This is a genomic window from Arthrobacter alkaliphilus (genome assembly GCF_021483235.1).
GTDB lineage: Bacteria > Actinomycetota > Actinomycetes > Actinomycetales > Micrococcaceae > Arthrobacter > Arthrobacter alkaliphilus.
Map to the genome: position 1 here is coordinate 1 of NZ_JAKEEC010000015.1, position 97,774 is coordinate 97,774.

Below are 97,774 nucleotides of genomic sequence, written 5' to 3' on the forward strand. Positions count from 1 at the left end.
GTGATCCCGCGCGCGGCGTCGTCGTTGGACGGAACGTTCGAATCGAGCAGCAACAGCGGCACGCGCCCGACATCGGCCCGCCAGATGTGTGCGCGCAGCTTGCGATTGCCCGGCAGGGGAAGAGTAACAAGAGCCGGGGAACCGTCTTCCTCGCGGAGCAGTGTGAGGGGCAGCCCGTCGGGGTCAAGGACCGGGTAGGTTTCCTGCTGCCAGGCGTCCCGGGACAGGGACTGCTTGAAATAGCCCGCTTGGTAGAGCAGCCCGACCCCGATCAACGGCACACCCAAATCCGAGGCGGCCTTCAAGTGGTCCCCGGCCAGGATCCCCAAACCGCCCGAGTACTGCGGAAGGACCTCGGTGATACCGAACTCGGGCGAGAAGTACGCGATGCACGCCGGAGCCTCCGGACCCAGCCCCTGATACCAGCGCGGCTCGCTCAAGTACCGGTCCAGATCTGCAGCCGCCTGTTGGACACGCTCCACGACGGCGTCGTCCGCTGCGAGCTGATGGAGTTCCTCTCGATTCACGAGGCCCAGGAAGGTCATGGGGTCATGCTCGCTTTGTTCCCAGGCCTCGGGGTTCAGGGCGGAGAACAGTTCGCGTGTCGGCAAGTGCCAGGACCAGCGCAAGTTCTTCGCCAGCAGTGCCAGCGGGGCGATTGCTTCCGGCAGAACGGTACGGACGGTGAACCGTCGGATCGCTTTCACTTCCGGCCGCCTTCGAACGCGGACAGGGCCGACTTGGTCAACGTTTCCATGCGGTGTACCTCCAGGAGGTTGTTGTGATGATGAGGGAGATGTTGGCTAGGGGTGGCGCTGCTGGGGTGGGTTCTGCGGCGCCGGGTGCGGAGGCCTCTGCCGGCACCACGGGCGCAGGGCGGCGGATGGGCAAGCGCTTACATGCTGTGGGCGGACATCATGGACCCGCTTGCGCCGCACGGTCGTGAAAACTCAGACCCAGGTGGCGGCGTCGGGGTTCCGTCCTCGCACTATTCCGCGGCCCTCACGAGCCGCGAAGCAGGGGACTCGCTTGCTCGTGGACCTGCTGCGAACTGCGGGATTCCTGTTCCGGTTTGGGCGACATCGACGACATCGTCAATTCGGAGGATTGGTACCGAATGATTCCAAGCACGACTTACTTCCTTAGTCTCCGGGAACATCGATCGCTGACCATCCCCCAAGGTGTGGCAGGAGGAATCTCATCGCCGTTCGTCGACGCGCCTTGTCGACGCGGGTCGATGGCTCGACAGTAGTTGGCTGCGCGAGGGTGTGTCAAATATCACAATCGGGCGTGTTGGGGGCGCGTAATGAATGCTCCAAAGTGCTAGGTGGCGCGTGCAACGGCGGTACTTCCGCGCAACGTGAGCACCGGTTCAGCGAGCCATTGCACGGCGTCGGCGCCCTCACTCCTGAGGCGTCGGGTGAGGAATTGTGCTGCCTCACGACCCATGACGCTTGGTTCAGCGGACGCCGTCGTCAGGGCGGGCATGAAGCGCTCCGCGGAACCTTCGCTGGTGTTGATCGCGACAATGGAGAGGGATTCCGGGATTCGCCATCCATGGGCTGCCGCAGCCCCCAGAAGGCCGGCGGTAGCTGCTTCGTTGATCATCACGAGTCCGGTTGTTGCCGGAGCTTCTTCCAGGATCTGGCCGAAGACCTCGCGGCCACCGGCAAGGGAGGTCTTCGCTGGGTACAGACGCGCTTTGATTCCGTGCCGGGACGCCGAAGCCGCAACGGCATCCCAGGACCGGACCATTGGGCCGTATCCGGTGTCCAGGGATTCACGCGAATGCGTCACGAGGCCGATTTCCGTGTGCCCCAAGCTGGCGAGGTGAGACACTGCCAACTCCCCCATGGCGTCGAAATCCGCGTCCACGAATGTCAGCCCATCGGCATCCGCGGGTCGTCCGATCATGACGAAAGGAACACCCGTTTCCATGAGGACCGGGATCCGGTCGTCGTTTGACCTGACCTCCATCAGAAGGATTCCATCCACCAGGCCTTGCGCCACGATCCGCTGCATCTCGCCCAAGTCGTCAGGATCCATCGGCCACAGAAGAAGATGGTAGCCGTCAGCGCGCGCTTGCTCGGCAGCACCCTGGACGTATTCGAATTCCGTGGTGTTCATGCCTTGCTCCCCGACCGGGAAAATCAGCGAGACGATGCCGGTTCGCTTGCCGGCCAAGCCCTGGGCGAGCAGGTTGGGCGTGTAACCAAGGTCGGACATGGCCTGCAGGATGCGTTCGCGGGTCTCGGGAGCAATCGGCCGGACGCCGCTGAGGGCATAGGACACAGTGCTCCTGGAGACGCCTGCTGCCCGCGCAACATCAGCCATGGTTGCCAAGGACTATCCCCTCCATTGTGTCGGTGACTGCCCGGCGATGGGCCCACGAATGACCACTGCCCGCCGGACGGTAATGCCCCATAGTAAACCGTAATCGGTTGGCAAGTGGCGGAGGACTGCTGGCTTGCCGAGGCCAACAGGGTCAAGCTGGCGCCCAGGACGTGTCGCAGCGGCCTAATAGCTCACAAAACGGTCGAGCGGCCCCGTGAATGTCGTGATGACCTCGATGTGGGGGTGCATGTCGAGTATCTGCAGGTTCTCCGTCTTCTCGGGGCCACCGGCAGCCAGGATCGGAACATAGCCGAAGCACTGACCAGGGCCTGGAACACCGTAGCGTTCGCGGGCTTCTGGGTAAGGTGCCCTGAAGAGTTCTTCTTCCATGAAACCCGGCTCGTCGAGGTTCCTGAGAAAGTAATTCTCCGAGAATAGAGTTCGTACCAGCCCGTGCCGGTAATCCAGGAGGAGAAGCAATTCCCCGTCCCATCCGATGATGTCGCCCATCGCTGTGGTCATGATCGGAATCAGTGGATTGAAGCCACGATGCGTATCCCGAACCAGCTGCATCCAGTCATCCGGGTTGATGACACGGAGATAGCCGTCCCGGAAGGTGCCAACCCCGTAGTCGGTCCACAGCAAGGAAAGCTCGCGCGGCACCAAGGCTCCATATTTCTCAACCGTCGCTTGCGACATCGCCCCGGTAGCAACGAAATCAGTGATACCAGTCATGAAGTCTCCCCGCGTGCTGTGAATATACCTCCGAGGTAGCGTACCTTTCGGGGTGGAAGCCAAGAAAGCACTCGCGGGAACGCCGGCTAGTGCTTTAGCTCGTCATGCCAATACCGACTAAGGGCCTACAAAGACTCTACTGAGCAGGGCGTGCGGCGAACCTGAACTAACTGAGCGGTCTCCATCGGGCATCGAATCGTCCCAGAGACTCCCAATCTCCGAAGACCGGGATCGGCTCCCAGTGAGCGGAGACATCGACATCCTTATAGTGCACGACGGAAATATCTGGTTGTGATTTGTCGTTTGTTTCAACTTCCACGACGCCGTCAGTCTTGTAATACATGGACACGACTTTGACGCACTCATTCTGACCATAATGCTTTGTCATGTCTGGGTACGTATAGCTGGTGATGTCTTCGAGAAATAGTCGCTCTCCGGTCTTGCGGAAGCCGAAGATGTAGTGGATTGACCCGAACGGATCGATAAAGTGAACGGCGGCATACGCTCCGTGCGGCGTGATCTCGGCGTAAAACTCCGGCACCTGCTCCGGGGTCGCATCGTCGGTGAATGCAGCGACGGTGAACCAGTCCGGTTTGGAACGTTTCCCATTGAACCTTGCTAGCGCTTTTGCCTCATCGAAGGCCTCGGTCGGCTGGTTGCGGGTGGGATGCCAACTCTGACCATACACGTACTTCATGCTGTTAGCTCCTGACATTCGTGGTTGCCGGCCGGTTATTACTATCGCTACCGAACCATGTGGTCCTCAATGTTCGCGTCACCTAGTTTGAACTGCCGCAGCAGTCCTAGCGCACGCTCACTTACGATCATGTCTGGTATGACCCGATCAAGGAAGAAGTCAGCTTGACCGTATTCGCCTACCAAATCCAGCCATACCAAGTCGGGTATTTGAGCACCCTTGCGAATCATTGCTTCGGTACCGTCGGTTGAAATGCTCAGATACATGTCTCTAAGTTCGAAGCCGGTTAGGCCACTCTCGGAAAGGCTATTAGCCAACCGCCGGGTGACAGCGAAACCGGGGGCCATCGTCACGATATCCTCGCCGAACCAGTCCTCGAGTACAAGGTGAAAGCGGAGGAGGCGACGTTTATTCGACAACGGATCGAATTCACTGAATTCTCCATGGGAACCGTCAACCGTCGGCTCAATTTTATAATATTTCATGACTCTGAAGGCCGCCTAATGGTTGAGCTCCTCGCGCCAATTTGGGTAGTCCTCTGGCTTCGGGTACCAATCAGGGATCTCATCCGCCGGACGAGGGTAACGCTCCAGATCCAGCAAATAGCTCTCCGGATGTGGTTCAATGTCCCAAGATGGCTTCTCATCGAAGTTGTATTGGATGTTGAACTGCCCAGTCTCACGAACGATGGTCACGGTGACTGACAACCACGCGCCGTGATCTTCTGTAGCAGAAGCTACTTTCAACAGCTCGAGCGCTCGACGAGCTTCCTTTGGAAGTGACGCGTAGCGAACGTCTCCGTTCATGTCAACGCATTCGCTGGTGCCCTCAGCTATCTGCCCGACTTTGCCATAAAATAGGCGTATGGTCGACCAGTCAAAACTCGAGTATGCGGCCACCAGCGAATTACCTAGAATATTTTGCAATTCGCTAACTCGTTCATTCATCGTAAATACCCCCAAAGCTATCCCAAATCAGCTATCGGAAACAAACCGGTCGAGCGGTCCCATTAGTGCTGTTATTAGTTCAACGGGCGCGATCGGAATCAGTGGATTGAAGCTTCGATGCGTGTCCCGAACGAGCCGCATCCAGTCATCCGGGTTGACCACCCGGAGATACCCGTCCCTGAATGTCCCCAAGCCGTAGTCGGTCCACAATACGGCAAGCTCCGCTGGTACCAACGCCGCGTACTTGTCAGTCGCCGCATTCGGCATGGTCTCGATAACATCGAAATCAGTGATGCCAGTCATGAAGTCCCCCAGGTGAAAGATGCCTCCGATACAGCGTACCTGTCGGCACCAAGGCACCAACTCAGGAAAACACTCGTAGGAACGCAGCCTAATGATTTAGCTCATCATGCCAATTAGGGTAATCCTCAGGCTTCGGGTACCAGGCAGGAATCTCATCCGCGGGGCGGGGGTATCGTTCCAGATCGAGCAAATAGTTCTCTGGCTGCGGCTCGATCGTCCACTCCGGCTTCTCGTCGAAGTTGTATTGGATGTTCAACTGTTCGGTCTCACGGACAATGGTCACGTCGACTGACAGCCAAGTGCCGTGTTCGGATGTGGCGGATACTTCCTTCAATACTTCTAGTGCGTCGAGTGCAGCATCGGGGATGGACGCGTACTGTGTCCTTCCATCGACATCTACGCACTCACAGTTGGCCTGCGAAATTTGCCCGACGTCGCCATAAAATAGGCGTATGGTCGTCCAGTCGAAATCGGCGTATGCGGCAACAAGGGCCCTGCCCAAAATATTTTGAAGTTCTATTACTCGTTCATTCATCAAGACTCACAATTGTGCAAAACCGCTTTTTAGTATGCAGTGCTTTCGATGTTGTGACCACCAGATCTCAGAATGCCGGGATCGGTTTCCGCTTCATGGAGTAACCGTGACGATGTCCGCCCCACTCAAATCAAAACCATGAAGGAACTCCAAGGCGCGTTCACTCACAATCAACTCCGGCACATCATGATTGAGGAAGAAATCAGCCACCCCGTACTCACCGATGATATCAAGCCAGACTAGATCGGGAATCTGAGAATCAATTCGACGCAATGCGTCTGTTCCTTCGACCGAAACGCTGAGATACATGTCCTTCAGCTGGAAGCCAGTCAACCCACTCGTAGAAAGGCTATCTGCAAGACGACGGGTAGCTGCGAATCCCGGCGAAGTGTTGATCAAATCGTTGCCCTGCCAGTCTTCGAGCTCCATGTGAAAGGTCAGAAGTTTCCGATTGGGAAAACCTGGTTCGAACGCCGCCAGGGAGCCCAAGCTGCCATCGACGGCGGGTTGAATCCTGTAGAAGCCCATGCCGCCACCTTACCTAAGGAGCAAAATTACCGCCACGTCCAATATCGAGAGAATCTTTGTGCCAAAGTGACCTGTTGGCAGGTAGTGCGAGAACTCAGAATTCACCGACTCGAGCTCGTTTGAGGTCGAATTCTTGAAGCACCCGAAGAGCTTTCTCACTCACGATCAGATCGGGGACGTCGCGATCCATGAAGAAATCTCCTTCCCCAAACCTCCCGACAGGATCAAGCCAGACAAGGTCAGGAACCTCTGCGTCGCCAAACCTCATCAACTCAGTGCCTTGAGGGGAGATACTTAGATGCATATCCTTCAAGTCGAACCCGGTCAGACCACTCTTCTGCAGACGGTCCGCGAGGGCACGAGTAACGGCGAAGCCCGGTGTGGTGGTGACCAAGTCATCGCCCAACCAGTCGTGCAGGACCATATGAAAGGTCACAAGCATGCGATTCTCAGAACCGCGGACAAACTCAGCCATCTCACCCAGGCTACCGTCAACGGCAGGTTCAACCCTGTAATATTTCATGTCTCATTCCACTCCGCTTTCGACCTCAATTAACAATCATCATCGGCCGGGGAAAATTCCGGTTGTGAACCCAGGGCTGCAAATCAATAAGCGGCCAAGGTGCGTGTCGAAAATGAACTAACTCAGAGGCTTCCACCGGGCATCGAATCGTCCCAATGACTCCCAGTCTCCGAATACCGGGATCGGCTCCCAATGGGCAGAAACATCGACATCCTTGACATCCATGTAGGAAATATCCGGAGCAGTATCATCATCGATACGCACACGCGCCGTACCATCGGTTTTGTAAAAATACGACACGACCCTTGTGCACTCACTCTGACCAAAGTGCTTAGCCATGTCGGGGTAAGTATAAGCAGTGATGTCTTCGAGAAATAGTTGCTCTCCGGTCTTTCGGAAGCCGAAAATGTAGTGAATGGAACCGAACCGATCGATAAAGTAAACGGCAGCATAAGCCCCGTGCGGGGTGATCTCGGCATAAAACTCTGGCACCTGTTCCGAGGTCGCATCTTCGGCGGACGCCGCGACCGTGAACCAGTCCGGCTTGGAACGCTCTCCGTTGAATCTTGCCAACGCTTCTGCTTCGTCAAGGGCTTCAATAGGATGGTTCCGGCTGGGATGCCAACGCTGTCCATACACATACTTCATATCTTCACTTCCTAGCTCTCGTCAGACCCGACAGGTACTTACTACGGGTAATGCTTGATCTGCCGGGCTCGCACTGGACTTAACCCGGTAGGCCCCCACCCTCAGTCCGCAGACCGTTATGGTCGAGGCTAGTAGCTCACAAACTGGTCGAGAGGTCCCATGAAGGCTGTGATGACCTCGATATGGGTACGCATGTCGAGAATCTGTAGGTTCTCGACCGTTTCGGGGCCTCCGGCAGCAAGGAATGGCACGTAGCCAAAGCACTGACCGGGATCTGGAACACCGTAAAGCTCGCGGGCCTCAGGATAAGGGGACCAGAACAGTTTTGATTCCATATATTTGGAGCTCTGTGTGTCCGTCACAAAATAAGCCTCTCCGAAAAGAGTTCTTACCAATCCGTGGCGATAGTCCAACAGACGAAGAAGCTCACCGTCCCATCCGACAATGTCCCCCATTGCGGTGGTCATGATCGGAATCAAGGGCCGAAAGCCCTTATGAGTATCCTGAACAAGCTGCATCCAGTCATCCGGGTTGACCACCCGCAGATAACCGTCCCGGAAGTTGCCCAAGCCATAATCGGTCCACAACGAGGCGAGTTCCGCCGGCACCACGGCCGCATACTTATCAATTGCCGACTGAGGCATTGTCCCGGTGACAGCGAAATCAGTTATACCAGTCATGAAATCCCCCTGGGTACTGTGAAATCTGCATCTGATGTAGCCTACCCGCCCGCATACAAGTCAAGAAAGCAACCGTGGGAACGCCGCCTAACGCTTTAGCTCCTCATGCCAATTCGGGAAGTCCTCAGGCTTCGGGTACCACGAAGGAATCTCATCCCCCGGACGAGGGTAACGCTCCAGGTCCAGCAAATAGTTCTCTGGCTGCGGCTCAAAATCCCAAGACGGTTGCTCATCGTAGTTGTATTTGATATTGAACTGCCCGGTGTCACGAACGATAGTCACGTTGACTGACAGCCACGTCCCGTGTTCCGGTGTGGCTAAAACTTCCTTCAATAGTTTTAGTGCATCGAGTGCAGCCTTGGGGACGGACGCGTACTGCGACTTTCCATCAACATCTACGCACTCACTCGTGTACTGAGCTATCTGCCCGACTTCACCATAAAATAGGTGTATGGCGGTCCAGTCAAAACTCGAGTATGCGGCAACCAGCGAGTCACCTAGAATATTTTGCAATTCGCTAACTCGTTCATTCATCGTATATACCCCCAAAAAAACTTCCTGAATCAGCTTTTGAAAACGAACCGCTCGAGTGGTCCCATGAGTTCTGTTATTAGTTCAATGTGAGTGCGCATGTCGACAATCCGAAGATTATCCGCTACCTCAGGCCCACCAGCTCCTAGGATCGGTACATAGCCGAAACACTGACTAGGGTCCGGCGTACCGTAGCGCTCACGAGCCTGGGGGTAAGGATTCCAGCAGAGCTCCTCTTCCATATACTTTGGTTCATCTAGAAGCCTCAGGAAGTGCTTTGCGGTCAACACATGCCGCACTAGTCCGTGCCGGTAATCTAGAAGGAGAAGCATCTCGCCATCCCAGCCGATGATATCTCCCATTGCTGTGGTCATGATAGGAATCAGTGGATTGAAACCTTGATGCGTGTTCTCAACGATCTGCATCCAGTAATCCGGGTTGACTACCCGGAGATACCCGCCGCGGAAAGTCCCCAAACCGTAGTTGGTCCACAATACGGCAAGCTCCCCTGGTAACAGCGGGGCGTACTTAGCGACCGCCTCTTGCGGCATAGTCCCGGTTGTGACGAAATCGGTAATACCAGTCATGATGTCCTCGTGAACTTACTGTTCAAGCGCTACTTGCGCGTTCAATCGACTCTGGGCTTGGATTTGCCCGAGCAAAGCGCGCTTCGAAAATGAACTAACCGACCGGATTCCATCGTGCATCAAACCGTCCCAAAGACTCCCAATCTCCGAATACCGGGATCGGCTCCCAGTGAGCGGAGACATCAACTCCCTTGACGTGAACAACCGAAATGTCAGGCATCGCATCATCGTTGGTTTCAAGTTCGACCACACCGTCAGGCTTGTAGTAATTAGAAACGACCTTGATGCTCTCATCCTGGCCATAATATTTCGACATGTCCGGATAGGTGTAGGCCTTGATGTACTCAAGAAACAGTCGTTCCCCCGTCTTGCGGAAGCCAAAAATATAGTGAATAGACCCGAACGGATCAATAAAGAACACTTTGGCATAAGCCCCATGCGGGGTGATCTCGGCATAAAACTCCGGCACCTGCTCCGAAGTCGCATCGTCAGCGAATGCCGCTACGGTGAACCAGTCCGGCTTGGACCGCTCCCCATTGAACCTTGCCAGCGCCTCTGCCTCATCGAAGGCCTCGGTGGGCTGGTTGCGGGTGGGATGCCAACTCTGGCCGTACACATACTTCATATGTCAACTCCTGGCTCTCGTCAGACCCGACAGGTTCTTACTATCGAGCATCTGCAGGTCCCCTACCCTCTCAGGGCCGCCGCCAGCCAAGATCGCTACAGACCCGAAGACTGACCAAGGCTTGGAACGCCGAGGAGATCTCGAGCCTCGGGGGTAGCGTACCTTTCGGCGTGCAAGTCAAGAAAACGCCCGTGGGAACGCCGCCTAATGTTTGAGCTCCTCGTGCCAATTAGGGTAGTCCTCTGGCTTCGGGTACCAAGAAGGAATCTCATCCGCAGGGCGGGGGTATCGTTCCAAGTCCAGCAAATAGTTTTCTGGCTGCGGCTCGATCTTCCACCCCGGCTTCTCGTCGAAGTTGTATTGGATGCTCAGCTGTCCGGTCTCGCGGACAAGGGTCACGTCGACTGAAAGCCACGTGCCGTGATCCGGTGTAGCAGAAGCCTCTTTCAAGGAATCGAGCGCTCGACGAGCATCCCCTGAGATCGAGCCATAGTGAACATCTCCGTTCATGTCGATGCACTCGCTCCTACCTTGAGCTATCTGCCCTACTTTGCCGTAGAAGAGCGTGATCACTTTCCAGTCAAAACTCGAGTAAGCGCCGACCAGCGAATTACCCAGAAGACTTTGCAGTTCATTTAGTCGTTCATTCATTGTAAATACCGCCTTTTATGACAAAGTCCCAGTTATGACGAAATCGGTAATACCAGTCATGATGTCCTCTTGAACTTGCTGTTCAAGCGCTGCTTGTCCCTACAACCAGCTCTGGGCATGGGCTTGCCCGAGCAAAGCGTGCTTCGAAAATGAATTAACTTAGCGGCTGCCACCGGGCATCGAATCGCCCCAAAGACTCCCAATCTCCGAACACCGGGATCGGCTCCCAGTGAGCGGAGATATCGACATCCTTGACGTGAACAACCGAGATGTCAGGCATCGCATCATCGTTGGTTTCAACTTCAACCACACCGTCAGGCTTGTAATAATAGGAAACGACCTTGATGCTCTCATTCTGGCCATAGTATTTCGTCATGTCTGGATAGGTGTAGGCCCTGATGTACTCAAGAAACAGTCGCTCCCCCGTCTTGCGGAAGCCAAAGATATAATGAATTGACCCAAACGGATCGATAAAGAACACTTTGGCATAAGCCCCGTGCGGCGTGATCTCGGCATAAAACTCCGGCACCCGATCCGGGGTCGCATCGTCGGCAAATGCCGCGACCGTGAACCAGTCCGGCTTGGACCGCTCGCCGTTAAATCTTGCGAACGCTTCTGCCTCATCGAAGGCCTCGGTCGGCTGATTGCGGCGGCCGTGCCAACGCTGGCCGTACACATACTTCATATTTTCACTTCCCGGCTCTCGTCAGACCCGACAGATTCTTACTATCGAGCATCTGCAGGTCCCCTACCCTCTCAGGGCCACCGCCAGCCAGGATAGCTACAGACCCGAAGACTTACCAAGGCCTGGGACGCCGAGGAGATCTCGAGCCTCAGGAGTNACCGCCAGCCAGGATAGCTACAGACCCGAAGACTTACCAAGGCCTGGGACGCCGAGGAGATCTCGAGCCTCAGGAGTACCGTAGCTTTCGGCGTTCAAGGCAAGAAAACACTCGTGGGAACGCCGCCTAACGCTTTAGCTCCTCATGCCAATTAGGGTAGTCCTCTGGCTTCGGGTACCACGCAGGAATCTCATCCGCCGGGCGAGGGTAACGCTCTAGATCGAGCAAATAGCTCTCTGGCTCAGGCTCAATGTCCCAAGATGGCATCTCGTCGAAGTTGTATGCGATATTGAACTGCCCGGTTTCACGAACGATTGTCACATTAACTGACAGCCACGTGCCATGCTCGGCTGTAGCAGAAACTTCTTTCAATAACTCAAGCGCATCGAGCGCCTCCTCCGGGATTGACGCATATTGGGGGTTTCCATTGACATCAATGCACTCGCTGGTGGCCTCGGCAATCTGCCCCGCTTTTGCGTAAAACAGGGTAATGACTTTCCAGTCAAAATTTGAGTATGCCGAGACTAGTGAATTCCCCAAAATATTTTGCAGCTCGTATATTTGTTCATTCATTAAAACTCCTAATTTTCAAAAATTCTGCGCTGAAGTGGGCCGCCGTCGATTCGATATTCAACGCGGTAACTCATCGGACGAAGGCCTCCTAAGTCATTATAATTTATTACCACTCGAACATCGACCTTTTTCCCTACACTGATGGCGTCGGCCCAACTCATCTCAAGCTTGTAGTACTGGCGTTCTCCAATCCTATTGAGGTCGCTGCGCATGGCCGTCAGGTTGATTGCTTCGCCGGGTGCGAGGAATTGACTTCCGAAGATGTGCCCGCCATCGTCGGTAGGCTTTCTATCCGGACCTCCGGCCACCGCCTGCTGGTACTTGTTACGCACACCCGGCCCAAGCGTATCCAGAGTCGCTGAGGCCTCAACCACGCGACCCCTGCTATCAGTTCGGTAGGCAAATTTGCTGTCGACGACATATGTCGTGTTGGGCTTGGGTTTGTTGAGGTACCTATTCCATGCTCCGGGGCCGCCAGCGGATACGACCACCGGCGTGCCGACTTTGACAGAAAGACCAGCTGCAACCCTCTCCGCGTCGATCGCAGCTTTCGTTCCGGTCTTGAAGACGTTCACTGCAGCCCCTACGCCGAAGGGGGCAGCGACTCCGAGCAGGATGTCATGAGTTGCATTGGCTGGCGTGCCACCGTTGGCAGCGGCATCCATGCCCACGCTGACCGCGGCGTTGAAACTGATCCCGGTCATGGCCCGGACCGGGGCCGGGGCCTTCGTCCCGAGGTAGGTGAGGACTTTGACGACCTTGAGTTCGCGGAGCAGGCCCAGCGTGCGCGTGATCGCTGCGGTGATCCCGGCCAACCTCGTGCCAACCGTGGCCGCGACTTCCACCAACCGGGCGATCATCGCAGTGACCCTCGCGCCTGTTAGCCCGATCCGCGCCATCAGCGCTGCATTGCCCACCACCTCGGACGCGCCCACCGTGAACACCGCCAACAAAGCCGCGCCGGCTTCCACGGCAACGGTGGTGACGAGGAGTTCCTGGAGTTCCTGAATGATCGCCGTGTGGGCCTCGTCGATTCCGTCCGCGTACGAGGTGCAGCCCTGACCGAGCGCATAAGCGCTGGTCGACAGGTCATTCAGGTAGCCCCGGTACTGGTCAAGTTTGGCCTGCACCAGGCCGAGTTCGGGGGTCACTAGCCCGTCAAGCGCGCTGCTGGCCGCGTCGACCTTCCAGGAAGCGCTGCGCAGGTCATCCCCGGCACGCTCCCACACCTTCTGGGCAGACCTGAGCTTGCCGGTGTCCCCATTCGGCCACACGGCTCCCACCACTGACTGCACCCATTCCCACCCTTCGGGAACGAAATCACTCCGTCCACCAAGCGCGGTGGGCGACACCACCGTGGTGGTCCCGGACAAGTCCGCCGTATCAGCCGTGCTCGAGGCAAGACCGAGCGGCGCTACCCCGCCCGAAGCATAGTGCTCGGCATCCGCCCACACATTCGCCGTATCCGCCAACAGCCTCGACAGCACGCCCGCACCAGTGAGCGAGTCCGCGATACCGCCGATGAGGTTCCGGGCGGCGTCGTCGTAATCGTGGGCGAACTTGACCCCCGCGTCATCGTTGCCGGCCATCTGGGCCGCGCCGGCCAGGCCGCTCCCCAGCCCGTCGAGCGCCTGACGGACGAAGACCTGCGCCGAGTACAACTCGGCCGATGCCTGCACATAGGCCGACGTATTTACAACAAGGCGCATGGTCTCAGACCCAACCTTGTTTCAACGCCTCGGCCGCCCGGGCATACTGCTCCCTGGCATGGGAGACCTGCCCAATGAAGTTGTCCACCTCGGAGACCATGGCACTGGATTCGTTCTGCCATCGGGCCATTTGGCTTTCAAAGGCCCGGGCGGCTGCACCGTCCCACCCGGCGGTGATTGTGGCAGAACCGGAACTTACCTGATCCAAAAGGTCCCGGGCGTAGGCAGTGACTGCCGCGAGTTCCTCTAGAAGAAGCGCGATCTCGGATTCGTCCGCTTCGAATGTCGAGCTCATTGCGGACCGGGCCGTCCTTGAGACGGGACGGGGGTCGCAGGCGCCGGGGTGACCTTCACACCGGCCGCGCCCGTGGCGGCGGCGGCGATTCTGGCCAGGCTTTCGTCGGTAATTGTGAACGACGAGGCACTTGCGCCGGCATAGGTCGACAGGGCGGAGAGTGCCTCCCAGACACCCCGGGAACCATCAACCCAACGGCCAAAGGTCTTACTCAGCTCGTCCGCGGTGATACCTTGCCAAGAACTCCCCAACACCTGGCCCGCGCGGGCCTGCAACGCCACTACCCGGCGCTCCAGTTCCCCAGCGTGGGCAGACAACGTCCCCGAAAAACCCTCCAAGGCCCCGCCGTCTACTCTCACATCGGCCATGCTGGTCACACCCCCCTGATGTTCGGAATGGAATCGACTCGTAATTAGGCTAAAGGATGGAAATATTCCGGACAACCACCTGGCGTCGAGTCGAGTCCGGAGACGCACCCTAGGGCCGCTTGCGGCCGGCCGCAGCGATGCCGTAGCCACCGGCCAGGCCGATTGCGACCGCAATCAGGGCGACGAGCACGATAATCCACCAAGGGAAGTCCGAGGTTGCGCTCACCTGGGTCGGGGCCGCCGCAGCGGGGGCCTCCTGGGTTGCCGGGCTACTCGGGGATCCCGACGCTTGCCCGACGGCGGTCGGCGTCGGGTCTTTGCCGAGCAGTCCGCCGTTCGCGGCATTCGTCGAGGACGCATTCAGGTCAGGAACCTGCGTATTCGCGAGTCGCGCGAAGGGGTCCGTGGTGGGCGCAGCAATAATCTGGTGGACCAGCGGAACCGGTGCGGGCGCAGGGGCTTTCACCGCAGGGTCAGTCGGCAAAGGGGCTACAGGGACGATCGCTACTACCGGGGCGGCCGGTGTGACGGGAGCGACCACGGTGGGCTTAGGGAACACGGCGATCCACGTTGCGGCCAGGCGGGCCTCCCCCGAGGTAGCGGCTACCTGGTAGAGACCTGGCGGCGTGCTGGCCGGGATGGTCACGGAAGTGCTCGCCAGCGCGCCATTTTGCACGGCGACACTTTGCGCGAGCTGGGACACGATCGAAGTCCCATCGGAGTTGTAGAGCGTCAGGTCGAGCGCGTAGGAGCCGGCAGAGAATCCGGCACCGCTGATCGCCGTGCTGTAGCCGCCCGCGATACCCGTGCTGACTGTGGACGAAAGCGTTGCGTTGGCGCGCAGCACGTAGACCGAGAGCTGGGCACTGACACCGGTGAGGTCATCAACGACGTTCACGAAGTACTGGCCCTGCGGGGTGAACGGGCTCGGGGTGAGAGCGAAATCGAAATTTCCGCCCGCGCCAACTGTCGCTGTTCCGCCCGGCAACAACACGCTTCCGGTACTCAGGCTGACGGTTCCGCCAGGAACGAATCCGGTTCCCCTGATGCTGGAAGAAGTGCCGGGCGCGATGGGAAGATTCGGGCCGGTAACGCTCGGGGCATAAACGCTGGTCTGCACGACAAAGACGGTCCCCGATGTGCCCGAGCGGGATTTACCGCCAGCAGCGGCCTGGGTCACCGTAACTTCGTAAGCCCCCTGGGCCAAGTTGCCGGGGAGCGCGCACGACAGCGACTGGTTGGCGGCCTGCACGGTGAGCACACAGTTCGTCGTCACCGCAGGGCTTGCCGGGAAGGTCCTTGCCAGATTCGCCTGGGCGGGGAGAAGGGGATCGAGTCCCTCAACTTTTCCGGTAAACGCTCCACCCGGTTGGGCCGAGACCTGATCGAGGGCCACAGTGATGGGCGTGGACGGTGCCAGCGGGGCCGCGGCGGCGGAGACTGGCTGCCTCGACGGCTGAGCTGATGCCGAGGATACCGACGGGGAAGGGGTCGGGGCCGGGGTGGTGCCGCTGGCCGGGGCACTAGCAGCCGGGGTTGTTGCTCCCACGACGGCGGCAGTCGGCCCGGCTGCCTGCGAGGCGGCTACGGGCAACGCCAGTAGGCTGCCCGCAGCGAGCGTTGCCATGCCAATCCGTAAAACCTTCAGCTTTGTTGGCGCAACTCGTCCCACGATGATCTAGTCCCCTTCTAGTCTTCACCCGCAGCGCAGCATCTTTATCCGGCCGCGTACAGTTGTATTTCGTTGTCCTTGGTTTTGACAACCACTCCGCTGGCGACGACGGCCAGGGGCGTCACCCCGTTGTATGGCGTCGCCTTGTCTTGCTGGATGTAAACCGGCCCCTCATCGGTGGTCCCCAAAACACCGTCCGCGAGAATCCCGGACCGCTTGATGCCTTGGGCTTTGAGGTCCAGCAGAGGAAATCCAGTCGATTGATTATATGCATACCCCGCAAAAGACGCCCACACGAAGCCGTTTCCACGCACCCACACAGGATCTTCTTCGACCCGTCCGAGGGTAATTTCCATGCTTGAAAGCAGATCTCCGTTTGACTGCCGATACACAGCCACGGTCACCGGGTTCTTCGGATCATGGCTCTCGGGGAAGGCTGACCAAAGGAGCACGGCAAGCCCGTGCCCGGCGGTCACCCATTTCATGACTTGAAGGCCCTCCGCCGGAGCCTTCAGCGGGATATCCTGGCGCGTCTTGCCGTCGAGGCTGCTCAGGGTCAGCGAACCTGAGTACTTCGCGCTCGAGAGCTTATCGCCGTCGACCCCCAAAGCGATCTTGCCCTCGATGCCCGTCAGCGGGACCAACCCGGTTTTGGTAAAAGTGGAGAGTTTCCCGTCACGCCCTGTCACCAACAAATCAGTTCCGGCGGTGGAGATCGTCGCGTCCGCAGGGATATCGGCGGCGACAGCAGGCGCCTTTGCCAAGCTCGGTACCCAGCCGTGCAAGGTATTGCCGATCCGCCACACCATCCCCGGTTCTCCGCTTATCCGGGTTTCCTGGGCAAACACTACGTCGCCATCAATGCTTTGTTCGCTCAGCACCGCACCGGTGGAGTTGTCCAGGATGGTCAAGGTCCGGTTGTCGAAAATGAACGTTCCGGCCTGCGCTGCGGTGACCTGGGCCGTCACGCTGAGGGGCTTGCGCCAGACCGGACCGGCCTGAAACCCAGGGAAGCCGTTACCTGTCCCGGCCGCGAGCGAAGGTTTCAGGAGGGCGAGATTGGCCGCGCTGAACTGGTTGGGTTGGGACGGCCGCTCCAGCGGCTGGAGGAATCCGATGCCCCACGCGGAACCGATGGAGAGCGCGCCAATGACGACCATCGCGACAACAGCCTGGGCAAGCGGCGCCACCCAGAACGGGCGGCGCTTACGCCCTGGAGCTATTTCGGACGGAAGGGGGTCTTGGGCAGCGGGAGCGGGAGGGGCGGCGATCGATAACTGTGCCCCGTCCGACCAAAGCGGGAGCGGCGGAGGGAGGATGTCGACAGCGGCAGCCGCCTCGGGGCTGATCCAGTCCTCGATCCGGGGCGAGTAAAAAGCAGGCTCGAGGTTGAGCGGATCGGTGCCTGCATTGATGTCAATGACGGTGGTCTCGCCAAGTTTATGCAGCCAGGTGTCCTGGTCGTCCTTTCTTTTCCGGTACTCCAGCACGAAGATGAGCGGACCGACGCCGGCAAGCAGCAATCCGCCGAGCGAGGCCATTCCGCGCACGAGGGTCCGGCCGAGGGGCGCCGGTTCGCCAGTGCCGGCATCGAGCACACGCAGCCCAAGCAGGCGCCCGCCGATCGTCTGGCCGGTTCTGGAGAGCATGCCCGCGAGAAAGAGCCCGTAGGCGAAGCCGAATACGGTGATGGCCACCAGTCCGACAATTCCCGGACCAGCTGCGGGAATGAAACCGGCAGGAATTATCCGGGCAACGCCCACGGCCGCGGGCACGGCGAAAATCGCCACGTCGATGAAATATGACGCGGCCCGGCGGGGCAGTGACGCGACAACGATGCCTTCAGGCACGACACACTTTCCGTTCGATGACAAGGAGGAGGAAGTCACTTCGAGTGTAGGCGACGTCGGCCGGCACCCAAGCCGGTAACCGACGGGGTTGCTTCTCATGCCGGCATTTTCTACAGTCGATGTTGTAATCGTCTCTTTCCTCCTCAAAGTCAAGGAACCCAGTCATGGCGAATCTCAATGTCACCTTTGATGAGCTCGAAACCGCCGCAAAGAGCCTGGAAGCAGGCAAGGCGGACCTCGAGGCGAAACTGGCCGAGCTCCAGAAGCAGATCCAGGCCCTGGTCAGCAGCGGGTACGTAACTGACAAGTCCTCGAAGGCGTACGAGGCCGAGTACCAGCAGTTCACCCAGGGAGCGCAGCAGACCATCGGCGGCCTGGAAGGTCTCTCCCACTACCTCCACCATGCAGCCGAGACCCTGCGTAGCACCGACGAGCAACTGGCCGGGCAAATCGGCAGGTAGCGCGGGAAGACGGACCCAAAAGACCCCGGGGTCCCCCGCAATTGTCTTTTCGATAGACTTTCTGCGGTGTTTCGCTGTTTCGTTGGTTCGTTGGGGGTCGTGTGTACACGCAGTTCACCATGGTTGATAGTTCGGGTTCGCGCGCGGTCGACGTGGCGGTGGAGGCAGAGCCCGACGCCGATGCCAGCCGGGTGTTGCGTGCTGCGGCAGGCGACGGGGCCGGCTTTCGTGCCGGGGACGGCGCCGTTGCCTGGGCTCAGTCCGGGGTGCACGACGGCGCCGTAATCCGTGCGGATGCCGACTTGCCGCTCCAACCAAGGGTCGTTTCGCCTGATCCGCGGAAAGCACGGATCCTGCGGGTGGGCGGCGATGCCGGAACTGTCTACGAGACGAGCACCGGGCGTTTGAGTCTGGGTTCGGGATCGGACTGTTCCATAATCCTTGCCGAGGATGGACTGCCGCCGCTGGCCGCCGTCGTCGACATCGCAGAGGACGGGGTGTGGATTGAACGGGCCAACGCCGACGTCGAACTGACGTTGAATTCCGAACCGGTGCCCGCCCGGGCGCGCTGGGCGGACGGGGAAGTCCTCCGGATCGGGACCGCGTTGCTCGCCCTTGCGCTGACCCCGGTTGAGCCGGCCTCGCTCAAAGCCTCGGATGAGCCGGGAAAGCTCGATTTCAACCGGCCTCCGCGGTTGTTCCCGCCCTCCCGCAACACCAAATTCCGTCTCCCGGCAGAGCCCAAAGAGGATGGCAAACGCTCCCTGCCGATCCTGATGGCTTTGGCCCCGTTGGCAGTATCGGTGGGCATCGCCGTCGTCATGGCCCGGCCGATGTACCTCTTGTTCGGGCTCCTGTCCCCCGTGCTCATGATCGCTAACTACTTCCAGTCCAAGAAAGCCGGGAAAGAGGGGTACCGGGAGCGTCTGCGGGCGTTCCGGACGGAGAAGCGCACTATTGAGGAAGATGCCCGGCACGCGCTGCTCGCGTTTGAGAAGGAGGCCCGTCTGCTCAGTCCCGATCCGGCTACGGCGGGACTGATCGCGACCACCCCTGGGACCCGGTTGTGGGAGCGGAGGCGCACCAACCCGGACCATCTCTCGGTGCGCTTGGGCGTGGCCACAATGCCTTCGGATGTGGTCCTGGAAGACCCGGCACAGCTCGAACATAAGCGTCAGGTCACTTGGGATGCGCGGGATGTGCCCGTCACCGTTTCGTTGCCACGGCATGGAATTCTGGGGATTTGCGCTGACCAGGAAAGCGCCCGGCAGATTGGCGGCTGGGTGATGGCCCAATTGGCTGTCGCCCAAAGCCCGCGGGATGTGCGCTTGTATCTGTTGACAACATCCGAAGCCCGGACCGCTTGGGACTGGGTCCGCTGGCTCCCGCACATTCAGTCTCCGACACCTGAACGTTCCTTTGCCCTGGTGGGTACGGATCCCCTGAGCATCACTCAGCGCATGGGCGAGCTCGCGGTGCTGATCACCGAGCGGCAACGGATACGGGCCACGAGTTCGGCGATCGAATTCGCCGATCCCGACGTGGTGGTTGTCATCGACGGCGCCCGCGCCCTGCGGGGCCGCCCGGGAGTATCCCAACTTTTGCAGGATGGACCAGCCGTCGGCGTGTACACGGTATGCCTCGACACCGAGGAACGCTACTTGCCCGAAGAGTGCAACGCTGTCTTTCGACAGGAATCAAACGGGCACTGGGCGTTGCGGCAGCAACGCGAGCATGATCTGGATACGGTGTGCGCGGACCGGGTCAGTGCCAGCTGGTTTGACTGGGTGGCCCGCGGTATCGCTCCCCTTCGCGACGCAGGCGACGACGCCGAGGGTTCGATTCCGGCATCGGCCAGGTTCGTGGAGGTTGCGGGCATCGAGCCGACAACGGCTGAAACCGTCGTCGAACGCTGGTCCCGTTCCGGCAGGAGCACGGAAGTCCTCCTCGGCGTGGACATGGAGGGCGCCTTCCGCGTCGACCTGCACCGCGACGGTCCCCACGCCCTGATCGGCGGGACCACCGGCGCGGGCAAGTCCGAGCTCCTGCAGACCATGGTGGCCTCGCTGGCGCTGGCGAACACTCCGGATGAGCTCAACTTCGTCCTGATCGACTATAAGGGCGGGGCCGCCTTCAAGGACTGCGTTGCCCTTCCGCACACGGTAGGTATAGTCACGGACCTGGATGCGCACCTCGTGGGGCGCGCCATCGAATCGCTGAGCGCCGAGCTTCGCAGGCGTGAGCATCTGCTTGCGGCCGTCGGGGCGAAGGACATCGAGGACTACACCGTCATTTCCGACCGGGACGCCAGTGTGCCGAAAATGCCGAGGCTGGTACTGGTGGTCGACGAATTTGCCGCCATGAAAACGGAGCTGCCGGACTTTATTACCGGGATCGTCAACATCGCCCAGCGCGGCCGCTCCCTCGGGATCCACCTAATACTCGCAACCCAGCGCCCCAGCGGGGCGATCACCGCAGACATCCGCGCCAATACGAACCTGCGGATCGCCCTGCGGGTCAGCGATGTCGGAGACAGCCTAGATATCCTGTCGGCCCCGGACGCCGCCAAGATATCCCAGTCCACCCCCGGGCGCGGATACCTCCGTTCCGGCGCCGAAGCTTTGCGCCCTTTCCAGACCGCGAGAGTGGGCGGCCGCCGCCCCGGCCAGGACTCGAACGAAGCGCCGGAACCCGTGGTGTTGCCGATGCCGTGGTCCCAACTGGGCCAGCCCCGACCAGCGACAACCACCGACGCGAAAGAACAGGAAGAGACCACCGACCTCATGGTCCTGGTGGAGGCCATCGCCCAAGCCGCACAGCAACAGCAGATAGCGCCACAGGCCTCCCCTTGGCTGCCTCCGTTGCCCGAAACCCTCGCCCTGGCCGATATCACCCCACCGCGCCGCGTCGATGTTGCCCTGCCCGGTTGGATCGAACCAATTGTGTTCGGCCTGGAAGACCTTCCGGGCCAGCAACGCCAGAACCCGTTGGTGCTGGACCTGCAGCACTTCGGCCACCTGTATCTCACCGGTTCGGCGCGAAGCGGCCGGTCCCAGGCACTGCGCACCATCGCCGGATCCATCGCCCGTACCACCCTGGTGGACGACGTCCACATCTACGGCCTGGATTTCGGCAACGGCAGCCTCCTCGCGCTCACCGGCCTCCCCCACTGCGGGGCAGTCGCCACGAGGGCGCAGGCCGAACGTGTCGAGCGGCTCCTCGACCATATCCTCGCCGAGATCGCGACCCGGCAGCGGGACTTCGCGGCGCGCGGCTTCGCCAACCTCACGGAACAGCGGACGTACGCGCCGATGGAGGAACGATTGCCGCACCTCGTGGTGCTCCTTGACCAATGGGAAGGCTTCCTCACCACCCTGGGCGACGGCGGAAGCAGTGCCTTGGCCGAAAAGGTCATAGCGGTCCTGCGTGAAGGATCTTCGGCCGGCGTCCACTGCGTGATCACCGGCGACAAGCAGCTCCTCACGCCGCGAATGTCCTCCCTGGCCGACTGGAAACTCATGCTTAGGTTCTCGGACCGCGGAGATTACACGATGGGCGGCCTGCAACCACGCAAACTTCCGGACTTGATCTCCCCCGGACGGGCATTCGCCGCCGATACCGGAACCGAAGCCCAGATAGCCCTCCTGACGGCGGACCCGGCCGGACAAGCCCAGATCCAGGCACTTCAAACCATCGCCCAGGAAGCACAAGCGTCGCCGGAAAACGCACATGCCCGGTACCGGCCCCTGGCCCTTCGCACGCTGCCGACCCGGATCTCTTTTGAGGAGGTCTGGACCAAGCGGACCGGGCCGGCCTCTCCGCTGACCGCCGTGATCGGCGTCGGCGGGGATGACCTCGATACCCTCCACATTGACTTCCAAACGGGCCCGCCCAGCTTCCTCATCCTGGGCTCGCCAAGGAGCGGACGCAGCACCTTGGCCGTGACCGCGGCCGAGTCGCTTCACCGGAACGGGACGGAACTGGTCATCATCGCGCCGCAGGCATCACCCTTGCTGCAACAGGCGGGACGGTCGCGGGCCGCGTTTGACCCACTCACTCTCGACGCGGAAGACCTCGCGGCTGCGACCGCAGGGGCTGAAAACCTGGCGTTGATCATTGACGATGCCGAGTTGATCCAAGACCCGGACGCACGCCAATGGCTCAAAACCTATCTCCGGTCAGCCCGGGGAAACGAACGAGCCCTCATCGCTGCCGGAAGTGTGGAAGACTTCGGCACCAGTGTATTCAGCGGTTGGGAGATCGATATGAAGACCAACCGCCGGGGAGCCCTGCTCAGTCCAACGGCCACCTTGCAAGGCGGACAGATCGGAGTCTCCCTGACCCGAAACCACCTGAGCCATAGCGGAACCCCAGGGCGGGCACTGGTCAACCTCGGGGACGGGATCCTCCGCACCATCCAGACGCCGCTCATTTAGCGGTTCGCCGGATTATTTCCCCGGCGCCGGGCTTGGACGCGGTAGACCCCGTCGGATTCTGCTGGATCATTCTTCTCGTCGAAGATACCGTCCCCGAGATTCCGGGGTCCCGCATTAAATCCATTCGAATGATGGAGCAGAATCGTACATCCGAGCCCGGAGCACGCGCACCGGACAAAGAAAAACACCCCGGTCCGAAGACCGAGGGGTTTTCGACGACTTGGGATTTCCCAAATCATTACAAATGGTGGAGCTGAGGGGACTCGAACCCCTGACCCCCTGCATGCCATGCAGGTGCGCTACCAGCTGCGCCACAGCCCCATATTTTCGCTGCTTCACGAACCGTCAACTGCGGTCAAAATCCCCTGCGGTTTTCGAATTCCTCCGAAGCAACTCAAATATCTTAGAACAGCATTTCCGAAAATTCCAAATCGGGCATATTCAGCCGATTTGCGCCGAAAAGACTAGGATTCCTCTGCGGCGGGAGCCTTCGCCGAGGCGTCAGTGCCGAGTTCCAGATCCACTACGGGGCAGTCTTTCCAGAGGCGTTCCAGGGCGTAGAAGACCCTGTCCTCGGAATGCTGGACGTGCACCACGACGTCGGCATAGTCCAGCAGGACCCAGCGGCCCTCCGAACGGCCTTCCCTGCGGACCGGGCGCAGGTCTTGCTTGAGCAACTCTTCCTCGATGCCGTCGACGATGGCGTTAACCTGGCGTTCGGTCGGGGCCGAGGCGATCAGGAAGACATCAGTAAGGGCCAGGCGTTCGCTGACGTCCAGGGCAATAATGTCCTCGGCCAGCTTGTCCGCTGCCGCGCGGGCGGCGTGGCGGGCCAAGAGGACGGATTGTTCGTGTGCAGTCACAGGACTCCTTGTATGCGGCTTCGAGAATAGACAAAGCCTGTTTCTTTGGTGGCAAAAGCCATTTTGGTCAGCGGGAAAGTCCGCTGGTGATCATGATGATGCCCGCAATCAGGGCGATGGCTCCGATGCCGACGAGTCCCAAGACCAGGAGCCGGGCACGCTGGGCGCGGCCGAGGCCCGCCGTCGCGGCGTCAAGGGGTTCGAGTCCGTAGGCGGAGCTTGCGGAAATCGGCGGATGCTCGGCCGCTTGCGCGGACGCTTCGCCATCAGGTTCGATGCCCGACGTCGGGCGCCCACCGGCCGCCTTCGCAGCGGCCTCCGCGCGCGCCAGCACTCCTCCGCGCCCGCGCAGGCCGCGGGACTTGGCCGCCGACTGGCCCGGCTTTACTTTCGGCGCAGGGGACGTGACGAGTGGGACAAATGTGGTGCCGGGCGGCTTCATGACCGGACGGTCGAGTCCGGGAACCTTCACGAATTCAAGGGGCGTCACCATGGCCAGGTTGCTCGCCACCGACGGTTCAGCACGAACCGGACCGGCAGGACGACTGTTCTGCTCGGCGAGTTTCTGCTTGGCCATGGCCCTCTTGTTGAGGACCGCCTCGCGTTCAGCCTGGGCGATCTGTTCGGCCAAAGCTTCCGGATCCGCCGGCTCCGCGTCGGTACCGGAAACCTCGGATTCGGCGGCAGGGATTCTCTGCACCGCCGACTCCATTGCCGCGATGTGCTCAAGCTTGCTGGTCTGGTTGTTCGCTTGCGCTGCAAGGAGCTCGCGGGCCATCAATGCCTGCTCCACCGTCATTTCCGGAGCACCGGGCGGAGGCCCTGCCGTGACGCGGACGCCGCCGTCGGGCGCAACGCCGGGCCGGTCGGGAGCGGACTGCTGCCTGGCCGGAGACTGGACGGGCACGCTGGATGTCCTCGGCCCGGAGCCCGGGGCAGGAACGACGGGGATCGTCGACGTGCCCGGGGCGACTTCTTCCTGCAATTGCTGCAGGCGCAGCTGACGGCGCGTCGGTGGACCGCCGCGGGAGAGCTGCTGCTCCTTGTCGGCCAATTCCTTGATGGCGCGCAGGGCTGCACGGTCGCGTGCACGCGCCTGGGATGAACGCTCCGAGGCGGGTTTGGCGTCCAGCGGAGCATCCGCCACCCGGCGCACCCGATGGGCCGAAGCACCTCCGGACACGTGGTTTGCGTTCTCGGAGGTCACGGCATCGCCCGCAGCCGGACGTGCGCCGGATTCTTCCAGTCGTGCGTCCCGGGCTCGTCGAAGCTCGCGCCGGCTAGGGATGGGGGGCTGTTCCTGGCTCATTCGAAACTCACTCGGTACGGGCTTGGTGTTCTGATCCGGTCATAGCATGCGGGGGCTCCCCCATGCCGGGTTTGCCCGTGTACAGCTTGTGTTTGGCGATGTACTGCACTACTCCGTCAGGTACGAGGTACCAGACCGGATTGCCTGCACCCACGCGGGCGCGGCAATCGGTCGAAGAAATCGCCATGGCGGGCACTTCCAAGAGACTGACATCTTCCCTGCCCATGTCGTCCAGGACATGGCCGGGCCTGGTGACGCCGACAAAATGCGCCAAGGACCAAAGCTCGTCGACATCTTTCCAGGACAGGATTTGCGCCAAGGCGTCCGCGCCCGTAATAAAGAATAGGTCCGCATCCGGCCGCTGGGTCCGCAGATCCCGCAAGGTATCGATCGTGAAGGTCGGACCGGGGCGGTCCACGTCCACACGGCTCACCGTGAAATTGGGGTTGGATGCCGTGGCGATAACCGTCATCAAGTAGCGATGCTCGGCTTCGCTAACTTCCTTGTGCGATTTCTGCCAAGGCTGTCCGGTGGGCACGAAGACCACCTCGTCCAAACGGAACTTGGCAGCAACCTCACTGGCAGCAACCAAGTGGCCGTGATGGATGGGATCGAACGTCCCACCCATCACGCCCAAGCGGTGTCGGCGCCCCGTTATTTCGAAGGGCTTTGCAGCGGAAATGTTAGTGACCCAGCCCTGGGTGCTTGGCCGGGTGCTGGCGGTGCGGATCCGAGTGCTCTTCGACAGCGTCGTGACGGTTGCCGAGGTTGGTGTAGGACATGGCAACGAACATCAGCACCAGCAGGATGCCGAACATGGAGACACCGAAAACCCAAGGTTCAGCCCACAACGGCGCCGGCGCTTCGGCTCCGCTCTCGCCCCCTTGCGTGAGAATTGAAATGGCGACCTGCTGAAACTGCATTTTCTCCCCTAGCGGTTCAAAGAATTTTCGACGGCGGATCCTCCCGCCGTTCAGGACTTCTGTTCTATGTTACAGCGTTGCTAGGCGCGGACCTGGCCTTCACCTTGGACGATCCACTTCGTGGTGGTGAGCTCGGTCAGGCCCATAGGACCACGCGCGTGCAGCTTCTGGGTGGAGATTCCCACCTCGGCGCCCAAGCCAAGCTCGCCTCCGTCGGTGAAACGCGTGGAGGCGTTCACGATGACCGCCGCGGAGTCGATATCCGCAATGAACTTCTCAGCGTTTGCCAGATCGTTCGTCAGGATGGCTTCCGTGTGTCCGGTCGACCACTTGCGAATGTGGGCGACGGCCTCGTCCAGGTTGTCAACCATCGCAACCGCGAGGTCAAGGTCCATGTATTCGGTGGCCCAATCGACGTCGTCGGCCGGGACTGTCTCCACGGAGCCGGACAGCGCCGCTTCAATCCGGGAGTCGACATGCAGGGTGACCCCGGCGGAACGAAGCGCGGCAGCGACCGCGGGCAGCACGGTGGATTTCGAGTGCACCAGGAGGGTTTCCACAGTGTTGCACACGCTGGGACGCTGGGTCTTGGCGTTGAGCAGGATCTCGACGGCCATTTCTTCACCGGCGGACTCGTCGATGAAGATATGCACGTTGCCTTCGCCGGTCTCAACGACAGGCACGGATGAATTGTTCACCACCGTCTGGATCAGCTCACGGCCACCACGGGGAATCAGCACGTCCACGCGGCCACGGGCACGCATCAGGACATTCGCCCCTTCGCGGCCGAATTGGTCCACGCTCTGGACGGCGTCTGCGGGCAACCCGACTGATTCCAGCGCATCCCGGAGGATGGTCACAAGGGCCGCGTTGGTGTGGGCTGCCGCCGATCCACCGCGCAGGATCACGGCGTTGCCGCTCTTCAAGGAAAGCCCTGCGATGTCGACAGTGACGTTCGGGCGGGCCTCATATATCGCGGCCACCACTCCCATAGGCACGTTGACCTGGCGCAAGCGCAAGCCGTTGGGCAGGGTCTGGCCCCGGACGACGTTACCCACCGGATCGGGCAAGCCTGCCAGGTTTTCAAGGGCGGCAACCAGGCCGTCGATGCGGGCAGGAGTCAGGGTCAGGCGGTCCAGCATGGCAACGGAGGTTCCGTTGTTGCGGCCATACTCAACATCCTTCGCGTTGGCGGCGAGGATGGAGCCCTGCTGTTCCCGGAGGGCAGCACCGATGGCCTGCAGGGCGCGGTCCTTCCAGGCACGATTCGCCTGGGCAATGCGCCGCGCGGCCTGGCGCGAGCGGTCAGCAATCGAATGCACGGCCGCCTCCACCTCACCGGGTGTGAGCGGCGCGGTTCCCTGCTCCGGCGTTTCCGGCACCTGCGCGGCATTGCCGGCAAGGGCGTCGGTGATCACAGGAGCGTCAGGGGTAAGGGCCTCAGTCATTCTCCAAGTTTAGTGGAGCCGGGCGGCTGAACCAGTACGAGGTCGTCAACATGAACAACTACGCGGTCATATCCGCGGCCAAGGTCCTTGGCGAGCTCCTTGGTCGAACGGCCCAGCATGCGGGGAAGCTCTTCCGCCGAGTAGTTCACCAGTCCCCTGGCGATCACAGTGCCCTCGGATGAAACCATCTCCACGGGATCGCCGGGCTCGAAGTCTCCCTGCACGGACGATATTCCGGCGGGCAAAAGCGAGGTGTGGCGGTCGCGCACTGCCTTGACGGCGCCGTCGTCGAGCACCAAACGGCCCCGGACCGAAGCAAGGTGGGCCAGCCACAGCAGGCGAACCGGCTTGCGGTTGCCGTTGATGGCGAACCAGGTGCCGACGTCCTCGCCGGCCAGCGCGGCGGCGGCATTGGCCGTGGAAGTGACGAGGGCGTGGATGCCGGAGCCGGCCGCGATCGACGCCGCCTCGACTTTGGTGGTCATGCCGCCGGTTCCGACGCCGGCCTTTCCGGCCTTGCCGATGGTCACCCCGACGAGGTCGGCGGGACCGGTGACGAGCGGAATGCGCTTGGCACCCAACGACGGCGGACCGTCATAGAGGGCGTCGACGTCGGAAAGCAGGACCAGCGCGTCCGCGCGCACAAGGTGCGCCACCAATGCGGCGAGCCGGTCGTTGTCGCCGAAGCGGATTTCGTGCGTCGCCACGGTGTCGTTTTCGTTCACGACCGGCACGACGCCGAGGTTCAGCAACCGGTCAAGCGCCCGGTATGCGTTGCTGTGCTGGGTGCGCCGCATCAGGTCATCGGCGGTCAACAGGACCTGGCTGACTGTGATCCCATGTGCGGCAAAAGCCTGCGAATAGCGCGCCATCAAAAGGCCTTGGCCCACGCTTGCCGCAGCCTGCTGAGTGGCGAGGTCCTTGGGACGCTTGGGGAGGCCGAGCGGCGCCAGGCCCGCCGCGATGGCACCGGAAGACACGAGGATGATTTCCGTCCCGGAATTGCGCTTCCCGGCCAGGGCGTGGACGAGTGCCGTCAGCGCTTTCTCCGAGATCCCGCCCTTGATGCTGGTCAGCGAGGACGAACCGACCTTGACCACGATCCGCTTGGCGCCGGCGAGTGCCTGGCGTTCGGCGGCGTCGTCGACTTCGGTGACTTCCGCGGTGCGGGCCGTGCTAGTCGTCATTTCCGGCTTCCAGGCCGCTTTCCTTCAGGGGTTGGGCTGTCCGACGGCGGCTGACGGACTCAGTCCAGATGCCGGCCTTGCGCTCGGCTTCGAGCTCGGCGCGTGCAGCAGCCTTGGCTTCGCGGCGCTCGATCTGCTCCTCGCGCTTCTGCGAACGGGTGGGACGGTCGCCGATGTCGGCAACACGGATGTCCGTGCCTCGAGGCGTCGCCAGAAGCTCGGCACCCGCCATCATGGTGGGCTCCCAGTCGAACACGACCCCGTCTTCTCCGCCGATCACCACGGTGTCGCCGGGCACGGCACCCATCTTGAACAACTCGGTTTCAATGCCGAGCTTGGCCAGGCGATCGGCCAGGTAACCAATGGCTTCCTCGTTGGTGAAGTCGGTTTGCTTGACCCAGCGGACAGGCTTTTCCCCAAGCACGCGGAAGAGCGGCTCGAGATTCTTCTCCTCGCGGCGGATCGTGAAGCCGGACTCGTTGACGGCCCGGGGACGCAAGACAGGCGCTGCGACCTTGGGAGGCGCAATCTCAATCGCCTTGCGGGCATCCTTGACGATCTCGGCCATGGCGAAGCTCAACGGGCGCAGCCCTTCATGGCTAGTGGCAGAGACTTCGAAAACGCGGTAGCCGCGCTGTTCCAGTTCGGGGCGGACAAATTCGGCCATATCCCGACCGTCAGGCAAGTCCACCTTGTTCAGGACAACAAGCTTGGGGCGTTCGTTCAGGGGAACCACTTCGCCGTCAACGCCGGCGTAGCTCATGTCCACGGCGTATCGGTCCAGCTCCTGTTCGATGATCGCGAGATCGGAAAGCGGGTCCCTGTCCGCCTCCAACGTTCCGCAGTCCAATACGTGCACCAGCGCGGCGCAACGCTCTACGTGGCGCAGGAAGTTGTGGCCCAGGCCCTTGCCTTCGCTCGCGCCTTCGATGAGGCCCGGAACGTCGGCTATGGTGAACCGGACGTCTCCGGCCTGGACCACGCCGAGGTTCGGGACCAGGGTGGTAAAGGGGTAGTCGGCGATCTTCGGCCGCGCGGCGGACATGGCGGCGACAAGGCTCGACTTGCCCGCTGAGGGGAAGCCAACCAGCGCGATGTCAGCAATGGACTTCAACTCCAGGACGATGTCGCTGGAGTCGCCTTCAATACCCAGGAGCGCGAAACCCGGAGCCTTGCGCTTTTGCGAGGACAATGCAGCGTTACCAAGGCCACCCAGCCCGCCCGCAGCGGCGACGAACTCGGTGCCTTCACCTACGAGGTCGGCAAGGACCACGCCGTCCTTGGTCTTGACCACGGTGCCGTCCGGGACGGGAAGCACAAGGGTTTCACCGTTTTTGCCGCCCCGCCAGTCACCCATGCCGGGGCCGCCGTTGGTTGCGTGGCGGTGCGGTGCGTGGTGGTAGTCAAGCAAAGTGGTGGTCTGGGAATCGACGCGAAGGATGACGTCGCCGCCATTGCCTCCGTTGCCGCCGTCGGGCCCGCCAAGGGGCTTGAACTTTTCGCGCTTGACAGAGACACAGCCGTGGCCGCCTGTTCCGCCGGATACGTGAAGTACTACCCGGTCTACGAAGGTGGCCACGTGTTTCTCCTCTAGGTGGAAATTACTGCTTGGAATGCTTGTTGGCGGCTGATCCGCCACCGCCCGCCCTAGTAAATTCTAGTGCGGTTAAAAAGACGGGTGGAGCGGGCCATACGGCCCGCTCCACCCGTTCAGAACGTGTTATTACTCTGCAGCTGCAGCAGCAACGATGTTCACGACGCGGCGGCCACGGCGAGTACCGAACTCAACCGCACCTGCCTGCAGGGCGAACAGGGTGTCGTCGCCACCGCGGCCGACGCCGGCGCCCGGGTGGAAGTGGGTGCCGCGCTGGCGGACGATGATCTCGCCTGCGGAAACGACCTGGCCGCCGAAGCGCTTTACGCCGAGGTACTGGGCGTTGGAGTCACGACCGTTGCGAGTGGAGCTCGCGCCTTTTTTATGTGCCATTTGAAATGCCTGCCTTTAAAATTCTGGGGAATCTGTTGAAAACCTGGACAGCAACCAGTGGTTACTTGATACCGGTGATCTTGATCTTGGTCAGTTCTTGACGGTGACCCTGGCGCTTCTTGTAGCCGGTCTTGTTCTTGAACTTCTGGATGACGATCTTCGGACCACGGAGGTCTTCGAGGATCTCGGCCGTAACCTTGACCTTGGCCAGATCCGCAGCAGCGGAGGTGACCTTGTCGCCGTCCACCAGGAGCAGTGCGGGCAGCTCAAGGGTGCTGCCGGCTTCACCGGGGACGCGGTTCAGGGTTACGTAGTCTCCAACGGAAACCTTTTCTTGGCGGCCGCCTGCGCGGACAATCGCGTACACCACTTGGGCACTCACTTCTCTCGACGTCTATAACTAAATTTGCGTGCGGAACCCCGATCCGAAAACGGGCCTGGTTCACGCTGTGCCTCAACGCCGTGGACTCCGGTACGGAATCCATGAGTCATCCCTCGAACAAATCCAGATGGAAAATCAGTTCCACATGAAAGGTCCCTGGGGGCATAACCCAAGTGTTGGCGTAAGCACCGAAGATCTAGATTACGCTAGTTTCGCCTTCGGCTGCAAATGAGGCCAAGCCCGGAGGCTGCCACGTGATGGCTGCCACAGACTGGCGATGCCGTCATCCGGTACCGTGCCCGTCCACCTTACCGTGCTGGCGAAGAAAAGCCCGGTTCACCGCTCCGACACGCTGCCGCGTCCGCGGAAACAGCACTGTCTCCGGTCTTTCCGCGGTAGGCAGCGTGCTCAGCCGTGCAAGCGTGGGGCATCGAAGAACGCCGTTTCGAAGCGGCAGGATTGGGTGAAAGCCTCCATCATCGCCGCGCGCTCCGAGGGGCTCGCGGCCTGCGCGGCGGAATCCGTGATGGCAATCGCCGTGCGGGTGGCTTCGGCAAACGCCTCGTCCGCGTAGGTGCGTAGCCAGTCCGCATACGGGTGCTCGTCCGACGCTCCCGACTGCACATAGCCGTGGTGGAGCTGCTGTCCCACCTCCGCGTACAACCAGTAGCAGGGCAACACGGCGGCCACCAGCACGGCGTAGCTCCCGGACGCCGACGCCGCCAGCAAATGGTCCACGTAGGACTTGGTAACGGGGCCGATCTCCCCGCTCACCTGGCGCCCATTGAGCCAATTCCGATGCAATTCGGATTCGACTTCGAGGCAGATCTGCGAGCTACGGGCCCAGAACAACTGTTCGGCTTCGCTGGGGGCAAGGGCGCTTGCCCGGGCCAGGACCCGGGAATAGCCGTTGAGATAAAGGGCATCCTGCGCCAAGTAATAGCTGAACTGTGCTTCGCTCAGGCCTCCGGACTGCAAATGCTGGATGAAGTCCAAGCCATAAATCGCGGCAAGTTCCGTTTGGGCGGCATCCCACATCTTGGCGGCAAAGTCCCCGGGTTGAAGGGCCTGCTGGAGCGCGTGGAAATGGTGGATCGGCCCGTTGCCTTTCCCTACCTCCAGTACCTCGGACCGGTTCAGCGCCTCCTGGAGCCACGGCTTGACCACACGCAAGGCAGACTCCCAATCGCCGAGCCGCGCCTTGGCCGTTGCCATCGCCGAGGACAGGGAACAACCCGTTCCATGGCTATTGCGGGTCTCCACCCGCTCGCCGGCGAATTCCACCACGTCCTGGCTCAGGACTCCCCCGGTATTGACCAAGGCATCGGGGCAGCCCGCTCCCCGCAGGTGGCCACCCTTCACCAGAATGGTGTTCCCGCAGGAAGCAGCCAGCCGTTTGCCTTGCTCCAACGCCGATTCCCAGTCGGTGGCTTCGGGTTCGCCAAGCAGCATGGCCAATTCGGGAAGGTTCGGCGTCACCAAGTCAGCGAGGGGCAGAAGATCCCGCAACGCGGCTTCAGCGGACTCCGCCAAGAGCCGGTCGCCGCTCGTGGCGACCATCACCGGATCCAGCACGACGACGGCGGGACGCGTCTCCTCGAGCCAGCGGCGGACTTCGTGGATGACGGCTGCGTCCCCGAGCATCCCGATCTTGACGGCATCCACGGCGATGTCGTCGCTGATGGCATCCAATTGTTGGCGCAGGAACTCCACGGGAGGCACATGGACAGCGGTGACGCCCTGGGTGTTTTGTGCAGTGAGCGCCGTGATGACGGCCATGCCATAGCCGCCGTTAGCCGCGATGCTCTTCAGGTCCGCCTGGATCCCGGCACCACCCGAAGGATCCGATCCGGCAATACTGAGCACCCGGGGAATGCGGCGGTGGGTGGCGTTCAGCGGGTAGACGGCCGATGGCGTCGAAACAGTCATGCGAGACATCCCTTCGCCGGTGCTAACCGGACAGGTTCAACGGGTCTGGTCTCAGCCGGCTTGGTGCGCGGCACCCCGTGTCAGTCCCCTAGCTTAACCCGGATCACACCCTGCAGGCCGAAATCGCGTTTTGCTACCGCGAACGCTTTGCTACCGCGAAGTCGGGACTCAGGCGGCCTGGCCGGCAACGCCGAAGCCCCGGCCGTTTCCACGTGAGTGGAAAAGACCGGGGCTTCCGGACACAGTACTGCGTCTAGAGCTCCGACTTGGGCACGCCGACACCGAGGATAATCGGTTCCTCGGCCGCCTTCGGCTTCGCGGGAGCGGCCTCGGGTGCCATAGCCTCAGGTGCCTTGGCTTCGTGCGCAGTGCCACCGGAGGCCGCTGCGGCTACCTCGTGGTGCTCCACATCCGTGGCGTTCGCGGCACCTTGGGCACGGCTGGCGCTACGGTTCCGACGGCCGCGTCGTCCACGCGAGCCCGGCTCCGGGGAGTCGCTGCTTGCTCCGGCCGTCGGAGCTGCGGGGGCATCCTCGGCCGGGGTTGAACGCGTGGCCGTGTCCGGAGCTTCTCCGAGGCCCGCGAATGCCTGTGCCAACAGGTCCAGGCTCATGGCGGGTGCACCGTTTGCCGGCTCCCCTTCGTGCTGGACGAAGGGCAAAGCAACTTCTTCGCCGCCGAACCGCAGCACCGGCGTCAAACGTTCTTCGCTCCTCGAGGCAGCGGCTGGAGCCTGGACCGGGGCCGCGGGCGGCTGGACCGGAGCGGCTTCTGCCACGTGCCCTTCGGCGGGCAACTCCGCAGCGTGGTGGAGCTCGTCGTCGTGCAGGTGGGCGGCATGGGCTGCGGCCGCGATCGTGGCAAGGGCTGCGCGCGTGGCTGCCTGGCGGTCCGGATCGGTGGATTCCACCGTGTGGACCGGCACAGAAGGGGTGGCGTGCAGTTCGCTGCTACCCTGACCATTGCCCCGGCCACGGCGACGCTTGCGCTGCTCCGGGCGGACGGCTGGCTGCGACTCCGTGCGCGGGTGGTGGTGTTCGGCTGCAACCACGTTGGCCCGGCGGTGCTCCACAGGTTCGTCGTGCGTGACGACGCCGCGGCCTGCGCACGCCTCGCACTGCTCGCCGAAGACCTCCAGCAGGCCGGTGCCCATGCGCTTGCGCGTCATCTGGACCAATCCGAGCGATGTCACCTCGGCCACCTGGTGCTTGGTACGGTCCCGGCCCAGGCACTCGACCAAGCGGCGCAACACGAGGTCGCGGTTGGATTCCAGCACCATGTCGATGAAGTCAATGACGATGATTCCGCCAATGTCCCGCAGGCGAAGCTGACGGACCACTTCTTCGGCGGCCTCGAGGTTGTTCTTGGTGACGGTCTCTTCGAGGTTGCCGCCGCTGCCGGTGAACTTCCCGGTGTTGACGTCCACAACCGTCATCGCCTCGGTGCGGTCGATGACGAGCGAACCGCCGGAGGGCAGGAAGACCTTGCGCTCCAGGGCCTTGTGGATCTGTTCGTCCACGCGCCACGCGGAGAAGATGTCCTGCTCCGAGGTCCACTTTTCGAGGCGGCCCACCAGGTCCGGCGCCACGTACGTAACGTAGGCCTCGATGGTGTCCCAGGCTTCATCGCCGGAGACGATGAGCTTGGAGAAGTCCTCATTGAAGACGTCGCGGACAACCTTGATGGTCAGGTCCGGTTCGCCGTACAGCAGTTCCGGGGCCAGGACCTTCGTGGACGTGGACTGGCTTTCGATGCCTTCCCACTGGGCCCGCAAGCGGTTGATATCGTGCGTCAGTTCTTCCTCGGAAGCACCTTCGGCCGCGGTACGCACAATCACGCCGGCGTTCTCCGGGAGGCGGTCCTTGAGGATCTTCTTCAGGCGGTTGCGCTCGACGTCGGGCAGCTTGCGGGAAATACCGGTCATGGACCCGCCCGGTACATACACAAGGTAACGGCCCGGAAGGGAAATCTGGCTCGTGAGGCGTGCGCCCTTGTGCCCTACCGGGTCCTTGGTGACCTGGACCAGCACGGAGTCGCCTGATTTCAAGGCGTTTTCGATGCGCCGCGGCTTGCCCTCCAGCGTGACGGCATCCCAGTTGACTTCACCGGCGTAGAGCACGGCGTTGCGGCCGCGTCCGATGTCCACGAACGCGGCTTCCATGGACGGCAGGACGTTCTGGACTTTGCCGAGGTAGACGTTGCCGATCAGGGAATCCTGCTGCGTCTTGGAGACGAAGTGCTCCGCGAGCACGCCGTCTTCGAGGACACCGATCTGGATCCTGTCGTCGCGCTGGCGCACGATCATCTGGCGGTCGACGGACTCGCGGCGCGCCAGGAATTCGGCTTCGGTGATCACCTGGCGGCGGCGGCCGGTCTCACGGGACTCGCGGCGGCGTTGTTTCTTGGCTTCAAGGCGGGTGGAGCCCTTGACGCTCGTGACACGGTCGGAGCCGATGGTCGATTCAACATGTGCGCGGGGAGCGCGGACACGGGTCACGGTGTTGGGGGGATCGTCGTCTCCGCCGCCCGTCAACTCCAGGTCCTGATCGCCGCGACGGCGGCGACGGCGGCGGCGTGAAATCACGCCGTCTTCGAGCGCCTCCTCGGCACCGGTTTCCGCCTCCTCCTCGGATTCCGCGGGCGTTTCCTCTCCGGCTTCATCACGTTCGCTGCCACGGCGTCCGCGACGGCCACGGCTCCGACGCCGACGGCGGCTGCCGCCTTCGTCCAGTTGGTTCTCCTCGGACCCTTCCTCGGATTCTGCCCGCGATTCCCCCTCGACGGCGGCCGAACGGATAACGGCGCTCAGGTCAGGTGCCTGGAAGATCATGGAGGTGGCGGAGGCAGGTTCCAGGAACAGCGACGCGAGCGGGCTCGCGGGCTCCGCCTCGACGGCGGCAGCCTCGGTGGTCTTCCCGGGCGCGGGCTCCTCGGCGGTTTCCTCGGGCGCAGGCTCCTCAGCGGCTTCGGCAGCGGAGGTTTCGGCAGGAGCGGCGGCCACAGGAGCTACTTCCGCAGCCGGTGCAGCCTCTTCGACGGCGGGCTCGGCGTTCTTCGCCTTTGTCGTACGACGGCGGCGGGCCGGCTTTTCGGGGGCGGCTTCGGGTTCCGGGGCCGCGTCGGGCGCGTCGGCGACGGCGGCCTCCGGAGCCTCGCCTCCTTGCGGAGCGGCTTCTTCAGGCTTTGTTTCTTCCGGGGCGGTTGTTTCTTCGGACGCGGCTACAGGCGCGGCTTCTTCGGCGAAACCTGGCAACGGCTCGGAGCTTTCGGCCTTCTTTCGAGCCCTGGTCCGCCGGGCTGGAGCTTTGGGCGCTTCCACGTCGCTCACTTCGGCGACGGGCTCTGTGGGGGCCGCGGCAGCTCCGGGGTCGGGGGCTTCATCCGCGGCGACCGTCTTCGGTGCGGCCTTGCGGCGGGTCCGGGCAGCCTTCTTGGGTGCTTCGGGGGTCTCGCTCGACGCCGCATCTTCGGCGGCGGCTACAACTTGCTCATTATCCATATGTGGCAACACTCCTGCCCTTGCGCAACCGCCACATCCGGTGCCCAGAGGGGCAAATATTGTCAAAACCCGCAGGCGTTGACAGAAGTCAGTAGTAGTCTTTCCGGTTCGCACCAGCATGCGGGTGCGGCATCCACGGAAAGCCGGCTTCGCTCCAAACCCGTTGTTCTAATGCCACAACCAGGTGCCGTCCATGGTCACTGCGGCACTGCCGGGGATCATCGGATCTGGGCATGCCTGCATGTGATTGGCGGTCTTGGGAACAAGATACCGGACCGGAATCCGCATGTGGATCGGCTTCCGGCCATGTTCATTCTCTCACATGCCCGCACTCCCGGGCATGAAGCGCACCGTAGAAGCTTCCGTGCCGCCGGGCTTTGCTGGACACGCCCTCCAGCCTCCGCGGCTAGAATCCTCCCAAGAGCAGTCCCCGGTCCCGCGCCGGGCAACCGAGAAAAGGACAGCCAACCATGCCGAGTCCCGCCAGCCCGAACCTGGCCAACAACGATGCCCGCTCGCCCCGGCAGGAAGGCACCGGCAAGAACACCGGGGAAGTAGCCATGCCGCGCATGGTCCGCGACCGGGCCCTTGCCTGGCTCCTGCTTGCCACCGGCGCCGTCGCATGGCTCGCGTCAGGGGCGCTCGTGCTGGAAAAGCTGCAGGTCCTCATGGACCCCAACCACATCACGGCCTGCGATCTTAATCCGTGGGTGTCCTGCGGCAGTGTCATGAAGACGCCGCAGAGTTCGGTTTTCGGTTTCCCGAACATGTTCATCGGCATCGTCGCCTTCGCCGTGATCATCACCACCGCCATGGCGATCTTCGCAGGGGCCAAGTTCGCACGCTGGTATTGGATTGGCTTGCAGACGGGCGTCACACTGGGCTTCATCTTCATCGTCTGGCTGTGGTCCCAGGCACTCTATGTCATTCACATCCTGTGCCCGTTCTGCATGGTGGTGTGGGCATGCATGATCCCGCTCTTCGTCTTCGTAACCATCAGGAACGTGGCGCACGGGGTCATTCCGGCGCCCGCAGGACTGGCAAAGATCCTGAGTGAATCCGGTTGGATCATTTCGGCGCTGCTCTACGTCGGCGTGATCGCCAGCATCTTCTTTGCCTTCATCAACGTGTTCATCGGGACTTCGGGCTACTAAGCACCGCGGGGTCACTTACGGCCCATTCCGGAGCTCCGGATGGACCGTAAGTGACCCCGCGTTCGTTAAAACTAGGCGCCGAACCAGATCTTGATCTCGCGCTCGGCGGAATCCACCGAATCGGAACCGTGGACCAGGTTCTGCTGGACCGCCAGGCCCCAGTCACGGCCGAAGTCGCCGCGGATGGTGCCGGGCGCCGCCGTCGTCGGGTCCGTGGTTCCCGCGAGGGACCGGAAGCCTTCGATCACACGGTGGCCCTCGAAGATGGCAGCGACAACCGGGCCGCTGAGCATGAACTCGACCAGCGGCTCGTAGAACGGCTTGCCCACGTGCTCTTCGTAGTGCTGCTCCAGCAGATCGCGGGTGGCGTTGACCTTCTTCAATTCGACCAGGGAGTATCCCTTGGACTCGATGCGGGCAAGGATGCTGCCGCTCAAGTTGCGGGCGACGCCGTCGGGCTTGATCAGTACAAGGGTGCGCTCAATGCTCACGGTAGCTCCAATGTTGGATGTGTGGGTTTCCCAGCCAGTTTACGGGGTTTCGCTCAGGCGGACTGCCCGGCCGAGTCTTCCCCGTGCGAGGCGTTCCATTCGGCTTGCTCACGGTCACGCTGGACGTTCTCCCGGTCGATCCGCATGCCGGCGCGGATGCCGTACCACCAGCAGGCCGCGAACAGGACTCCCACCACGAACATGGTGGGCTCCACGAAGCCGGAAAGAATCAACACCAACTGCAGTATCCAGCCGATACCGATACCCCATGGCCTGCTGAGCACGGCACAGGCCAGAATCAGCACAACGCTCAGGGAGATACCGAAGGTCAGGATCAGCGCTGGCGACACCTCTCCACGCTTCAGTCCGAAGACGGCCAAGGTGGCGAAGAACGCGACGAAGGCCTCCAGGAGCAGCACGGTCGAAGCGAACATCACCTTCGTGGAGCGACGCTTCTTGGGCATCCCGGGGCGCCATTCGCGCTGGGCTTTGGTGAGTTTGGCCATCTTCAGGACCCGACCTTTCCAAGCAGCATCCGGGCTTCGGCCACCACGGTGATGGAACCCGTGACGAGGACCCCGCCGGCCAGGTCATCATTGGCTTCAGCACGTTCCACGGCCCACTCGATTGCGTCATCAAGCTTCTCGGCGATATGGACGTTTTCCTCGCCAAACCCGAGATCGACGGCGAGATCGGCCAACTGCGCCGCAGGGATGGCCCTCGGTGAGTTGGACTGCGTGAAACAGAACTCCTCAGCCAAAGAACCCAAGGATTCCTTGAGCTGACGCAGGATTTCCTCGGCGTCCTTTTCCTGCAGGACCCCGAGCACCACTACCAGCTTGCTGAAGCTGAAGGCCTCTTCAATTGCTTCGGCCGAGGCGCGGATGCCATCGGGGTTGTGGGCTGCGTCCACGATGATCGTGGGAGCCGTTCGCACCACCTCGAGGCGCCCCGGCGAGCTCACGTTACCGAAAGCCTCGCGCAGGACGTCGCCGTCGAGTTCCTTTTCGCCGCCGCCAAGGAAGGCTTCCAGGGCGGCGACGGCAACTGCGGCGTTTTCGGCCTGGTGGGCGCCGTGCAACGGCAGGAGCAGGTCTTCATAGCGGCCTGCCAGGCCCTGGATCGTCAGGACCTGGCCCCCGACGGCAACCGTGCGGGACTCGACGCCGAATTCGACGCCTTCAAAGCGGAACGGCACCCCGACTTCGCGTGCCTTCTCAAGGAGCACCTGCGCGGCGTCCACTGGCTGGGCCGCGCTGATGAGGAAGCCGCCGGGTTTGATGATTCCGGCCTTCTCGTGGGCGATGTCCTCGGTGGTGTCGCCGAGCAGTTCCGTGTGGTCGAGGGAGATCGGCGTCACCACGGAAACCTGTCCGTCGCCCACATTCGTGGCGTCTGTGACGCCGCCCAGACCCACCTCAATCACCGCGACATTGACGGGCTGGTCCGCGAAGATCGCGAAGCCCAGGATCGTCAGGCACTCAAAGTACGTGAGCCTCGGCTGGCCGTCGGCCTCGAGTTCCTTGTCCACGATTTCGAGGTACGGACGGATCTCGTCCCAGATCCGGACAAAGGTCTCGTCCGGAACCGGCTCGCCGTCGATGCTGATGCGCTCAGTCACCTTCGACAGGTGCGGACTCGTGTAGCGGCCGGTGCTTAAGCCGTGGGCCCGGAGTCCTGCTTCGATCATCCGGGCCGTTGACGTCTTGCCGTTGGTTCCCGTGATGTGGATGATCGGGAAGGCCTTGTTCGGCTCCCCCAGGACATCCATGGCCCGGTACAGGGGGGCGAGCCGCGGCTCCATTTTGTTTTCCGGGGCGCGGCCCAGGAGTTCGGCGTAGACGCTTTCTACGGAGAATTCGTCGCTCATGTACTAGGCCTCGATCTTGGTGACGGTGATCTGCGGTTCGGCCGCGTCGCCGGAGACGACGGGGTCGAGCTTGAGGGACAAGGTTTCGGTCTTGACCAGCTCTTCGTTGGCGCGCAGGGCGTCAACGACGTCATGGACAGCCAGGACCGTGGTGTGAATGCGGTCGCTGACGTTGAGTCCTGCGTCCTTGCGGGCCTGCTGGATGGCGCGGACCATATCGCGTGCCAGGCCTTCGGCGGCTAGTTCCGGAGTGACCTCGGTGTTCAGGACCACGAAGCCGCCGCCCGGAAGCACAGCGACAGCCGCGGACGAACCGTCGGCTGATTCAGCGACGACGGTTTCCAGGGTGTACTCCTGCGGCTCCAACTCAAGACCGCCCGCCGTGACCACACCGGCATCAGAAACGGACCAGTCGCCGGACTTGGAACCCTTGATGGCCAGCTGCACGTTCTTGCCCAGGCGCGGACCGGCTGCGCGGGCATTGACCACGAGTTTCTGCTCGATGCCGAATTCTTCCGGCGACGCCGTAGCGGCGTCCAGGAGCCGGACCGAACGCAGGTTCAGTTCGTCCGCGACGACGGCGGCGAAGCCTTCCAGCGCGTCCGCGCCGGGTGCCACCACAGTGAGTTCCTGCAGGGGCAGGCGCACACGAAGGTTGGCGGCCTTGCGCAGGCTGGAACCGGTGGAGCAGATCTGCTGGACCCGGTCCATGGCCTCGACGAGTTCCGGGTTGGCCGGGAACAGCGACGCCTCCGGCCAGTCAGCAAGGTGCACCGAGCGTCCGCCGGTCAGGCCGCGCCAGATCTCCTCGGACACCAAGGGAAGGAGCGACGCCGAGACGCGGCAGACGGCCTCGAGTGCCGTGTAGAGGGCGTCGAAGGCATCGGTGTTCTCGTCAAAGAAGCGCTGGCGGCTGCGGCGGACGTACCAGTTGGTGAGCATGTCCAGGTAGCTGCGGAGTTCGTCGCAGGCTCCGGAGATGTCGTATTCGTCCAAGCTGGCGGTGATATTGCGGACGAGGTCGCCCGTGTTGGCCAGCAAGTACTGGTCCAGGGTGTCCGTGTAGCCCTCGTACCGCAGCTTGGCGTCATAGCCGGAGCCGCCATTGGCAGCGTTCGTGTACAGCGTGAAGAAGCTGTACACGTTCCACAGCGGCAGGATGACCTGGCGGACGCCGTCGCGGATTCCCTGTTCGGTGACGATGAGGTTGCCGCCGCGCAGAATGGGGCTGGACATCAGGAACCAGCGCATGGCGTCGGAGCCGTCGCGGTCCAGGACCTCGGAGACGTCCGGGTAGTTGCGCAGGCTCTTGGACATCTTCTGCCCGTCGGAACCCAGCACGATGCCGTGGCTGATCACGTTGCGGAAGGCCGGCCGGTCGAAGAGTGCCGTGGACAGGATGTGCAGCATGTAGAACCAGCCGCGGGTCTGTCCGATGTACTCGACGATGAAGTCGGCAGGGTTGTGGGTGTCGAACCATTCCTCGTTCTGGAACGGATAGTGCACCTGGCCGTAGGGCATGGAGCCGGAATCGAACCAGACGTCCAGGACGTCCTCGACCCGGCGCATGGTGGACTGGCCCTCTTCAGGCGAGCGCGGATCGTCAGGGTTCGGCCGGGTCAGGTCGTCGATGAACGGCCGGTGCAGGTCAACCTGGCCGTCCTTGTTCATCGGCAGGCGGCCGAAATCGGCCTCCAGCTCCGCGAGCGAGCCGTAGACGTCCGTGCGAGGGTACTCCGGGTCATCGGACTGCCACACGGGGATGGGCGAGCCCCAGTAGCGGTTGCGGCTGATGGACCAGTCGCGGGCGTTGGCCAGCCATTTGCCGAACTGTCCGTCCTTGACGTTGCCCGGGATCCAGTTGATCTCCTGGTTCAGCTCGGACATCCGGTCCTTGAACTTGGTGACCTCCACATACCAGGAGGACACGGCGCGGTAGATCAAGGGGTTGCGGCAGCGCCAGCAGTGCGGGTAGCTGTGCTCGTAGCTCGCCTGGCGGACGAGGCGGCCGGCGGCGCGGAGAGCCTGCGTGATGGGCTTGTTGGCCTCGAAGACCTGCAGCCCTGCGATTTCGGAGAGGGGCCCGTGCGCGAAAAGGTGGAGGAACTTGGCGCCTTCGTCGACGGAGAGCACCACGGGGATGCCTGCGTCTTCACAGACCTTTTGGTCGTCTTCGCCGTAGGCCGGGGCCTGGTGGACGATGCCCGTGCCGTCGGTGGTGGTGACGTAGTCCGCCACGAGGAAACGCCAGCCGTTCTGGGTGCCGTACTTCTCAGTGTCGGAGAAGTAGTCCCACAGCGGCTCGTACTCCAGGCCGGCCAGCTCGGTGCCGGTGAAGGTGGCCGTGACGGCAGCGGTGGCGGCAGCACCGTCGTCGTAACCGAGGTCCTTGGCATAGGTGCCAAGCAGGTCTGCGGCCAGCAGGAAGCTGCCCGTCACCGGAGCCTCCGCGGAGGCCGCCTTGATCCCGTTGGGACCGGCCGGAACCACAGCGTAGGAGATGTCGGGCCCGACGGCGAGTGCCAGGTTGGTGGGCAGCGTCCACGGCGTGGTGGTCCACGCGAGGGCCTGCACGCCTGCAAGGGACTTGGAGAGTTCCGACTCCCCTGCCTTGATCGGGAAGGTCACGGTGACGGTCTGGTCCTGGCGGTTCTTGTAGACATCGTCATCCATGCGCAGCTCGTGGTTGGAGAGCGGCGTCTCGTCCTTCCAGCAGTAGGGCAGGACACGGTACCCGTTGTAGGTGAGGCCCTTCTCGTGGAGCTGCTTGAAGGCCCAGAGGACGGACTCCATGTACTCGACGTTGAGGGTCTTGTAGTCGTTGTCGAAGTCCACCCAGCGTGCCTGCCGCGTGACGTAGCTCTTCCACTCGTCCGCGTACTTCATCACCGAAGCACGGCAGGCGTCATTGAACTTGTCGATGCCCATCGCTTCGATCTGGGTCTTGTCCGTCATGCCCAGTTGCTTCATGGCCTCGAGTTCAGCGGGCAGGCCGTGGGTATCCCAGCCGAAACGCCGTTCTACGCGCTTGCCGCGCTGGGTCTGGTACCGGCCCACGAGGTCCTTGGCGTAGCCGGTCAGCAGGTGGCCGTAGTGCGGCAGGCCGTTCGCGAAGGGAGGCCCGTCGTAGAACACGAACTCGTTGCTGCCGTCACGGCCCGGATCACGGTTGTCGACGCTGGCTTGGAAGGTGCCGTCTTCATCCCAGTACTTGAGGATGCGCTCTTCGATCTCCGGGAACTTCACGGAGGCGGACACGCCTTTCGAGGTGCCGGAGGGAGCTGTGGAGGCCTTGGGGTAATACGTCATCTCTTCATCCTGGGTTGAGCCGGTGAACACAAAGTTTCATTCAGGATGCGAGGACGGCGCCAGCCGGGTTGTTTCCAACCGTGCCGGTACCGCGGTACCACCTCACTTACCGCCGCTGTCACCGCTCCCCCGCGAAGGGAAACCGTTCCGGCGTCGGCCGCTCATTGCTGCTGTGACGGGCTTACCCGTCCGGTTCTACTGACCCTCGTGGTGGCGGGGGCGTTCTTCCGGAAGCTCACCGGTGATGTCCGGGTCAAAGCTTGTGCCACAAGTCTAGCGGCAGCGCCGCCGCGAGCTCCACTTGGGGTATCGGGGCGGCACAACGCCGCGCCCCTAGCCCTTGCGGATCAACTTGTGGGTGGCGGCCTGAGCCACCGGTCGTACAACGATCTCATCCAGGTTGATGTGGTGCGGCAAGGAAACCGCGTACTTGACGACGTCGGCGACGTCCTGCGGCGTGAGGGGCTTCTCGACGCCGGCGTACACCTTGGCTGCCGCGGCGGCATCGCCGAGGCGGTTGAGCGCGAATTCCTCTGTGCGGACGAGGCCGGGTGCCACCTCGATAACGCGGATGTTGTTTTCGGCTTCCTCCAGGCGCAGGGCGCCGGTCATGGCGTGCTGGGCGAACTTGGCCGCGTTGTAGCCGCCGCCGCCCTCGTAGGCCGTGAGTCCCGCCGTCGAGGTCAGGTTCAAGACGGTGCCCTCGCCGTTGGCCCGAAGCATCGGGAGGAAGGCCCGGATCAGCTTCAGGGTGCCGAGCACGTTGACCTGGTACATCCACTCCCAGTCCTGGGTCTGCGCATTGCCCAGGGTGTCAGCGCCCCGGGCGCCGCCGGCAATGTTGATGAGCGTATCCGCTCCCCCTGCTTCGGTGACGGCTGAGAGCAACGCCGCAACGTCGTCGTCGTTGGTGATGTCCGCGGCGAACGGCACGGCGCCGCTCTCGGCGGCGAGCGCCTCGAGCCGCTCGGCACGGCGGGCGACGGCGAATACCTTCCAGCCGTCGGCGGCGAGGGCCCGTACTGTGGCTTCACCGATTCCCGTGCTGGCGCCGGTCACTACTGCGGTCTTCGTCTGTGCTTCCTCAGTCATGGCACCACCCTAGCGTGGACCATGTCCCGGTGCTGGCGGGTCAAGTGACAGCCGTCATCGGCTGCTTCGTCATAGATGCGCTTCACCACGAAAACGTCTTTGAGTTCCGCCATGAGCCGGATGTTACTTCAACGTGGTGCACTTGGTACCGCCGTTGATGAAACAATGGGTCAATGGCTGAATCAACGCAGGGTACAGACACGCCCGCCACCGCCCCCATCAACGTTCCCGACAAGCCGGCCCTTGAAGGCCTCGAGGCTGCCCTGACGCAGCGCTGGCTGGACGAAGGAACCTACAAGTTCAACCCGGACACCACGCGCCAGCAGGTCTACTCGATCGACACTCCCCCGCCCACGGCATCCGGTTCGCTCCACGTGGGCCACATGTTCTCGTTCACGCAGACGGACGTCCAGGCCCGCTACATGCGCATGACCGGCAAGAACGTGTTCTACCCGATGGGCTGGGACGACAACGGCCTGCCTACCGAACGTCGTGTCCAGAACTACTACGGCGTCCGCTGCGATCCCGCCATTCCGTACAACGCCGACTACCGCCCGCCGGCACAGCCCGCGAAGAACCAGCGCGATTTCGACGTCGTTTCCCGCCGGAACTTCATCGAACTCTGCGAGGAACTCGCCGTCGAGGACGAGAAGGTCTTCGAGAACTTGTTCCAGACCCTCGGCCTGTCCGTTGACTGGGACCTCACCTACCGCACCATCGACGACACGTCCCGTGCCGTGTCCCAGCGCGCATTCCTGACGAACCTGAAGGCCGGGGACGCCTACATGGCCGAGGCGCCGACGCTGTGGGACGTGACGTTCCGGACCGCCGTCGCGCAGGCCGAACTCGAGGACCGCGAGGTCGCTGGCGCCTACTACCGCTACCCCTTCTTCACCGCTGACGGCGAGAAGATCTACATCGAGACGACGCGTCCGGAACTCCTGGCCGCGTGCGCCGCGTTGGTGGCAAACCCCGACGACGAACGGTACCAGCCGCTGTTCGGCAAGACCGTCAGGTCCCCCCTGTTCGACGTCGAGCTCGAGGTTAAAGCCCACCCCCTCGCCAAAGCCGACAAGGGCTCCGGCATCGCCATGGTCTGCACGTTCGGCGACCTGACCGACGTCACGTGGTGGCGCGAGCTCCAGTTGCCCACGCGCGCCATCATGGGCCGCGACGGCCGCATCATCGCTGAGACGCCCGAGTGGATCACCACCGACGCCGGCAAGGAAGCCTACGCGGCGATTGCCGGCAAGACCGCGTTCTCTGCCAAGGAGGCGGTGGTCGAGCTTCTCATCGCCGCCGACTTGCTGGATGGCGAACCCAAGAAGATCACGCACCCCGTGAACTTCTTCGAAAAGGGCGACAAGCCCCTTGAGGTTGTCACCTCGCGCCAGTGGTACATCCGCAACGGCGGACGGGACGAGGACCGTCGCGAACGGTTGATCGCGCGCGGTCACGAGATCGAGTTCCACCCGTCCTTCATGCGCTCCCGCTACGAGAACTGGATCTCCGGACTGAACGGCGACTGGCTGGTTTCCCGCCAGCGCTTCTTCGGTGTGCCGATCCCGGTCTGGTACCCGCTGGATGGCCAGGGCAACCCGGACTACGAAAACCCCATCCTGCCGTCCGACGAGTCCTTGCCCGTGGACCCCGCGGCGGACGCTGCCCCCGGCTACGACGAGTCCCAGCGCGAGCAGCCCAACGGATTCATCGGCGACGCGGATGTCCTGGATACGTGGGCCACGTCGTCGTTGACCCCGCAAATCGTTGGCGGCTGGAGCCGTGACGAGGAACTGTTCAGTAAGGTCTATCCCTTCGACCTCCGTCCGCAGGGCCACGACATCATCCGCACCTGGCTCTTCTCCTCGGTGGTGCGGGCAGATGCCCTGCAGAACAGCGCGCCGTGGAACCACGCAGCCATCTCGGGCTGGATCCTGGACCCGGACCGGAAGAAGATGTCCAAGTCCAAGGGCAACGTGGTTGTTCCCACCGATGTCCTGAACGAATTCGGTTCTGACGCTGTCCGCTACTGGGCCGCCTCGGCGAAGCTTGGCGCGGACACCGCCTACGAGATAGCCCAGATGAAGATCGGCCGCCGCTTGGCCATCAAGCTGCTCAACGCCTCGAAGTTCGTGTTGAACCTGGGCGCAACCGAGAACTCGGTGGTCGGCTCTGACTTGTCCGTCCTGAGCAACCCCTTGGACCGCGCACTGCTCGCCCAGCTGGCTGATGTGGTGGCCCAGTCCACCAAGGCCTTCGACAACTACGATTACGCCCGCGCCCTCCAGATCACGGAATCATTCTTCTGGCAGTTCACGGACGACTACGTCGAACTCATCAAGGACCGCGCGTACGGCGCAGCGGGCGAGGCTGAGCAGGCATCCGTCCTCGCTGCCCTTGCCACCACGCTCGATTCCCTGTTGCGCCTGTTCGCACCGTTCCTGCCCTTCGCCACGGAAGAGGTCTGGAGCTGGTGGCGCGCGGGTTCGGTCCACCGCGCAGCGTGGCCGGCGGCGGTGGAAATCGCCGACGGCGACACCACCATGCTGGGCACGGTCGGCGTCGCGCTGAGCGGCATCCGCAAGGCCAAGTCGGAGGCCAAGGTCAAGCAGCGCACCGCGGTCCTCTCAGCCACCATTACCGCCACCGAATCGTTTGTGGCACAGCTGGAAGCCGGACTGGGAGACCTGAAGGCTGCTGCGAACGCGCAGGAGATTTCACTGGCGGCCGGCGACGGCGAGCTGACGGTGAGCGACGTGGTCCTGGCACCGGCCGAGGAGCCCGCCCAGGCGTAGTTTGGAAGGGCCCGAATTTCCGGGCAAAGGGGAAGCCCCATCAGCGTTTAGCCGTTGGTGGGGCTTCGACTTTTCGGCTGCCTGGTGACGTCTTGGCAGTCTGGCGGAATCCTCGGACTTTCAGGTCTTCCCACCCCGTCACAGGTGGCCTGCATCCAACTTTGCCGAAGGCTGCGTCAGATGCATATCACTGAATCTCTGGCTTCCGTGTCCCTCTTCTTTCGAAGTGGGTAACTTCTATTCTTGACCCGCTCCCAGGCCAGCACAAGGTCCATCCGGGAACTACTGGCCTGTAATTCCGCGGCCTCGCGGCGGGCCTCCGGGTGCTGGGCGCGGGTGCTTTGTGGCACAGTGTTGCTATGCCAGAACTTCCCGAAGTGGCCGGGCTGACTGCCTTTCTGGGCAGGAATCTCCTCGGTGCCGAACTGACGAAGGTCCAAATCACCTCCTTTGCGGTACTGAAGACAGCCGATCCACCGTACTCGGCTCTGGAAGGCCGCAAAATCGTTGGCGTGGGACGCTTCGGAAAGTTCGTCAGCCTCGACGCCGAGGGCATCCATTTCGTCTTCCACCTGGCCAAGGCCGGCTGGCTCCGCTACACGGAGCACCCATCGCAGACCCAATTGCGGATGGGCGGCAGCAATATTGCCGCGAGGCTGGGCTTCACCAAGAGCGACGGTTCAACCCACGTCGGAGTGGACCTGACCGAGGCCGGAACCAAGAAAAGCCTTGCCGTCTACGTGGTGCGCAGCCCCTTGGACGTGCCAGGGATAGCGACCCTCGGCCCGGACCCGCTGAGCCCGGCCTTCACGGAGGAGACCCTGGCCGGGATTCTTTCGGCAAGCGCGCAGCAGATCAAGGGACTCCTTCGGAGCCAAAGCGTCATCGCGGGCATCGGAAACGCTTACAGTGACGAGATCCTTCACGCAGCGCGGATTTCACCGTTCGCGATCGCCAAGTCCCTGGACAAGGACACAACCCGTGTCCTCTATCAGTCGATCGAAAGCGTCCTGGGTGCGGCTGTTGAGGCCGCCGTCGGGAAAGCCTCCAGCGAACTCAAGGACACAAAGCGGAACACCATGCGCGTCCACGGCAAGGCCGGCCAGCCTTGCCCGGTATGCGGGACCACGATCCGCGAGGTGTCCTTTGCGGACACTTCGTTGCAGTACTGCCCTGGCTGCCAGACGAACGGAAAGATCCTGGCGGACCGTCGAACGTCGAAATTCCTGAAATAGCCGCAGCTGAGACCAGTGGGCAGCCAGGGCGGCCTGGTTGAGACCGGTCTAGTTGAATTCCGGGCTTTCCGTGCGGCTGCGCTTGAGTTCGAAGAAGTGTGGGTAGCCGGCCAAGGTGACGGTGGCATCCCAGATCCGGCCGGCTTCCTCGCCGCGCGGAATCCGCGTGAGGACAGGGCCGAAGAAAGCGGTGCCGTTGACGGCGACCACGGGCGTGCCGACGTCCTGGCCCACCAGCGAAATACCGGACTCATGGCTCGCACGCAGTTCGGCGTCGTATTCGTCCGAATCGGCGAAGCGGGCCAAATCGGCGGGCAGGCCCGTTTCAGACAGCGCCTTGGAGATGACCTCGGCGAAATCCGAGATGCCTTCGTGGTGGATGAGGGAACCCATCGCGTCGTACAGCGGCTTGATGTATTGGTCGCCGTGCAGCTCGCGGGCGGCGATGATGACCCGGACAGGTCCCCAGCCCTGCTTCATTTTCTCCATGTATTCGGCAGGCAGGTCGCGGCCTTCATTGAGCACCGAGAGGCTCATGACGTTCCAATTGGTCTCGATGCCGCGGACGTCTTCCACTTCAGCGATCCAGCGTGACGTCACCCAGGCGAAGGGGCACAGCGGATCGAACCAGAAGTCGACCTTGTTTGCGGTCTGCTCGGGCACAGGGAACTCCTTTGATAGGCATAAGGGGCGCGGCTCACCAGACGTAAAAGTTGTCCGGCACCAATCATGCCAACCCAGGGCTAAGCGGACTTATTCCGACGCTTTGCTATGACCTCGTGCGCGATCATGGTGGGTTGGCCCTTCTTGTTCACCGCGTCGGCGGTGATGACGACGCTCGCGATGTCGTCCCTGCTGGGGAGATCGAACATGACCGGCAGCAGGACTTCCTCCAGGATGGCGCGCAGCCCGCGGGCTCCGGTTCCGCGTTCAAGGGCCTGGTCCGCGATCGAGTCCAGGGCGTCGTCGTCGAAGGACAGCTCCACCCCGTCCAGTTGGAACATCTTCTGGTACTGCTTGATGAGCGCGTTCTTGGGCTTGGAAAGAATCTGGATAAGCGCCGAACGGTCAAGGTTGGACACAGTGGTGATCACAGGCAGGCGTCCGATGAATTCCGGAATCAACCCGAACTTCAGCAGATCCTCCGGCATCACCTCGCCGTAGCTGTCCGCGTTGTCCTTCACCTCGTTGAGCGGCGCCCCGAAGCCAATCCCCTTGCGGCCGGACCGCGATCCAATGATCTCCTCGAGCCCGGCGAACGCACCGGCAACAATGAACAGCACATTGGTGGTGTCGATCTGGATGAATTCCTGGTGCGGGTGTTTACGGCCGCCCTGCGGCGGTACCGAGGCCACGGTGCCTTCGAGTATCTTGAGCAGCGCCTGCTGCACGCCCTCGCCGGACACATCGCGCGTGATGGACGGGTTCTCGCTCTTGCGCGAAATCTTATCGATCTCGTCGATGTAGATGATGCCTTGTTCGGCCTTCTTGACGTCGTAGTCCGCGGCCTGGATGAGCTTCAACAGGATGTTTTCGACGTCTTCGCCGACGTATCCGGCCTCGGTCAAGGCCGTGGCGTCCGCGACAGCGAAGGGGACATTCAGCCGGCGGGCCAGGGTTTGTGCCAAGTAGGTCTTGCCGCAGCCCGTGGGACCGATCAGCAGGATATTGGACTTGGCGATCTCCACGTCTTCATGGTGTCCGCCTTCACCAAGGCCGGTCTTTGGTGCATGGCCGGCCTGGATGCGCTTGTAGTGGTTGTAGACCGCGACGGCGAGTGAGCGTTTCGCGGGCTCCTGGCCAATGACGTATTCCTGCAGGAAGTCAAAGATTTCCCGCGGCTTGGGCAACTCGAAGCTACCCAGATCCGACACCTCGGCGAGTTCTTCTTCAATGATCTCGTTACAGAGCTCAATGCACTCGTCGCAGATATACACGCCGGGCCCGGCAATCAGCTTCCGAACCTGCTTTTGGCTCTTTCCGCAGAAAGAACACTTCAGCAGGTCCGTGCTCTCGCCAATCCGAGCCATATGGGAATCCCTTCGTTTCATGCGGGTGGCGCGGACCCGTACGGATCCGCGACTTCGCGCCGATCGCAGCGGGGGCGCCACCATGACAACTTCCACTGTAGGACACAATGGGCTGCTTGGGTTGGACCAGAACGCCGATGCGGTCCATATTTCCTGAACCGCACCGGCGTCGGGTTGTGGCCAGTTACCTGGCGATTGCCTGGGACTTGATCTTGCGGGAATCCAGCACCTGGTCGATCAATCCGTAGTTCATCGCCTCGGCGGCGGTGAGGATCTTGTCGCGCTCGATATCGTTGTTGACCTGCTCCGGCGTCCGCCCGGAGTGCTTGGCAAGCGTCTCCTCGAGCCATGAGCGCATGCGCATGACTTCTGCGGCCTGAATCTCGAGGTCCGAAGCCTGGCCCCCCTGGCCGCCGGACAGCGACGGCTGGTGAATCAGAACCCTGGCGTTGGGCAGTGCGAGGCGCTTGCCCGGAGTACCGGCCGCAAGCAGGACGGCAGCGGCGCTGGCCGCCTGGCCCAGGCAAACGGTCTGGATCTCGGGACGGATGTACGTCATCGTGTCGTAGATCGCCGTCATGGCCGTGAACGAGCCGCCCGGCGAGTTGATGTACAGCGTGATGTCGCGGTCCGGGTCCGTTGACTCAAGCACCAGCAGCTGGGCCATGATGTCATCGGCGGAGGCGTCGTCAACCTGCACGCCGAGGAAGATGATGCGGTCCTCGAAGAGCTTCGTGTACGGGTCCTGGCGCTTGAAGCCGTAGGGCGTGCGCTCCTCGAATTGCGGGAGGACGTAGCGGCTGGACGGGAGATTACCGGCAGACCATCCAAAGTTGTAGTTCATTTTCATTGCTCCTGATCTGAATGTTTCTTGGTGCCGGTTACTTCTCGGAAGTCGACGAGTTGGCCGTGCCGCCGCCACCAGCCACAGAGCCTGCGTGGGCGGAGATCTTGTCGAAGAAGCCGTACTCGAGCGCCTCGGTGGCCGTGAACCACTTGTCACGGTCGTTGTCCTTGAGGATGGTCTCCACGGTCTGTCCGGTCTGTTCGGCCGTCAGCTCTGCCATGACCTTCTTCATGTGAAGGATCAGCTCCGCCTGGATCTTGATGTCCGACGCCGTGCCGCCAATGCCGCCGGAAGGCTGGTGCATCAGGATGCGGGCGTTCGGCGTGGCATAGCGCTTGCCCTTGGTGCCCGAGGACAGGAGGAACTGTCCCATGGAGGCCGCGAGGCCGGTGGCGACCGTGACGACGTCGTTCGGGATGAACTGCATGGTGTCGTAAATGGCCATGCCGGCGGTCACGGAGCCGCCGGGAGAGTTGATGTAGAGGTAGATGTCCTTCTCAGGGTCTTCGGCCGAGAGGAGGAGCAGCTGGGAGCAGATCGCGTTGGCGTTTTCGTCGCGGACTTCGGATCCGAGCCAGATGATGCGCTCTTTCAGCAGGCGGTTGTAGATGTAGTTGTCCTGGGCCGCTGGATCGACGGTTGCCATCCTGGGGGCCTCTGCGTGCTGTGACATAAGTACTTACCTCTCGCTGGTGACAGGGCCGTTGCTGAACTTGGCATCCCTGATCTTCACTACTTGGACACTAACCGTTTTCCACGGCGATTTGTTCTCCCAAATCGCGCTGTTCGCTGACGGCGCACGATTGCGGAAGCGGGCACTTTGCGCGCTTCCGCGGCTTAAACGAATCCGCCCCCGGATCATGGATCCGGGGGCGGATTGAGTTGAAACTAGAACTTCACTGCGGCAGGGTCGTCGCTCGGAACAACTGCTGCTTCTTCAGCTTCAGCTGCTTCTTCAGCTGCTTCCCCTGCGGGGGCCTCTTCGCCGGCGGGACGCACGAAGTCGCTGAGGTCAACCTTGTTGCCTTCGGAGTCGACAACCTCGGCCTGGCCGAGGACAACTGCGAGAGCCTTACGGCGACGGACCTCGGAAACCATCATGGGAACCTGGCCGCTCTGGTCGATGATCTGCGCGAACTGGTTCGGGTCCATGCCGTACTGGCTTGCCGTGGAGACGATGTAGTCGATCAGCTCGTTCTGGCTGACACTGACCTCTTCCTTGTCGGCAATAGCGTCGAGGATGATCTCGTTCTGGAAGGCGCGGGCGGTGTTGGCCTTGACCTCGGCGCGGTGCTCCTCGGTGTCGTGCTCACCTTCACCGTGGGCGTTCTCCTGGCTGAAGTGTGCCTCGAGCTGCTCTTCGACCACGGAATCGGGAACCGGAACCTCGATGAGCTCTACGAGCTTGTCCAGGACCTTGTCGCGGGCCTCGACGCCCTGGCCGACGACCTTGGACTCAGCGGCCTGCTTGGCGAGGTCTTCACGGAGCTCGGCAAGGGTGTCGAACTCGGACGCCAACTGGGCGAAGTCGTCGTTGGCCTCAGGAAGCTCGCGCTCCTTGACGGTCTTGACAGCAACCTTGACCTGGGCTGCTTCGCCGGCGTGGTCGCCGCCAACCAGCGTGGTGTCGAAGATTGCTTCTTCGTCGGCGGAAAGGCCGGTCACGGCCTCGTCGAGGCCCTCAAGCATGGTGCCTGCGCCCACCTGGTAGGAAAGGCCCGTTGCGGAGTCGATCTCGGCGCCGTCGATCGTGGCGGTGATGTCGATGGTCAGGAAGTCACCATCGGCAGCCGGGCGGTCAACGGACTTCAGCGTGCCGAAGCGGCCGCGAAGCTCGTCGAGGGCCTTGTCGACGTCGGCGTCGGAGGACTCAGCGGCGGCAACCTCTACCTTGATGCCGGCGTAGTCGGGGAGCTCAACCTCGGGACGGACATCGATCTCAACCTGGAACTTCAGTTCACCGTCGGTCGAGGACGGGTCCGGAACCTCGGTGATTTCAACCTCGGGACGGCTCAGCGGGCGGACGCCGGTTTCCTGGACGGCAGCCTGGTACCAGCCGTTGAGGCCATCGTTGATGGCCGTCTCCAGTACGTAGCCACGGCCGACGCGCTGGTCAATCAGCTTGGACGGAACCTTGCCCTTGCGGAACCCGGGAACCTGGATCTGCGAAGCAACGGTCTTGTAAGCGGCATCGATGCTCGGCTTCAGTTCCTCAAAGGGAACCTCAACGTTGAGCTTGACCCGCGTGGCGGTGAGGTTCTCGACAGCGCTCTTCACAGTCTAAGTACTCCTGGTTTTGTGGGATGGGTTTCTGCCGCGTCCCGGATCGGAACAGGCACACAGAGTCGGGGTGACAGGATTTGAACCTGCGACTTCCTGCTCCCAAAGCAGGCGCTCTAGCCAAGCTGAGCTACACCCCGTGAATGCACAGGACAGTCTACGGGCATCACGCGGGAGAATGCACATTTGACACTTGGCCCCTGAATTGGGTTTAGTTATATCCGGCTTCAACAGCCACCGGAAAGATGCGCGGACAACTCTCCTAAAACCGCTCTGATAGGGTTTAAAGAGTTCCCAGCAGTCTTGTCCCGGGGACGTAGCTTAATGGTAAAGCCTCAGTCTTCCAAACTGATTACGCGGGTTCGATTCCCGTCGTCCCCTCCACGGAACGAAGGGCCCCTCAGCGCATGAGGGGCCCTTCGTGTCTCCGGGTGTATGCCCCGGTGCAGCGCCCCCGACTTCAGTTCTGGCAGCCGGGGCACCAATAGAGTTTGCGCGCAGCGAGCTCGGCCATCCCCACTGTTTCGCCGCACCGCAGGCACGGCTGTCCCTGCCGCTTGTAGACGAAGTGCGCCTCGCCGTCGGCCGCTCCTGCTTTGCCGCCGGTCCAAAGAGCCGGCGGGGTGGTAACAATCCTGCCGTCGCGGACGCCGTCGGACATGGCGGCCACGGTGTCGTCCCACAAGCGGCCGGCGGTTTCGGGGCTGAGCGAGCTGCCCGGAGTCCACGGATCGACGCCTTGGCGGAACAGCACCTCCGCGCGATAGATATTGCCGATTCCTGCCACGATTGCCTGGTCCATGAGGAGAAGCCCGACGGCGGTCTTGCGGCGCAGCACGCGGCGGATGAACTCCTCGCGGTCGCCTGGGCGGTTGTGCAGCGGATCGGGACCCAAGCGTGCCAGGACGGCGGCGGCCTCCGCTTCCGTGATCGCCGCGCACGTCGTGGCCCCCCGGAGGTCCGCCCACCCGTTCGCTGATACGAGCCGCACCCGCACGGCACCCACAGGCGCGGGTGGACCCTCGTAGCCGCTTCCGGGATTCCCGGCGCCGGCTTGCGGGAAGGTTTCCCGTTCGCCGATCCGCCGCGGAGCCCCGATGCTCGATGCCCCGGTGAAGGATTCGTCGCCACCGAAGCTCCACGCACCGTAGAGACCTAGGTGGACATGCAGGAGGACCCCGTGGTCAAAACGCAGGAAGAGCTGCTTGCCGTGTGCCGTCGCCTCGAGCAGTTCGTGGCCGTCCAAGATCGCCGCACCCGCGGTGAAACGGCCTTGGGGGCTGGAGACCGCCAACACGCGGCCGGCGAAAACATCCTGGAACTGGCGTGCCAGGCGATGGATGGAATGCCCTTCAGGCATTACGCGACGATTTCGCCGGTGTTCTCGTAGATGGCGATCTTTCCGATGCGGCGGACGTGGCGTTCGTCGTTGCTGAACGGTTCTTCCAGGAAAGCCTCGATCAGTTCGGTGGCTTCCTCGACGGTGTGCTGGCGGCCTCCGACGGCAACCACGTTCGCGTCGTTGTGCTCCCGGGCGAGCTTCGCAGTGGAAAGGTTCCAGGCCAGGGCGGCCCGGATGCCCTTGACCTTGTTCGCGGCAATCTGTTCGCCGTTTCCGGATCCGCCCAGGACGATGCCCAGTGCGTGGATGCCGGCCTTTTGGTCAGCTACGACGGCGGCGGCGGCGTTGATGCAGAACGAGGGGTAGTCATCGAGCGCGTCGTACACCTTGGGGCCGTGGTCGACGACGTCGTAGCCTTTGGCGGTCAAGTGGCTCACGAGGTGGGCGCTAAGCTCCATGCCGGCGTGGTCCGTGGCAATGTGGACGCGGGGTGTGGTCACAGGATGTCCATTCAGTCTGGCGCGCGAACGCGGCAAAGCCGGGCGCGGCGGTGAGGGATGCGGTTCCTAGGTTACTAGGATCGCGCCCCGCCCCACCTCTTAAGACAACGACGACCTCTTAAGACAACGACGGCGGGCCCGCCGGCTTGCGGCGCTCAAGGCACCGGAGGCTGCTCGCCGCGCTGGGCGCGTGCCGCGACGCGGTTCAGGATACCGGCGAGCCGGTCCGCTGCGGCCGCGGTTCCCGCGCTGAACGCCACCCTGCGGCCGCTGACTTGGCGGACGACGACGGCGGGGCCGCTGCTGACGAGCATGGCCGTCGCTCCTGCGTGGTGCCGGAGTCCCCAGCCGCCAAAGTCTGCTGCCCTGACTTCCTGGGCGGCTGCACCCGCAATGTCCACGGCCGGCACTGTGAGGACCCGCAGGATTCCGGCAACGAAGACCTGCACTCCTCCCCTGTCGGCGCGCACCCGGACGAAGAGGAAACATGCTCCAAGGACCGCGGCCGCTGCCAACAATGCACCCAACCACGGCACAGCAATCGCGATCAGCATGGCCGGGAACAAGGTGGCAACGCAGATCATCACGAACACCGAACTCCGCGCATGGACCCAGAGCAGCATGGAATCCTCCTCAAGCCCGGGATCCTGTGCCTTGATCCTTTCGGCTTCGAGGGCGGCGTCGTCTTCGGGGGTCCAATGGGGATCGGGCTTGAAAGCCATCATCATGACCACACCCAGGGGAAGTGCCGCCCCCGCGCCCAGGGCGAGCACGGTTGCATCAACGTGCGAGCTTCGGGCATCCGCGAGGCCTGCTTGCCCCACGAGTCCGGCCGCCAGCACCGCTGTGATGAAGAGGCTCACCATGAGGCCCATGCCCATCATGACCCTGCGCATGATCACTGGCCGGGCAAGGGGAACAGCCTGGATAAACACCAGCCAACCCGCGATCACCAGAACCGCTCCCCCGCCGAGAACGTAGGCAAGAAACGGCGCAAAGCTGACTCCGCCGTCGGCGTTCCAGGCGATGGCCACAGGGTCGGGAAGGTTGTTGCGCAACATGAGTGCGCACACGGCAAATGCGGCGGCCAGCAGCAATGGAAATGCCACCGCAAAGCGGAGCGCCCGGAGGTCAAACGAGTCGCGCATCTTTCCCATGTCCCCACGCTACCCCGCCCGGGCGACACTGTGATCTGGCTTCCTTGCCAAGCCGGAATCAAGTGAAAGAATGACTTCACAGCGCCGGCGCTGGCTGAAACCAACCGGCTTCCCGAAACCATTCTTGGAGGCAAACCTTGCCAGGCCTGAACCTGACGCGCGCCGAAGCCGGACAGCGCGCAGAATTGCTCACGGTGGACTCGTACGACGTCACGCTGGACCTGACGAAGGGCGCCAAGGTCTTCGGCTCCACCACCGTGGTGAAGTTCTCCGCCGTCGAAGGTTCCTCGAGCTTCATCGACGCGATCACGGAAACCGTGCACCGCGTGACGCTGAACGGCACCGAACTCGACCCTGCGGAAGTCTCCGATGGCGTGCGCATCCAACTGCCCGGCCTCGCCGCCGAGAACGAACTGACCGTGGTGGCCGATGCCCCCTACATGAACACCGGTGAGGGCCTGCACCGGTTCGTGGACCCGGTAGACAACGAGGTCTACCTCTACACGCAGTTCGAGGTGCCGGATTCCCGCCGCATGTTCGCAGTGTTCGAGCAGCCGGACCTGAAGGCCGCATTCACGTTCACGATCACCGGGCCTTCGCATTGGGACGTCATTTCCAACTCACCCACTCCCGCGCCGGTGGAAACCACCCCGGGGGACGACGGCACTGCGCGCTCGGTCTGGCGTTTCGCCCCTACCCCCCGCATCTCTTCCTACGTCACGGCCTTGATCGCAGGCCCGTACCAGTCGGTCCGCAGCAAGGTCACGAGCTCCGATGGCCGCGTCATCCCGCTCGGGGTGTTTGCCCGCAAGTCCCTCATGCAGTACCTCGACGCCGACAACATCTTCGAACTGACCCGCCAAGGGTTTGAGTTCTTCGAGGCCCAGTTCGGGTTCCCGTATCCCTTCGAGAAGTACGACCAGCTCTTTGTTCCCGAGTTCAATGCCGGGGCCATGGAAAACGCCGGCGCCGTGACCATCCTCGAGGGCTACGTATTCCGCGGAAAGGTTACCGGCGCCCAAATCGAACGCCGCGCCATCACCGTGCTGCACGAGCTGGCCCACATGTGGTTCGGTGACCTCGTCACGATGCGCTGGTGGAACGACCTTTGGCTCAACGAGTCCTTTGCCGAATACATGTCCCACTTGGCCGCGGTCGAAAACACCGAATTCGACCGGGCCTGGACCACTTTCGCCTCGGTGGAAAAATCCTGGGCGTACCGGCAGGACCAATTGCCCACGACCCACCCGATTTTTGCGGAAATCAACGATCTCCAGGACGTCGAAGTGAACTTCGACGGCATCACCTACGCCAAGGGAGCTTCCGTGCTGCGGCAGCTGGTCGCCTGGGTTGGCCCGGAACAGTTCATGGCCGGCGTCCGCGAATACTTCCGGAAGCATGCCTGGCGGAACACCGAACTGGTGGACCTCATGCGGGAACTCGAAGCTGCCAGCGGCCGCGACTTGGAACAGTGGGGCAAACTCTGGCTGGAGACCGCCGGCGTCAACACCCTCTCCCCTGAGATCCAGGTAGACGCAAGCGGCACCATCACGTCTTTTGCGATCGTGCAGACGGCTATCGACGAGCAGCCCACGCTTCGCCCGCACCGCCTCGCTGTTGGCTTTTACGACTTGTCAGCCAACGGCAAACTTGAGCGGACCCACAGGGAGGAGCTCGACGTCGACGGTGCCCGGACCGAGGTCCCTGCCCTTGGCGGAAAGGCGCGTCCGGACCTGATCCTGCTCAATGACGATGACCTGGCCTACGCGAAGGTGCGCCTCGACCCCGCATCTTTGGCCACCGCGAAAGCCCACCTGAAGGACTTCGCCAAGAGCCTGCCCCGCACCCTCGTGTGGGGCTCGGCTTGGGACGCGGCCCGCGACGGCGAAACCCCGGCCCGCGGCTACGCCGAGCTGATCCTGGCGAACATCGCGTCCGAGACCGATTCTTCAGTGATCCAGACCCAACTCCGCCAGCTGGCCACCACCCTGACGTACTACGTCGCAGCCGAGCACAAGGATGCCGCCACTGCGGCCGCGGCGGACACACTCTGGGAGCTTTCGACTACCGCAGCCGCCGGGTCGGACGCCCAGCTTCAATTCGTGAAGTCCTTCGCCCTGCTTGCCTCGACCAGCTCCCAATTGGACACGGTCCAGGCTGTCCTGGACGGCAGCACCGCCCTCGACGGTCTGATCGTCGACCAGGACTTGCGTTGGGAGCTCCTCACCTCCCTCGTGGTGGGCGGGCGCCACGGCCAGGACCGGATCGACGCCGAGCTCGAGCGCGACCACACGGCCAATGGCCAGAACGCCGCAGCCTTGGCGACGGCGGCCCTTCCCACTCCCGAGGCAAAGGCCGAGGCATGGAGGAAGATCGTTGAGACAGGCGAACTCTCCAACGCCATTCAAGGCTCCGCAGTCACGGGCTTCACCAGGGTGCTTGACACCTCCTTGCTGGAGCCGTACGCCGAAAAGTACTTCGAGGCGGTCCCGGAGATTGTTGCCAACCGCACCCACGCGCTGGCCCAGCAGATCGTCGTCGGGCTCTACCCCGCCCAACTGACAACGCAGGCCACGGTTGACCGCACGGACAAGTTCCTCGCGGAGCTTCCGGCGGACAGCAGCGCCCTGCGCCGCATGATGCTCGAAAACCGCGACGGCGTGGCCCGGGCTTTGAAGGCCCGCGCGGCGGACGTCTGACGCACCGCCGCTAGAATTTCCGCATGAGCTTGGACGAGCACCACTACTCCCTGACCGTGCGCTGGACCGGAAACCTGGGTACCGGAACATCCAGCTACCGTGCCTACGCCCGGGACCACGACGTCGAGATCCCCGGCCTGCCCGTCCTGAAGGGCTCCTCCGACCCCACCTTCCATGGCGACCGCAGCCGGTACAACCCCGAACAATTGCTCCTCACGGCGCTCTCCCAGTGCCACATGCTCTCGTTCCTGCATGTCGCGGTCAAACACGGGGTGGTCGTCACCGAGTACGTGGACCACGCCGAAGGCATGATGCGGCTCAACCGCGATGGGAGCGGCCAGTTCGAGAAGGTCACGTTGAAGCCGCACGTCACAATTGCCGACCCGGCCCATCTTTCGCTTGTAGACGAATTGCACCATGAGGCAAACCAGGTCTGCTTTATCGCCAGGAGCGTGAATTTTCCCGTGCTGCACGAGCCGAGCACTGCGGCGGCCGCGGGCTAGGCCGGATGCCAGGGAAGCCGCTCCCCAAGAATCACGATGCGGATCCCGGCACGCTCCGGCGCTAGGGTTGAACGTGGACAAAGTGTTCAGCGCCCGGCAATCAAGGGCTTGGCGAACAATTGGATCCCGTGAGGAGCATTCCCGCATATGAACGTCGCTTCGTCGACCGACAACATCGTGGCCGATGCAGCCAAGATCGATTACGCGTCCATCTTGGTGACGATAGGCATTGGGTTGGTGTTCTGGGTTGTGGCCCGGTTCATCATCCTGCGCATTACCCGCCGAGTGGCGGAGGGCACAAGCCTCTTCAAGAAACCCCATTTCAGGTGGGTCCAGCCCGCTTTCCGGGCGCTCGACCATGAGCGCCGCGCCCAACGCGCCCACACCATCGGCTCGCTGCTGACAAGCGTGCTCAGCGTTGTTGTGGTGGTCATCGTCGCCATCTACGTCCTCAAATACCTGAATGTGGATATCGCTCCACTGCTCACCAGCGTCGGCATTTTGGGTGTGGCCATTGGCTTCGGCGCCCAACAGCTCATCCGCGATTTCCTGTCCGGCATCTTCATCACCATCGAGGACCAGTTCGGGATCGGCGACGTGATCGTCACCACCGAAGTGATCGGCACCGTTGAGTCCGTGGGACTCCGGATCACACGGCTCCGGGCCGAAGACGGGGCCATCTGGTATCTGCGCAACGGAGAAATCCTGCGTGTGGGCAACCGCTCACAAGGCGACTATGTGCCCGAGGAGCCGGCGGCGCCGGAGGACGTCCCGCCTGCACCTCCGGGCACTGCGCCTGCCGAAACCGCGGCTTCCGTTGCGCCCCAGCCGTCAAGGGAATCCCTCAAGGTCCGGGAGCAGAAAGCAGGTGAGTGACATGGGAAGCCAGCCGGAAACCGGGGCACCGCAGCCGGAAGAGCGGCCTCAGTTGATGCAGAACGATCCGTTTAGCCAGCCGTCGTACACCGACAGTTTCTACGAGGCCATCGGTGGCCACGAGACGTTCGTCAAACTCATCGATGCCTTCTACGACGGCGTCGCCGAAGACCCGTTGCTCCGGCCGATGTACCCGGAAGAAGACCTCGGCCCAGCCAAGCGGCGGTTCCTCATGTTCCTCGAGCAGTACTGGGGCGGTCCGGGCACGTACAGCGCGGAACGCGGGCACCCGCGGTTGCGGATGCGGCACATGCCGTTCCAAGTGACGCCCGAAGCCAAGGACCGCTGGCTCTTCCACATGCGCGCGGCGGTCGATTCGCTCAACCTGTCGCCGCTTCACGAAGGGACGCTCTGGGACTATATGGAGCGGGCTGCCCTCACGATGGTCAACAGCCCGTCGGCACAGCAGCCCTGAGCCTGCCCTAGAGTGGGGCAGCAGGGTCCCTGCGTGGCGCGGAACGCGACACGAAAGGGCCTGCCCCAATCTCTAGCGGGTTTGCAGGCCCAGGCCCGATCCGGTGCGAGCCAGGATGTGGCCCCGGCTCCCGCTGAGGCGGAACCAGCGGCCGTTGCGGAAGAGCCGGTGTTCCCCATCACCAAGGAACCCGAGTGCCAGGGCCGCGAAGGCCGCGCCGGCCGGAACGCCGTCGAGCCCCGGGATCTCCCGCCCCCACACCGTGGCCCTAGCGTTGTTGACGATCAAGGCGCCCGGCTGGTCCGGGACAATCCCGGCCACCTCGGCAATGCCGGCATCCGCGACAGTCTTGAGTTCGGCGTCGGGCACTGAACCCAGCGGCTCCCAACCGCTGCGGGGCGCCCCGACTCCGGCCCAGGATTCGGAAACGGTCGACGGCGGGATGGGAAGCTCGACGTCGTCGGCACCGGAACGCGCCAAGCGGTCCAGGACCGAGGAAAGAGTCACGGTCACGTCCGCATACGCGCCGTCGGCGAGGGCAATCGTCCGAAGCCCGAGAATCGTGGGAGTTGCCTCGCCCAGGAGGCGCGGCCTCAAGACGCACACATAAGCGGCGAGGACGCGGCCGGAGGCCTGCAGGCGGATGGCGCCGTCGTCGATGCTCTTGGCACGCGTGGCATAAGTGCGGAGATCCGCCAGATCACGGGGATCGGTGAAGCGGAAGGATTTGGTCAATACATCGGACACATCATCGACTCTACCGGCATGTCCGCGGTTGAGAGGGGTCAAGGTGACGTCTAGAGTCGAACCATGACTGACGCGCATGCCGGCCTGGAACATCAGGTTGCCTTGGAGGACCCGACCTCCACCCTCATCGAACTGTTGTCCCTTGCCGACTTCGACGGCGCGAGGACGGCCGAGGACATCTTCCTTGGGCCTTCCCAGAAACAACCCCGCCACCGTGTTTTCGGCGGCCAAGTGCTCGCCCAATCGCTCGTGGCCGGAATGCGCACGGTGGACGAGGACCGGGCCGTCCATTCCATGCACGGCTATTTCCTTCGTCCCGGAGACGCCAACCAACCGATCACGTTCAGCGTTGAGCGGTTGCGGGACGGGCGCTCGTTCTCCGCCAGACGGGTGCACGCCTACCAGGAGGGCCAGCCGATCCTGTCAATGATCGCGTCCTTCCAGACCGAGGCGGAAGGCGTGGAGCACCAGTCCGCCATGCCGGCCGGAATTCCGGACCCCGAAACGCTGCCGAGCACCGCGGAGCTTCTGGGGAAGTTCGACCACCCATTTGCCCGCCACATGTCCTTCGAGCGGCCCTTCGATGTCCGCCACGTAGATCCCGCGATCTATATTGAAGCGCCGAAGGACCGGGTGGCGAGCAATGCCGTCTGGATGAAGACCTTTGGCCCGATGCCGGACGACCCCAAGCTTCACCGGGCCGCACTGGCCTACGCGAGCGACTACACCATCCTGGAATCCGTGCTGCGCAAGAACGGATTGAGCTGGATGACGCCAGGCATGAGCGTCGCAAGCCTTGACCACGCCATGTGGTGGCACCGCCCCGTCCGCGTGGACGAGTGGCTGCTCTACGTGCAGGAGTCCCCTAGCGCCCAAGGTGCCCGCGGGCTTGCCACCGGCCGGATCTTCAACCGCGACGGCCAGCATGTCGCCACAGTGGCGCAAGAGGGCATGCTCCGGATCCCGTAGTCCCTGTCTTTCAACCGGGATCCCGCGCGACCTTCATAACGGGTCCAGGAGCCTCCACAGCAAAGAAGGCCGGCGCCTTGGAAATTATCCAGGGCGCCGGCCTTCTGCGTAGCGTTTTGCTTAGTCGCGGGTCAGCTTGCGGTGGGTGACCCGGTGCGGCTTGGCTGCATCCGGACCGAGGCGATCCACTTTGTTCTCCTCGTAAGACTCGAAGTTGCCCTCGAACCAGTACCACTTCGAGGGGTTCTCCTCGTCGCCTTCGTAGGCCAGGATGTGGGTGGCAACCCGGTCGAGGAACCACCGGTCGTGCGAAACAACGACCGCGCAGCCTGGGAACTCAAGCAAGGCATTCTCAAGGCTGCTGAGCGTTTCGACGTCGAGGTCGTTGGTGGGCTCGTCAAGGAGCAGCAGGTTTCCGCCCTGCTTGAGGGTCAGTGCCAGGTTCAGGCGGTTCCGCTCACCACCGGATAGCACCCCGGCCTTCTTCTGCTGGTCCGGCCCCTTGAAGCCGAAAGCCGCGACGTAGGCGCGGGACGGCATCTCAACGTTGCCGACCTGGATGAAGTCGTTGCCGTCTGACACGACCTCCCACAGGGTCTTGTTCGGGTCGATGCCGCCACGGCTCTGGTCGGCGTACGAGATCTTGACGGAGTCACCGATCTTGAGGTCGCCACCGTCCAGCGGTTCCAGCCCGACAATGGTCTTGAACAACGTGGTCTTGCCCACGCCGTTGGGACCGATGACGCCGACGATGCCGTTCCGCGGCAGCGTGAACGAAAGGCCGTCGATCAGGGTCCGGTCCTCGAAGCCCTTCTGGAGGTTCTTGGCTTCCAGGACCAGGCCGCCCAGGCGCGGTCCCGGCGGGATCTGGATCTCCTCGAAGTCGAGCTTCCTGGTGCGGTCAGCCTCGGCTGCCATTTCCTCGTACCGGGCCAGACGGGCCTTCGACTTGGTCTGGCGTCCCTTGGCGTTGGAGCGGACCCACTCGAGTTCTTCGCTGAGGCGCTTGGCCTGCTTGGCGTCTTTCTTGCCCTGGATTTCGAGGCGGGCGCGCTTCTTCTCCAGGTATGTCGAGTAGTTGCCTTCGTAGGGGTAAAGGCGGCCGCGGTCCACTTCACAGATCCACTCGGCGACGTGGTCGAGGAAGTAGCGGTCGTGGGTGATGGCGAGCACTGCACCGGGGTATGAAGAGAGGTGCTGCTCCAGCCACAGGACGCTTTCGGCGTCCAGGTGGTTGGTCGGCTCGTCGAGGAGGAGGAGGTCCGGCTTCTGCAGCAGGAGCTTGCAGAGCGCTACGCGGCGGCGCTCACCACCTGAGAGGACTGTCACGTCGGCGTCGCCCGGCGGGCAGCGGAGGGCGTCCATGGCCTGTTCGAGCTGGGAGTCGATGTCCCACGCGTCTGCGGCGTCGATGGCTTCCTGGAGGTGGCCCATTTCCTCCAGCAGGCTGTCGTAATCGGCATCCGGGTTGGCCATTTCCTCGGAGATCGCGTTAAAGCGCTGGATCTTGGAGTAGATCTCGCCTACGCCTTCCTGGACGTTGCCCAGGACAGTCTTTTCCTCGTTCAGGGGCGGCTCCTGCTGGAGGATGCCCACGGAGTAGCCGGGGCTGAGGCGGGCTTCGCCGTTCGACGGGGTGTCGAGACCAGCCATGATCTTCAGGATCGTGGATTTACCGGCTCCGTTGGGGCCGACGACGCCGATCTTCGCGCCAGGGAAGAACGACATGCTGACATCGTCCAGGATTAGTTTTTCGCCAACGGCCTTGCGGGCCTTGGTCATCGTGTAAATGAATTCCGCCATGCCGTTAAATCTAATGGGTGGCAGGGCATAACTCACATTCGGCCCTGCTAGCGGGAATCCCCGACGAAGCATTTGCCGCTTGCCAACACAGGCAGGACCGACACCGAAACCTGTCCGTCCCTGATCTCGCCCATGACGCAATCCTTGTCCAGCCTTGCCGCGGCCGCTATGGCGTCGACATCCAGGCCTGTCGGCGTCTTGCTCGCGGATACCTCCACTGCAGAGCCAGGAATGCCGGCCGAAATCAGCTGCGAACGCACCGCGTCTTGTGCCGGTTTAGGACTCGCTGCGGCGATCGACTTGAGTACGGATTCCATGGTCTGCTTCAGGGCGGCAGTGCCCGTGCTCGTCGAGGCCGATGCAGAGGCGTTTCCGGCGCTGGGGGTGACAGCGGGAGCGGCACTGAGCGTGACAGCGGGAGCGGCACTGGATGTCGCCGAGGGCGCGGCCGATGCAGCCGCGGTGCCGCCTGACACCACGGGAGCAGGCGCGTTGCAACCGGCGACCAGGCCGGCCACGAGTAATGGCACCGCAAGCAGCAACCCCGGGCTTCCGGCCGCACGGCGGCGTCCTGATGGTTTTTGCGGCTTTCCCCTGCTCGTCACCCGGCCATTCTGCCATGCGGCGCACAACACGCTGCGCCCCAAGGCATCCGCGGCATCCCTTTTTGCGAGCTGCCTCGTTTGACCAGCCGGGCCGTTTCAGGTTGTTACGTCCACAAGTTCTCCGGTTTCGGTATTCACGAGAACCGACTCATCGCCGGCGCCGGTCGAAAGGATCACTGCCTGCTCGGCCTCGGCGCTGCCGTCCTCGTCGTCGTCATGAGGGCCGTCGCCATCCTCTTCAACGGAAGGCCATGGGTTGTCGGGCTCCACCTCGGGAGCCGCCGGCTGGTTCTGCGGGCTGCTGCTTCCGGTGGTACGGATGAAGTTCGCTGAGCCCCACATGAGATCGTGGCCTACCGACTCGGCGACGATGTCGGCGGCGCGGTAGATCCTGCCGTCGTGTTCCCATTCCCTCAGCTTCAATTTCCCGACCACGATGACCCTCTGGCCCTTCTTGACGCTGCAACCAATGTTTCCAGCAAGATGCCTGAACGCCTGGACGCGGAACCAATTCGTGTGGCCGTCCACCCATACATCATTGGAGCGATCGAACTTGCGCTCCGTGGAACCGAGCCGGAAGGATGCCGTTCCGGTTCCGGCAGGAGTGGTGGAACTTTTTGGTTCCGTGGCGACGAAGCCCCGGACCGTGATGATGTCATTCATGGTCTTGTCCTAACGTGAGTTGAGCTGCCTGCGTGGCCCTCTTAGCTTCACGTGCCGTGGACTTGGGCGGGAGTGCCGAATTCACGTATGTGGATAGCGCTGTCCAATGGCGGTCTGTGGGGGAAGAGTCACTGCCGATCCGGGCCGACTGCACAAGCAGCCACCGCAATGTAAACTCTTGATGGCGCCTTGGCCATGCTGTCAGCGCGTCGCCTGCCTCGGTAGCTCAGAGGATAGAGCAGGAGCCTTCTAATCTCTTGGTCGGGGGTTCGATTCCCTCCCGGGGCACAGTAAAAAGCGGCTCTGAACTGCGGAAACGTAGATCAGAGCCGCTTTTGGCTACCTCGAGTACTACTTGTCGCCGACCAGGCCTGCGAAGACGTTCTTGGGGCGCTGCATCTCGCCGTGCTTGGCGCCAAGGATGATCACCAGGGCTGCGAAGCCGGGGACGGCCCACTGCAGCAGCTGGAGCTGCTGCTGGGCTGCCTTGAGTTCGTCCGAAGCGCCTGCGTGCGGCTCGGTTGCGCCCTCGGCCCCTTCACCGGCCAGCTTCTCCACCTTCTTGCCCAGGATGCCCGAGTACAGGGTTACCGCGGCTCCCGCGACCGTAACTGCGGTCTTGATGACGGTGTTGCGGGCCACGCCGTCCTGCTTGGCGATGCGGCCCTTGTTTTCCCAAGCAATGGCGAGGTCGGCCACCAGGTGGGACGCGAAGGCTGCCGTCTGGATGGGGGCCCACCTCATCCAGCCCGCGCTCGAAAGCCGGGTGCGCTCCGAGGGATCCTTGGCCTGGGCGGCCGCCCCGTTGAGCCCGATGGCGCCCATGAGAGATCCGCCAAACCAAGCTGCTGCCGTCAGGTCGTGAACTGAACGGGCAATGAGATTTCCTGCCATGATGTGCGTTCCTAACGTTGTGAACTGGTTCCGGGTTGCCGCCGTACTGGGACTTCACCTGCCATTTCCCAGCGTTGTATGGCGCGCTTATGGTAAGCACACTTACTAATATTACGAAAGCCCTTCTCCCGCGGAGTCGAACGCCTAACATGGAGGCCATGGGCAACACTGGGACATTGTTCGGCTGGGCCTTCGGGGATCCGGCACGTGAAAGCGACAGCGGCTACATTGACGGACTGGAGCGCGAGGCGCTGCGCAATGCGCGGCAAACGGCGGAGGCCAAGGGTGTGGAGGTCGTAGCAGGTTCTGAAGTGTTCACCGTCCTCAGCGCGGACCAGTCCTTGGTGGAGCTGGAAAACGCCCCGGGCCAGCTGGTAGTGCGGTGCACCGTGCATGTTGAGGGGCCGGGCGCCGAAAAGCTGCGGGCCGAGGGGCCGATGAACGGCTGATATGTCGGTACCGGTGTCAAGAGGGCGTGGATTTGCCGTTCAGGCCTTCGGTTTGAGTCTGAGCTTAACCATCCCGCGACGCGGGCGGAACAGCACGTGGGTCTTCTTGTCGAAGAACACCAGGTAGGCGATGAAGGCGAGCCCGATGACGATGGCCACTCCGCGCACCACCTCAAGGGGTATCCACTGGAAGACACTCAATTGGTCGGTCAGGGCGATCAGGGTGAAGAAAGCCGTCAGGTAGAAGACCGTCCTGAGCTGGGGGCCGTCGGCGATGCCCGTCACAGTGAAGAACACCAGCAGCCACACCATGTACCAAGGCTGGATCACGGGCGCCAGGATCACGACGGCGGCGAAGGCCCACGCCATCTGGCGAATAACGGTCTTGTTGAACGCCGATTCGTCATCGAGCGGCGCCGGCATGCCGAATCCACGGCCTGGGACCCGAACGGCGAGCCAGACGACGGCGACCGCTGAGACTGCGGTCGCGGCAGTCTGGATGACATCCGACACTGGAACGCCGGGACCACCGAAAAGTCCGACGACGAGACCCGCCCCGCCCGAGAGCAAGGCGACTGGCGCGTACCACATCCAGACCGAACCCGGAGTCTTCAGCGCGCCGAGCCAACCAAAGCCCAAACCGTTCACCAGACCGGCGGCGGCCATCAGTCCCATTGACAGAGCCAACGTCGCTGCCCAGTAGAGCACTCGGCGGCCCCAGCCGGCACGGGCGCCGGCCCAGAGGAGACCGGCAAAAGGCAAAGCGATCAAGGTAATCGGCTTAATAGCGATCGAAGCCGTGATCAGCACGATTCCCAGCACCGGTCGTTTCACCGATGCGAAGTACAACCCAGCAACAACCAATCCCAACATCAAGGAGTCGTTGTGCGCGCTGGCAATGAAGTTGATCAGGAGAACCGGGTTGAGGACGCCAAGCCAGAACGCCCGCTCGGGGTTCACGCCATGGAGCGCAGCCAAACGGGGAACGTAGACGGCAAGAAGGATGACGCCGGCCAGGCCCGCCAAGCGGAAAGGGATCAGCGCAAGTTCGGGGACCCCGGCGCTGAGCCAGACGGCACCCTGTTCGATCCAGAGCCACAGCGGACCATACGGCGTGGGTGCTTCGGTCCACAATTTGTCGGGCCCGAGCGAAAAGTAGTTGCTCAGGGCCGAGATGCCGTTGGTATACGGGTTCAGGCCCTGCTCCATGAGCCGGCCTTGGCCGATGTAGGCATACGTGTCCCTGCTGAACAACGGCAGGCTGAACATTATCGGGACTACCCACATCCACAATGCGCGCCACAGCACAGGACGCGAGGACGGGTTCCATCCGCCGATCCTTTGGGCAATGCGCAGCCAAGCGCGCAGAAGCAAGAGTGCGCCAATGCACAGCATCACGGTGCAGGAGATCACGCCAACCGGGGATGTCCTTGCGATGATAAAGAGGGGCGTGCGGATGAGCGAGCCGGTGGTTGTCGCCATCCAGCCGACACCGACCGAGCCTGCGACCATGAGCAACGACCCGACGAACCCTTGGAGGATCGCAGTCCTTGCCGCCTTGGCTATCTCCGTGCCGTGGACCGGGGCGTTGGAATCGCCAAGCGCCTCTCGATGAGCCAACGAACTCGCCACCTCACGCTCACGAAACTTCGACGTCACCATCAACCAAAATCCTTGTCCGGTTCCCTGCCGCATCCGGGCCAAAGTGGCACTTCCGGTTGCCATGGATTATTGCAACTGTAGCATCGACACCCTTGGCTTCCCGGGCCCGGACGGACCATGGGTCGGTCTGCGAAAGTGGCCTGGGATAGGATGGACGGGGCTCCGGTTTGATGCCGAAGGGCCAAGGCGACCTGTGTTGATAACTACCTGACAAGGATCCTCCCATTTCCACGGACTCATTCTTCAGCGCGCTCACACAGTTCCGACGTCGGGTTCTTCCCTCTCGGGTAGAGGCAACGCTCAATTCCCCCAAGGGCCTTCTTGCAGGCTTCTGCATCGTGCACTTGGTCTTCCTTGTCTTCGCGCTGATCCTTTCCCTGCGCGGCGAGGCGTTCAGCGACACTTTTATCTACCGGGACTGGACCTCCGCCGGGTTCCGGGACGAGAACCTCGTCGGCGGCCCAAGCCCTTGGGTCTACCCCGTTCTCGCGTTGGTGCCGATGGCAATCGCGGGCTTGGCCGGACCCGGTCCGTTCTTCTTCCTCTGGGTGCTCATGATCACCCTGCTCAATGGCGCCGCCCTCGCGAAGCTCACGGGATGGGGGCGCAATCGCGAGGCCATCCCGGCGGGATGGTGGTGGCTGGTGTTCGTCTTCATCCTGGGTTGGCTCGGATTCGCCCGGGTGGACGGATTGACTGCTCCCATCGTGCTGATCGCTTTGGCATACGGTGTGTCCCACCCGTTCATTGCCTCGACGCTCCTGAGCATTGCCACATGGATGAAGGTTTGGCCGGCCGCGGTCATGCTTTCGTTGTTCACGGTGGTCAAGCAGAGAACCAAAGTGGTGGCTGCCGGCATCCTCACCACGATTTTGGTCATCGCCGGCACAGCGGCCGTCGGCCAACTGCCGAAGCTCTTCAACTTCCTGACCCAGCAAGGCGATCGTGGCATGCAATTGGAAGCCACCTTCACCACTCCCTGGTTGTGGCTTTCCGTCCTCCATGTGGGCGGCTCGCGGATGTACATGAACACTGACATCAACTCGATGCAAGTGGATGGGCCCGGCACCGCCTTCATGTCGTTCCTCATGCAGCCCCTGCTTGCTTTGGCCGCGATCCTGGTGGCCGCCCTGACCTTCTGGGCCCTCCACAACGGCAAGCGAACCGGCGGAGCGGACCGCACTGAGCTGCTGTTGGCGGGATCCCTGACGATGGCTACGGCTTTCGTCGTCTTCAATAAGGTCGGCTCGCCGCAGTTCATGGTGTGGCTGGCTCCCGCCGTCGCCGTCGGGCTTGCCCACAGCTGGAAGGAATGGCGGGTCCCCGCGGCAATGCTCATTGCCATCGGGGTGGCCACCTACCTCATCTACCCCCTCTTCTATGACGCACTCAGCCACAACAACCCATGGATGGCCCTCGTGTTGACAGTGCGCAATGTCCTGCTGGTGGTCCTGTTCTGCTGGTCCGTACGCCGCCTGTACCTGTTGGGCAAGAAGATCCCGGCCAACGAACCGGCCGCCGCTGCCAAGGAGTCCTGAGATTTCCGTTCGATTCTTTGACGGGCTGGCCCGCGTGCGCGACCGCGCCCTGCCGCCTGCCGCAGTCGCCTGGTTCGGCCGCCCGTCCAGCGTTTGGTGGGGTTTCGCCGCGGTCCATGTGTACTTCCTCGGCTGGATGGCAAGTTTCTTCCTATCTGGGAACACATTCAGCGACACCGAGCAGTACCGCCAGTGGGCGATGAGCGGCTACAACCCCGCAGATCTCCACGGAATGATCAGCCCTTGGGTTTACCCGGTCCTCGCCCAGATCCCGATTTTCCTGGCCAACATCGCCGGCCCGGGTCCCTACCTGCTGGTGTGGACCTTGATCATCACTGCGCTCAATGCCGCCGGTTTGTTCATCCTGACCCGCGGCCCGCGCAGGACAGCGGGCATCGCCCCTGCTTGGTGGTGGCTGTTTTTCACCGTTTTCATGGGCTACCTCAGCTTTGCGCGGGTGGAGGGCATCACGGCGCCCATCGTGTTGGTCGCGCTGCTGTACGCGGCCACCAGGCCTGTGGCGGCCGGCATCCTGCTCAGCATCGCCACGTGGATCAAAGTCTGGCCGGCCGCCGTGCTGGTGCCCATCGTCATCGCGAGCCACCGGAGGCTGCGGATTATCGCGTGCGGTGCCGCAGTAACTGCCGCCGTGGCGCTTGGCACCTTCCTTTCGGGAGGCCTGCCGCACATCCTCGACTTTTTGACCAACCAGGGTGAGCGCGGCATGCAACTCGAAGCCACGTTCTCAACACCTTGGGTCTGGTTGAGCGTGTTCAATATCGGCGGATCGAAAATCGCCGATAACGTGGCGATCAATTCCACCGAGGTGTATGGCCCCGGAGCCAGCGTGGCCGCGTTCATGATGCAGCCGCTCCTGGTGCTTGCCGCCGTCGCGGGCTCTGCCCTTTTGCTGTGGGCGCTTCGGCGGGGTGCCGAACCGGAGGAGTTGTTCCTCGAGGGCGGCCTCATGATGACCACGGCGTTCATCGTGTTCAACAAGGTGGGTTCGCCGCAATTCATCATCTGGGTGGCGCCGGTGGTCATCGCAGGGCTGACCCACGATTGGAAGCGTTGGCGCGTCCCCGCCGCCCTCCTCATGGGGATCGCGATGACGACGTTTGTGATCTACCCGCTGTTCTATACCCCGTTGATCCATGCCAACCCCGTGATGGCGGCGGTGCTCACCACACGGAACGTGCTTCTGGTTGTACTGCTCTGGTGGTCGGTGCAGCGGACCGTGGAACTGGGCCGCAAGTCGCGAGCAAGAACCGCTATTCGGAGCGCCTGAGCCGCTGCTCAAGCCGTCGGAGCAATTGCACAGGGCTGGAGCGGATGAGCAATCGTCGCGTATGAACGTCCAGCACCATCAGGTAAACGGTGAATCCCACGGCCACCAAGAAGGCCAGGGAGGACACTTTGACGTTCAGTTCCACGAAGGACAGCACCGAAATCTGGTCCTGCGCGCCGAAGGCCACGAAAAAGGTGACGGCGACGTAAAGCGACTTGATCTGCCAGTCGTCCCTGATCCCTGTGACCGCAAGCAGCGGGATGAACCACAGGATGTACCACGGCTGGATAATCGGTGAAAGCATCACGACGGCGGCAAACGCCAAGGCCGCACGACGCACCAGCCGTGAATAATCGCCGCGGAACATCAGGAGAAGCACCAACCCGATTCCGGCCCACTTCATGAGGGTCCTGAGCCCGGTGGCCACACTGGAGCCCGGGAGACCCAGGAGGTTGGCGATCACCTCGACCTGCTGGCCGAGGAACCCCGAGGGCGAATACCCCGTGTAACCCGGGGTCGGATCCAGGATGGCCCAGACCCAGCCAAAGCCAAGGTTGTAAGGAATTCCGCTCACTGCCAAGACCACGAAGCTGATGGCCGCGGTCGCACCCCAGAACAGGAACTTCCGGGCCCAACCCGCAGCCGGACCTGCCCACATGAGGCCGATGAAAGGCAAGAGAAGAACGGTGATCGGCTTGATGCCGATGGAAGCGGTCACCAGCAGAAGTCCGGTGATATGGCGACCGGTGGCCGCAAAGTACATTCCGGCCACCGCCAGGCCCACCATGAGGGCATCGTTGTGGGCGCTGGCGACGAAACTGATGAGGAAAAGAGGGTTGGCCACAGCGATCCACAGCGCACGGCCGGGATTGATGCCGTGCAATTCGGCGAGCCTGGGAACGTACACCACACAAAGCAGCGCACCCACGGTGGCAAGCACGCGAAAGAGCAAGACGGAGAAATCGGGCTGGGCGTCGGTAATGCCCACCACCCACCGTGCGAGCCACAGGAAATAGGGTCCGTACGGGGTCTTGGCTTCAGCCCAGGCAGGATCGGCGCCGAGGGAAAACCAGTTACTGAGCGAGGAAATGCCCGCCGTGTAGGGGTTCTGGCCTTCCATCACCAGCCTGCCCTGGCCCGTGTAGGCGTACACGTCGCGCGAATAGATGGGCACGGCAAACATGAGGGGCGCCGCCCACGCCGCAACAGCCACAACCACGGACCTGAGCGAACCTGCGCCCCAGTCCTTGAGCCTTTGGCCTAGCCTCAACCATGACCTGACCAGGAGCATGGCTCCCGCCGTCAGGAGGATCGTGGAGGTTGTCACGCCCCACCCTTCGGTGCGCAGGGCGATGACAAGGGGGTGCCGGAACATGGGCGAACCGTTGGCTATCCAGCCGGCTCCGATCGAGCCGACAAAGATCATGAGGGATCCGAAAAAGCCTTGCCAGATTGCCACGTAGGCTTTGATCTGGCCGGAGGTGCCGGCGTCGGCGCGTGGGGCTGTCGCGGGGTAGAGAGCTGCGGCCGCCTTCTCCGACGGCACCGCGGGTTCCTTTGCCTCATCCTGGCTGTTTGAGGTGCCCACGCCCGCTCCGCCTGCCGTCATGATATTCCAGTCCCTACGTACATTGGTCCAGCTCATCGATGCAGGCAACAACCGCTCGACAACGGCCCAGTTTACCAGCCGAGGTGCGGCACGGGGATGGAACGGAGCGTCTCGACACCCTTCCCGTGCGCCTGAAAGGTAGGCTGGTCGGGTGCCTATTACTAATGAACGCATCGTCTGGATCGACTGTGAGATGACCGGTCTCGATTTGGTGAACGACGCCCTGATCGAGGTCGCCGCCTTGGTCACGGATTCGGAGCTGAACATCCTGGGCGAGGGCGTCGACGTCGTCATCAAACCCGAAGACGCCGCGCTTGAACAGATGAACGACTTTGTCCGCGACATGCACACCCGCTCGAAACTTTTGGACGAGCTCCCGCATGGCAAGACCATGGCTGAAGCCGAGGCGATGGTCATGGAATACATCGAGAAGTGGGTCCCCGATCCCAAGAAGGCACCGCTGGGCGGCAACTCGGTCGGAACCGACCGGATGTTCCTTGCACGGGACATGCCCAACATCGTTGAACACCTCCACTACCGGGTGATCGACGTGAGCACCATCAAGGAACTCTCGCGCCGGTGGTTCCCCCGCGCGTATTTCCAGTCGCCCGCCAAACACGGCGGCCACCGCGCCCTCGGCGACATCAGGGACTCCATCGACGAACTGCGCTATTACCGCGAAGCGGTGTTCGTTCCGGCTCCGGGTCCTGATACCGCTACCGCGCAGAAGATCTCCAAGCTGATCGCGGCCCGTCCGGAGACCCCCCAAATCGGGTGATCTGGGGCACCTTTTCGGGAAATTTCGGCCAAACGGTGAAAAGTGGCAAAACCAGACCCTTGGACGGGGTATAGTTTTTGTCGTTGCCTTCGCAGCTGACGGATGATTCCACAGCGCAAAAGGCTCATGGTGGGCGTAGCTCAGTTGGCAGAGCGCCTGGTTGTGGTCCAGGAGGTCGCGGGTTCAACCCCCGTCGCTCACCCTCATGAGATTGGTAGCAGTTTATCGATCGCAGCCAAAGGCCGTACTGGTTATCCAGTGCGGCCTTTGCTTTGTTCCGGCCGATTTGGGCCATTCCAAACACGAGAACCAGAGGAACACCTGACATGACGGTCCTGCCAGTCACGATCTGGGGCGAACCCGTGCTCCACCGCCGGGCGAGCGAGGTGGAAGTGTTCGACGACGAGCTGCGCACCTTGATTGCCGACATGTTCGAAACGAACGAGGCCGCGAACGGCGTCGGGCTGGCCGCACCCCAGGTGGGGGTCGGCAAGCGGATCTTCGTCTTCAAATACCCGAACGACGATGACGCTCCGGACGAAGGCGTCCTGGTGAACCCGGTCTTGACCCTCTCAAAGATTCCCGGCTCCCTCCCCGATCCCGCGGAAGACGTGGAAGGCTGCCTGTCCTTCCCCGGGGAGCACTACCCCCTGCAAAGGGCCGAGTGGGCCCGCGTGCAGGGCTTCGACGGCCACGGCCGGCCGGTGGATTTCGTCGCGACCGGTTGGTTCGCGAGGGTCATGCAGCACGAATTCGACCACCTTGACGGCAAGCTCTACGTGAACCGTTTGGTAGACCGCTATGCCAAGAAGGCCATGAAGCAGGCTAAAAAGAACGGCTGGGGAGTGCCCGGCCTGAGCTGGATGCCCGGAGTCGACCCCGACCCCTTCGGACACTGAGCGATGACCGGTGCCGCCCTGGACGAATTGTTCAAGCTTCTCGACATCCAGGGGGAAGATGCTTTGGAGTGCGCCTCGCTGCTGCGGTCGGCACCTGGTGACGCCACCCGACGGGCCATGGCCAGCCTTGAGGCCCGCCTTGGCGTCTTTCCGGGCACTCCTGCCGCCGCCGACGGCTGCATGGAACCCGATTGGATCGAGGCGCTCCTGCGCTTTGCCCCGGTAGTGCACGAATACCATCTGTCCCTTGGCATCCCCGCGGAATCTTCGGCCGCCATCCTCGCCGATGTGGGACTGCACCTTCGCATCAACCGAAGGGTCCATGGACGCTTCGGCCTGGACACGTGGGACTGGCTGACCCTCCACATGGCCGGAAACATTTTCAGGATCGGCCGCTTGCAATTCCACCTTGTCCGCGACGACGAAGGCTCCGCCCCAAGCGACTCCTGGGTGCTGGGTGTGCATATCCCCGAGGGCAGTGGCCTCTCCCCCGCCCTAGTGGACGCGAGCTTCGGGCAGGCCAGGGAGTTCTTCGGCAAATACTTCCCCGACAAGGCGGTATCCGTAGCGAGGTGCGAGTCCTGGATGCTGGATCCCTACCTCGCCAAGAAACTGCCGGACAGCAACATCGCCGCCTTTGCCAAGCGATTCACCCTGGACCGATGCTCGGACGCTCCGGGCGACGCCGTCTACTTCACCTTCCGGAAGCGGGGCATGGACAACCTTGACCGCCTCCCCCGCGAGACCTCGCTTCAACGGGTGGTGCTGGAAAGGATCGACGACGGCGGGGTCTGGCAACTCGGACACGGCCACCTGGTGCTTCCTCCAGCGCGGAGTACCCAGGCCTGACCTTGCCGGGTCGGCGCTCTCCGCCGGCTACATCTCCACCGGCTACATCGCCCTGATGGTCCGTTGGCCGGGGCACGAGTCCAATACGCGCTTCATGGCGTCTTTCTCAGCCTGGGTGACCCACAGCCGGTACGCGGCTTTGACGGAAACCTGCCGGGCCACGTAGTGGCACCGAAAGCCCTTGTTGGCAGGGAGCCAGCTGGCGGCGTCGCTCGCGCCCTTCTTCACATTGGCGGGACCGTCGACAGCAATCAGGTTCAGGGGGTCGTTGGCGAGGTTTTCGCGCTGCTTCGCAGTGAGTTGCTGGGCGCCCTTCTGCCAAGCGTCCCCGAGAGCCACCACATGGTCGATCTGCACGGCCGAGCTGCTCTCGGAGCCCCTGCGGAAATGGATGTCCCCGCCGGTGTACGGCTCGCGCAGTTCCCCTGACGCGATCCTGCATTTCGAACCCACCATGAACTCGGCCGCCGCAAGGTCCCGCCTCAGGATGTCGTTCCTGGTATCGCAGCCGTTGCGGTCGACGTCGAGCCACGCTTGGCCGAATTCATTGCGGTCGTAATCGTCCTTGGCGGCGCGACCCTTCACCGGAAGTGCCTCGAGGGCCGCAATCGCCGGACCGGCGGGGACCTGCTGGACAGCTTCCACCGGCTTCATCCACGCCGGGTCGAAGACGGGAGCTTCCGTGGGCCCATTGACCGCGGCCTGGCCGACCGAGAACTGGCCGTCGGTGAAGAACCAGCCGATTCCCGCAAGGCCACCGGCGATCATGAGAATCACCAGCACCCAGGCCTGCCGGGACTGGCGGCGGGCGCGTCGATAGGCGTCCCACGTGGTGCTCAAGGGATTGCGTCCTTTCGGGGAGGAGTACGTCCCTTGAGACTAGATCAGGGCGCGGACAACCGACGTCGATATCCACAGTGTGGAGGACGGGTCCGGATGTGGGCACAGCCCCGTCCGCGGCTCACTGCTCCCGGGTGACACGCTTCAGGTCTTCGGCCGCCAACTCCACAAGCGCCCCTAATTGCAGGACCCGGTCCTCGGCGATATCACCCGCTGCATGGGCCGCCTTGGCTTGCTCGAACAGGCGCTCGGCCTCCTTGAGGTTGGCGCGGGCGACGTCCAGCGCGTGTTCCAGAGTTGTTTCATGATCCAGAATCTTTTCGCTTTCCATGCGTCCATTCTGGTCAGGTTTCCCGGCTGATACCAGCGCATCAGCCGGGAAACCCTTGTGTCTTTCCTGACCCGGGCCAGAGCGGCTAGAGGATGGCAGGCTCCAGCGTTGCCTTCGGTTCAAGGTTCACTGGGACGCCGCGTGCCGGGAACGACGGCGGGTTCACGCCGGCCATTTCCTCCATGACACGAACTACCTGGCAGGAGTAGCCGAATTCGTTGTCGTACCAGACGTACACCACGAGGTTCTTGTCATTGGAGATAGTGGCCAGACCGTCCACGATGCCAGCGCGGCGGGAGCCGACGAAGTCCGTGGAAACCACCTCGGGCGAGTCGATGAAGTCGATCTGCTTGCGCAAGTCGGAGTGCAGGGACATTTCGCGAAGGTAGTTGTTGACTTCGTCCTTCGTGGTGCCCTTCTCAAGGTTCAGGTTCAAGATGGCCATCGACACGTCCGGCGTGGGGACGCGGATCGCGTTGCCGGTCAGCTTGCCCTGCAGTTCCGGAAGGGCCTTCGCCACTGCCTTGGCTGCACCGGTTTCGGTGATGACCATGTTCAGGGCGGCCGAGCGGCCGCGGCGGTCTCCCTTGTGGAAGTTGTCGATCAGGTTCTGGTCGTTCGTGAACGAGTGCACGGTTTCCACGTGGCCGTGGATGACGCCGAACTTGTCGTTCAGTGCCTTGAGCACGGGAGTGATGGCGTTGGTCGTGCAGGAAGCCGCGGTGACGATCTTGTCCGTGTCCTCGATGGAGGAGTGGTTGATGCCGTGGACGATGTTCTTCAGCTCGCCCTTGCCCGGAGCCGTGAGCAGCACCCGTGCCACACCCTTGCTCTGAAGGTGCTGGGACAGGCCCTCGGCGTCGCGCCAGCGGCCCGTGTTGTCAACCACGAGGGCATCCTTGATGCCGTAGGCCGTGTAGTCGACCGTCGCGGGGTTGTCGGAGTAGATGACCTGGATCTGGACGCCGTTGGCCGTGATGGTGTTGGCGGCCTCATCCACGCGGATGGTGCCCTCAAAGGAGCCGTGCACCGAGTCGCGGCGCAGCAGGCTGGCGCGCTTGACGAGGTCGTTCTCGGCGCCCTTGCGGACCACGATTGCACGCAGGCGCAGGCCGTGGCCGCCGCCTGCCTTTTCGATCAGGAGGCGGGCCAGCAGGCGGCCGATGCGGCCGAAGCCGTAGAGCACGACGTCGGTGCTGGTCCGGTCATCCGCGCCGCGGCGCCCGACCACCTCGGCAAGTTCGGCGCGAAGGAAGTCTTCCAAGGGCGTTCCCAGGGCCTCGGCCTTGTACTTTTCGTTCAGGCGGGCAATGTCGATCGCGGCAGCCCCGAGGTCAAGCTGGGCGAGGGTGTTCAACAGCGGCGCGGTTTCTTCGAGCAGGAGTTCGTCCTTGCTCATGCGCCGCGCGAAACGGTGCGCTTTCAGGATGTTCATCGACGACTTGTTGATGAGGCTGCGCCCGTGGATGCTGGTCACCACGTTGTTCTCACGGTACAGCCGGCCGATCACCGGGATCATGGCCTCGGCCAACGCTTCGCGGCCCATCCATGTATCAAGACAAGAATCTGATGACTGGCTCACAGAACTACCTTCCTAGGGTCAGCTACATACGTCCTCGTACGTAGATGGCGGCCGCCCGGGGGAATCCTGCGGCACTGGCATCGGCGGGACTTCGGTCTGCCCGGACGCCTCGAACGCTGCAAAGAAAAACCGCCGGCTGCGAACGCAGAGCCGGCGGTGGAACTACAACGTTCAGTGTCCATTCTAAGGTCTGGCACAGGACCACTTGGCAGCCGGACTGCGTGAAATCACTCACATCGCGCTGGTGGATGGGACAGCCGATACGCCGGGTTCTGTTCTCCCGAACCGTTACCGGTACGGGAGCGACGGCCATCCATCTACGAGCGCCGTTGCCGACGCCCTCCAGCGGCCTACCCGGGCACTCGGGCGGGCAGCCCTCAATCGTGCCCTGTCTGGCCTTGCTCCGGGTGGGGTTTACCTAGCCTTTCCGGTCACCCGGAAAGCTGGTGGTCTCTTACACCGCCGTTTCACCCTTACCTGCCGCCGCTTGCGCGGGCGCAAACGGGGGCGGGCGGTCTGTTTTCTGTGGCACTGGCCTGCGGGTTACCCCGAGTGGGTGTTACCCACCACCCTGCCCTGCGGAGCCCGGACGTTCCTCGAGCCACTTGCGTGACGCGCGGCCGTCTGGCTGTCCCATCCGCCCTACAGTCTACCGGCGCATCGAGCCGCCTCCGGTCACCGGTAATATCAACTGGTGCTGATTCTGTTGCCGCCCTCCGAAGGCAAGACCCCCGCAGAGAAGGGCTCCGCCGTCGAATGGGAGTCCCTGAGTTTTCCGGATCTCAACAGCTACAGGGCCAAAGTGCTCGACGCGCTGGGCCTGGCCAGCGCACACGAGGATGCCCTCGCCTTGCTTGGCGTCGGCGCATCGCTGCGTGCCGACGTCGAACGCAATACCCGGCTCCATGCCGAACCCGCGGCCCCTGCCCACCAGGTGTATTCGGGTGTTCTCTATGACGCGCTTGGCTACAAGACCCTCACGCCCGCACACCGCCGCAAGGCGGTGGAATCGATCCTCGTGGTGTCCGCGCTGTGGGGTGCCATCGGCTTCGGCGACCGCGTGCCCGCCTACCGCTTGTCCATGGGAACGGCACTGCCCGACGTCGGACGCCTCGCCTCGTTCTGGAAGCCGCAACTCACGCGGGCCCTCGCCTCCAGGGTGGAGGGCGAACTGCTGGTTGATTGCCGTTCAAGCACCTACGCCGCGGCGTGGACCCCGCCGCCGGCGCAGACAGTCTCCGTCAACGTCTTATCCGAGTCCAACGGCAAACGTACGGTGGTGAGCCACTTCGCCAAGCACACCCGCGGCGAACTGGCCCGGCACTTGTTGACCCGCCGGGGCAAGGCTCCGGAGACGCCCCAGCAGCTACTCAAGGCCGCTTCGGAGATATGGACGGCGGAGTTGACGGAGGCCACGGCACGCAAGCCGCACACCCTCAGCATCATCCTCCCGGGGACCGCTTAGTTCCACTCGGCGGAGCGCACCAGGATGCAGCCGGAGTCGGGGCAGAACACGATCTCGTCCTCGGCGGCGGCCTTCACTTCAGCAAGGTCGCCGGGGCTGAGTGTCATTCCGGAGCCCTCAGACTTCCCGTGGAACAACCGGGCGGCCCCCACGCCGCGCTTGGCAAGGGTTTTTTCGTAAATGGCCAGCATCCCGGCGTCGAGCCCTTCCGCGAAGCGGGTCCTCTGTGCCCGTACTTCCGTCTCTTCGGACACAACCTCGGCGATTGCGGCGTCCAGCTCGGCACGGATCCCGGAGAAGGACCCTTGGATGTCGTCGACGATCTGCTGCTGGGCCGCTTGGCGCTCCCTGAGGCCGTCAAGGCGTTCGAGGATCTCCAGCTCTACATCTTCAAGGTCCGAACGGCGTTTGTTCAGCGACGCGATGTCGCTTTGCAGCGCGACGAGGTCCTTGGAAAGTCCGGTGCCGCTGTTCAACCTGGCTTCGTCCCGCTCAATGCGGCTGACCACCTGTTCGACATCCGCTTCCGACCTGCGCAGTTCGGCTTCGGCGTCGTGGACGGCAAGTTTCGCGGCTGCGAGAGCCCCGTTGGCCACATTGAGTGCGTCCTGGAGATCTTGGATGCGGGGGTCGGTCTCGAGCGTGCGACGGCGGTTCGCCAAGGATTTGAGCTTCGCATCCAACCCCTGCAGGTCGAGCAATTTCAACTGTTCCGCCGGTGCTGCCTTAGCCACGCTTACCTCCGCTTGATCGTGCCGGAGTTGATGTTCAGCCCCAGCCAGGCCTTGGGCCTGATTATCACGACTCTAGCGCCTAGGGCGCCCTCCTGCCTCGCAAAGGCCGCCCGCGGGCGTACGCAAGGCTTAGCCGGGAGTCAGAATGAAGTCCCATGGATCGCTGTTGGTTGAAGCCACCCGGATCTCGACGTCGTGCCCCTGGTCCGCGAGCACGTTGCCGAGCGCTTCGGCCGCGGCGGGCAGCCACAGCCACTCGCTCGCGAAGTGCGATACGTCAATGAGGTACGGCCGGCCGTCTATCGCCGCTTCGCGGGCTTCGGAGGCCGGGTGGTGCCGCATATCCGCGGTGACATAGATGTCCGCCTGGCTGGCCCGGACCGCGTCGAAAAGGCTGTCTCCGGCGCCGCCGCAAACGGCCACCCGGCGCACGAGCCCGTCCTTGTCCCCGGCGACCCGCACCCCTCCGGCCACTGAGGGCAGGATCTCGAACACCCGCGCCGCGAAATCTCCCAAGGTCATGACGTCCGGCAGGTCGCCGACCCGGCCGATCCCCTCTTCCGGCAGTCCGTGAGCCGCAGGTGCCAGCGGGACAACGTTGTCCAGCCCGAACGCGTCGGCGAGGACGTCGGAAACGCCTCCGACGGCGGAGTCCCCGTTCGTGTGCACGGTCAGCAGGCCGGTACCTGACTCAATGAGCCGATGGACGGCGAGGCCTTTGGCGCTCGTGGCAGCAACGGAGTTGACGCCCTTGAGCAGCAAAGGGTGGTGCGTGACGAGGAGCTCGGCACCCCACTCAATGGCCTCTTCGATGGCGGCGAGGGTCGGGTCCACGGCGAACATGACCTTGGTGACGGTGGCGGCCGGCCGTCCGACCACCAGTCCTACCTCGTCCCATTCCTCTGCGAGCGATTCCGGCCAGAGCTCCTCCACTGCCAACAGGACCTGACCGAGCGTTGGGGTACCGGGCGTATTGGCCCCATTATCTTCCGGCTCTTCGCCGGGCCTTGAGTCTGCAACCGAGGTGTTCACAGCTTCCATGCATTACATTCTTGCGCATCCGGCGGCCAAGTCACGCTTGCGTCCAGCGGACTGTTCGAGATTGTTGCCGCCGGCGGGGCCTGCTCCGTCATAGTCACGTAAGGTTGTGCGGGAATCATCCAGGGCTCCCGGCCATTGAAGAGATCATGAAAACTTTTGTACTTGGCGGAGGCTGCTTCTGGTGCCTCGACGCTGTCTACCAGAAGACCAAGGGCGTCAGTTCGGTGGTTTCCGGCTATACGGGCGGGCACATCCGCAACCCCGATTATTACGATGTCTGCTCCGGAATGACGGGCCACGCGGAGGTGGTGGCCGTGACTTTCGACGAAGACATCATTCCGGCGGACATCATTCTCGACATGTTCTTCGCCCTGCACGATCCGACCACCCTGAACCGCCAGGGCTATGACGTCGGAACCCAGTACCGTTCGTCGATGTTCTATACCACCACCGAAGAAAAGATCCTCTTCGAGGAAGCCATCGCGAGGAACCAGGCACTGTGGTCCAAGCCGATTGTGACCGAGGTGAGCAGGCTGCCGGAATTCTACGAAGCTGAAACCGTCCACCAGAACTACTACGCCAAATTCCCCGAGCAAGGCTATTGCCAGGTCATCATCAACCCCAAGCTCGCCAAGGCCCGGAAATATTACTCTTCGTGGCTCCGCGCGTAGCAGCGTGTAGCACCGCTCGTTAGGCTGACCCCAGCAATAGCTATTTCAGCGAATTCAGAGAATAGGCATGATTACATGGCACGGATTTACGACGACGTCACCCAGCTGATCGGCGGAACCCCCCTGGTCCGCTTGAACAGGCTAACCGAAGGCTTGGACGCCACGGTTGCCGTGAAGCTGGAGTTCTACAACCCCGCCAACAGCGTCAAGGACCGCATCGGCGTGGCCATCATCGACGCCGCCGAGAAGTCCGGTGCGCTGAAGCCGGGCGGAACCATCGTCGAGGGAACGTCCGGCAACACGGGCATTGCGTTGGCGCTGGTCGGCGCGGCGCGCGGTTACAAAGTCATCCTGACCATGCCGGAGACCATGTCCACCGAGCGCCGCGTCATGCTGCGCGCCTACGGTGCCGAGATCGTCCTTACGCCGGGTTCCGAAGGCATGCGCGGCGCTGTCGAAAAGGCGCAGGAAATCGTCGCCAACACTGAGAACTCCATCTGGGCACAGCAGTTCGCCAACGAGGCGAACCCGGCCATCCACCGTTCCACCACCGCGGAGGAAATCTGGTCGGACACCGAAGGCGGCGTGGACATCTTCGTCGGCGGCGTCGGCACCGGCGGAACCATCACCGGCGTCGGGCAGGTCCTGAAGGAGCGCAAGCCCGAAATCCAGGTCGTGGCAGTCGAGCCCAAGGACTCCCCCATCCTCAACGGCGGCACGCCCGGCCCGCACAAGATCCAGGGCCTCGGCGCGAACTTCGTTCCGGAAATCCTCGACACCAACGTCTACGACGAGGTCCTCGACGCAACCCTCGAAGACTCGGTGGCTACCGCGCGTGCCCTCGGCACCAAGGAAGGCATCCTGGGCGGCATCTCCGCCGGCGCGGCCGTCTGGGGCGCACTGGAGCTCGCGAAGCGTCCGGAGAACAAGGACAAGCTCATCGTGGCGATCGTTCCGGACTTCGGCGAACGTTACATCTCCACTGTGCTTTTTGACGACATCCGCGGCTGATTGCGGACTGCGCGCAACCGCTTTCTTTCATTTCCTGTAGAAAGGTCTTTGTGAGCTTCGTCGCAAGACTTATTGAGGACCTCGAGGCCGCCCGGTCACATGACCCGGCGGCCCGAGGCTCCTTTGAGAACTTTTTTGCCTATTCCGGCCTGCATGCGATCTGGGCGCACCGGCTGACGCACAAATTGTGGCAAAACCCCGGGCTGCGCTTTCCGGCACGGCTCATTTCCCAGCTTGCCCGGTTCCTGACCGGCATTGAGATCCACCCCGGCGCGACCATCGGCCGCAGGTTCTTCATCGACCACGGCATGGGTGTGGTGATCGGTGAGACCGCCGAAATCGGCGAAGATGTCATGATCTACCACGGCGTGACGCTGGGTGGCCGCTCCTTGGCCAAGGTCAAGCGCCACCCCACCATCGGAGACCGCGTGACCATCGGAGCCGGCGCGAAGGTCCTTGGCCCCATCACCATCGGTGCGGACAGCGCCATCGGCGCCAATGCCGTGGTGGTCAAGGACGCACCGCCCGAGTCGATCATCACCGGCATTCCCGCAACATGGCGGCACCGTGACGCGAAGAGCGAAACCAAACCCGCCGTCGACCCCGCCGAGTACTACATCGAGTACCGGATCTAGCCGGAAAACCGCTTGTAGACGTTCCAGAAAACCTTGTCGAAGGCACGGTCGGGAAGCACCCTCCGCAAGGCCAAGATGGTCCACGCTCCCCTGCCGACCGGGTACCGCGTCCTGGGCCTCCGCGACGTTGCCGCGTGCACGATAGCGCCCGCAACGGTGCGCGGGTGCGTCGACAACGCAGTTCCCGACGTCGACGCCAAGGCCGCCGCCACGATCCCGGCCTGCTCGCGATATGGTCCTTGCCCCGAGACGGCCAGCAAGCTCTCCCCGGCAATGGTTCCCCATTCCGTGTCCGTGCCTGCGGGCTCGATGATTGCCACGTCGATGCCGTGCGGCTTCAGTTCGAGCCGCAAGGAGTCGCTGAGGCCCTCGACGGCGAATTTTGTCGCGTGGTACCAGGCGCCCAGGGGTTCATACATTTTGCCGCCGATCGAGGACACGTTGATCACCCGGCCGGAAGCTGCGGCACGCATCACGGGAATCACCAACTGGGACATCCGGGCAAGGCCGAAGACGTTGACCTCGAACTGGCGCCGTCCCTCGTCGATGGGAACCTCTTCCAAGGAACCGTAGGAGCCGTATCCGGCGTTGTTGACGAGCACGTCGATCCGTCCCTGTTCGGCGAGGATGAGATCCACGGCGGCCTTCATCGAGTCGTCTTCGGTGACATCGAGGGACAACACCTTGATTCCGTGGGCTTTGAGCGGCTCCATCTTTTCGACGCGCCTCGCCCCCGCGTACACAACCATCCCCGCCTTGCTGAGTTTGATGGCGGCTTCGAAACCGATTCCGGTTGACGCACCTGTGACAAATGCGACGCGTTGCGGCATGGACTCTCCTTGTGTGGGGGTCGGTGTTTCCTTGGGAACGTACCAACGGCAAAGGCCGGCGCCTCCACAGTAACGTGGAAGCGCCGGCCTTCGAGTATCAGAGTGGGGCAGCAGGGTCCCTGCGTGGCGACGCAGTCGACACGAAAGGGCCTGCTCCAATCTTTAGTGGGTGTCGACCGCCGAGATCTCGGACTTGTCTTCGCCCCACAGCGTGTGGAAGGTGCCCTCGGCGTCAACGCGGCCGTAGGTGTGCGCACCGAAGAGGTCGCGCTGTCCCTGGATGACAGCCGCAGCGAGCCGCTTACGGCGCAGGCCGTCGTAGTAGGCAAGCGAGGAGGAGAACACCGGAACCGGGATGCCCAGCTGGACAGCCGTTGCCACGACGCGGCGCCAGGCCGGAAGCGCGCCGGCGATCGCCTTGGTGAAGGCCGGAGCGAACAGGAGGTTGGCCGGCTTCTCCTCGGCAGCGTAGGCCTTGGTGATTTCCTTGAGGAGCTCGGCGCGGATGATGCAGCCGCCGCGCCACAGCGAGGCGATTTCATCGAGCTTGAGGTCCCAGCCGTATTCCTTGGCGGCGGAGGTCAGCATGTCCAGGCCCTGGGCGTAGGAGACCAGCTTGGAGGCGTAGAGTGCCTGGCGGACGTCCTCGACGAAGTTCTCGGGGATCTCGACGGCGATTTCCTCGCCAGCGAGCAGCTCCTGTCCGAGCTTGCGCTGTTCCGCCTGGGAAGACAGGGCGCGTGCGAAGACGGACTCCGCAATGCCCGAAACCGGGGAACCGAGCTCGAGGGCGGAAATGACCGTCCAGCGGCCGGTGCCCTTCTGGCCGGCGGCGTCCACGACGACGTCGACGAACGGCTTGCCGGTCTTGGCGTCGACGTGACCCAGGACCTCCGCGGAGATTTCGATCAGGAAGGACGCCAGTTCGCCCTTGTTCCATTCGGCGAAGATCTTGGACTGCGCGGCCGGCTCGATCCCAGCGCCGGAGCGGAGGAGATCAAAAGCTTCGCCGATGACCTGCATGTCTGCGTATTCGATGCCGTTGTGGACCATCTTGACGAAGTGTCCGGCGCCGTCCGTGCCGATCCACGCGCAGCAGGGCTGGCCATCTACCTTGGCCGAGATCTTTTCGAGCAGCGGACCCAAGGCGTCGTAGGACTCCTTGGAACCGCCGGGCATGATGGAGGGGCCGTTGAGGGCGCCCTCTTCGCCGCCGGAGACGCCGACGCCCACGAAGTGCAGGTCCTTCTCGGCCAGCGCGGCTTCGCGGCGGCGGGTGTCCTCGTAGTGCGAGTTGCCGGCGTCGATCACAATATCGCCGGGCTCAAGCAAGGGAACGAGCTGGTCGATGACGGCGTCAACCGGCTTGCCGGCCTTCACCATGATCAGGACTCGGCGAGGCTTCTCGAGGGAGTCCACGAGTTCCTGGAGGGTTTCCGTGCGGATGAAGTCGCCGTCCGAACCGTGCTTGGCCAGCAAGGCGTCGGTCTTTTCGACGGAGCGGTTGTGGAGGGCAACGGTGAAGCCGTTGCGGGCCAGGTTGCGGGCCAGATTGGCGCCCATCACCGCGAGGCCGGTGACACCGATGTGTGCTGACATCAAAACTCCAATTCATTCTTGTGCATCGAGTCCTGCTTAGAGCGAGGAAACGCTTTCTTGAGCAGTAGCTGGAATAAACCATACGTATTCGGACCACGTCTGGGAAAGTTGCGCCCACGTTTTGGAAACGTCCGCGTCACAAAAGAGTCTATGTTGCGAGCTTGGACCATGGGGAGTTCTGCGGCGCCCTGGCTTCCGCTGCCGGAGCCGTCAACGCCACTATGCTTACGACTATGTCAACCAGCCTCCACTATCGCGCCGTCGAGCACCTGGGAACCCGGATCGTCGGCGGCAAGCTCCCCGCTGGCCACGTCATGTTGGCCGAGCACCTTGAGGAGGAGCTCAAAGTGTCGCGGTCGGTAGTGCGCGAGGCCGTCAGGGTGCTGCAGTCCTTGGGACTGGTGGAAACCATCAAGCGGGTTGGCATCCGGGTCCTCCCCGCGCACCGCTGGAACCCCTTCGATCCGCTTGTCATCCGCTGGCGGCTGGCCGGAGAAGGCCGCGGCGCGCAGTTGCGCTCGCTCGCCGAACTCCGTTCCGCCGTCGAGCCCGTAGCCGCGGAACTCGCCGCCGAAAACGCGCCGGAAGCCCTGCGCAGCGAACTGGTGGAGATCTCGCTGGCCATGCGTGAAGCGGGCCGCGCAGGCGACATGCCCACCTTCCTGGACCTCGACATCCGCTTTCATGCCCTGGTGCTCTCCGGTTCCGGCAATGAAATGTTCGCGAATCTGATCGGCCAGGTCGCAGAGACACTCACCGGCCGGACCGTCCATGGCCTCATGCCCGAGCATCCGAAGGAAGCGGCGCTGCAATGGCACCTGGAGGTAGCCCAAGGCATCCGGGACAGGGACGGCAATTTGGCCCGCGAGGCTTCCTCCAACATCATGCGGGAGACCATCGCGGACCTGTCCCCAGGCTGGGAAGGCCAGCCACGGGTATTCGTTCCAGTCGAGCGGCGCTGAGGGCTGGCCAGCAGCGCCGCTCGACTGAAGCCCTTGATCGGCTGCGCCTAGTCCACAGGCTGGAAGTTCAGGAGGACCTTCCCCGATTCGGCCGAGTTCCTGGCCACCTCAAAGGCCTCGAGTCCGCGGTCCAGCGTGAATTCGTGCGTCACCACCGGGTCCACGTAGAGCGAACCGTCCGCGAGCGCGGCAATGACCTCGTCGATTTCGTCGTTGAAGCGGAAGGAACCGAGCAGCTCAAGTTCGCGCGTGATGGCCAGGGAAATGAAGACCGGCTGCGGTCCCGAGGGCAGCAATCCCACCATGACCACCTTCCCGCCGCGAACTGCGCCCTTGATGGCGGAGGCCAGTCCGAAGTGGCTGCCGGAAGACTCGATGACCACGTCGGCTTCCACGGCGGCGATCGCGTCGGCGTCGTCGCCTTTGAGGACTTCGTCGGCGCCCACTGCACGGGCGATCTCAAGGGGCCTGTCGTACATGTCGACGGCCACAATCCGGCTTGCGCCCTGGCGCTTGAGGACGGCAACTGCCAGCGCGCCGATCGGACCGCTTCCGATGACGAGCGCCGTTTTTCCTGCCACGTCCCCTGCCCGGGCGACGGCATGCCAGGCAACGCTGGCTGGCTCCACGAGCGCCGCCGTGCGCAAGTCGAGCGAGGCTGGAAGGGTCCTGAGCATCCGGGACGGCAGGGTGGCGTAGCGGCTGAAGGCCCCGTCCGTGTGCGGGTACCGCGCCGCACTCCCGAGGTAGGTGCAGCCCGGAGAAAGGTTGGGCCGGTCTTCCGGATACTTGGCGTCACCGGGGGCCGGAGTCGCGGGATGGACGGCGACGGCGGTTCCGGCTGCCGGCCCGCTGCCGTCGGCGGCCTGCTGGACAACGGTGCCGACGATTTCGTGGCCGAGCACCATGGGAGCCTTGAGGATCGACTCGCCGGCGGCGCCATGGAGCCAATAGTGCAAGTCAGAGCCGCAGATGCCACCGTAGGCGATCTCCACGACGGTTTCATCGGTACCGGGAGCAGCCAGGGAGATGTCCTCGATGCGAAGGTCGCCGGCGGCATGGGCCACGACGGCAGGGGAAGTCTGGGGAAGCTGGAAGCCGCTCATTAGACGACCACCGTCATTCCGCCGTCGACGAAGATCGTCTGGCCGTTGACGAAGTTCGAAGCCTCTGAGGCGAGCCATACTGCCGGACCGGCGAGGTCGGCCACGGTGCCCCACCGGTGGGCCGGCGTCCGGCCGAGGATCCAGGAGTTGAAGTCCGGATCGTCCACGAGGTTCTGGGTCATCTCCGTGTGGATGTAGCCCGGGGCGATGCCGTTGATCTGAAGGCCGGAGGCCGCCCATTCGGCGGTCATGGCGCGTGTCAGGTTGCGCAAGCCGCCTTTGGCCGCGACATAGGGTGCGATGGTGGGACGTGCCAAGTCCGTCTGCACCGAGCAGATGTTGATGATCTTGCCGCGGCCCCGCGGGATCATGCGGCGGGCGGCTTCACGTCCGACGAGGAACGCGCTGGTCAGGTCGGTGGTGAGGACCCGCTCCCAGTCCTTCACGTCCAGGTCCAGCATGGGAACGCGGTGTTGGATTCCCGCGTTGTTGACGAGGATGTCGAGCGGCCCGACGTTTTCCTCGACCCACGCGATGCCCCGGGCCGCTTCCGTGTCGCTCGTGACATCGAAGGCGCAACTGTGGATGCGGCCGGGCCCGAAGCCCGCAGCCAGGGCGGCTTCGGCGTCCTTGAGCCGTTCCTGGTTGATTCCGTTGAGGACAACGGCGGCACCGGCCTCCGCCAGTCCGCGAGCCAGCGCGTTGCCGATGCCGCGGCTGGATCCGGTCACGAGCGCAACGCGCCCGGTGAGGTCAAAGAGTCCACTCATGCTTGTTTCCTTACTTGGTTCAAGGGGCTTACGGAAGAGTCGCTGAGGTTGGCGATGGCCTGGCGAACAACTGCCAGGTCCTGGTCACCCAGGCCTTGATCGATCAGCTCGCGGTAGAGTTCGACGCCGGCAGCCGCCATCGGAACCGCGGCGCCGGCCACTTCGGCGCTTTCGAGGACGAACTTGAGGTCCTTGTGCATGAACTTCGCCGGACCTGTGGGCGCGTAATCCTTGGCTGCCAGGCGCGGGCCCACAATCTCCAGGACCCGGCTTCCAGCGAGCCCTCCTGCCAGGACGTCGAAAAGGGCATTCGCATCCATGCCGGAGCGCTCGGCGAGTTCGGCGGCTTCCGCGAGGGCCGCCGTCGTGGTCCCGACAATCAGTTGGTTGCACGCCTTCGCCAGCGATCCGGCACCCAAGGTGCCCATGCGCCGGACGGTGGTGCCCATGGATTCGAGCAGGGGCAGGAGCCGCCGGAAATCTTCCTCGCCGGCTCCCACCATGATGGCCAAGGTGCCGTCCTGCGCACCTTTCGTGCCGCCGCTGACCGGCGCGTCGACGACGACGGCGTTGCCGCCGCTTGCGCTATGCACCGCCCGGCCGAATTCCTGCACAGCGGTCGGCGACACGCTGCTCATGACGATGACCGTTGTTCCGGGAAGCGGCGCCTCCGACCGCCAGGACTCGAGCAGCGGCGCGGCGGCGTCCTGGATATAGGAGAGATCCGGAAGCATGAAGATGATGAGGGGTTGGTCCCGGAGTGCGGCAACCGACTCCGAACGTTGCCCGCCGAGCTTTTCCAACTCGGCGAGCGCTTGGGCGGAACGGTTCCACGCACTGACCTCCCAGCCGTTGCGGAGTAGATTGGCTGCCATGGGGAAGCCCATGAGCCCAAGTCCCACGAAACCTGCCGTTTTCGCGGTCATCGTTCGCATGCACCTCACTTCATCGTGGTTCATCTATCAAAAACTGTTCAATATCCTAGCCTCAATTCAGTATGATGAACACTATGACGACTGATGAACTCACCATCGCGATCGCCGTCCCGCTCGAAGCTGAGCATGTGGAGCGTATCCGCGCAGTAGATCCGAGCATTACAGTGCTCTACGAACCCGAGCTCCTTCCCCCGGAACGCTTCCCCGCCGACCACTCGGGCGATCCGGACTTCAAGCGGACCCCCGAACAAGAGGAACGCTACTGGTCCATGCTGAACAAGGCCCAGATCCTCTACGGCTTCCCCAACGAGAGTCCTGCCGGCCTCGCCCGCATCGCCCAGAGCAACCCGCACCTGCAGTGGATCCATGCCATGGCCGCAGGCGCCGGTGGCGCCGTGAAGGCTTCGGGGCTCGACAGCGAGACCCTGCAAAAGTTCAAGGTCACCACGTCGGCAGGCGTGCACGCCCTTCCGTTGGCCGAGTTCGCAGCCCTGGGCATCCTCAACGGCTTCAAGCGCAGCGCTGAACTTGCCCAGGACCAGGCCGCGAAGGTCTGGCCCGAGCTGCGCACACCCACCAAACTTGTGAACGGCTCCAAGCTGGTCATCGCAGGGCTCGGCGAAATCGGCCTCGAGACCGCCCGCATCGCCCGCGCGCTCGGCATGGCGGTGAGCGGTACCAAGCGGAACGTGGAGGCGATCGAAGGAATCGAGGAGGTCGCGGACAACGATGGTCTGGCCGGGCTCCTTGCTGCGGCCGACGCCGTCGTCAACACCCTTCCCGGCACTCCCTACACGGAGAAGCTTTTCAACCACGAAGTCTTCTCGGCGATGAAGCCGGGCACAGTCTTTGTCAACGTTGGCCGCGGAACTGTGGTTGACGAAGAGGCGCTTCTCGAGGCCCTCGACAACGGGCAGGTCTCCTACGCCTGCTTGGACGTTTTCGCCGTCGAGCCGCTCCCCCAGGACAGCCCGCTGTGGAGCCACCCGAAGGTCATGGTCTCTCCTCACACCTCGGCGCTCAGTGCGGCCGAGAACCGCCTCATAGCCGAGCGCTTCGCCAGCAACCTTCGGACGTTCATCGACGGCGGGGAGCTCCCCCACCAGGTGGACACGGTGCACTTCTACTAAACCCCCAATCCCGGCGCATCATGGCGGCCTTTCCGGTTCAACCGGAGGGGCCGCTTTGCTGCGTGGGGCGGAGCGGGTGTGTGGGCGGAAGTCGGTTTACTGGCGGGCAGGGCGCGAGAAAGCGGCGGCCCCCTCCAATATTGGAGAGGGCCACCGCTTGCGAAAGCCGGGGACGCTGCCTAGCGGGCGTCTTCCAGGGACAACAGGTCGCGGCCGACTGTTTCCGGGGTGAAGAACGTTGTGACGAACGAGATCAGCGCCAGGACCAGCGAGTAGACCGCCAGGACCACCCAAGAGTTGCCGGTGGCGGCCAGGAGGCCGGCCCCGATCAGGGGAACGAAGCCGCCGGCAAACACAGCCGACACTTCCCGGCTCAGAGCCACGCCCGTGAACCGGTACTGCGAACCGAACAATTCCGGCAGCAGCGGGCACTGCGGACCAAGCATGGACTGCACACCAAGGGCGATGCCGACAACCATGACGGCCCACACGAGGGTGACGTTGCCAAGCGTTACCAGGTAGAACGCGGGAATAGCGAAGATTGCTTGGAACAGGGCACCGTAGCGATAAACCTTCACGCGGCCGATCCGGTCAGACAGGGCACCGAAGGTAACCACCATGACGGCTGCAAATCCTGCGGCGATAAGCAGCCCGACGGGACCGATGAATTTGTCGCCCGGGAAAACCCCTTCCTTGACCGAAATGAAGGAGATGAGAAGCGTCCCGTAGATCGAGGAGTTGCCGTTTTCGCCCATGCGGAGGCCGATACCGATCAGGACATTCTTCTTGGAGTGCTTCCAAAGTTCGCCGACCGGGTTTTTCACCACGTTCTTGTGCTTCTCCAGTTCCTGGAAAACCGGGGTCTCCTTCAGCCTAAGGCGGATGAAGATGGCCACGATGATCAGGACGAAGCTGGCGAGGAACGGCACGCGCCACAGCCAGCCTTCGAGCACGCTCTTGTTGGCCAGGCCGATGAGTGCAAAAGTACCTGCACCGAGGAGGGTTCCAAGTTGGATGCCGACGAACGGCAACGAAGCGAAGTAGCCACGGCGCTTGGGCGGAGCGACTTCGGAGATCAGCGTTGTTGCGCCGGCCTGTTCGGCTCCGGCGCCGAGACCCTGGACAATACGAAGAGTTACCAGCAGGACCGCGCCGAGCATGCCGGCTTGTTCGAATGTCGGCAGCAAGCCGATCGCGAAGCTGGCAAGGCCCATCATGCCGATGGTTAGGAGAAGAACCATCTTGCGGCCGAAGCGGTCTCCGATGAATCCGAAGAGGACGCCGCCGAAGGGCCGCGCCGCGAATCCGACGCCGTAGGTGGCGAATGAGGCAATCAGCGCGCCGCTATCGCCCAAGGGTTTGAAGAACAGCGGTCCGAAGATCAGGGCTGAAGCCAAACCATAGATGTAGAAGTCGTAGTACTCCAGGGCGGATCCTACAGAGCTGGCAAGCGTTGCCCTTCGCAGCTGTTGCGGCTCGACTACCGCGCCGTCCGTTTCAGCAAGCTTCGTATTAGTACGAGTTGTCACAAGCACTCCCTCAAGAACACTCCAGACCCCCGTTGGCCTGGCGAGATAGTGTCAGCCGCCATGGCGTGAATCACTATATTGAACAGAGTACAGCACGTTGTACAAGTTTCAAGTGGTGTAATCAGATTTATTTATGACCCTCGGGGCAGCGAGCCTCTGCCGTTGCCGGGCAGCGGGGTCATTCAGCCCATCGGGTTGCCCAGGGAGTGGGCAAGTTCCTTGAGTTCCTTCACCATCAGGGCAGCCTGCTCCTCGGAAAAAGTTGCCTTCAGTGCCGTTACCGAAAGGCCGAGGCTGGGCCCATGCGCCCCGTGGGTGGGGACCGGCACGGCAAGGCACACCACGCCAAGGGTGGACTCCTCATCCTCGAAGGCGTATCCCTGCTTGCGGATCTCGACAACCTGGGCTTTAAGCTCGGCGGCGCTCCGGAGGGACTTCGGTGTCATGACCGGGAGTTCAACGTCGTCGGGGAACATCGCCTCGATGTCGTGGTCATGGAGCTGGGCAAGGAGCACCTTCCCGACGGCACTCAAGGAAAGCGGCATCTTGTCGCCGATGTTGGACGTAAGCCGGACAGCCGGGTGCCCTTCGTAGCGGGCCAGATAGATGATGTGGTCGCCGTCGATCATCGCAATCCTGACGGTCTCGCCGGATAGCGTGGGCGCTTGCTCGCAGAATTTGTAGAACTCTTGGACTTCATCGAGGCGGCTGAGATAGGCGGCGCCGAGTTCAACCAGCTTCCGGCCAAGTGAAAAATCGGAACCTTCGCGGGTAATCAGCCGGGCTTCCTCAAGGGCAAGCAGAAGGTTTGACGTGGAAGACTTCGGAATCCCCAGCTCCCTTGAAAGATCGCTGAGCGTTAGCCTGCCCGAAGGGGCGTCCGCCAAGGCATCAAGCACTGCGGCAGCGCGGGTCACGGCAGGCGCCGGCGAAGAGCTTCCCAATCCTTCGGCGGAACGGGGGGTGCGGGAATCGGCCATGATTCTCCTTCGCGGTCATGCGTCTGGCGCAGAGTGGGCGCGTGCCAGGCGGAAACGCTGCCCGGGGGCAGCGGAAGTCCGGTCCAAGACACTTACGCTTGTTCAATCCACTGAACAACTACCATCATAGTGGCTCGATGCCGGGATGAGACGCGCCGGACGGAGGGCGGCTTCCTTTCCATCTCCAGAAATTCTCTGTATATTCATCTGTGAGCTCTCCACCGCGGCATCCCCCAATAGTCGCGGTGGAGAGCTTTTCCAATTCCCGGGGCGGGATCCAGGCCAGCGCTAGCCCTCTTGCCGCCAGGGAGAGAGCCGCGGCAGCCAGCCCGGGACGTTGGCACGGTAATCCGCATACTCGGCGCCGAACTTGCGGGCCAGGGCGGGCTCCTCATAAAGCCTGACGAAAGCCACCACGGGAACCGCACCCAACGCCACGAGGCCGAACAGCTTCGGCTGCCCCAGCAGGAGACCCTGTCCGGTGATCGCGGCGCCAATGCCCACGTAGATGGGATTCCGCACGAACCTGTAGAAACCACTGACCACAAGGTTCTTCGGTGGCGCAAAGGGTGCCGGCGTTCCCAATCCTTCAAGGGCGAACCGCGCGAAAGAATTGGCGATCACCGCTGCGCCTGCGCCGATCAGCAGGACACCCACGCATTGGGCAGGCAGTCCGCCTGGCACAGGCTGCTGGACCTTCCAGCGGGTCACCACCCAAGGCAACACACCGGCGACGGTGGCCGGGGCCGCGGCGAACACCGCCGTACCGACTTTCGCCAACCTCTTGGAACGCGCTGCATCTTCGGATGCCGTCATGCTGCCATTCTGAGCCGCCAAACCATGCGCGGCAAGCACCAGATCGCTTCCTTCAGGCCGCCGGCTTGATGAGTTCCGGACCGTTGTTCCGAACGTTGTTGACCTTGTCGCTGACCACGCGGGGCACGAGGTGCGGCTCGGGCATGGAATCCAGCAGGGCACGGACATCGGCCTCTGAGGTCGTTTCGGGGTCAAGCCAATCCGAGAACATCTCAGGCGGCACGATCAGCGGCGTGCGGTCATGGATGCGGCCAAGCGCGTCCGAGGCCGCCGTCGTGATGATCGTCGCCGTCCGCAACCACTTCGCAGGGTGGCCGTCTGGAAGGGTGGGGTCCGGCCAGTTCTCGAACAGTGCAGCGAAAGCCAGGATCCGGCCATCGGCATCATGCAGATAGGTGGGGACCTTGCCGCCGTCGGGGGTTTTCTCCCACTCGTAGTAGCCATCGCCGGCGAGCAAACCGCGCCTTGCCGACGCGGCCTTCCGGAAGGAGGGCTTCTCAGTGACCGTTTCCATGCGGGCGTTGATCAGTCGGGCACCGCCTTTGGGGTCTTTCGCCCAGGACGGCACCAGTCCCCATCGCGCCGAGACCAGCTTGCGCGTCACCGGCTCATCTTCCCCGGAACTCCGGTCCAGGATCAGCGGCACCGTGTCGGTCGGGGCGACGTTGTAGGAGGGCTGCAGCTCATCGACGTATGACTCGTTGACGTCGAAGGCATGCATCAGATCGGCCATCGACTTCGAAACCACGTAGCGTCCGCACATGCCTTCATCATGCCGCAGTGCGCGGACGCTGTCAGGTTGGCTGGCAGCGGATTGCCGGCCGATCAAAGAAAAGAGCCCCTGAGCTGCGTTTCCGCAGTTCAGGGGCTATTTGTGGGTCCTACCGGGATCGAACCGATGACATCCACGGTGTAAACGTGGCGCTCTACCAGCTGAGCTAAAGACCCAAACAGTGATCTCAGCGCCCTCGGCGCTTCAACCAACGAACATGTACTTTACCGGATCAATCGACCGGAACACTAATCGGCTTCGCAGAAGGACCCAAATCCGGAAGTTCTGCGGCGAGCCAGGCCAATGCGCCACTGACTCCGGCTTCAACTTTGAGGTCCGCAAACTCGTCGCCACGGGTGTGTCCACGGTTGATGATCACTACCGGCTTGCCGCCTTTGGCTGCGTGCCGCACAAACCTCAATCCGCTCATGACCGTCAACGACGAACCTGCCACCAGAAGCGCCCCGGCTTCGTCCACCATGGAATAGGCGCGCTGCACCCGGTCCTTGGGCACACTTTCACCGAAGTACACGAAATCGGGCTTGAGCGTTCCCCCGCACACGGGACACACAGCCACCACAAACGAACGGATGAGCTCGGGATCCTCTACGGAGGCATCCGCATCGGGTGCCATCTCGACGACGCCGGACGCCTGCGCGGCTTCGAGGAAACCGGGGTTGATTTCCTCAAGGATCGACGCCACGAGCTGGCGGGTGAAGCGATGTCCCTTGTCCAGGCAGATCACGCGATCGTATCGCCCGTGCAGGTCCACCACATTGATGCTCCCGGCATCCTCGTGCAGACGGTCCACGTTCTGGGTGATGAGCCCCGTCATGAGCCCGCGCTGCTCGAGGAGTGCGACGGCGGCGTGCCCGGCGTTGGGATCCGCGTGCCGGAGGTGCGACCATCCAAGGTGGTTCCTTGCCCAATACCGGCGCCGGCTGGCGGGGCTTGCGATGAATTCCTGGTAGGTCATGGGATTCCGCGGCGCAGCTCCAGGGCCGCGATAGTCAGGGATTCCGGAGTCAGTGCTGAGGCCTGCTCCCGTCAGGACGGCAAGCCGCCTGCCGCCAAGAATCCCGGCAGCCTTGCGGAGGACGGCCACCTCTTCCGCATCCAGCTCAACAGCAGGGGCCGGTGGAAGTATGGCGAAGCCAGTCATTCCGATGCCGGGCCGCTGGGCGCTCATCGCCCCTAGCCCTCGCCAAGTGCGGACAATGCCTCGCGGTATTCCGCGAGGTCGCGTGCCTGCCCGCGCGGATTGACCACGACGTAACGGATGATGCCGGCCGCATCAATAATGAAAGTCCCGCGCAAGGACATGCCTGTAGCTTCGTCAAACACGCCATATCTCTTGGCGACTGCCCCATGCGGCCAAAAGTCGGCCAGGAGATCGAACTCGTAGCCTTCCTTTTCCGCATAGGCGCGCAAGGCAAACTTGCTGTCCACGGATACCCCGAGGACTGTGGCATTGGCGTGTTCGAAAACAGCGAGATTGTCACGGATCTCGCACAACTCCCCGGTGCAGATTCCGGAGAAAGCGAACGGGTAGAAGACCACCACCACGTTCCGGCCGCGGAGTTCGGACAACCGGACTGGTTCCCCGAACTGGTTCAAGAGCTCAAAATCCGGGGCTTCCTGGCCCACAACGGGAACTGCAGGACGCAACCCGGGAGGGTTCAACCGGGTGTGCGTCACTTGTTCTTCTTGCGCGCTACGAGCCGGGTGGCGCTCCAGTCCTTGGAGACACCTGCGGACGTAGTGCAATGCAATCCGGCGGTGGGAGCAGCATCTTGGATTTCCGAGGGCGAGACGTAGTTGTCGCGGCCCGACTTGGGGGTCAGCACCCAGACCACGCCGCCTTCACCCAAGGTGGTCAGCGAATCAACAAGCGCGTCGACCAAGTCGCCATCACCGTCGCGCCACCAGAAGATGACAGCGTCTACTACCTCGTGATCATCTTCGTCGAGCAGCTCGGAACCCGTGAGTTCCTCAATGTCATCACGCAAATCGAAATCGACATCATCGTCGTAACCGAGTTCCTGAATCAGATCCCCATCCTTGAAACCCAATCTTTCCGCCACATTTACCGATGTGGCGGCGTCGGCCTCGCTCACGTTTCCTCCTCTTGAAGTGATTTCGATTACTACAAGCCAACACCCTTTGGGCGTGTGCTTCAAGCCATTGTCCCGCGTTCCACCATTATCCGCGCCCCCGCCACGGCCTAAGCCAGAGCAGGATCGGGACTGCAGCCTTGACTGGGGCTGCAACTGCCCGCAATCCAACAGCTTGAGTGTGACATACAGCGCCTTCGCGACCGCGCGGCTACGCATCGCGGCTCGTACAAAGCTACAGTGGCCAGTGAAGACTTTGGCTGCAGGGCAACCGCCCGCCGCGAATAGCGCAGCTGGAGCTCAAGAGAAGCTGCCCGGCGCACATGACCGGGTTGCAGTAACCGATATGTCGCATACGCCGCGTTCATGACAGGCAGTTACCCTGCCGGACCTGAGGCGACGAGAAATGCGCCAAAAGAGAGGTTGGACGTGGCTGCAGGAGAAGAGACCTCACAC

General features: G+C 62.9%; 93 protein-coding genes, 6 tRNA genes, 1 other RNA gene, 1 pseudogene and 1 riboswitch. Of the genes and pseudogenes, 25 read left to right on the top strand and 76 right to left on the bottom strand.

Annotated elements, in window-relative coordinates:
* The 24 genes and pseudogenes from L0B83_RS11615 to L0B83_RS11720 all read right to left on the bottom strand — a co-directional run.
* On the bottom strand, positions 1 to 707 hold a 707-nt coding region (locus L0B83_RS11615), incomplete at its 3' end, for a DUF3417 domain-containing protein (RefSeq protein WP_234758615.1).
* 295 nt (positions 708 to 1,002) lie between these two features.
* Entirely contained in the window at positions 1,003 to 1,131 is a 129-nt protein-coding gene (locus L0B83_RS19755) for a hypothetical protein (RefSeq protein WP_268820833.1), read from the bottom strand.
* 192 nt (positions 1,132 to 1,323) lie between these two features.
* Entirely contained in the window at positions 1,324 to 2,334 is a 1,011-nt protein-coding gene (locus tag L0B83_RS11620; RefSeq protein ID WP_234758698.1) for a LacI family DNA-binding transcriptional regulator, read from the bottom strand.
* 183 nt (positions 2,335 to 2,517) lie between these two features.
* Positions 2,518 to 3,069, bottom strand: coding sequence for a T6SS immunity protein Tdi1 domain-containing protein (locus L0B83_RS11625; RefSeq protein ID WP_234758616.1), 552 nt, complete (start codon positions 3,067 to 3,069; stop codon positions 2,518 to 2,520).
* 166 nt (positions 3,070 to 3,235) lie between these two features.
* Positions 3,236 to 3,766 (bottom strand): hypothetical protein, encoded by a 531-nt coding sequence (locus L0B83_RS11630; protein WP_234758617.1) that lies wholly within the window; start codon positions 3,764 to 3,766, stop codon positions 3,236 to 3,238.
* Positions 3,767 to 3,813: 47 nt separating this feature from the next.
* Positions 3,814 to 4,251: a hypothetical protein gene (locus L0B83_RS11635; RefSeq protein WP_234758618.1), complete on the bottom strand. Its 438-nt coding sequence runs from the start codon at positions 4,249 to 4,251 to the stop codon at positions 3,814 to 3,816.
* Between the two features lie 15 nt (positions 4,252 to 4,266).
* Complete coding sequence (locus tag L0B83_RS11640; RefSeq protein WP_234758619.1) at positions 4,267 to 4,713, bottom strand: hypothetical protein; 447 nt, start codon at positions 4,711 to 4,713, stop codon at positions 4,267 to 4,269.
* A gap of 27 nt (positions 4,714 to 4,740) precedes the next feature.
* Complete coding sequence (locus L0B83_RS11645) at positions 4,741 to 5,016, bottom strand: GAD-like domain-containing protein (RefSeq protein WP_234758620.1); 276 nt, start codon at positions 5,014 to 5,016, stop codon at positions 4,741 to 4,743.
* An 88-nt stretch (positions 5,017 to 5,104) separates the two neighbouring features.
* Positions 5,105 to 5,551, bottom strand: coding sequence for a hypothetical protein (locus tag L0B83_RS11650; RefSeq protein WP_234758621.1), 447 nt, complete (start codon positions 5,549 to 5,551; stop codon positions 5,105 to 5,107).
* A gap of 93 nt (positions 5,552 to 5,644) precedes the next feature.
* On the bottom strand, positions 5,645 to 6,079 hold the full coding sequence (locus L0B83_RS11655; RefSeq protein ID WP_234758622.1) for a hypothetical protein: 435 nt from the start codon (positions 6,077 to 6,079) through the stop codon (positions 5,645 to 5,647).
* 94 nt (positions 6,080 to 6,173) lie between these two features.
* Positions 6,174 to 6,554 carry a hypothetical protein gene (locus L0B83_RS11660; RefSeq protein WP_234758623.1) on the bottom strand — a complete coding sequence of 127 codons (381 nt, stop codon included), beginning with the start codon at positions 6,552 to 6,554 and terminating at the stop codon, positions 6,174 to 6,176.
* A 165-nt stretch (positions 6,555 to 6,719) separates the two neighbouring features.
* Entirely contained in the window at positions 6,720 to 7,250 is a 531-nt protein-coding gene (locus tag L0B83_RS11665) for a hypothetical protein (protein ID WP_234758624.1), read from the bottom strand.
* 128 nt (positions 7,251 to 7,378) lie between these two features.
* A complete protein-coding gene (locus L0B83_RS11670; RefSeq protein ID WP_234758625.1) occupies positions 7,379 to 7,930 on the bottom strand; it encodes a T6SS immunity protein Tdi1 domain-containing protein in 552 nt (183 codons plus the stop codon).
* A gap of 87 nt (positions 7,931 to 8,017) precedes the next feature.
* The gene (locus L0B83_RS11675) at positions 8,018 to 8,464 is read right to left on the bottom strand and encodes a hypothetical protein (RefSeq protein ID WP_234758626.1); all 447 of its coding nucleotides are present in this window, start codon (positions 8,462 to 8,464) and stop codon (positions 8,018 to 8,020) included.
* A gap of 29 nt (positions 8,465 to 8,493) precedes the next feature.
* Entirely contained in the window at positions 8,494 to 9,048 is a 555-nt protein-coding gene (locus L0B83_RS11680) for a T6SS immunity protein Tdi1 domain-containing protein (protein WP_234758627.1), read from the bottom strand.
* A gap of 94 nt (positions 9,049 to 9,142) precedes the next feature.
* A complete protein-coding gene (locus tag L0B83_RS11685; RefSeq protein ID WP_234758628.1) occupies positions 9,143 to 9,673 on the bottom strand; it encodes a hypothetical protein in 531 nt (176 codons plus the stop codon).
* Between the two features lie 204 nt (positions 9,674 to 9,877).
* A complete protein-coding gene (locus L0B83_RS11690; protein ID WP_234758629.1) occupies positions 9,878 to 10,324 on the bottom strand; it encodes a hypothetical protein in 447 nt (148 codons plus the stop codon).
* A 154-nt stretch (positions 10,325 to 10,478) separates the two neighbouring features.
* Positions 10,479 to 11,009 (bottom strand): hypothetical protein, encoded by a 531-nt coding sequence (locus tag L0B83_RS11695; protein ID WP_234758630.1) that lies wholly within the window; start codon positions 11,007 to 11,009, stop codon positions 10,479 to 10,481.
* A 283-nt stretch (positions 11,010 to 11,292) separates the two neighbouring features.
* Positions 11,293 to 11,739 (bottom strand): hypothetical protein, encoded by a 447-nt coding sequence (locus tag L0B83_RS11700; protein WP_234758631.1) that lies wholly within the window; start codon positions 11,737 to 11,739, stop codon positions 11,293 to 11,295.
* Positions 11,740 to 11,747: 8 nt separating this feature from the next.
* The gene (locus L0B83_RS11705) at positions 11,748 to 13,448 is read right to left on the bottom strand and encodes a DNA/RNA non-specific endonuclease (protein ID WP_234758632.1); all 1,701 of its coding nucleotides are present in this window, start codon (positions 13,446 to 13,448) and stop codon (positions 11,748 to 11,750) included.
* Between the two features lie 4 nt (positions 13,449 to 13,452).
* The gene (locus L0B83_RS11710) at positions 13,453 to 13,743 is read right to left on the bottom strand and encodes a WXG100 family type VII secretion target (protein ID WP_234758633.1); all 291 of its coding nucleotides are present in this window, start codon (positions 13,741 to 13,743) and stop codon (positions 13,453 to 13,455) included.
* A gap of 161 nt (positions 13,744 to 13,904) precedes the next feature.
* Positions 13,905 to 14,111: pseudogene (locus L0B83_RS19995) on the bottom strand (WXG100 family type VII secretion target); the annotation flags it as partial.
* A gap of 109 nt (positions 14,112 to 14,220) precedes the next feature.
* Positions 14,221 to 15,738, bottom strand: a complete 1,518-nt coding sequence (locus L0B83_RS11715; protein ID WP_234758634.1) for a hypothetical protein — start codon at positions 15,736 to 15,738, stop codon at positions 14,221 to 14,223.
* A gap of 89 nt (positions 15,739 to 15,827) precedes the next feature.
* Complete coding sequence (locus tag L0B83_RS11720) at positions 15,828 to 17,633, bottom strand: RDD family protein (RefSeq protein ID WP_234758635.1); 1,806 nt, start codon at positions 17,631 to 17,633, stop codon at positions 15,828 to 15,830.
* 164 nt (positions 17,634 to 17,797) lie between these two features.
* Here L0B83_RS11720 and L0B83_RS11725 point away from each other — a divergent pair, with 164 nt between their 5' ends.
* Both L0B83_RS11725 and L0B83_RS11730 read left to right on the top strand, forming a co-directional pair.
* Complete coding sequence (locus L0B83_RS11725; protein ID WP_234758636.1) at positions 17,798 to 18,094, top strand: WXG100 family type VII secretion target; 297 nt, start codon at positions 17,798 to 17,800, stop codon at positions 18,092 to 18,094.
* A gap of 101 nt (positions 18,095 to 18,195) precedes the next feature.
* Positions 18,196 to 22,530 carry a type VII secretion EssC family protein gene (locus L0B83_RS11730; RefSeq protein ID WP_234758637.1) on the top strand — a complete coding sequence of 1,445 codons (4,335 nt, stop codon included), beginning with the start codon at positions 18,196 to 18,198 and terminating at the stop codon, positions 22,528 to 22,530.
* A 245-nt stretch (positions 22,531 to 22,775) separates the two neighbouring features.
* Here the strand turns inward: L0B83_RS11730 and L0B83_RS11735 are convergent.
* The 12 genes from L0B83_RS11735 to L0B83_RS11790 form a co-directional block, all read right to left on the bottom strand.
* Positions 22,776 to 22,851, bottom strand: a tRNA-Ala gene (locus L0B83_RS11735).
* A gap of 143 nt (positions 22,852 to 22,994) precedes the next feature.
* The gene (rsfS, locus tag L0B83_RS11740) at positions 22,995 to 23,393 is read right to left on the bottom strand and encodes a ribosome silencing factor (protein ID WP_234758638.1); all 399 of its coding nucleotides are present in this window, start codon (positions 23,391 to 23,393) and stop codon (positions 22,995 to 22,997) included.
* 67 nt (positions 23,394 to 23,460) lie between these two features.
* Positions 23,461 to 24,702 carry a hypothetical protein gene (locus L0B83_RS11745; protein ID WP_234758639.1) on the bottom strand — a complete coding sequence of 414 codons (1,242 nt, stop codon included), beginning with the start codon at positions 24,700 to 24,702 and terminating at the stop codon, positions 23,461 to 23,463.
* A 7-nt stretch (positions 24,703 to 24,709) separates the two neighbouring features.
* The gene (gene nadD, locus L0B83_RS11750; protein ID WP_234758640.1) at positions 24,710 to 25,330 is read right to left on the bottom strand and encodes a nicotinate-nucleotide adenylyltransferase; all 621 of its coding nucleotides are present in this window, start codon (positions 25,328 to 25,330) and stop codon (positions 24,710 to 24,712) included.
* 55 nt (positions 25,331 to 25,385) lie between these two features.
* Positions 25,386 to 25,625 (bottom strand): hypothetical protein, encoded by a 240-nt coding sequence (locus L0B83_RS11755; protein ID WP_234758641.1) that lies wholly within the window; start codon positions 25,623 to 25,625, stop codon positions 25,386 to 25,388.
* A gap of 80 nt (positions 25,626 to 25,705) precedes the next feature.
* A complete protein-coding gene (locus L0B83_RS11760) occupies positions 25,706 to 27,073 on the bottom strand; it encodes a glutamate-5-semialdehyde dehydrogenase (RefSeq protein WP_234758642.1) in 1,368 nt (455 codons plus the stop codon).
* Positions 27,070 to 28,260 carry a glutamate 5-kinase gene (proB, locus tag L0B83_RS11765; RefSeq protein ID WP_234758643.1) on the bottom strand — a complete coding sequence of 397 codons (1,191 nt, stop codon included), beginning with the start codon at positions 28,258 to 28,260 and terminating at the stop codon, positions 27,070 to 27,072. The genes L0B83_RS11760 and proB overlap by 4 nt, the downstream gene beginning before the upstream one ends.
* A complete protein-coding gene (gene obgE / locus L0B83_RS11770; protein WP_234758644.1) occupies positions 28,250 to 29,839 on the bottom strand; it encodes a GTPase ObgE in 1,590 nt (529 codons plus the stop codon). The genes proB and obgE overlap by 11 nt, the downstream gene beginning before the upstream one ends.
* Positions 29,840 to 29,983: 144 nt before the next feature.
* Positions 29,984 to 30,247 (bottom strand): 50S ribosomal protein L27, encoded by a 264-nt coding sequence (rpmA, locus tag L0B83_RS11775; RefSeq protein ID WP_003803426.1) that lies wholly within the window; start codon positions 30,245 to 30,247, stop codon positions 29,984 to 29,986.
* A gap of 61 nt (positions 30,248 to 30,308) precedes the next feature.
* Entirely contained in the window at positions 30,309 to 30,617 is a 309-nt protein-coding gene (gene rplU / locus L0B83_RS11780) for a 50S ribosomal protein L21 (protein WP_234758699.1), read from the bottom strand.
* A gap of 420 nt (positions 30,618 to 31,037) precedes the next feature.
* Complete coding sequence (locus tag L0B83_RS11785) at positions 31,038 to 32,558, bottom strand: bifunctional hydroxymethylpyrimidine kinase/phosphomethylpyrimidine kinase (protein ID WP_234758645.1); 1,521 nt, start codon at positions 32,556 to 32,558, stop codon at positions 31,038 to 31,040.
* Positions 32,550 to 32,646: riboswitch (TPP riboswitch) on the bottom strand. It overlaps the preceding gene by 9 nt.
* A 165-nt stretch (positions 32,647 to 32,811) precedes the next feature.
* The gene (locus L0B83_RS11790) at positions 32,812 to 36,057 is read right to left on the bottom strand and encodes an Rne/Rng family ribonuclease (protein ID WP_234758646.1); all 3,246 of its coding nucleotides are present in this window, start codon (positions 36,055 to 36,057) and stop codon (positions 32,812 to 32,814) included.
* Between the two features lie 470 nt (positions 36,058 to 36,527).
* On the opposite strand from L0B83_RS11790, the gene L0B83_RS11795 reads away from it, so the two are divergent.
* Positions 36,528 to 37,211, top strand: a complete 684-nt coding sequence (locus L0B83_RS11795) for a vitamin K epoxide reductase family protein (protein WP_234758647.1) — start codon at positions 36,528 to 36,530, stop codon at positions 37,209 to 37,211.
* A gap of 71 nt (positions 37,212 to 37,282) precedes the next feature.
* Here the strand turns inward: L0B83_RS11795 and ndk are convergent, their stop codons facing one another.
* From ndk to L0B83_RS11820, 5 genes are all read right to left on the bottom strand, one after another.
* On the bottom strand, positions 37,283 to 37,702 hold the full coding sequence (ndk, locus tag L0B83_RS11800; RefSeq protein WP_234758648.1) for a nucleoside-diphosphate kinase: 420 nt from the start codon (positions 37,700 to 37,702) through the stop codon (positions 37,283 to 37,285).
* Positions 37,703 to 37,755: 53 nt separating this feature from the next.
* A complete protein-coding gene (locus tag L0B83_RS11805; RefSeq protein ID WP_234758649.1) occupies positions 37,756 to 38,208 on the bottom strand; it encodes a DUF4233 domain-containing protein in 453 nt (150 codons plus the stop codon).
* Positions 38,209 to 38,210: 2 nt separating this feature from the next.
* Positions 38,211 to 39,572, bottom strand: a complete 1,362-nt coding sequence (locus L0B83_RS11810) for a bifunctional folylpolyglutamate synthase/dihydrofolate synthase (RefSeq protein ID WP_234758650.1) — start codon at positions 39,570 to 39,572, stop codon at positions 38,211 to 38,213.
* A 3-nt stretch (positions 39,573 to 39,575) separates the two neighbouring features.
* Positions 39,576 to 42,881 (bottom strand): isoleucine--tRNA ligase, encoded by a 3,306-nt coding sequence (gene ileS, locus L0B83_RS11815; protein ID WP_234758651.1) that lies wholly within the window; start codon positions 42,879 to 42,881, stop codon positions 39,576 to 39,578.
* A gap of 333 nt (positions 42,882 to 43,214) precedes the next feature.
* Positions 43,215 to 43,973, bottom strand: a complete 759-nt coding sequence (locus L0B83_RS11820) for an SDR family oxidoreductase (RefSeq protein WP_234758652.1) — start codon at positions 43,971 to 43,973, stop codon at positions 43,215 to 43,217.
* Positions 43,974 to 44,146: 173 nt separating this feature from the next.
* Here L0B83_RS11820 and valS point away from each other — a divergent pair, with 173 nt between their 5' ends.
* Positions 44,147 to 46,768: a valine--tRNA ligase gene (gene valS, locus L0B83_RS11825; RefSeq protein WP_234758653.1), complete on the top strand. Its 2,622-nt coding sequence runs from the start codon at positions 44,147 to 44,149 to the stop codon at positions 46,766 to 46,768.
* A gap of 359 nt (positions 46,769 to 47,127) precedes the next feature.
* Entirely contained in the window at positions 47,128 to 48,003 is an 876-nt protein-coding gene (locus tag L0B83_RS11830; RefSeq protein ID WP_234758654.1) for an Fpg/Nei family DNA glycosylase, read from the top strand.
* 48 nt (positions 48,004 to 48,051) lie between these two features.
* Here L0B83_RS11830 and L0B83_RS11835 read toward each other — a convergent pair whose 3' ends face one another.
* From L0B83_RS11835 to L0B83_RS11860, 6 genes are all read right to left on the bottom strand, one after another.
* Positions 48,052 to 48,666: a mycothiol-dependent nitroreductase Rv2466c family protein gene (locus L0B83_RS11835; RefSeq protein WP_234758655.1), complete on the bottom strand. Its 615-nt coding sequence runs from the start codon at positions 48,664 to 48,666 to the stop codon at positions 48,052 to 48,054.
* Between the two features lie 80 nt (positions 48,667 to 48,746).
* On the bottom strand, positions 48,747 to 50,033 hold the full coding sequence (clpX, locus tag L0B83_RS11840) for an ATP-dependent Clp protease ATP-binding subunit ClpX (protein WP_234758656.1): 1,287 nt from the start codon (positions 50,031 to 50,033) through the stop codon (positions 48,747 to 48,749).
* A 184-nt stretch (positions 50,034 to 50,217) separates the two neighbouring features.
* Positions 50,218 to 50,877: an ATP-dependent Clp protease proteolytic subunit gene (locus L0B83_RS11845; RefSeq protein WP_234758657.1), complete on the bottom strand. Its 660-nt coding sequence runs from the start codon at positions 50,875 to 50,877 to the stop codon at positions 50,218 to 50,220.
* 37 nt (positions 50,878 to 50,914) lie between these two features.
* Positions 50,915 to 51,526 (bottom strand): ATP-dependent Clp protease proteolytic subunit, encoded by a 612-nt coding sequence (locus L0B83_RS11850; protein WP_234758700.1) that lies wholly within the window; start codon positions 51,524 to 51,526, stop codon positions 50,915 to 50,917.
* A 242-nt stretch (positions 51,527 to 51,768) separates the two neighbouring features.
* Entirely contained in the window at positions 51,769 to 53,157 is a 1,389-nt protein-coding gene (gene tig, locus L0B83_RS11855) for a trigger factor (protein ID WP_234758658.1), read from the bottom strand.
* 68 nt (positions 53,158 to 53,225) lie between these two features.
* Positions 53,226 to 53,300, bottom strand: a tRNA-Pro gene (locus L0B83_RS11860).
* 170 nt (positions 53,301 to 53,470) lie between these two features.
* On the opposite strand from L0B83_RS11860, the gene L0B83_RS11865 reads away from it, so the two are divergent.
* Positions 53,471 to 53,544, top strand: a tRNA-Gly gene (locus L0B83_RS11865).
* A 76-nt stretch (positions 53,545 to 53,620) separates the two neighbouring features.
* Here L0B83_RS11865 and L0B83_RS11870 read toward each other — a convergent pair.
* From L0B83_RS11870 to L0B83_RS11880, 3 genes are all read right to left on the bottom strand, one after another.
* Positions 53,621 to 54,520 carry an Fpg/Nei family DNA glycosylase gene (locus tag L0B83_RS11870; protein ID WP_234758659.1) on the bottom strand — a complete coding sequence of 300 codons (900 nt, stop codon included), beginning with the start codon at positions 54,518 to 54,520 and terminating at the stop codon, positions 53,621 to 53,623.
* Positions 54,520 to 55,002 (bottom strand): ribose-5-phosphate isomerase, encoded by a 483-nt coding sequence (locus tag L0B83_RS11875; protein WP_308193984.1) that lies wholly within the window; start codon positions 55,000 to 55,002, stop codon positions 54,520 to 54,522. Before L0B83_RS11875 ends, L0B83_RS11870 begins: the two co-directional genes overlap by 1 nt.
* A gap of 155 nt (positions 55,003 to 55,157) precedes the next feature.
* Complete coding sequence (locus tag L0B83_RS11880) at positions 55,158 to 56,159, bottom strand: hypothetical protein (protein WP_234758660.1); 1,002 nt, start codon at positions 56,157 to 56,159, stop codon at positions 55,158 to 55,160.
* 137 nt (positions 56,160 to 56,296) lie between these two features.
* On the opposite strand from L0B83_RS11880, the gene pepN reads away from it, so the two are divergent.
* From pepN to L0B83_RS11900, 4 genes are all read left to right on the top strand, one after another.
* Entirely contained in the window at positions 56,297 to 58,858 is a 2,562-nt protein-coding gene (pepN, locus tag L0B83_RS11885) for an aminopeptidase N (RefSeq protein WP_234758661.1), read from the top strand.
* A gap of 23 nt (positions 58,859 to 58,881) precedes the next feature.
* On the top strand, positions 58,882 to 59,361 hold the full coding sequence (locus L0B83_RS11890; protein WP_234758662.1) for an OsmC family protein: 480 nt from the start codon (positions 58,882 to 58,884) through the stop codon (positions 59,359 to 59,361).
* Positions 59,362 to 59,508: 147 nt separating this feature from the next.
* The gene (locus tag L0B83_RS11895; RefSeq protein WP_234758663.1) at positions 59,509 to 60,237 is read left to right on the top strand and encodes a mechanosensitive ion channel family protein; all 729 of its coding nucleotides are present in this window, start codon (positions 59,509 to 59,511) and stop codon (positions 60,235 to 60,237) included.
* Between the two features lies 1 nt (position 60,238).
* Positions 60,239 to 60,712, top strand: a complete 474-nt coding sequence (locus tag L0B83_RS11900) for a globin (protein ID WP_308193985.1) — start codon at positions 60,239 to 60,241, stop codon at positions 60,710 to 60,712.
* 72 nt (positions 60,713 to 60,784) lie between these two features.
* Here L0B83_RS11900 and L0B83_RS11905 read toward each other — a convergent pair whose 3' ends face one another.
* Positions 60,785 to 61,459, bottom strand: coding sequence for a DUF8185 domain-containing protein (locus L0B83_RS11905; protein WP_234758664.1), 675 nt, complete (start codon positions 61,457 to 61,459; stop codon positions 60,785 to 60,787).
* Positions 61,460 to 61,522: 63 nt separating this feature from the next.
* Here L0B83_RS11905 and L0B83_RS11910 point away from each other — a divergent pair, with 63 nt between their 5' ends.
* On the top strand, positions 61,523 to 62,428 hold the full coding sequence (locus tag L0B83_RS11910; protein ID WP_234758665.1) for an acyl-CoA thioesterase: 906 nt from the start codon (positions 61,523 to 61,525) through the stop codon (positions 62,426 to 62,428).
* Positions 62,429 to 62,548: 120 nt separating this feature from the next.
* On the opposite strand, the gene ettA is transcribed toward L0B83_RS11910, so the two are convergent.
* From ettA to L0B83_RS11925, 3 genes are all read right to left on the bottom strand, one after another.
* Positions 62,549 to 64,231, bottom strand: coding sequence for an energy-dependent translational throttle protein EttA (gene ettA / locus L0B83_RS11915; protein WP_234758666.1), 1,683 nt, complete (start codon positions 64,229 to 64,231; stop codon positions 62,549 to 62,551).
* 47 nt (positions 64,232 to 64,278) lie between these two features.
* The gene (locus L0B83_RS11920) at positions 64,279 to 64,836 is read right to left on the bottom strand and encodes a DUF6993 domain-containing protein (RefSeq protein ID WP_234758667.1); all 558 of its coding nucleotides are present in this window, start codon (positions 64,834 to 64,836) and stop codon (positions 64,279 to 64,281) included.
* A 96-nt stretch (positions 64,837 to 64,932) separates the two neighbouring features.
* A complete protein-coding gene (locus tag L0B83_RS11925) occupies positions 64,933 to 65,499 on the bottom strand; it encodes a single-stranded DNA-binding protein (protein ID WP_234758668.1) in 567 nt (188 codons plus the stop codon).
* 215 nt (positions 65,500 to 65,714) lie between these two features.
* Here L0B83_RS11925 and L0B83_RS11930 point away from each other — a divergent pair.
* Positions 65,715 to 65,787, top strand: a tRNA-Arg gene (locus L0B83_RS11930).
* A gap of 63 nt (positions 65,788 to 65,850) precedes the next feature.
* On the opposite strand, the gene L0B83_RS11935 is transcribed toward L0B83_RS11930, so the two are convergent.
* The gene (locus L0B83_RS11935) at positions 65,851 to 66,393 is read right to left on the bottom strand and encodes a hypothetical protein (RefSeq protein WP_234758669.1); all 543 of its coding nucleotides are present in this window, start codon (positions 66,391 to 66,393) and stop codon (positions 65,851 to 65,853) included.
* Positions 66,394 to 66,551: 158 nt separating this feature from the next.
* Between L0B83_RS11935 and L0B83_RS11940 the strand changes: the two genes are divergently transcribed.
* Complete coding sequence (locus L0B83_RS11940; RefSeq protein WP_234758670.1) at positions 66,552 to 66,842, top strand: hypothetical protein; 291 nt, start codon at positions 66,552 to 66,554, stop codon at positions 66,840 to 66,842.
* Positions 66,843 to 66,881: 39 nt separating this feature from the next.
* Here the strand turns inward: L0B83_RS11940 and mptB (L0B83_RS11945) are convergent, their stop codons facing one another.
* Complete coding sequence (mptB, locus tag L0B83_RS11945; protein ID WP_234758671.1) at positions 66,882 to 68,504, bottom strand: polyprenol phosphomannose-dependent alpha 1,6 mannosyltransferase MptB; 1,623 nt, start codon at positions 68,502 to 68,504, stop codon at positions 66,882 to 66,884.
* A gap of 224 nt (positions 68,505 to 68,728) precedes the next feature.
* On the opposite strand from mptB (L0B83_RS11945), the gene L0B83_RS11950 reads away from it, so the two are divergent.
* The gene (locus L0B83_RS11950) at positions 68,729 to 70,042 is read left to right on the top strand and encodes a glycosyltransferase family 87 protein (RefSeq protein WP_234758703.1); all 1,314 of its coding nucleotides are present in this window, start codon (positions 68,729 to 68,731) and stop codon (positions 70,040 to 70,042) included.
* A gap of 25 nt (positions 70,043 to 70,067) precedes the next feature.
* Positions 70,068 to 71,330, top strand: coding sequence for a glycosyltransferase 87 family protein (locus L0B83_RS11955; protein ID WP_268820850.1), 1,263 nt, complete (start codon positions 70,068 to 70,070; stop codon positions 71,328 to 71,330).
* On the opposite strand, the gene mptB (L0B83_RS11960) is transcribed toward L0B83_RS11955, so the two are convergent.
* Positions 71,314 to 72,939, bottom strand: coding sequence for a polyprenol phosphomannose-dependent alpha 1,6 mannosyltransferase MptB (gene mptB, locus L0B83_RS11960; RefSeq protein WP_234758673.1), 1,626 nt, complete (start codon positions 72,937 to 72,939; stop codon positions 71,314 to 71,316). The genes L0B83_RS11955 and mptB (L0B83_RS11960) overlap by 17 nt on opposite strands.
* Positions 72,940 to 73,090: 151 nt before the next feature.
* Between mptB (L0B83_RS11960) and orn the strand changes: the two genes are divergently transcribed.
* The 4 genes from orn to L0B83_RS11980 all read left to right on the top strand — a co-directional run bounded on the left by orn (position 73,091) and on the right by L0B83_RS11980 (position 75,465).
* Positions 73,091 to 73,717: an oligoribonuclease gene (gene orn / locus L0B83_RS11965; protein ID WP_308193986.1), complete on the top strand. Its 627-nt coding sequence runs from the start codon at positions 73,091 to 73,093 to the stop codon at positions 73,715 to 73,717.
* Positions 73,718 to 73,846: 129 nt separating this feature from the next.
* Positions 73,847 to 73,919 (top strand) — tRNA-His (locus L0B83_RS11970).
* 124 nt (positions 73,920 to 74,043) lie between these two features.
* Positions 74,044 to 74,616: a peptide deformylase gene (gene def / locus L0B83_RS11975; protein ID WP_234758674.1), complete on the top strand. Its 573-nt coding sequence runs from the start codon at positions 74,044 to 74,046 to the stop codon at positions 74,614 to 74,616.
* A gap of 3 nt (positions 74,617 to 74,619) precedes the next feature.
* Entirely contained in the window at positions 74,620 to 75,465 is an 846-nt protein-coding gene (locus tag L0B83_RS11980; protein WP_234758675.1) for an acyltransferase domain-containing protein, read from the top strand.
* 42 nt (positions 75,466 to 75,507) lie between these two features.
* On the opposite strand, the gene L0B83_RS11985 is transcribed toward L0B83_RS11980, so the two are convergent.
* From L0B83_RS11985 to rnpB, 4 genes are all read right to left on the bottom strand, one after another.
* Positions 75,508 to 76,305, bottom strand: coding sequence for an HNH endonuclease family protein (locus tag L0B83_RS11985; RefSeq protein WP_234758676.1), 798 nt, complete (start codon positions 76,303 to 76,305; stop codon positions 75,508 to 75,510).
* Positions 76,306 to 76,426: 121 nt separating this feature from the next.
* On the bottom strand, positions 76,427 to 76,636 hold the full coding sequence (locus tag L0B83_RS11990; RefSeq protein WP_234758677.1) for a hypothetical protein: 210 nt from the start codon (positions 76,634 to 76,636) through the stop codon (positions 76,427 to 76,429).
* An 85-nt stretch (positions 76,637 to 76,721) separates the two neighbouring features.
* Positions 76,722 to 78,218 (bottom strand): glyceraldehyde-3-phosphate dehydrogenase, encoded by a 1,497-nt coding sequence (locus L0B83_RS11995; protein ID WP_308193987.1) that lies wholly within the window; start codon positions 78,216 to 78,218, stop codon positions 76,722 to 76,724.
* 245 nt (positions 78,219 to 78,463) lie between these two features.
* Positions 78,464 to 78,854: RNase P RNA component class A (rnpB, locus tag L0B83_RS12000), an RNA gene on the bottom strand.
* 58 nt (positions 78,855 to 78,912) lie between these two features.
* Here rnpB and L0B83_RS12005 point away from each other — a divergent pair.
* Positions 78,913 to 79,683, top strand: coding sequence for a YaaA family protein (locus tag L0B83_RS12005; protein ID WP_234758679.1), 771 nt, complete (start codon positions 78,913 to 78,915; stop codon positions 79,681 to 79,683).
* Here the strand turns inward: L0B83_RS12005 and L0B83_RS12010 are convergent.
* Both L0B83_RS12010 and L0B83_RS12015 read right to left on the bottom strand, forming a co-directional pair.
* Complete coding sequence (locus L0B83_RS12010; protein WP_234758680.1) at positions 79,680 to 80,417, bottom strand: zinc ribbon domain-containing protein; 738 nt, start codon at positions 80,415 to 80,417, stop codon at positions 79,680 to 79,682. The two genes, L0B83_RS12005 and L0B83_RS12010, sit on opposite strands and share 4 nt — an antisense overlap.
* A gap of 129 nt (positions 80,418 to 80,546) precedes the next feature.
* Positions 80,547 to 81,458, bottom strand: a complete 912-nt coding sequence (locus tag L0B83_RS12015; RefSeq protein WP_234758681.1) for a Nif3-like dinuclear metal center hexameric protein — start codon at positions 81,456 to 81,458, stop codon at positions 80,547 to 80,549.
* A gap of 146 nt (positions 81,459 to 81,604) precedes the next feature.
* Between L0B83_RS12015 and msrA the strand changes: the two genes are divergently transcribed.
* From msrA to epsC, 3 genes are all read left to right on the top strand, one after another.
* On the top strand, positions 81,605 to 82,129 hold the full coding sequence (gene msrA, locus L0B83_RS12020) for a peptide-methionine (S)-S-oxide reductase MsrA (RefSeq protein WP_234758682.1): 525 nt from the start codon (positions 81,605 to 81,607) through the stop codon (positions 82,127 to 82,129).
* Positions 82,130 to 82,204: 75 nt separating this feature from the next.
* Positions 82,205 to 83,140 (top strand): cysteine synthase A, encoded by a 936-nt coding sequence (gene cysK / locus L0B83_RS12025; RefSeq protein ID WP_234758683.1) that lies wholly within the window; start codon positions 82,205 to 82,207, stop codon positions 83,138 to 83,140.
* Between the two features lie 50 nt (positions 83,141 to 83,190).
* Positions 83,191 to 83,775 carry a serine O-acetyltransferase EpsC gene (gene epsC, locus L0B83_RS12030; protein WP_234758684.1) on the top strand — a complete coding sequence of 195 codons (585 nt, stop codon included), beginning with the start codon at positions 83,191 to 83,193 and terminating at the stop codon, positions 83,773 to 83,775.
* Here the strand turns inward: epsC and L0B83_RS12035 are convergent.
* A complete protein-coding gene (locus L0B83_RS12035; RefSeq protein ID WP_234758685.1) occupies positions 83,772 to 84,605 on the bottom strand; it encodes an oxidoreductase in 834 nt (277 codons plus the stop codon). The genes epsC and L0B83_RS12035 overlap by 4 nt on opposite strands.
* A 162-nt stretch (positions 84,606 to 84,767) precedes the next feature.
* Complete coding sequence (gene gnd / locus L0B83_RS12040) at positions 84,768 to 86,204, bottom strand: NADP-dependent phosphogluconate dehydrogenase (RefSeq protein ID WP_234758686.1); 1,437 nt, start codon at positions 86,202 to 86,204, stop codon at positions 84,768 to 84,770.
* Positions 86,205 to 86,437: 233 nt separating this feature from the next.
* Between gnd and L0B83_RS12045 the strand changes: the two genes are divergently transcribed.
* The gene (locus L0B83_RS12045) at positions 86,438 to 87,166 is read left to right on the top strand and encodes a FadR/GntR family transcriptional regulator (RefSeq protein WP_234758687.1); all 729 of its coding nucleotides are present in this window, start codon (positions 86,438 to 86,440) and stop codon (positions 87,164 to 87,166) included.
* Positions 87,167 to 87,213: 47 nt separating this feature from the next.
* Here the strand turns inward: L0B83_RS12045 and L0B83_RS12050 are convergent, their stop codons facing one another.
* From L0B83_RS12050 to L0B83_RS12060, 3 genes are read right to left on the bottom strand one after another with little or no spacing between them, the layout of a single operon-like run.
* Positions 87,214 to 88,272, bottom strand: coding sequence for an L-idonate 5-dehydrogenase (locus L0B83_RS12050; RefSeq protein ID WP_234758688.1), 1,059 nt, complete (start codon positions 88,270 to 88,272; stop codon positions 87,214 to 87,216).
* Positions 88,272 to 89,042, bottom strand: a complete 771-nt coding sequence (locus L0B83_RS12055) for an SDR family oxidoreductase (protein WP_234758689.1) — start codon at positions 89,040 to 89,042, stop codon at positions 88,272 to 88,274. The genes L0B83_RS12050 and L0B83_RS12055 overlap by 1 nt, the downstream gene beginning before the upstream one ends.
* Complete coding sequence (locus tag L0B83_RS12060) at positions 89,039 to 89,968, bottom strand: NAD(P)-dependent oxidoreductase (protein ID WP_234758690.1); 930 nt, start codon at positions 89,966 to 89,968, stop codon at positions 89,039 to 89,041. Before L0B83_RS12060 ends, L0B83_RS12055 begins: the two co-directional genes overlap by 4 nt.
* 71 nt (positions 89,969 to 90,039) lie before the next feature.
* Between L0B83_RS12060 and L0B83_RS12065 the strand changes: the two genes are divergently transcribed.
* A complete protein-coding gene (locus L0B83_RS12065; protein ID WP_234758691.1) occupies positions 90,040 to 91,107 on the top strand; it encodes a D-2-hydroxyacid dehydrogenase in 1,068 nt (355 codons plus the stop codon).
* A 179-nt stretch (positions 91,108 to 91,286) separates the two neighbouring features.
* Here L0B83_RS12065 and L0B83_RS12070 read toward each other — a convergent pair whose 3' ends face one another.
* The 8 genes from L0B83_RS12070 to L0B83_RS12105 all read right to left on the bottom strand — a co-directional run bounded on the left by L0B83_RS12070 (position 91,287) and on the right by L0B83_RS12105 (position 97,321).
* Positions 91,287 to 92,642 (bottom strand): MFS transporter, encoded by a 1,356-nt coding sequence (locus L0B83_RS12070; protein ID WP_234758692.1) that lies wholly within the window; start codon positions 92,640 to 92,642, stop codon positions 91,287 to 91,289.
* 176 nt (positions 92,643 to 92,818) lie between these two features.
* Complete coding sequence (locus L0B83_RS12075) at positions 92,819 to 93,616, bottom strand: IclR family transcriptional regulator (protein WP_234758693.1); 798 nt, start codon at positions 93,614 to 93,616, stop codon at positions 92,819 to 92,821.
* Positions 93,617 to 93,904: 288 nt separating this feature from the next.
* Complete coding sequence (locus L0B83_RS12080; protein ID WP_234758694.1) at positions 93,905 to 94,432, bottom strand: methyltransferase family protein; 528 nt, start codon at positions 94,430 to 94,432, stop codon at positions 93,905 to 93,907.
* Positions 94,433 to 94,484: 52 nt separating this feature from the next.
* Positions 94,485 to 95,195 (bottom strand): SOS response-associated peptidase, encoded by a 711-nt coding sequence (locus L0B83_RS12085; protein WP_234758695.1) that lies wholly within the window; start codon positions 95,193 to 95,195, stop codon positions 94,485 to 94,487.
* Positions 95,196 to 95,307: 112 nt separating this feature from the next.
* Positions 95,308 to 95,380, bottom strand: a tRNA-Val gene (locus L0B83_RS12090).
* Between the two features lie 56 nt (positions 95,381 to 95,436).
* Entirely contained in the window at positions 95,437 to 96,393 is a 957-nt protein-coding gene (locus tag L0B83_RS12095) for an NAD-dependent protein deacetylase (protein WP_234758696.1), read from the bottom strand.
* Positions 96,394 to 96,398: 5 nt separating this feature from the next.
* Complete coding sequence (locus L0B83_RS12100; protein ID WP_372461190.1) at positions 96,399 to 96,902, bottom strand: peroxiredoxin; 504 nt, start codon at positions 96,900 to 96,902, stop codon at positions 96,399 to 96,401.
* A complete protein-coding gene (locus L0B83_RS12105) occupies positions 96,899 to 97,321 on the bottom strand; it encodes a DUF3052 domain-containing protein (protein WP_234758697.1) in 423 nt (140 codons plus the stop codon). The genes L0B83_RS12100 and L0B83_RS12105 overlap by 4 nt, the downstream gene beginning before the upstream one ends.
* Between the last annotated feature and the right edge of the window lie 453 nt (positions 97,322 to 97,774).

What these genes read in the sequence shown, in the direction of transcription:
- L0B83_RS11795 (WP_234758647.1), top strand. Translation starts at nt 36,528, where the DNA reads ATGCCGAGTCCCGCCAGCCCGAACCTGGCCAACAACGATGCCCGCTCG.
- L0B83_RS11810 (WP_234758650.1), bottom strand. Translation starts at nt 39,572, where the DNA reads ATGAGCGACGAATTCTCCGTAGAAAGCGTCTACGCCGAACTCCTGGGC.
- L0B83_RS11675 (WP_234758626.1), bottom strand. Translation starts at nt 8,464, where the DNA reads ATGAATGAACGAGTTAGCGAATTGCAAAATATTCTAGGTGACTCGCTG.
- L0B83_RS11895 (WP_234758663.1), top strand. Translation starts at nt 59,509, where the DNA reads ATGAACGTCGCTTCGTCGACCGACAACATCGTGGCCGATGCAGCCAAG.
- L0B83_RS11655 (WP_234758622.1), bottom strand. Translation starts at nt 6,079, where the DNA reads ATGGGCTTCTACAGGATTCAACCCGCCGTCGATGGCAGCTTGGGCTCC.
- L0B83_RS12045 (WP_234758687.1), top strand. Translation starts at nt 86,438, where the DNA reads ATGTCAACCAGCCTCCACTATCGCGCCGTCGAGCACCTGGGAACCCGG.
- ettA (WP_234758666.1), bottom strand. Translation starts at nt 64,231, where the DNA reads ATGGCGGAATTCATTTACACGATGACCAAGGCCCGCAAGGCCGTTGGC.
- L0B83_RS11785 (WP_234758645.1), bottom strand. Translation starts at nt 32,558, where the DNA reads ATGACTGTTTCGACGCCATCGGCCGTCTACCCGCTGAACGCCACCCAC.
- L0B83_RS12095 (WP_234758696.1), bottom strand. Translation starts at nt 96,393, where the DNA reads ATGAGCGCCCAGCGGCCCGGCATCGGAATGACTGGCTTCGCCATACTT.
- clpX (WP_234758656.1), bottom strand. Translation starts at nt 50,033, where the DNA reads ATGGCTCGGATTGGCGAGAGCACGGACCTGCTGAAGTGTTCTTTCTGC.
- mptB (WP_234758671.1), bottom strand. Translation starts at nt 68,504, where the DNA reads ATGGTGACGTCGAAGTTTCGTGAGCGTGAGGTGGCGAGTTCGTTGGCT.
- L0B83_RS11830 (WP_234758654.1), top strand. Translation starts at nt 47,128, where the DNA reads ATGCCAGAACTTCCCGAAGTGGCCGGGCTGACTGCCTTTCTGGGCAGG.
- L0B83_RS11990 (WP_234758677.1), bottom strand. Translation starts at nt 76,636, where the DNA reads ATGGAAAGCGAAAAGATTCTGGATCATGAAACAACTCTGGAACACGCG.
- L0B83_RS11635 (WP_234758618.1), bottom strand. Translation starts at nt 4,251, where the DNA reads ATGAAATATTATAAAATTGAGCCGACGGTTGACGGTTCCCATGGAGAA.
- rpmA (WP_003803426.1), bottom strand. Translation starts at nt 30,247, where the DNA reads ATGGCACATAAAAAAGGCGCGAGCTCCACTCGCAACGGTCGTGACTCC.
- L0B83_RS11650 (WP_234758621.1), bottom strand. Translation starts at nt 5,551, where the DNA reads ATGAATGAACGAGTAATAGAACTTCAAAATATTTTGGGCAGGGCCCTT.
- L0B83_RS11760 (WP_234758642.1), bottom strand. Translation starts at nt 27,073, where the DNA reads ATGACTGAGGCCCTTACCCCTGACGCTCCTGTGATCACCGACGCCCTT.
- proB (WP_234758643.1), bottom strand. Translation starts at nt 28,260, where the DNA reads ATGACGACTAGCACGGCCCGCACCGCGGAAGTCACCGAAGTCGACGAC.
- L0B83_RS11710 (WP_234758633.1), bottom strand. Translation starts at nt 13,743, where the DNA reads ATGAGCTCGACATTCGAAGCGGACGAATCCGAGATCGCGCTTCTTCTA.
- L0B83_RS11805 (WP_234758649.1), bottom strand. Translation starts at nt 38,208, where the DNA reads ATGGCCAAACTCACCAAAGCCCAGCGCGAATGGCGCCCCGGGATGCCC.
- L0B83_RS11685 (WP_234758628.1), bottom strand. Translation starts at nt 9,673, where the DNA reads ATGAAGTATGTGTACGGCCAGAGTTGGCATCCCACCCGCAACCAGCCC.
- L0B83_RS12015 (WP_234758681.1), bottom strand. Translation starts at nt 81,458, where the DNA reads ATGGAAGCTGTGAACACCTCGGTTGCAGACTCAAGGCCCGGCGAAGAG.
- gnd (WP_234758686.1), bottom strand. Translation starts at nt 86,204, where the DNA reads ATGTCAGCACACATCGGTGTCACCGGCCTCGCGGTGATGGGCGCCAAT.
- L0B83_RS11790 (WP_234758646.1), bottom strand. Translation starts at nt 36,057, where the DNA reads ATGGATAATGAGCAAGTTGTAGCCGCCGCCGAAGATGCGGCGTCGAGC.
- L0B83_RS11725 (WP_234758636.1), top strand. Translation starts at nt 17,798, where the DNA reads ATGGCGAATCTCAATGTCACCTTTGATGAGCTCGAAACCGCCGCAAAG.
- L0B83_RS11645 (WP_234758620.1), bottom strand. Translation starts at nt 5,016, where the DNA reads ATGACTGGCATCACTGATTTCGATGTTATCGAGACCATGCCGAATGCG.
- def (WP_234758674.1), top strand. Translation starts at nt 74,044, where the DNA reads ATGACGGTCCTGCCAGTCACGATCTGGGGCGAACCCGTGCTCCACCGC.
- L0B83_RS11670 (WP_234758625.1), bottom strand. Translation starts at nt 7,930, where the DNA reads ATGACTGGTATAACTGATTTCGCTGTCACCGGGACAATGCCTCAGTCG.
- L0B83_RS11705 (WP_234758632.1), bottom strand. Translation starts at nt 13,448, where the DNA reads ATGCGCCTTGTTGTAAATACGTCGGCCTATGTGCAGGCATCGGCCGAG.
- L0B83_RS11845 (WP_234758657.1), bottom strand. Translation starts at nt 50,877, where the DNA reads ATGAACTACAACTTTGGATGGTCTGCCGGTAATCTCCCGTCCAGCCGC.
- L0B83_RS11640 (WP_234758619.1), bottom strand. Translation starts at nt 4,713, where the DNA reads ATGAATGAACGAGTTAGCGAATTGCAAAATATTCTAGGTAATTCGCTG.
- L0B83_RS11900 (WP_308193985.1), top strand. Translation starts at nt 60,239, where the DNA reads ATGGGAAGCCAGCCGGAAACCGGGGCACCGCAGCCGGAAGAGCGGCCT.
- L0B83_RS11820 (WP_234758652.1), bottom strand. Translation starts at nt 43,973, where the DNA reads ATGACTGAGGAAGCACAGACGAAGACCGCAGTAGTGACCGGCGCCAGC.
- ileS (WP_234758651.1), bottom strand. Translation starts at nt 42,881, where the DNA reads ATGACGTATTACCCCAAGGCCTCCACAGCTCCCTCCGGCACCTCGAAA.
- L0B83_RS11910 (WP_234758665.1), top strand. Translation starts at nt 61,523, where the DNA reads ATGACTGACGCGCATGCCGGCCTGGAACATCAGGTTGCCTTGGAGGAC.
- L0B83_RS11880 (WP_234758660.1), bottom strand. Translation starts at nt 56,159, where the DNA reads ATGGGAAAGATGCGCGACTCGTTTGACCTCCGGGCGCTCCGCTTTGCG.
- L0B83_RS11630 (WP_234758617.1), bottom strand. Translation starts at nt 3,766, where the DNA reads ATGAAGTACGTGTATGGTCAGAGTTGGCATCCCACCCGCAACCAGCCG.
- L0B83_RS11755 (WP_234758641.1), bottom strand. Translation starts at nt 25,625, where the DNA reads ATGCAGTTTCAGCAGGTCGCCATTTCAATTCTCACGCAAGGGGGCGAG.
- L0B83_RS12085 (WP_234758695.1), bottom strand. Translation starts at nt 95,195, where the DNA reads ATGTGCGGACGCTACGTGGTTTCGAAGTCGATGGCCGATCTGATGCAT.
- L0B83_RS12080 (WP_234758694.1), bottom strand. Translation starts at nt 94,432, where the DNA reads ATGACGGCATCCGAAGATGCAGCGCGTTCCAAGAGGTTGGCGAAAGTC.
- L0B83_RS11695 (WP_234758630.1), bottom strand. Translation starts at nt 11,009, where the DNA reads ATGAAGTATGTGTACGGCCAGCGTTGGCACGGCCGCCGCAATCAGCCG.
- mptB (WP_234758673.1), bottom strand. Translation starts at nt 72,939, where the DNA reads ATGACGGCAGGCGGAGCGGGCGTGGGCACCTCAAACAGCCAGGATGAG.
- msrA (WP_234758682.1), top strand. Translation starts at nt 81,605, where the DNA reads ATGAAAACTTTTGTACTTGGCGGAGGCTGCTTCTGGTGCCTCGACGCT.
- L0B83_RS12035 (WP_234758685.1), bottom strand. Translation starts at nt 84,605, where the DNA reads ATGCCGCAACGCGTCGCATTTGTCACAGGTGCGTCAACCGGAATCGGT.
- L0B83_RS11700 (WP_234758631.1), bottom strand. Translation starts at nt 11,739, where the DNA reads ATGAATGAACAAATATACGAGCTGCAAAATATTTTGGGGAATTCACTA.
- valS (WP_234758653.1), top strand. Translation starts at nt 44,147, where the DNA reads ATGGCTGAATCAACGCAGGGTACAGACACGCCCGCCACCGCCCCCATC.
- cysK (WP_234758683.1), top strand. Translation starts at nt 82,205, where the DNA reads ATGGCACGGATTTACGACGACGTCACCCAGCTGATCGGCGGAACCCCC.
- L0B83_RS12075 (WP_234758693.1), bottom strand. Translation starts at nt 93,616, where the DNA reads ATGGCCGATTCCCGCACCCCCCGTTCCGCCGAAGGATTGGGAAGCTCT.
- L0B83_RS12055 (WP_234758689.1), bottom strand. Translation starts at nt 89,042, where the DNA reads ATGAGTGGACTCTTTGACCTCACCGGGCGCGTTGCGCTCGTGACCGGA.
- L0B83_RS11870 (WP_234758659.1), bottom strand. Translation starts at nt 54,520, where the DNA reads ATGCCTGAAGGGCATTCCATCCATCGCCTGGCACGCCAGTTCCAGGAT.
- L0B83_RS11940 (WP_234758670.1), top strand. Translation starts at nt 66,552, where the DNA reads ATGGGCAACACTGGGACATTGTTCGGCTGGGCCTTCGGGGATCCGGCA.
- L0B83_RS11935 (WP_234758669.1), bottom strand. Translation starts at nt 66,393, where the DNA reads ATGGCAGGAAATCTCATTGCCCGTTCAGTTCACGACCTGACGGCAGCA.
- L0B83_RS11925 (WP_234758668.1), bottom strand. Translation starts at nt 65,499, where the DNA reads ATGAATGACATCATCACGGTCCGGGGCTTCGTCGCCACGGAACCAAAA.
- L0B83_RS11715 (WP_234758634.1), bottom strand. Translation starts at nt 15,738, where the DNA reads ATGGCAACGCTCGCTGCGGGCAGCCTACTGGCGTTGCCCGTAGCCGCC.
- L0B83_RS11620 (WP_234758698.1), bottom strand. Translation starts at nt 2,334, where the DNA reads ATGGCTGATGTTGCGCGGGCAGCAGGCGTCTCCAGGAGCACTGTGTCC.
- L0B83_RS11890 (WP_234758662.1), top strand. Translation starts at nt 58,882, where the DNA reads ATGAGCTTGGACGAGCACCACTACTCCCTGACCGTGCGCTGGACCGGA.
- L0B83_RS11980 (WP_234758675.1), top strand. Translation starts at nt 74,620, where the DNA reads ATGACCGGTGCCGCCCTGGACGAATTGTTCAAGCTTCTCGACATCCAG.
- L0B83_RS11850 (WP_234758700.1), bottom strand. Translation starts at nt 51,526, where the DNA reads ATGGCAACCGTCGATCCAGCGGCCCAGGACAACTACATCTACAACCGC.
- L0B83_RS11690 (WP_234758629.1), bottom strand. Translation starts at nt 10,324, where the DNA reads ATGAATGAACGACTAAATGAACTGCAAAGTCTTCTGGGTAATTCGCTG.
- L0B83_RS11625 (WP_234758616.1), bottom strand. Translation starts at nt 3,069, where the DNA reads ATGACTGGTATCACTGATTTCGTTGCTACCGGGGCGATGTCGCAAGCG.
- L0B83_RS12065 (WP_234758691.1), top strand. Translation starts at nt 90,040, where the DNA reads ATGATGAACACTATGACGACTGATGAACTCACCATCGCGATCGCCGTC.
- L0B83_RS11680 (WP_234758627.1), bottom strand. Translation starts at nt 9,048, where the DNA reads ATGACTGGTATTACCGATTTCGTCACAACCGGGACTATGCCGCAAGAG.
- L0B83_RS11660 (WP_234758623.1), bottom strand. Translation starts at nt 6,554, where the DNA reads ATGGCTGAGTTTGTCCGCGGTTCTGAGAATCGCATGCTTGTGACCTTT.
- nadD (WP_234758640.1), bottom strand. Translation starts at nt 25,330, where the DNA reads ATGGGTGGGACGTTCGATCCCATCCATCACGGCCACTTGGTTGCTGCC.
- L0B83_RS12060 (WP_234758690.1), bottom strand. Translation starts at nt 89,968, where the DNA reads ATGACCGCGAAAACGGCAGGTTTCGTGGGACTTGGGCTCATGGGCTTC.
- L0B83_RS11665 (WP_234758624.1), bottom strand. Translation starts at nt 7,250, where the DNA reads ATGAAGTATGTGTATGGACAGCGTTGGCATCCCAGCCGGAACCATCCT.
- L0B83_RS11745 (WP_234758639.1), bottom strand. Translation starts at nt 24,702, where the DNA reads ATGAGCCAGGAACAGCCCCCCATCCCTAGCCGGCGCGAGCTTCGACGA.
- L0B83_RS12050 (WP_234758688.1), bottom strand. Translation starts at nt 88,272, where the DNA reads ATGAGCGGCTTCCAGCTTCCCCAGACTTCCCCTGCCGTCGTGGCCCAT.